At 45.2% G+C, this 115,343-nt stretch carries 110 protein-coding genes and 2 riboswitches (2 of these 112 only partly in view); of the genes, 24 read left to right on the top strand and 86 right to left on the bottom strand.

The window, feature by feature from the left end; genetic code table 11:
- From ACIFSR_RS22700 to ACIFSR_RS22675, 6 genes are all read right to left on the bottom strand, one after another.
- Positions 1-757: the 5' portion of a polysaccharide deacetylase family protein gene (locus ACIFSR_RS22700; RefSeq protein WP_430060086.1), read on the bottom strand. 80 nt of this gene lie to the left of the window's left edge; 757 of the gene's 837 nt are visible here — the first part of the coding sequence; it begins with the start codon at positions 755-757; its stop codon lies off the left edge, out of view.
- 228 nt (positions 758-985) lie between these two features.
- On the bottom strand, positions 986-1,876 hold the full coding sequence (locus ACIFSR_RS22695; protein ID WP_339204373.1) for a transglutaminase family protein: 891 nt from the start codon (positions 1,874-1,876) through the stop codon (positions 986-988).
- Entirely contained in the window at positions 1,873-2,868 is a 996-nt protein-coding gene (locus tag ACIFSR_RS22690; RefSeq protein ID WP_430060084.1) for an alpha-E domain-containing protein, read from the bottom strand. Before ACIFSR_RS22690 ends, ACIFSR_RS22695 begins: the two co-directional genes overlap by 4 nt.
- 18 nt (positions 2,869-2,886) lie before the next feature.
- On the bottom strand, positions 2,887-4,344 hold the full coding sequence (locus ACIFSR_RS22685) for a circularly permuted type 2 ATP-grasp protein (RefSeq protein ID WP_339204375.1): 1,458 nt from the start codon (positions 4,342-4,344) through the stop codon (positions 2,887-2,889).
- Positions 4,345-4,568: 224 nt separating this feature from the next.
- On the bottom strand, positions 4,569-5,576 hold the full coding sequence (locus tag ACIFSR_RS22680; protein ID WP_339204376.1) for a globin-coupled sensor protein: 1,008 nt from the start codon (positions 5,574-5,576) through the stop codon (positions 4,569-4,571).
- Positions 5,577-6,250: 674 nt separating this feature from the next.
- Positions 6,251-8,146 (bottom strand): PrkA family serine protein kinase, encoded by a 1,896-nt coding sequence (locus ACIFSR_RS22675; RefSeq protein ID WP_339204377.1) that lies wholly within the window; start codon positions 8,144-8,146, stop codon positions 6,251-6,253.
- Positions 8,147-8,388: 242 nt separating this feature from the next.
- On the opposite strand from ACIFSR_RS22675, the gene ACIFSR_RS22670 reads away from it, so the two are divergent.
- Positions 8,389-9,114, top strand: coding sequence for a DUF2161 family putative PD-(D/E)XK-type phosphodiesterase (locus tag ACIFSR_RS22670; protein ID WP_339204379.1), 726 nt, complete (start codon positions 8,389-8,391; stop codon positions 9,112-9,114).
- Here ACIFSR_RS22670 and ACIFSR_RS22665 read toward each other — a convergent pair.
- From ACIFSR_RS22665 to trmL, 3 genes are all read right to left on the bottom strand, one after another.
- A complete protein-coding gene (locus ACIFSR_RS22665) occupies positions 9,098-10,294 on the bottom strand; it encodes a PLP-dependent aminotransferase family protein (protein WP_339204380.1) in 1,197 nt (398 codons plus the stop codon). The genes ACIFSR_RS22670 and ACIFSR_RS22665 overlap by 17 nt on opposite strands.
- A 340-nt stretch (positions 10,295-10,634) precedes the next feature.
- The gene (locus tag ACIFSR_RS22660) at positions 10,635-10,883 is read right to left on the bottom strand and encodes an AbrB/MazE/SpoVT family DNA-binding domain-containing protein (protein ID WP_054023539.1); all 249 of its coding nucleotides are present in this window, start codon (positions 10,881-10,883) and stop codon (positions 10,635-10,637) included.
- A gap of 176 nt (positions 10,884-11,059) precedes the next feature.
- Entirely contained in the window at positions 11,060-11,524 is a 465-nt protein-coding gene (gene trmL, locus ACIFSR_RS22655) for a tRNA (uridine(34)/cytosine(34)/5-carboxymethylaminomethyluridine(34)-2'-O)-methyltransferase TrmL (protein WP_339204382.1), read from the bottom strand.
- A 149-nt stretch (positions 11,525-11,673) separates the two neighbouring features.
- On the opposite strand from trmL, the gene ACIFSR_RS22650 reads away from it, so the two are divergent.
- Positions 11,674-12,396, top strand: a complete 723-nt coding sequence (locus ACIFSR_RS22650) for a response regulator transcription factor (protein WP_076267607.1) — start codon at positions 11,674-11,676, stop codon at positions 12,394-12,396.
- 99 nt (positions 12,397-12,495) lie between these two features.
- Here ACIFSR_RS22650 and serC read toward each other — a convergent pair whose 3' ends face one another.
- The 11 genes from serC to liaF form a co-directional block, all read right to left on the bottom strand.
- Entirely contained in the window at positions 12,496-13,581 is a 1,086-nt protein-coding gene (serC, locus tag ACIFSR_RS22645) for a 3-phosphoserine/phosphohydroxythreonine transaminase (protein ID WP_076267606.1), read from the bottom strand.
- 217 nt (positions 13,582-13,798) lie between these two features.
- Positions 13,799-15,223, bottom strand: a complete 1,425-nt coding sequence (glnA, locus tag ACIFSR_RS22640; protein WP_076267605.1) for a type I glutamate--ammonia ligase — start codon at positions 15,221-15,223, stop codon at positions 13,799-13,801.
- 289 nt (positions 15,224-15,512) lie between these two features.
- Positions 15,513-16,574 carry a 3-deoxy-7-phosphoheptulonate synthase gene (gene aroF / locus ACIFSR_RS22635; RefSeq protein ID WP_076267604.1) on the bottom strand — a complete coding sequence of 354 codons (1,062 nt, stop codon included), beginning with the start codon at positions 16,572-16,574 and terminating at the stop codon, positions 15,513-15,515.
- A gap of 297 nt (positions 16,575-16,871) precedes the next feature.
- Complete coding sequence (locus ACIFSR_RS22630) at positions 16,872-17,852, bottom strand: 4-hydroxy-3-methylbut-2-enyl diphosphate reductase (protein ID WP_339204386.1); 981 nt, start codon at positions 17,850-17,852, stop codon at positions 16,872-16,874.
- A 37-nt stretch (positions 17,853-17,889) separates the two neighbouring features.
- A complete protein-coding gene (locus ACIFSR_RS22625) occupies positions 17,890-19,416 on the bottom strand; it encodes a sensor histidine kinase (protein ID WP_430060080.1) in 1,527 nt (508 codons plus the stop codon).
- 4 nt (positions 19,417-19,420) lie between these two features.
- Positions 19,421-20,113 (bottom strand): response regulator transcription factor, encoded by a 693-nt coding sequence (locus ACIFSR_RS22620; protein ID WP_076267601.1) that lies wholly within the window; start codon positions 20,111-20,113, stop codon positions 19,421-19,423.
- Between the two features lie 84 nt (positions 20,114-20,197).
- Positions 20,198-21,886 (bottom strand): S1C family serine protease, encoded by a 1,689-nt coding sequence (locus ACIFSR_RS22615; protein ID WP_430060078.1) that lies wholly within the window; start codon positions 21,884-21,886, stop codon positions 20,198-20,200.
- A 192-nt stretch (positions 21,887-22,078) separates the two neighbouring features.
- The gene (locus ACIFSR_RS22610) at positions 22,079-22,492 is read right to left on the bottom strand and encodes a YugN family protein (RefSeq protein ID WP_339204391.1); all 414 of its coding nucleotides are present in this window, start codon (positions 22,490-22,492) and stop codon (positions 22,079-22,081) included.
- Positions 22,493-22,567: 75 nt separating this feature from the next.
- A complete protein-coding gene (locus tag ACIFSR_RS22605) occupies positions 22,568-23,233 on the bottom strand; it encodes a response regulator (RefSeq protein WP_076267598.1) in 666 nt (221 codons plus the stop codon).
- Positions 23,234-23,250: 17 nt separating this feature from the next.
- Entirely contained in the window at positions 23,251-24,264 is a 1,014-nt protein-coding gene (locus ACIFSR_RS22600; protein WP_430060077.1) for a histidine kinase, read from the bottom strand.
- 7 nt (positions 24,265-24,271) lie between these two features.
- On the bottom strand, positions 24,272-25,291 hold the full coding sequence (gene liaF, locus ACIFSR_RS22595; protein WP_339204394.1) for a cell wall-active antibiotics response protein LiaF: 1,020 nt from the start codon (positions 25,289-25,291) through the stop codon (positions 24,272-24,274).
- A 263-nt stretch (positions 25,292-25,554) separates the two neighbouring features.
- Between liaF and ACIFSR_RS22590 the strand changes: the two genes are divergently transcribed.
- The gene (locus ACIFSR_RS22590; RefSeq protein WP_430060075.1) at positions 25,555-26,850 is read left to right on the top strand and encodes an ammonium transporter; all 1,296 of its coding nucleotides are present in this window, start codon (positions 25,555-25,557) and stop codon (positions 26,848-26,850) included.
- 68 nt (positions 26,851-26,918) lie between these two features.
- Here the strand turns inward: ACIFSR_RS22590 and ACIFSR_RS22585 are convergent, their stop codons facing one another.
- The 9 genes from ACIFSR_RS22585 to metA form a co-directional block, all read right to left on the bottom strand.
- Positions 26,919-27,302 carry a hypothetical protein gene (locus ACIFSR_RS22585; protein WP_339204396.1) on the bottom strand — a complete coding sequence of 128 codons (384 nt, stop codon included), beginning with the start codon at positions 27,300-27,302 and terminating at the stop codon, positions 26,919-26,921.
- A 173-nt stretch (positions 27,303-27,475) separates the two neighbouring features.
- Complete coding sequence (locus ACIFSR_RS22580; protein WP_430060073.1) at positions 27,476-27,604, bottom strand: hypothetical protein; 129 nt, start codon at positions 27,602-27,604, stop codon at positions 27,476-27,478.
- Positions 27,605-27,665: 61 nt separating this feature from the next.
- Positions 27,666-28,259: a 3D domain-containing protein gene (locus ACIFSR_RS22575; RefSeq protein ID WP_430060071.1), complete on the bottom strand. Its 594-nt coding sequence runs from the start codon at positions 28,257-28,259 to the stop codon at positions 27,666-27,668.
- 60 nt (positions 28,260-28,319) lie between these two features.
- Positions 28,320-30,257, bottom strand: a complete 1,938-nt coding sequence (thrS, locus tag ACIFSR_RS22570; RefSeq protein WP_339204399.1) for a threonine--tRNA ligase — start codon at positions 30,255-30,257, stop codon at positions 28,320-28,322.
- Positions 30,258-30,705: 448 nt separating this feature from the next.
- The gene (locus ACIFSR_RS22565; protein WP_339204400.1) at positions 30,706-31,638 is read right to left on the bottom strand and encodes a putative sporulation protein YtxC; all 933 of its coding nucleotides are present in this window, start codon (positions 31,636-31,638) and stop codon (positions 30,706-30,708) included.
- A 173-nt stretch (positions 31,639-31,811) separates the two neighbouring features.
- The gene (gene mqnC / locus ACIFSR_RS22560; RefSeq protein ID WP_430060069.1) at positions 31,812-32,948 is read right to left on the bottom strand and encodes a cyclic dehypoxanthinyl futalosine synthase; all 1,137 of its coding nucleotides are present in this window, start codon (positions 32,946-32,948) and stop codon (positions 31,812-31,814) included.
- 166 nt (positions 32,949-33,114) lie between these two features.
- On the bottom strand, positions 33,115-34,281 hold the full coding sequence (locus ACIFSR_RS22555; RefSeq protein WP_430060067.1) for a trans-sulfuration enzyme family protein: 1,167 nt from the start codon (positions 34,279-34,281) through the stop codon (positions 33,115-33,117).
- Entirely contained in the window at positions 34,281-35,447 is a 1,167-nt protein-coding gene (locus ACIFSR_RS22550) for an aminotransferase class I/II-fold pyridoxal phosphate-dependent enzyme (protein WP_339204403.1), read from the bottom strand. Before ACIFSR_RS22550 ends, ACIFSR_RS22555 begins: the two co-directional genes overlap by 1 nt.
- Positions 35,448-35,477: 30 nt before the next feature.
- Positions 35,478-36,395 (bottom strand): homoserine O-acetyltransferase MetA, encoded by a 918-nt coding sequence (gene metA / locus ACIFSR_RS22545; RefSeq protein ID WP_430060065.1) that lies wholly within the window; start codon positions 36,393-36,395, stop codon positions 35,478-35,480.
- Positions 36,396-36,495: 100 nt separating this feature from the next.
- Positions 36,496-36,605: riboswitch (SAM riboswitch) on the bottom strand.
- Positions 36,606-36,912: 307 nt separating this feature from the next.
- On the opposite strand from metA, the gene corA reads away from it, so the two are divergent.
- The 5 genes from corA (at position 36,913) to ACIFSR_RS22520 (ending at position 41,214) form a co-directional block, all read left to right on the top strand.
- A complete protein-coding gene (gene corA, locus ACIFSR_RS22540) occupies positions 36,913-37,848 on the top strand; it encodes a magnesium/cobalt transporter CorA (protein WP_076267586.1) in 936 nt (311 codons plus the stop codon).
- A gap of 147 nt (positions 37,849-37,995) precedes the next feature.
- A complete protein-coding gene (locus tag ACIFSR_RS22535) occupies positions 37,996-38,898 on the top strand; it encodes a LysR family transcriptional regulator (protein WP_076267585.1) in 903 nt (300 codons plus the stop codon).
- A gap of 45 nt (positions 38,899-38,943) precedes the next feature.
- Complete coding sequence (locus ACIFSR_RS22530) at positions 38,944-39,753, top strand: histidinol-phosphatase (RefSeq protein WP_430060063.1); 810 nt, start codon at positions 38,944-38,946, stop codon at positions 39,751-39,753.
- A 163-nt stretch (positions 39,754-39,916) separates the two neighbouring features.
- Positions 39,917-40,762 (top strand): EamA family transporter, encoded by an 846-nt coding sequence (locus ACIFSR_RS22525; protein ID WP_430060061.1) that lies wholly within the window; start codon positions 39,917-39,919, stop codon positions 40,760-40,762.
- A 143-nt stretch (positions 40,763-40,905) separates the two neighbouring features.
- Positions 40,906-41,214, top strand: coding sequence for a winged helix-turn-helix transcriptional regulator (locus tag ACIFSR_RS22520; RefSeq protein ID WP_076267582.1), 309 nt, complete (start codon positions 40,906-40,908; stop codon positions 41,212-41,214).
- Between the two features lie 162 nt (positions 41,215-41,376).
- Here ACIFSR_RS22520 and sdhB read toward each other — a convergent pair whose 3' ends face one another.
- Genes sdhB through ACIFSR_RS22505 form a run of 3 tightly spaced genes read right to left on the bottom strand, consistent with a single transcriptional unit; the run spans position 41,377 to position 44,597 of the window.
- On the bottom strand, positions 41,377-42,141 hold the full coding sequence (gene sdhB, locus ACIFSR_RS22515) for a succinate dehydrogenase iron-sulfur subunit (protein WP_076267581.1): 765 nt from the start codon (positions 42,139-42,141) through the stop codon (positions 41,377-41,379).
- 2 nt (positions 42,142-42,143) lie between these two features.
- Positions 42,144-43,901 (bottom strand): succinate dehydrogenase flavoprotein subunit, encoded by a 1,758-nt coding sequence (gene sdhA / locus ACIFSR_RS22510; protein ID WP_076267580.1) that lies wholly within the window; start codon positions 43,899-43,901, stop codon positions 42,144-42,146.
- Between the two features lie 24 nt (positions 43,902-43,925).
- Complete coding sequence (locus ACIFSR_RS22505; protein WP_339204410.1) at positions 43,926-44,597, bottom strand: succinate dehydrogenase cytochrome b558 subunit; 672 nt, start codon at positions 44,595-44,597, stop codon at positions 43,926-43,928.
- Positions 44,598-44,901: 304 nt separating this feature from the next.
- Here ACIFSR_RS22505 and ACIFSR_RS22500 point away from each other — a divergent pair, with 304 nt between their 5' ends.
- Positions 44,902-45,810, top strand: coding sequence for a LysR family transcriptional regulator (locus ACIFSR_RS22500; protein ID WP_076267578.1), 909 nt, complete (start codon positions 44,902-44,904; stop codon positions 45,808-45,810).
- Between the two features lie 101 nt (positions 45,811-45,911).
- Here ACIFSR_RS22500 and ACIFSR_RS22495 read toward each other — a convergent pair whose 3' ends face one another.
- On the bottom strand, positions 45,912-46,574 hold the full coding sequence (locus ACIFSR_RS22495) for a potassium channel family protein (protein WP_076267751.1): 663 nt from the start codon (positions 46,572-46,574) through the stop codon (positions 45,912-45,914).
- Positions 46,575-46,592: 18 nt separating this feature from the next.
- Positions 46,593-47,933, bottom strand: coding sequence for a TrkH family potassium uptake protein (locus tag ACIFSR_RS22490; protein WP_339204413.1), 1,341 nt, complete (start codon positions 47,931-47,933; stop codon positions 46,593-46,595).
- Between the two features lie 89 nt (positions 47,934-48,022).
- A riboswitch (cyclic di-AMP (ydaO/yuaA leader) is annotated at positions 48,023-48,227 on the bottom strand.
- A gap of 245 nt (positions 48,228-48,472) precedes the next feature.
- Here ACIFSR_RS22490 and ACIFSR_RS22485 point away from each other — a divergent pair.
- Positions 48,473-50,101 carry a CPBP family intramembrane glutamic endopeptidase gene (locus ACIFSR_RS22485; RefSeq protein ID WP_339204415.1) on the top strand — a complete coding sequence of 543 codons (1,629 nt, stop codon included), beginning with the start codon at positions 48,473-48,475 and terminating at the stop codon, positions 50,099-50,101.
- Here ACIFSR_RS22485 and uvrC read toward each other — a convergent pair.
- Positions 50,067-51,971, bottom strand: a complete 1,905-nt coding sequence (uvrC, locus tag ACIFSR_RS22480) for an excinuclease ABC subunit UvrC (protein ID WP_339204416.1) — start codon at positions 51,969-51,971, stop codon at positions 50,067-50,069. The two genes, ACIFSR_RS22485 and uvrC, sit on opposite strands and share 35 nt — an antisense overlap.
- A gap of 208 nt (positions 51,972-52,179) precedes the next feature.
- On the opposite strand from uvrC, the gene ACIFSR_RS22475 reads away from it, so the two are divergent.
- Positions 52,180-52,326: a YqzM family protein gene (locus ACIFSR_RS22475; RefSeq protein WP_144376731.1), complete on the top strand. Its 147-nt coding sequence runs from the start codon at positions 52,180-52,182 to the stop codon at positions 52,324-52,326.
- 77 nt (positions 52,327-52,403) lie between these two features.
- Here the strand turns inward: ACIFSR_RS22475 and ACIFSR_RS22470 are convergent, their stop codons facing one another.
- The 8 genes from ACIFSR_RS22470 to ACIFSR_RS22435 all read right to left on the bottom strand — a co-directional run bounded on the left by ACIFSR_RS22470 (position 52,404) and on the right by ACIFSR_RS22435 (position 60,975).
- Positions 52,404-54,338, bottom strand: coding sequence for a hypothetical protein (locus tag ACIFSR_RS22470; protein WP_430060057.1), 1,935 nt, complete (start codon positions 54,336-54,338; stop codon positions 52,404-52,406).
- 98 nt (positions 54,339-54,436) lie between these two features.
- Positions 54,437-54,679: a YezD family protein gene (locus ACIFSR_RS22465; protein WP_076267573.1), complete on the bottom strand. Its 243-nt coding sequence runs from the start codon at positions 54,677-54,679 to the stop codon at positions 54,437-54,439.
- Between the two features lie 24 nt (positions 54,680-54,703).
- Positions 54,704-55,588: a sulfate ABC transporter permease subunit CysW gene (gene cysW, locus ACIFSR_RS22460; protein WP_430060055.1), complete on the bottom strand. Its 885-nt coding sequence runs from the start codon at positions 55,586-55,588 to the stop codon at positions 54,704-54,706.
- Between the two features lie 17 nt (positions 55,589-55,605).
- Positions 55,606-56,439 carry a sulfate ABC transporter permease subunit CysT gene (gene cysT / locus ACIFSR_RS22455; protein WP_076267571.1) on the bottom strand — a complete coding sequence of 278 codons (834 nt, stop codon included), beginning with the start codon at positions 56,437-56,439 and terminating at the stop codon, positions 55,606-55,608.
- Positions 56,440-56,473: 34 nt separating this feature from the next.
- The gene (locus tag ACIFSR_RS22450; protein WP_076267570.1) at positions 56,474-57,580 is read right to left on the bottom strand and encodes a sulfate ABC transporter substrate-binding protein; all 1,107 of its coding nucleotides are present in this window, start codon (positions 57,578-57,580) and stop codon (positions 56,474-56,476) included.
- 388 nt (positions 57,581-57,968) lie between these two features.
- Positions 57,969-58,925, bottom strand: a complete 957-nt coding sequence (gene dnaI, locus ACIFSR_RS22445) for a primosomal protein DnaI (RefSeq protein ID WP_076267750.1) — start codon at positions 58,923-58,925, stop codon at positions 57,969-57,971.
- A gap of 21 nt (positions 58,926-58,946) precedes the next feature.
- Complete coding sequence (locus ACIFSR_RS22440) at positions 58,947-60,476, bottom strand: helicase DnaB (protein WP_339204420.1); 1,530 nt, start codon at positions 60,474-60,476, stop codon at positions 58,947-58,949.
- Positions 60,477-60,684: 208 nt separating this feature from the next.
- A complete protein-coding gene (locus ACIFSR_RS22435; protein ID WP_076267568.1) occupies positions 60,685-60,975 on the bottom strand; it encodes a YuiB family protein in 291 nt (96 codons plus the stop codon).
- Between the two features lie 164 nt (positions 60,976-61,139).
- On the opposite strand from ACIFSR_RS22435, the gene hemQ reads away from it, so the two are divergent.
- The gene (gene hemQ / locus ACIFSR_RS22430; RefSeq protein ID WP_076267749.1) at positions 61,140-61,886 is read left to right on the top strand and encodes a hydrogen peroxide-dependent heme synthase; all 747 of its coding nucleotides are present in this window, start codon (positions 61,140-61,142) and stop codon (positions 61,884-61,886) included.
- A 129-nt stretch (positions 61,887-62,015) separates the two neighbouring features.
- Here the strand turns inward: hemQ and ACIFSR_RS22425 are convergent, their stop codons facing one another.
- Complete coding sequence (locus tag ACIFSR_RS22425) at positions 62,016-62,288, bottom strand: hypothetical protein (protein ID WP_076267567.1); 273 nt, start codon at positions 62,286-62,288, stop codon at positions 62,016-62,018.
- Positions 62,288-63,481, bottom strand: a complete 1,194-nt coding sequence (locus tag ACIFSR_RS22420) for an NAD(P)/FAD-dependent oxidoreductase (RefSeq protein ID WP_076267566.1) — start codon at positions 63,479-63,481, stop codon at positions 62,288-62,290. Before ACIFSR_RS22420 ends, ACIFSR_RS22425 begins: the two co-directional genes overlap by 1 nt.
- A gap of 333 nt (positions 63,482-63,814) precedes the next feature.
- Here ACIFSR_RS22420 and ACIFSR_RS22415 point away from each other — a divergent pair, with 333 nt between their 5' ends.
- Both ACIFSR_RS22415 and ACIFSR_RS22410 read left to right on the top strand, forming a co-directional pair.
- Positions 63,815-64,816 (top strand): NAD(P)/FAD-dependent oxidoreductase, encoded by a 1,002-nt coding sequence (locus ACIFSR_RS22415; RefSeq protein WP_076267565.1) that lies wholly within the window; start codon positions 63,815-63,817, stop codon positions 64,814-64,816.
- A 117-nt stretch (positions 64,817-64,933) separates the two neighbouring features.
- Positions 64,934-65,173, top strand: coding sequence for a hypothetical protein (locus ACIFSR_RS22410; RefSeq protein ID WP_339204421.1), 240 nt, complete (start codon positions 64,934-64,936; stop codon positions 65,171-65,173).
- A 31-nt stretch (positions 65,174-65,204) separates the two neighbouring features.
- Here ACIFSR_RS22410 and sda read toward each other — a convergent pair whose 3' ends face one another.
- The 7 genes from sda to ACIFSR_RS22375 all read right to left on the bottom strand — a co-directional run bounded on the left by sda (position 65,205) and on the right by ACIFSR_RS22375 (position 70,821).
- Positions 65,205-65,348 (bottom strand): sporulation histidine kinase inhibitor Sda, encoded by a 144-nt coding sequence (sda, locus tag ACIFSR_RS22405; RefSeq protein ID WP_076267563.1) that lies wholly within the window; start codon positions 65,346-65,348, stop codon positions 65,205-65,207.
- Positions 65,349-65,678: 330 nt separating this feature from the next.
- On the bottom strand, positions 65,679-66,509 hold the full coding sequence (locus ACIFSR_RS22400; protein WP_430060051.1) for a metallophosphoesterase family protein: 831 nt from the start codon (positions 66,507-66,509) through the stop codon (positions 65,679-65,681).
- Positions 66,510-66,536: 27 nt separating this feature from the next.
- Complete coding sequence (locus tag ACIFSR_RS22395; protein ID WP_339204424.1) at positions 66,537-66,878, bottom strand: DMT family transporter; 342 nt, start codon at positions 66,876-66,878, stop codon at positions 66,537-66,539.
- Positions 66,868-67,662: an HAD family hydrolase gene (locus ACIFSR_RS22390; RefSeq protein WP_339204425.1), complete on the bottom strand. Its 795-nt coding sequence runs from the start codon at positions 67,660-67,662 to the stop codon at positions 66,868-66,870. Before ACIFSR_RS22390 ends, ACIFSR_RS22395 begins: the two co-directional genes overlap by 11 nt.
- Positions 67,663-67,676: 14 nt before the next feature.
- Complete coding sequence (locus tag ACIFSR_RS22385) at positions 67,677-69,023, bottom strand: extracellular solute-binding protein (protein WP_430060049.1); 1,347 nt, start codon at positions 69,021-69,023, stop codon at positions 67,677-67,679.
- Between the two features lie 53 nt (positions 69,024-69,076).
- Positions 69,077-69,919, bottom strand: a complete 843-nt coding sequence (locus tag ACIFSR_RS22380; protein ID WP_076267558.1) for a carbohydrate ABC transporter permease — start codon at positions 69,917-69,919, stop codon at positions 69,077-69,079.
- A 35-nt stretch (positions 69,920-69,954) separates the two neighbouring features.
- Complete coding sequence (locus ACIFSR_RS22375) at positions 69,955-70,821, bottom strand: carbohydrate ABC transporter permease (protein WP_430060047.1); 867 nt, start codon at positions 70,819-70,821, stop codon at positions 69,955-69,957.
- A gap of 248 nt (positions 70,822-71,069) precedes the next feature.
- Between ACIFSR_RS22375 and ACIFSR_RS22370 the strand changes: the two genes are divergently transcribed.
- Entirely contained in the window at positions 71,070-71,636 is a 567-nt protein-coding gene (locus tag ACIFSR_RS22370) for a GbsR/MarR family transcriptional regulator (protein WP_430060046.1), read from the top strand.
- 159 nt (positions 71,637-71,795) lie between these two features.
- On the opposite strand, the gene ACIFSR_RS22365 is transcribed toward ACIFSR_RS22370, so the two are convergent.
- From ACIFSR_RS22365 to ACIFSR_RS22350, 4 genes are all read right to left on the bottom strand, one after another.
- A complete protein-coding gene (locus ACIFSR_RS22365) occupies positions 71,796-72,467 on the bottom strand; it encodes a YheC/YheD family protein (protein ID WP_339204429.1) in 672 nt (223 codons plus the stop codon).
- Between the two features lie 79 nt (positions 72,468-72,546).
- Positions 72,547-73,134 (bottom strand): NAD(P)H-dependent oxidoreductase, encoded by a 588-nt coding sequence (locus ACIFSR_RS22360; protein WP_339204430.1) that lies wholly within the window; start codon positions 73,132-73,134, stop codon positions 72,547-72,549.
- Between the two features lie 86 nt (positions 73,135-73,220).
- Positions 73,221-73,832 (bottom strand): TetR/AcrR family transcriptional regulator, encoded by a 612-nt coding sequence (locus ACIFSR_RS22355; protein WP_430060044.1) that lies wholly within the window; start codon positions 73,830-73,832, stop codon positions 73,221-73,223.
- Positions 73,833-74,036: 204 nt separating this feature from the next.
- Positions 74,037-76,202, bottom strand: a complete 2,166-nt coding sequence (locus ACIFSR_RS22350) for a DNA topoisomerase III (RefSeq protein ID WP_430060438.1) — start codon at positions 76,200-76,202, stop codon at positions 74,037-74,039.
- A 281-nt stretch (positions 76,203-76,483) separates the two neighbouring features.
- Here ACIFSR_RS22350 and ACIFSR_RS22345 point away from each other — a divergent pair, with 281 nt between their 5' ends.
- Positions 76,484-77,632, top strand: a complete 1,149-nt coding sequence (locus ACIFSR_RS22345; RefSeq protein WP_430060042.1) for a metallophosphoesterase — start codon at positions 76,484-76,486, stop codon at positions 77,630-77,632.
- A 157-nt stretch (positions 77,633-77,789) separates the two neighbouring features.
- On the opposite strand, the gene ACIFSR_RS22340 is transcribed toward ACIFSR_RS22345, so the two are convergent.
- Together ACIFSR_RS22340 and ACIFSR_RS22335 are read right to left on the bottom strand one after the other, a co-directional pair.
- Positions 77,790-78,674, bottom strand: a complete 885-nt coding sequence (locus ACIFSR_RS22340) for a hypothetical protein (protein WP_430060040.1) — start codon at positions 78,672-78,674, stop codon at positions 77,790-77,792.
- Between the two features lie 27 nt (positions 78,675-78,701).
- Entirely contained in the window at positions 78,702-79,076 is a 375-nt protein-coding gene (locus ACIFSR_RS22335) for an iron chelate uptake ABC transporter family permease subunit (RefSeq protein ID WP_430060038.1), read from the bottom strand.
- A 371-nt stretch (positions 79,077-79,447) separates the two neighbouring features.
- Between ACIFSR_RS22335 and ACIFSR_RS22330 the strand changes: the two genes are divergently transcribed.
- On the top strand, positions 79,448-80,197 hold the full coding sequence (locus ACIFSR_RS22330) for an MBL fold metallo-hydrolase (RefSeq protein ID WP_430060036.1): 750 nt from the start codon (positions 79,448-79,450) through the stop codon (positions 80,195-80,197).
- Positions 80,198-80,251: 54 nt separating this feature from the next.
- Here ACIFSR_RS22330 and uvrA read toward each other — a convergent pair whose 3' ends face one another.
- On the bottom strand, positions 80,252-82,765 hold the full coding sequence (uvrA, locus tag ACIFSR_RS22325) for an excinuclease ABC subunit UvrA (RefSeq protein ID WP_430060034.1): 2,514 nt from the start codon (positions 82,763-82,765) through the stop codon (positions 80,252-80,254).
- Between the two features lie 207 nt (positions 82,766-82,972).
- Between uvrA and ACIFSR_RS22320 the strand changes: the two genes are divergently transcribed.
- Positions 82,973-83,674 carry a MerR family transcriptional regulator gene (locus ACIFSR_RS22320; RefSeq protein ID WP_339209731.1) on the top strand — a complete coding sequence of 234 codons (702 nt, stop codon included), beginning with the start codon at positions 82,973-82,975 and terminating at the stop codon, positions 83,672-83,674.
- Positions 83,675-83,677: 3 nt separating this feature from the next.
- Here ACIFSR_RS22320 and ACIFSR_RS22315 read toward each other — a convergent pair whose 3' ends face one another.
- From ACIFSR_RS22315 to ACIFSR_RS22305, 3 genes are all read right to left on the bottom strand, one after another.
- Positions 83,678-84,007: a low molecular weight protein tyrosine phosphatase family protein gene (locus ACIFSR_RS22315; RefSeq protein ID WP_430060435.1), complete on the bottom strand. Its 330-nt coding sequence runs from the start codon at positions 84,005-84,007 to the stop codon at positions 83,678-83,680.
- 30 nt (positions 84,008-84,037) lie between these two features.
- Entirely contained in the window at positions 84,038-85,147 is a 1,110-nt protein-coding gene (locus ACIFSR_RS22310) for a hypothetical protein (protein WP_430060032.1), read from the bottom strand.
- A gap of 84 nt (positions 85,148-85,231) precedes the next feature.
- Positions 85,232-86,422, bottom strand: a complete 1,191-nt coding sequence (locus tag ACIFSR_RS22305) for a saccharopine dehydrogenase family protein (protein WP_430060030.1) — start codon at positions 86,420-86,422, stop codon at positions 85,232-85,234.
- Positions 86,423-86,534: 112 nt separating this feature from the next.
- On the opposite strand from ACIFSR_RS22305, the gene ACIFSR_RS22300 reads away from it, so the two are divergent.
- On the top strand, positions 86,535-87,605 hold the full coding sequence (locus ACIFSR_RS22300; protein ID WP_339204440.1) for a response regulator transcription factor: 1,071 nt from the start codon (positions 86,535-86,537) through the stop codon (positions 87,603-87,605).
- 434 nt (positions 87,606-88,039) lie between these two features.
- On the opposite strand, the gene ACIFSR_RS22295 is transcribed toward ACIFSR_RS22300, so the two are convergent.
- The 9 genes from ACIFSR_RS22295 to ACIFSR_RS22255 all read right to left on the bottom strand — a co-directional run bounded on the left by ACIFSR_RS22295 (position 88,040) and on the right by ACIFSR_RS22255 (position 98,621).
- The gene (locus ACIFSR_RS22295; RefSeq protein WP_076267544.1) at positions 88,040-88,456 is read right to left on the bottom strand and encodes a VOC family protein; all 417 of its coding nucleotides are present in this window, start codon (positions 88,454-88,456) and stop codon (positions 88,040-88,042) included.
- Between the two features lie 144 nt (positions 88,457-88,600).
- A complete protein-coding gene (locus tag ACIFSR_RS22290) occupies positions 88,601-88,906 on the bottom strand; it encodes a DUF7667 family protein (protein ID WP_339204441.1) in 306 nt (101 codons plus the stop codon).
- Positions 88,907-89,070: 164 nt separating this feature from the next.
- Positions 89,071-91,143, bottom strand: coding sequence for a glycoside hydrolase family 43 protein (locus ACIFSR_RS22285; protein WP_430060027.1), 2,073 nt, complete (start codon positions 91,141-91,143; stop codon positions 89,071-89,073).
- 39 nt (positions 91,144-91,182) lie between these two features.
- Positions 91,183-91,989 carry a carbohydrate ABC transporter permease gene (locus tag ACIFSR_RS22280; RefSeq protein ID WP_339204443.1) on the bottom strand — a complete coding sequence of 269 codons (807 nt, stop codon included), beginning with the start codon at positions 91,987-91,989 and terminating at the stop codon, positions 91,183-91,185.
- Between the two features lie 19 nt (positions 91,990-92,008).
- A complete protein-coding gene (locus ACIFSR_RS22275; protein WP_339204444.1) occupies positions 92,009-92,899 on the bottom strand; it encodes a carbohydrate ABC transporter permease in 891 nt (296 codons plus the stop codon).
- 125 nt (positions 92,900-93,024) lie between these two features.
- The gene (locus ACIFSR_RS22270) at positions 93,025-94,374 is read right to left on the bottom strand and encodes an ABC transporter substrate-binding protein (RefSeq protein WP_430060025.1); all 1,350 of its coding nucleotides are present in this window, start codon (positions 94,372-94,374) and stop codon (positions 93,025-93,027) included.
- A 125-nt stretch (positions 94,375-94,499) separates the two neighbouring features.
- Positions 94,500-96,131: a response regulator transcription factor gene (locus ACIFSR_RS22265; protein WP_430060024.1), complete on the bottom strand. Its 1,632-nt coding sequence runs from the start codon at positions 96,129-96,131 to the stop codon at positions 94,500-94,502.
- Positions 96,124-97,905 carry a sensor histidine kinase gene (locus tag ACIFSR_RS22260; protein ID WP_339204447.1) on the bottom strand — a complete coding sequence of 594 codons (1,782 nt, stop codon included), beginning with the start codon at positions 97,903-97,905 and terminating at the stop codon, positions 96,124-96,126. The genes ACIFSR_RS22265 and ACIFSR_RS22260 overlap by 8 nt, the downstream gene beginning before the upstream one ends.
- A 128-nt stretch (positions 97,906-98,033) precedes the next feature.
- On the bottom strand, positions 98,034-98,621 hold the full coding sequence (locus ACIFSR_RS22255; RefSeq protein ID WP_430060021.1) for an NAD(P)H-dependent oxidoreductase: 588 nt from the start codon (positions 98,619-98,621) through the stop codon (positions 98,034-98,036).
- A 210-nt stretch (positions 98,622-98,831) separates the two neighbouring features.
- Here ACIFSR_RS22255 and ACIFSR_RS22250 point away from each other — a divergent pair, with 210 nt between their 5' ends.
- Both ACIFSR_RS22250 and ACIFSR_RS22245 read left to right on the top strand, forming a co-directional pair.
- Positions 98,832-99,596, top strand: a complete 765-nt coding sequence (locus ACIFSR_RS22250) for a VCBS repeat-containing protein (protein ID WP_430060019.1) — start codon at positions 98,832-98,834, stop codon at positions 99,594-99,596.
- A gap of 100 nt (positions 99,597-99,696) precedes the next feature.
- Positions 99,697-100,080 carry a collagen-like protein gene (locus ACIFSR_RS22245; RefSeq protein ID WP_430060018.1) on the top strand — a complete coding sequence of 128 codons (384 nt, stop codon included), beginning with the start codon at positions 99,697-99,699 and terminating at the stop codon, positions 100,078-100,080.
- A 70-nt stretch (positions 100,081-100,150) separates the two neighbouring features.
- Here the strand turns inward: ACIFSR_RS22245 and ACIFSR_RS22240 are convergent, their stop codons facing one another.
- The 9 genes from ACIFSR_RS22240 to erpA form a co-directional block, all read right to left on the bottom strand.
- Positions 100,151-102,094, bottom strand: a complete 1,944-nt coding sequence (locus tag ACIFSR_RS22240; RefSeq protein ID WP_430060016.1) for an FtsX-like permease family protein — start codon at positions 102,092-102,094, stop codon at positions 100,151-100,153.
- Positions 102,069-102,845, bottom strand: coding sequence for an ABC transporter ATP-binding protein (locus tag ACIFSR_RS22235; protein WP_339204452.1), 777 nt, complete (start codon positions 102,843-102,845; stop codon positions 102,069-102,071). The genes ACIFSR_RS22240 and ACIFSR_RS22235 overlap by 26 nt, the downstream gene beginning before the upstream one ends.
- Before the next feature lie 124 nt (positions 102,846-102,969).
- On the bottom strand, positions 102,970-104,067 hold the full coding sequence (locus tag ACIFSR_RS22230; RefSeq protein WP_339204453.1) for a sensor histidine kinase: 1,098 nt from the start codon (positions 104,065-104,067) through the stop codon (positions 102,970-102,972).
- The gene (locus ACIFSR_RS22225; RefSeq protein WP_339204454.1) at positions 104,064-104,804 is read right to left on the bottom strand and encodes a response regulator transcription factor; all 741 of its coding nucleotides are present in this window, start codon (positions 104,802-104,804) and stop codon (positions 104,064-104,066) included. The genes ACIFSR_RS22230 and ACIFSR_RS22225 overlap by 4 nt, the downstream gene beginning before the upstream one ends.
- A gap of 10 nt (positions 104,805-104,814) precedes the next feature.
- A complete protein-coding gene (locus ACIFSR_RS22220; RefSeq protein ID WP_430060432.1) occupies positions 104,815-105,921 on the bottom strand; it encodes a PAS domain-containing sensor histidine kinase in 1,107 nt (368 codons plus the stop codon).
- Positions 105,922-105,946: 25 nt separating this feature from the next.
- Complete coding sequence (locus ACIFSR_RS22215) at positions 105,947-106,603, bottom strand: response regulator transcription factor (RefSeq protein WP_076267531.1); 657 nt, start codon at positions 106,601-106,603, stop codon at positions 105,947-105,949.
- A gap of 119 nt (positions 106,604-106,722) precedes the next feature.
- Positions 106,723-107,154: a GAF domain-containing protein gene (locus tag ACIFSR_RS22210; RefSeq protein WP_076267530.1), complete on the bottom strand. Its 432-nt coding sequence runs from the start codon at positions 107,152-107,154 to the stop codon at positions 106,723-106,725.
- Between the two features lie 479 nt (positions 107,155-107,633).
- Positions 107,634-108,026, bottom strand: a complete 393-nt coding sequence (locus ACIFSR_RS22205) for a hypothetical protein (protein ID WP_430060013.1) — start codon at positions 108,024-108,026, stop codon at positions 107,634-107,636.
- Between the two features lie 121 nt (positions 108,027-108,147).
- Positions 108,148-108,510: an iron-sulfur cluster insertion protein ErpA gene (erpA, locus tag ACIFSR_RS22200; RefSeq protein ID WP_339204459.1), complete on the bottom strand. Its 363-nt coding sequence runs from the start codon at positions 108,508-108,510 to the stop codon at positions 108,148-108,150.
- Positions 108,511-108,760: 250 nt separating this feature from the next.
- Between erpA and mqnE the strand changes: the two genes are divergently transcribed.
- Both mqnE and ACIFSR_RS22190 read left to right on the top strand, forming a co-directional pair.
- Entirely contained in the window at positions 108,761-109,864 is a 1,104-nt protein-coding gene (gene mqnE, locus ACIFSR_RS22195) for an aminofutalosine synthase MqnE (RefSeq protein ID WP_430060011.1), read from the top strand.
- A gap of 62 nt (positions 109,865-109,926) precedes the next feature.
- On the top strand, positions 109,927-110,994 hold the full coding sequence (locus ACIFSR_RS22190; protein ID WP_430060009.1) for an NAD(P)/FAD-dependent oxidoreductase: 1,068 nt from the start codon (positions 109,927-109,929) through the stop codon (positions 110,992-110,994).
- Positions 110,995-111,003: 9 nt separating this feature from the next.
- Here the strand turns inward: ACIFSR_RS22190 and ACIFSR_RS22185 are convergent, their stop codons facing one another.
- Complete coding sequence (locus tag ACIFSR_RS22185; RefSeq protein ID WP_339204462.1) at positions 111,004-111,276, bottom strand: YuzB family protein; 273 nt, start codon at positions 111,274-111,276, stop codon at positions 111,004-111,006.
- Positions 111,277-111,362: 86 nt separating this feature from the next.
- On the opposite strand from ACIFSR_RS22185, the gene ACIFSR_RS22180 reads away from it, so the two are divergent.
- Entirely contained in the window at positions 111,363-111,608 is a 246-nt protein-coding gene (locus ACIFSR_RS22180) for a NifU family protein (protein WP_054026871.1), read from the top strand.
- 119 nt (positions 111,609-111,727) lie between these two features.
- Here ACIFSR_RS22180 and ACIFSR_RS22175 read toward each other — a convergent pair whose 3' ends face one another.
- The 5 genes from ACIFSR_RS22175 to ACIFSR_RS22155 form a co-directional block, all read right to left on the bottom strand.
- Positions 111,728-112,510 carry an SDR family oxidoreductase gene (locus ACIFSR_RS22175; RefSeq protein WP_430060007.1) on the bottom strand — a complete coding sequence of 261 codons (783 nt, stop codon included), beginning with the start codon at positions 112,508-112,510 and terminating at the stop codon, positions 111,728-111,730.
- 19 nt (positions 112,511-112,529) lie between these two features.
- On the bottom strand, positions 112,530-113,246 hold the full coding sequence (locus ACIFSR_RS22170; protein WP_339204464.1) for a Cthe_2314 family HEPN domain-containing protein: 717 nt from the start codon (positions 113,244-113,246) through the stop codon (positions 112,530-112,532).
- A gap of 61 nt (positions 113,247-113,307) precedes the next feature.
- Positions 113,308-114,237 carry a COX15/CtaA family protein gene (locus ACIFSR_RS22165; protein ID WP_339204465.1) on the bottom strand — a complete coding sequence of 310 codons (930 nt, stop codon included), beginning with the start codon at positions 114,235-114,237 and terminating at the stop codon, positions 113,308-113,310.
- A 156-nt stretch (positions 114,238-114,393) separates the two neighbouring features.
- Positions 114,394-114,741 carry a thioredoxin family protein gene (locus ACIFSR_RS22160; RefSeq protein ID WP_339204466.1) on the bottom strand — a complete coding sequence of 116 codons (348 nt, stop codon included), beginning with the start codon at positions 114,739-114,741 and terminating at the stop codon, positions 114,394-114,396.
- A 45-nt stretch (positions 114,742-114,786) separates the two neighbouring features.
- A protein-coding gene (locus ACIFSR_RS22155) for a copper amine oxidase N-terminal domain-containing protein (RefSeq protein ID WP_430060005.1) crosses the window boundary here: on the bottom strand, positions 114,787-115,343 show its final stretch. The gene runs 1,063 nt beyond the window's last position; 557 of the gene's 1,620 nt are visible here — the last part of the coding sequence; the start codon falls outside the window, past its right edge — the gene reads right to left on this strand; its stop codon occupies positions 114,787-114,789.

The raw sequence follows: 115,343 nt of genomic DNA, 5'->3' as shown, positions 1-115,343 counted from the left end.
ATTTATTAATTCCTCTTTTGACCAAAGCAGGTTTTGTTGTATAGCCATAACTAACGCCTGCCCCCAGCATCGTTGGGAACAAAGTCTTAGAATAGATGCCAAAAGGATAGCTGATCGAATCCGAATTTTTCACTCCTGCTTTTTTCAGAAGGCTTATGCATGCTGCAGTGTCCTGCTTGACGCGTGATTTATGAAGCTCCAGTGCATTTTTCCCGCCAACTTTTTTATTTACATAAGTTAATGCGCTTTTCTCGCCAACCTTCTGATGCAATTGATTGGTATGGCATTGAAAATCGATACTTGTTGATTTGGCCATCATTTGTTTTAATTGCGCGTAAGACAAATGCGGTATCGTCTTAGATGGCTTCTCTAAATAGCTTGTAATCGTAAAATTAACTGCTGGAATGGATAATTCTTTTAGGATCGGATAAGCCACTTTGTAAAAACTTTCATATCCGTCATCAAACGTGATCAATACGGCATTGCTCGGTACGGCGCCGCCAGCCAAAAAATGACGAAAGTCCTCCAGTCTAATGAACTGGTAGCCCTTGCTCCTTAAATAAATTAGCTGATCCCGAAAGAGCATCGACGAAATCGTCGAAGAGCTTGAATCTTTATCATGAACATGATGATACATTAGAACAGCGACTTTATCCTTATACACACCAGATGAGCTTTTTGCCGAAACAGAGGAGGAACTTATAAGTATTAGAAAAACCAGACTCAGCATGAAGGTCATTCGAAAAATGATGTTCATTTTTTCGATTTGCTCCTTTCTAATGAACTCTATATCCTCTGGAGGGTCGTAGTCATAAGGTCTGCAAAGCACCAGTAATCATACATGGTAAAAGTAGCTTCCATTCCTTAAAATAACAGGCTTCCATTCCTCCCAAGCAGGGATGGTTTTTTTGCACGCAAAAAAGGAACAGTATCCGCATTCTACATAAGCGGTTAACTGTTCCCTCTACATTTGAATTTCCATCGTTTAATCCTCAACATTTCTTACATCTACAGATACATGCAATATTTGCTCACCCGTGCCTCTATATACACCTTTAACCGGAACAATATCTTTATAATCCCGCCCGTGCCCAAGCTTTACATAACGCTCTCCAACAGGATCAACGTTAGTTGGATCAAAGCTGCACCAGCCGAGTCCGGGTACAAACGCTTCAACCCAAGCATGCGAAGCTTGCTCGAAATCAGCGCTTCCTCCCTGCAAATCACCAACAAAGTGATAGCCGCTTACGTATCTGGCTGGGATGCCAAAAGCTCGGCAGCTTGCGATCATTAAATGCGCAAAATCTTGACATACGCCGCGTTTGCTCAAAAACATTTCCGATGTTTTCGTCTTTACATCTGTCGCTTCAGGATCATAAATGAACTCGCTCCTAATTTTTGTAGACAGCGCGCTTAGCCAATCGAGAACGCTGGCTTGACTGCTTGAGCTTGTGCTCAAAATTTCACCAGCAAATTGTTCTACCTCAGACGTAACAGCTGTATATTCGGTCGTAAGCAAAAACTCGGTGAAACGGTTGGCAGCTTCATCTGTTCTTAACCAGTTCCATGCCTGCTCTGGTGGTCGCTTGCTTAAGTATTGTTCACGTTCCTCCGACGTTGGCGCCTGCTTCGTAACAACGGTCATAGATGTTCGAATGGTAAGCCGCTTATGGGGACCATTAACCGAGAACGCATGAACACGATTGCCAAAATAGTCCTCATAGGTGAACAAAGAGGCATTCGGTTCAATTGAAATCGCTTGCTGGTAACAGGACTGTCTTTCATTAGTGCTGGGCGTTAGTCTAATTTCATTGACACTGTCCGTCACTGACTCTGCATACTCGTACTGCGTGACATGTGAAATACTGAGCTTCATGCGCTTGCCTCCCCCATACGAAAAAAGGTTTTGGCAAAAGCCATCCCAAGCTGCTGACAAGCATCCAGCAAATGAGCAACGATCGTTCCATTCCGATCAATGACCATATCCTCTCGCTCAAGACACGCCAAATCCGCTTTCACCTTGCTTACTTGGCGGATGACTTTCTCATGTGCGGTGCGAAGCTGTTTATCCTGCAGTTCAATATGCCGCATATGTTCATCGAGGGTATGCAGTGCAAAATGAAGAGACCGCGGAAACACGCCATTAAGAACTACAAATTCAACGATCGATTCCACAGAAATGCCATCAGCATAATAACGACGAAACGCTTGATAGCCGCTAACCGAGCGCAGTACGGCCTGCAAATAAGGATATGCCCTTGCATTGTCCCAATCCTCGCCGCTAGCTGCGTTGCCCACTGCCTTAATGATGCGCAGCGTATTCTCAGAGCGCTCCAAGTATCGCCCGCATTCAATGAAATGCCATTCATTTTCCCTTGGCATGACGGATTGGCTGACCCCTTGAAAAAGCGCCGTCCATTCCTTGATTCTTCCGAAAAACAAATGTGGAGATTCACGCAGCAAATCATCCGGCTGCTTCTCCCGCAGCCACAAATAAAAAGCATTTGTTGCATCCCACATTTCACTTGGCACCTTCTCGCGCAATGTACGAAGATTGCCGCGAGCATGACTGACGCAGGAAACCAAAGAGTTTGGATTATCACGATCAAGCGTCGTGTAGAACAGAACATCACGTTCATTGTAGCTGCTATATTGCTGTTCATAAGCTTCTCGGCTGCCAAGAGCATCGACGATTCTTGCCCATTTCGAATAATACACCATCTCATCGCCCTCCAGCTTTCCTTTTAGGCTTGGCGTGTCGTCGTCAACCTGCAGGTGGTAATGAACATCAATTAATCTAGCATGATTCTCAGCACGCTCCATGTAGCGCCCTATCCAAAACAACGCTTCTGCATTCCGGTTCAGCATAGCAATCCCTCCTGTTAATTATCGTTTTAGGACCCACGTATCCTTGACTCCGCCGCCCTGAGAAGAGTTGACCACAAGTGAACCTTCCTTCATCGCAACACGTGTTAAACCGCCCGGAATGACATGAGTCTCTTCACCCATCAAAGCAAATGCGCGCAAATCAATATGCCGGGGCGTCATGCCGCCATTCACCATAACCGGCGCTCGCGAGAGCTTCATCGTCGTCTGGGCGATATATCGCTCAGGTTCCCGCTTAATAGCTTCAGCAAATGCATGAATCTCGGGCAGGGAAGCGCTTGGACCAATCAACATGCCATAGCCTCCCGAAAGCGATGTCTCCTTCACAACGAGCTGATCCAAGTGTTCCAGCACGTAATCACGTTCCTCCTTGCGCGTTAAAATGTACGTTGGAACGTTATGCAAAAGAGGCTCTTCTCCCAAATAGTAACGAATCATGTCTGGAACATACGCATAAACGGCTTTATCGTCCGCCACGCCTGTTCCTGGCGCATTGGCGATCGCTACATTTCCGGCACGATAAGCGTTCATGAGTCCAGGTACACCAAGGAAGGAATCCGGCTGAAAGGCAAGCGGATCAAGAAAATCATCATCGATGCGTCGATAAATAACATCCACTTGACGAAGTCCGCGCAAATCACGCAAATAAATTTTGTGGTCTTTGTATACGAGGTCCCTGCCTTCAACGAGGTGAATGCCCATCTGCTGCGCCAAAAAGGTATGTTCATAATAAGCTGAATTATAAGCACCAGGAGTGAGCAGCACGATCAAGGGGTCACGCTTGCCGCTTGGAGAAAGCGCGCGAAGTGAGCTTAGAAAACAATTTAAGCTGCGGTCAATACTTTGTACTGAGCTTGATAAATACAAATCATGAAATAGCTCATTCATTAACGTTCTGCCTTTAAACAAATAAGAAAAGCCTGATGGAGATCGCAAATTATCCTCCAGCACATAATATCGGCCCTTCTCATCACGAATCAAATCAATGCCTGATGCTGTAATATATACACCGCCTGGAACATGTAGACCAGCCATTTCAGGCCGAAAATAAGTATTTGAAACAATCATTTTACGAGGAATGATACCGTCTGCTACAATTTTTTGTCCGTGATATACATCATGAAGGAATGCATTCAAAGCTTTGATTCGCTGCCTTACTCCTCGGTCAACGCCATCCCATTCATGCTTCGGTATGACGCGAGGGATATAATCGAACGGAATCGTTCGCTCAAGCGGCTCATTTTGCGCACCGCTGTACAGCGTGAAGGTAATTCCCTCCTCCATCATTCTTTGATTAATCGCGTTTTGCCGGACTGCAAGCTCAGTTGGATTCATTCTTCCGAATAATCGATGAACGCTTTCGTAGTGGTCACGAACTGAAAAGTCCTTATCGAACATTTCATCGTAAAAGGTCTGAGCATCGTAATATTGCGATTGCGACTGTTTGGCCGTCGACATGACAACCGCCTCCTTCATGATGGCCGCTATACCAGTTTGGTACTAGCTAGGTGAAAAATCGATCAAATTTGTTGATTTAACGTTAAAAAACTTAACATTAAATCCATATTTGTATCGGAATGTTAGGATAATCATACTAAATTCTGAATATTGTGTCAACTTATATAACACGAAAGCAGGAACCCTCAAGTGAGAGAATTCCTGCTTTTTCTGAGCTGCATTTCCTATTCGGATTGGTTTAATTGCTGTAAATCCTTTGTAACTTTATCAACCATATTAACGAATGAAGCCAGTTCTTGGGATCGAGCTGCTTGATTACGGGCCTCAACCGAGGTTTGCTCCGATTCAAGGCGCACTGCGGATAGCTTCTTATCGATTTCCTCAAGCTTTGACTGTATCCCTTCAAGTGCGTTTCTTGATGAAGCGGCCAGCTTGCGCACTTCATTCGCAACAACCTCGAAGCCTCTCCCATTTTCGCCAGCTCTCGCAGCTTCTATCGCAGCATTAAGACCTAACAAATGCGTCTGATCCGATATGCCTCGAATCAAAGTTCCCATTTCGTTAATGCCTTCAAGCTCTTCACGAAGCTCACCTAATAGTGTATGCGTCTTATCCTGAGATTGCGAAGTCGAAATCGCAGTTGCCGCTATCGATTGTGCACCCTCGTCCAATTCAAACATAAGTGAAGCAAGCTCCTGCACAGCACTCGTAACAGTCGTCAGCATGATGGAACGATTGTCCGCCAGCTCTTGAATCTTTTTCTGTTCATGCTGATTGTAAGCTTCAAGCACGAATTGCGAGTCCAGATTGAACAATTTCGTCAAAGCATGCACAACATCCTTCCAGCGTTCAGGAAGAACTCTTTTCAGTACGTTTGTCGATATGTCCAGATAAGTCATATATGTACCCAAATACCAGTCCGTCGTCAGTCCAATTCGGGAATGGACAGCGCCTATTTTTATGCGGTTATCAATGTAAGCTTGGTCGATTACCCCCTCGGTAAGCGACATGTAATACCATATCTGCGTTTCCTTCAAACGTTCAATGGTGCTTACATTAGAAATAATAGCTACAAGCTCCGGCTGCTGGCCTATAGTTTCATAAAACCGGTCGACCACTTCATGGACAATATTTTGAAAAATGGGCTTGCATTCCGCTAAAATCTTGAGATCCTGCTCCGTAATACCCGTGTATTCAATCTGCTTCTTGCGCTCTGCTGATAAATTAATCAAAATAGCCCGACTCCTTCGGTATATAGTAGACCACTATTACCTATTATATCGGAAAATATTCAAGAAACAGTATGATCATCTCAAATTCTTTTTAAACCTTGAGGAAGAAAAGAAATGGGGCTGTCTCGTAAAGCAATTTCCGAATCATTCAGCCTCCACTTTTCACGTAGTATGCTAGCAAAAAAAAGAACCTTCAGATTCACTTTCATAGTTGTTTTGAAGATTCTTTTGCGCATACTATAGGATTCTCTCACACAGGTTTATCCTTTTTGGATATCCCCTTTTCTAATCCGGCAAGTATGCGCTTCAACATTGTTCTTAATTATTTTCTATACTGCATATTCGCAGGATAGCGGCATCTTTCTCATACTTACGTGTAGCTATACTGTATTTCCTACAGTGTAAGCACTCATTAAATGCAAAAATGGCAGATCATATTGCAAATTATTGCATAAATACAACATAAGTATCTAACACAGCTAAAATGGGTGAAATTCCTGCAATTTTGCAGGATAGCTGGATGTTGATCGCGGAGAATGGTGTTCGAGACTTATCAAAATAGCATCAAAACAAAGAAATATGGTTTTACAAATGAATAAGGGGCGTCCCTAAGTCATTTATGACTTTTGAGACACCCACTTCACTAATACTCAGACCGTTTATTTATCGATTATTTATCGATTAAGCAGGCTTCCTACATAACGGAGCAATTCATTTGAACATACCGAGCAGTAGCTATGCTCATCCATAAGACGTTTCGTTACTTCATTAATTCGCTTCAATTGACTCTCATCCGGTGTTTTTGTAGACGTCGTTATTTTCACAATATCCTTCAGATCAGCGAACAGCTTCTTCTCGACGGCTTCGCGCAACCGCTCATGACTCGTGAAATCAAACTTTTTCCCTTTCCGCGAATAAGACGAGATTCGAATCAAAATCTCTTCGCGGAACGCTTTTTTCGCATTTTCGGAGACGCCAATTTGCTCCTCGATGGAACGCATGAGGCGCTCATCCGGATCCATCTCTTCGCCTGTCAGCGGATCTTTAATTTTTGCCCAGTTGCAATACGATTCAATATTATCCAAGTAATTTTCAAATAAAGTGCGGGCAGATTCTTCATAGGAATATACGAATGCCTTCTGAATTTCTTTTTTCGCGAGCAGATCGTATTCCTTGCGGGCCACCGAGATGAAATTCAAGTAGCGCTCACGCTCATCCTTCGTAATGGATGGATGGTGATCCAATCCTTCCTTAAGCGCACGCAAAACATCAAGCGCATTAATACATTGTGTATCCTGCTTAATAAGCGCGCTGGAAATTCGGTTAATGACGTAGCGCGGATCAATACCTGTCATGCCTTCCTCTAAGTATTCGTTTTGCATTTCCTTCAAATCTGCTTCCTTGAACCCTTCTACTTCCTCGCCGTCGTACATCCGCATTTTCTTCACAAGATCCATGCCTTGCTTCTTCGTTTCCTTCAGCCTCGTTAAGATGGAGAAGATGGCAGCAGCACGCAGCGCATGCGGTGCGATATGGATATGGCGCATATCGCTTTGTGCGATTAGCTTCTTATAAATTTTTTCTTCGTCGGACACTCGCAAATTGTAAGGGACCGGCATAACGATCATCCTGGAATGCAAGGCCTCATTTTTCTTATTGCTTATGAACGATTTGTACTCCGATTCATTCGTATGAGCAATAATAAGCTCATCCGCGCTGATCAAAGCGAATCGGCCTGCTTTAAAGTTGCCTTCCTGCGTCAGTGAGAGCAAGTTCCATAAAAACTTCTCATCACACTTGAGCATTTCTTGAAATTCCATCAATCCGCGATTTGCCTTATTAAGCTCACCGTCAAAACGATAGGCACGAGGATCGGATTCAGATCCATACTCCGTTATCGTCGAGAAATCGATGCTTCCTGTAAGATCGGCGATATCTTGTGACTTCGGATCGGATGGGCTGAATGTGCCAATACCAACTCGGTTATCCTCAGAAATAAACACCCGCTCAACGAGTACGTTTTCAATATCGCCGCTGTATTCCGTCGTAAGCCTCATTTGGCATGAAGGGCATAGATTCCCTTCAATTCGAACACTGAGCTCTTTTTCAATATCAAGCCGAAGCTCATGGGGAATAAGATGAAGCGGATCCTCATGCATCGGGCAGCCTTTAATCGCATAAACGGCTCCACGCTCAGTTCTGGAAAATTTCTCAAGACCTTTTTTGAGCATCGTAACGATCGTGGACTTTCCTCCGCTGACCGGACCCATTAACAATAGAATCCGTTTACGAACCTCCAGCCTGCGAGCTGATGAATGGAAATATTCTTCAACCAGCTTCTCCACCGCACGATCCAGCCCAAAAATTTCTTGATCAAAAAATTTATACTGCTTGTTGCCGCCAACATCTTCCACCCCATGAGATTCAATCATTTCATAAACGCGAGAATGTGCTGTCATGGCCGGGGACGGGTCCTTCCTTAACAAATCAACGTAATCCTTGAATGTTCCTGTCCAAGCAAGTTTCTCGCTCTCAGCCTGATACTCCGATATTCGCTTGAAAATGTCCATACCGTGCCTCCTCCCATCGCTTCCGCATTCCACTTATCATTCTACGCCCGGGATTTGTCTCTAGACGCTCTATCGAGTGGTGCCAACTTTTATTGAGGTATTACATTCCTATGCTTATTCGAGGAGATAATTGCACACTATTTTTGTCCTTCATCCATCAAAAAACGACAAGTGCGCAAAATCCTTTGTTATAATGATTCATAAGCATCAATGGAAATGAACGTGGAGAGGAGTTAGCAAACGTGGCAGTAGCACGCGAAGAAGAGCTCTACAAACCTATAAAAAAGTATTATGAGCAGCTTGGGTATGCGGTAAAAAGCGAGGTCCTTCATTGCGATTTGGTCGCTATTCATCCTGAGCGAGCCGATACGATAATTGTCGAAATGAAAAAAACATTCAATCTCGCCTTGCTTTTGCAAGGGGTTGAACGTCTTCGATTAAATAGCCATGTCGTGCTGGCGGTTGAACGCAATCGAACGAAAAGCGGAGCGCACAACCAGCGCTTTGGCGATTTGACTGAACTGTGCCGAATGCTAGGACTCGGTTTTATGACCGTCACCTTCTATAAAACAAAGCCGCCGGTCATCGATTGGTTATGTCAGCCAGGCGATCCACCGCTGCGCGGAGTAAGGCGCAAGAAGCAAGCACAGCTGCTGACCGAGTTTAAGGAGCGCAGCGGCGACTATAACGTCGGCGGCAGTACAGGTCGCAAGCTTGTTACAGCATACCGCGAGAAGGCTCTGCGCTGTGCTTATGCGCTTCACACCTCGGGACCACTAGCGCCGCGCGAGGTCGCAGCCATTACTGGCTATAGACGCAGCGGCGAAACGCTGCGCAGCAATTATTACGGCTGGTTCGATCGCATTGAACGCGGCAAATACAGCCTGCGCCCTGAGGGCGCGGCTGCATTATCTGAATATAGCAATGTTATCGCTGAATGGTCAGCATCGGTTAGCTCCGCCCCGTAAATTCGCCGATCGCTTCAACAAACCGCAATACGCCTTGTTCTGTACGCGCTCCTGTATTATACGTGTAATTCAACCTTGCAGTGTTGCGCTGTGGATGATCGGCATAGAAAGAGCTGCCCGGCACAAACGCAACCCCTTTTTGAACCGCACACCGCAGGAGCGCCTCTGCATCCAAACCGTCAGGCAGCTCCAGCCATAGGAACATGCCGCCTTTCGGTTTTACCCAAGTGACGCCCTCTATTGCCTGGCGCTCAAGGAGACCATGCATCTCAAGCATACGCTCGCCGTATGACTTTGAGATAAGACGGATATGACCATCGAGATCAAACCCTTTAAGCAATTGACTTAATATTTGTTGATCGATCGTACTCGAGTGAAGATCGGCAGCTTGCTTAGCTTTGGCTACCATGTTGATGACTTCACTGTCTCCGATAGCCCAACCTGACCGCAGCGCAGGTGCTACCGTTTTAGAAAACGTACTCGTATAAAATACCGCGCCGCCCTCTACTTGTCCTTCTAATGAGAACAATGTAGGGAATTGCTCGCTCTCATCAAATTTTATGTCACCATAAGGATCATCTTCAATAATTGGCATTTCGTTTTGCTTGCAGAGAGCAAGTATTTTCTTCCTTCGCTCAACGCTCCATACACGTCCCGTTGGATTGCCGAATGTCGGTACAGCATAAAGCAGCTTCGGACGATACTCGCGAATAAGACGCTCTGCATCCTCAGGAATGATTCCATGCTCATCACTCTCCGCTGCCACTACCTTTAAACCATGAAGAGCAAATACTTGCAAGCTTGCCAAGTAAGTAGGCTTCTCTACCAAGATTACATCTCCAGGCTCTGTAAGTACGCCAACGAGCAAATCAATCGCCTGCTGCGATCCTGTCGTCAGAATCATTTGATCTGGATTAACATGCATTTGCTTAACGGCCATCCGCTCACAAAGCTGCTCCCGCAATGGCAAATACCCAGCTGTCAAACCATACTGCAATGCGCTTGCTCCTGCAGTAAATACTCGATCTGCTGCTTCGCGCACGGCTTGTACGGGGAACAGCTCCTCAGCTGGAAGTCCTCCAGCAAATGAGATCATTTCCTTTCCTTGCGTCAGCTTAAGTATATCCCTAACCGCTGAAGATTTAAGCTCTGATACTCTAGATGAAAAACGATAATTCATATTGATTGCTCCTCCTCGCAAGCTATATTGCTATGCTTATACTCTCTATGTTAACAATGTGTTCACAACTTTTAAAGTTTTCTTTTTTGCCATCGTTGGTTATAATAAAGACAGCATACTTGGAGGTGTCCCACAGATGAACTTTATTATCGTTATGACTGTGTTTGCATTGTTCATTACGGCGATGCTTACCAGCTCTTACAATGATGACAAAACAAAAGGACTATAAGCCTGCTTTATCCGCTTATAGCCAGCGCAACAAAAAAATGAAGCTTCCCGAAGAGCAACAATACTCTTCTCGGGAAGCTTCATTTCGTTATACAGCATGCAAAAACGCTGATTAGCGTTGCAGAACTGCCATTTCTTCCATACATACACCACAAACATAGCGATCCTTGAAATCACGAACTTCAACCATTGAACCGCAAAAAACACACTTTGGACGGTAACGCTCCAAAATGATATGGTCACCTTGGACGAAAATTTCAACGGGATCGCCCTCGTTCATCAAATAACGTTTACGTAATGATTTTGGAAGTACAATACGTCCGAGTTGGTCCACTTTTCTTACTACACCTGCTGGTTTCATCACTTTCACCTCTTCTGTGTCTGGTTTCGCAAGCTATTTTTGAGAAACCTCTGCGTTATAGTCTTTCGATGGCACTTCAGTATTTCCTTCCTAATTTAATAATTTCTTAATATCCTGCAATAATTCTTTTTATTAGAGCAAAAAAATTCCAAAAAATGAGAAATAAATTAACATTTTTAATCGAGTCCTGGAAAATGATTTTGTCTAAGCGCTTCATACACGATAATTGCTGCAGAATTGGACAGATTAAGTGATCGCACTTTATCCGTCATCGGCAATCTAATGCAAGTTTCTATATTCGCATCTATAAGCTCCTGTGGCAAGCCCTTTGTTTCTTTCCCGAATACAAAGAAATCGCCATCCTGATACTCGAACTGTGAATACGTCTTCTTCGCTTTCGTACTTGCGTAGAAGAATCGGCCTTGCGGATAACTTGCGAGCACCTCATCGAAGGAATCATGATACTCGATATGTACCGAGTGCCAATAATCGAGTCCTGCCCTCTTCAAAGTACGATCGTCCGTATCGAAGCCAAGTGGTCTTACCAAATGCAAAATAGTGCCGGTTGCAGCGCATGTACGAGAAATATTACCTGTATTTGCAGGAATTTCTGGTTCTACCAAAACAATATGAAATGGCATAGTTTTGTTTCTCACCTCTCATTTTGCCTATTATACACGAAAATGACGAATATTTTTACACCCACTTTACGTACCGTTAATCTCAAGCATAATTTCAACCTTCATAATAGAACCATAATAGGCGGAAACACATGGAGGAGAGCTGAATCATGCGAAAAAAAATTTTGATCGTGGATGACGAACCATCTATTTCAATGTTGATTGAATTTAACTTAAAGCTGGCAGGTTATGATGTACGTTGTGTAGGTGATGGTGAAGCTGTATTCGAAATGCTTAAACCTTTCCGTCCCGACTTAATTGTTCTAGATCTCATGCTGCCAAAAATGGATGGACTCCAAGTTTGCCGCGAGCTGCGCAAGCAAAGCAATGCTGTACCCATCGTTATGCTGACTGCACTTCAAGACGTAACCGATAAAATAGCTGGTCTTGATAATGGTGCCGATGACTATATGACTAAACCTTTTAGCCCGCAGGAGCTTGTTTCCCGTATTCAAGCTATTTTCCGCCGAGTTCAATCGCTTCCAGGCACTGCTGATGACACTACGTTCAACATTGGCCGCTTGAAGGTTCAGGTTGAACAGCGTGAAGTATTCATAGACGGCAAATCCGTTGAGCTTACGCCAAAGGAATTTGAACTGCTATTGTTCCTATGCCGCCACAAAGGAAAAGTGCTTAGTCGCCAGCAGCTGCTTCACGGCGTTTGGGATTACCATTTCCTCGGTGATACACGAATCGTCGACGTTCATATTAGCCATCTGCGCGACAAGATCGAGAAAAACGCACGTACGCCGGAATATATTATGACTGTCCGCAATGTCGGTTATAAATTAAACGGTCCTCATATTGCTGAGAGCAGTCTTGCCCAAGCTTAATGAACTTATAACGTCCATACCAAAAAAACAGCCTGCTTCTATATTAGAAGCAGGCTGTTTCTATTCTAGCAATAATAGGCGTGAAATCAAAACTACTTATTAACCGTTCCGTTTTTGGAAGTCAGCCATGAATTGTGCAAGCGCCTGGCAGCTCTCAAGCGGAACCGCATTGTAAGTTGAAGCTCTTAGTCCGCCAACATCGCGATGACCCTTCAAGCCTTCAAAACCTTCTTTCAACGACTCCTTAACGAACAGAGCCTCAAGCTCCTCCGTTTGAATACGGAAAGTAATATTCATAAGCGAACGGCTTTGCGGCTGAGCACAGCCCGTGTAGAAGCCGCTGCTTTGATCGATAGCGTCATAGATCAGCTTCGTTTTGTCGCGGTTGTACTGCTCAAGCTGAGAAACTCCGCCCTTTGCCTTGATCCACTCCAGAACCAGCTTCACCATATATACCGAGAAAGACGGCGGTGTATTGTACAACGAACCGCTCTTCGCATGCGTGCTGTAACGGAACATCGTTGGAATCGTTTTGTTGCTGCTCTCGATAAGATCCTTACGAATGATGACAACGGTAACGCCTGATGGACCTAGGTTTTTTTGTGCACCGGCATAAATGACGCCAAATTTGCTCACATCAATCGGTCTGCTCAAAATATCACTGGACATATCCGCAATAAGTGGCACATCACCAGTGTCAGGGAATTCTTGGAACTGCGTTCCGCCGATTGTTTCATTTGATGTTAAATGCACATAGGAAGCATTGCTCGGAACTTCAATTTCTGACATAGTCGGCATACGCATAAATTTGTCAGCTTCAGTCGAAGCGGCAATAACCGTTTCTCCGACAAGTTTCGCTTCTTTAAGCGCTTTGTCAGCCCAAGCTCCTGTCATGACGTAAGCGCCTGGCTTGCCAGGCTGCAGAAGATTCAGAGGAAGCATAGCAAACTGTGTGCTCGCGCCGCCTTGCAGCAATAGAACCTCATAGTTTTCTGGAATTCCGAACAATTCACGAAGCAGGGCTTGCGATTGATTGTTCACTTCTTCATACATTTTGCTGCGGTGAGACATTTCCATAATGGACATCCCTGCGCCCTGATAATCAACAAATTGCTCCTGGGCTTGCTTCAGCACCTCAAGTGGTATTGCGGCTGGTCCTGCATTAAAATTAAATGCTCGTGTCATCTTCGGATACCCACCTCTGTTTCTTTATTTATGATATGGATATGATAGCAATTTTGAAGGGCTGCATCAAGTGTATTCCGCATATTAAATAAATTAAAAGTCGAACGTATGACGCAATACTGTCAATAAACATTCGGATTTCGTTCATTATATCTTTACAAACGATAAAAAAACGGGTCCCAGAGGGACCCGTTTCTTATATTTCTTGAACGATTGATTAGCAATCGTAGTAAAGGCTGAACTCATGCGGATGAATACGGATTGCAACAGCTTTAGCTTCTTGACGTTTTACTGCAACGTAGTTGTCAATGAAGTCTTTAGAGAATACGCCGCCTTCAGTCAAGAAATCGGAATCTGCTTCAAGGGCATTAAGCGCCTCGTCAAGCGTTCCAGGAACGCTGCGGATTTCTTTTTTCTCTTCTTCTGGCAATTCGTAGATGTTTTTGTCGAAAGGACCGTAACCAAGAGCTACTGGATCAAGCTTGCGCTTGATGCCGTCCAAACCTGCAAGCAGCATCGCTGCAAATGCAAGGTAAGGGTTAGCCGTGTTGTCCGGTGTACGGAATTCAATACGACAGCCTTTAGGTGTTACAGCTGCAATCGGAATACGAACGGCTGCAGAACGGTTACCTTTTGAGAATACAAGGTTAACCGGCGCTTCGTAACCAGGCACAAGACGTTTGAATGAGTTCGTGCTTGGGTTAGTGATTGCGATCAAAGCTGGAGCGTGGTAAAGCACGCCGCCGATGTAGTGCATAGCCATTTCGCTTAGGTTAGCGTAAGCGCCTTTGTCATAGAACAAAGGAGTATCGCCGTTGAAGATAGAAGCATGAACGTGCATACCGCTACCGTTGTCACCGAATAGTGGCTTCGGCATGAAAGTAGCCGTTTTGCCATATTGGCGAGCTGTGTTGTGAATAATATATTTGAACTTCATAAGATTGTCGGCTGTTTTTGTCAATGTGTCAAAACGGAAGTTGATTTCTGCTTGACCAGCAGTTGCAACTTCATGGTGATGACGTTCTACGCGAAGGCCCGATTCCTGCAATAGGCGAACCATTTCGCTGCGGATGTCTTGTTGGGAGTCGATAGGAGCTACAGGAACATAGCCGCCTTTAACTGGAATTTTCGAACCAAGGTTTCCGCCCTCTTCTTTACGGTTCGTGTTCCAGCCAGCTTCCTCGGATTCAACAACATAAGAGGATGCGTTCATTGTGCTTTCATAGCGAACTTCGTCGAAAATAAAGAATTCAGGTTCTGGTGCAAAAAATGCTGTCGTACCAATACCCGTAGTTTGAAGATACTCTTCAGCCTTTTGAGCGATGCTGCGTGGGTCACGGTCATAACGATCGCCTTCAGGTGTATGAATATTACACATAACGTTCAGTGTAGGATGATCAGTGAAAGGATCAATAAATACGGATTCTGTATCCGGCATCATAACCATATCGGAATTTTCGATACCGCGGAAACCGTGGATTGATGATCCATCAAAAGCTACTCCGTTTACAAAAGTATCAGCATCAACCTCAGCAGCAGGAAGCGTGATGTGGTGAGCCTTACCTAGAAGATCCACGAAGCGGAAATCTACAAACATAATGCTGTTTTCTTTAATATTGTCCAAAACATTTTGAACTGACATTATAATTTCCTCCATTTCCGAACATTAGCGTAGTGTTGAACAAGTATTGTTCAATTATTGCTCCAAATCCATGTCGTTATTATAAAACTAGCCCTCAATCTCCGTCAATAGCTATGTAAGGTATTTTTTGAACTCATGTTAGGTATACTTACAAGTTTGTACGTTTGTTCACAAATCCTCAATAAAAAAAGCTGAGATCCTTTTATTTATAAGGCTTTTTGAGAACGGTTACACAAAAAACAAAAAAACTTTGCCATCCTAAGATGACAAAGTTTGGTTTGATGTTATGTTAGATTTTCCACTCTACAAAGGCTTCTGCTGGTGCTTTTGGCGTATCAAACTGTTTGCCTACGATCGGTGCCAACTTCTCTAGGTCCTTCAATAAGTTAGCGAATTGGTCCGGGAATAAGGATTGTACCCCATCGCCAGTCATCGAGTTATCTGGATCGGTATGCATTTCAACAATCAATCCGTTCGCGCCAGCCGCTACTGAAGCTTTAGACATAGGCTCAACCAGCTCACGACGGCCTGTTCCATGGCTCGGGTCAGAAATTACTGGCAGATGGCTGAGCGATTGAAGCACTGGAATTGCAGATAAATCAAGCGTATTGCGCGTGTAGGTTTCGAATGTTCGGATTCCGCGTTCACACAACATGACATTTGGATTGCCGCCTGCCAAAATGTACTCCGCCGCATTCAAAAACTCGTCATAGGTTGAGCTGAATCCACGTTTAAGCAGTACAGGCGTTTGAATCGTTCCAAGCTTGCGCAGCAAATCGAAGTTTTGCATATTGCGTGTACCTACTTGAAGAATGTCCGCGTATTCTGCACATACATCCACATATTCTGGCGTCATGACCTCTGTAATCGTCAGAAGGCCGTGCTTCTTGCCCGCTTCCGCCATCATAACAAGCCCTTCCACGCCTACACCTTGGAAGCTGTAAGGCCCTGTGCGCGGCTTGAAGGCGCCTCCGCGCAGCACCTGTCCGCCAGCCGCTTTTACTAAACGAGCAATCTCGTCGATTTGCTCCGGTGTTTCAACAGCACAAGGTCCGCCCATTATAACAAGATTGCTTCCGCCGATTTTCACGCCTTTTATGTCAATAACTGTATCATCTGGATGGAAGTCACGGCTTGCTAGCTTGTATGATTTCGAAATTTTAATAACGTTTTCCACACCTTTCATTTGACGCAAATGCTCAGCAAGCGTAGGTTCTGCTTTGCCAATAATTCCAATTACCGTGCGATCCGTACCTCTTGATACATGTGCTTGAACTCCTGCTCTTTCAATATGAGCAACAATTTCTGTAATGCGTTCTTCTGCAATATTTGAATTCGTGATAACGATCATAGGGATCACTCCTAAATTTATTGTGGGATTTGGGCAAAAAAAATGTACAAACTTTTGCTTAATAAATGCATGGCATTGCACGAAGTGCGCCTCATTTTCTCATCATTCATTGGATATTCACTTTACAGCTTTTATGCTTCGTAGCTTTTAAGCTTCTACGCTTTTAACCACTAAAGTAAATATACAAGAGAAACTCATTTTCGTCAACCCCGTCATAATAAAAAAGGAGATGAAACTCATTCATGATGCTTCTTCTGCATCAATCACTCGTCTCATCTCTCTCTTCATGTTAGCTATTTATTCAGGTTTCTCTGCGGTTGCCGTTGCCGCTGGCGTCGACTTCACTCGAACATTAGGCAGCAGCTTATTCATATTGACCGTACGACGGATTTCCCATGTCTCCGGATTATTATGATCGTACTGCTCTAAATAAGTAATAACCTCTTTCGTAAGCGGCGTCGGCGTAGACGCACCAGACGTAACTGCGACACGATCGATGCCTTTCAGCCACTCCTGTTCAATCTCTGACACATCGGAAACGCGGTAAGCTTTCACTCCTGCGATCTCCTCGGATACTTGTGCTAGACGGTTCGAGTTGTTGCTTCGCGGATCGCCAACTACGATCGTAAGCTGCGCTTCGCCTGCTTGCTCTGCTACCGCCTCTTGACGAACCTGAGTTGCCATGCAGATTTCATTATGAACCTCTGCAGTAGGATAACGCTCAAGGAGCTTGCTAATCACATGACGAATATCCCATTGCGACATCGTCGTTTGGTTCGTTATAAGAATGCGCCCTTCCGGCACATTAAGCGCAGCAATTTCCTCTTCCTTTTCGATGAGGTGAACCTGCTCCGGCGCAACGCCGATCGCTCCTTCGGGCTCAGGATGGCCCTTCTTGCCAATATAAATAATATGATAGCCTTCCGCCGATTTATCGCGAATGAGATCATGAGTTCTCGTAACGTCAGGGCATGTCGCATCCACAACGGAAAGCCCCTTGTCACGAGCACGCTGACGTACTTCTGGCGAGACGCCATGCGCTGTAAATATAACGGTGCCTTGTTCGATTTGATCCAAAATGTCGAGTCGGTTGGCACCATCAAGCGTAATGACACCTTCCTGCTCGAATGCTTCTGTAACATGGGCATTATGGACAATCATACCTAATATATAAATAGGTCGCGGCAGCTCCAAGTTTTTGACCGTTTGCAAAGCCAGTACCATCGCGTCGACGACGCCATAGCAATAACCACGCGGTGATATTCTAACGATTTCCATTTATTGCACCTGCTTTCTGACCGGATATGCGTAACAGCTATGAATCCTTCATTTCATCCGTTGCTACTATTATAGACGAATGAGACGTGTCAGAAAAGCTAATTGGAAGCCAAATCGTAAACTTCGTTCCATTTCCTTCGCTAGTGAGCACTTCTACAGAGCCTTTATGCTCATCAATAATCCATTTTGCAATGGATAATCCAAGACCTGTACCGACGGTAACTCCCCGTGATTCGTCCGCTCGATAGAAGCGATCGAAAATATGCGGGATTTCATCTGGATTCATCCCAATCCCTGTATCTTGGATAACGAAGCCGATTTGCAAATCCGTTCTGACCGCACTCAGCTCAACCGTACCCTCCGACGTATATTTGAATGCATTCTCAATAAAAATAAATAACAGCTGCTGCAAATAATTGTGATTGGCATTGACGCGTACCCCATCCAGTGCCGATAGATCGCCCAGCTTCCATTCAGCTGTACGCGGGAGCAGCTGTGCTCTGCGCACAACCTCCTCTGTAAGCGGCAGCAGATCAAGCGGCGTCTTCTCCATCGTATAACCCGCATCTGCTCTCGCAAGCGCAAGCAGATCATTAACGAGCGTACTCATACGAATCGCCTCAGCAGATATATCGCTCATCGCTTCTTTGGACATATCCCATCGATCCGAATCCAGTGGCAGCCACTCGCCCGTATCGATATCTCTATTGGTCTCTCGAACTCGCGTCCACATCCGCTCGAGCAGCTCAATATTGCCCCGAATCGTTGTCAAAGGCGTCCTAAGCTCATGAGACGCATCAGATACGAACCTGCGCTGTGCTTTGTAAGCTTCATCAAGCTCATTGTATGCCATCTCCAAACGCGCAAGCATCACGTTTAACGTACTTACAAGCCTTCCTATCTCGTCCTTCGGCCCCATGACAGGTATGCGCACACTGAGATCAGCACCATTTTCAATTTGCTCTGTAGCACGAATGACTCGTTCAATTGGACGAAGTGCCTGACGTGCAATCAATAGCCCTACTGTAAAGGCAATAAAAACAACGATTAATGATGAAAAAATGAGAATAGTACGTAATCCATTCAAAAATCGTTCCTCATTATATGAGAATACACCAACTTGGACTAAACCCACTAAGCTGTTATCACTCTCTAAATAAACAGGTCGCTGATAGGTGAGCATAGCATATTTGTTTTTGTTAATTTCGACGTGGATTTTAACAAAACCCTTTTTAGGCTTAGTATTGACCTCAGGATACGGTATAACGAATTCATAAGGGAAGTTGTTTGATTGCTTAATAGCACCTTCCTTATAATTCACCAATTGAATATACATGTCTTTTTTGTCAATTCGAAACTGAGGACCTACTATTAAATCCAAAGTTTCATCTAGAAAATTAGTTGCACCGATAACATTGATTTTACTATTTTGAACCAACATTTGTTCTTTAATCTCAGCATACGTATTCCAATTAACAAAAATATATATAAATATCCCGAAAACGATCAGTGTTACCGCAAGCAAACCCGAATACCAAAGCGTAAGCCTGAGCCTAATGGACATATGCTTAACCCGCCTCTCCGCGAAGCACATAACCGGTGCCGCGAACCGTCTGAATGAGTCGGTTTTTGCCTCCGTCCTCTACCTTTTGGCGCAGCATCGCGATATACACCTCCAGCACATTCGACTCCCCGCTGAAGTCATAACCCCAAATCTTTTCCATAATTGCATCTCGCGTAAGTACACGCCGAGGATTCTCCATGAATAGCAGCAGCAAATCATATTCCTTGGACGTCAACTCAATACGGCGTCCCGAGCGAATCGCTTCTCTGGCATCCATATCCAAAATCAAATCCTCATAAAGCAGTTGATTGCTTGACTGCTCGATTTTATCTGCTTTGCGGCGCAGCAAGGCGCGTGTCCGCGCAAGCAACTCCTCCAACGCAAACGGCTTGACCAAATAATCGTCAGCCCCAAGATCAAGCCCTTTGACCCGGTCATTGATGTCATCCTTTGCTGTCAGCATCATAATCGGTACCGTACTGCCTCCCTCGCGCACACGGCGGCAAACTTCCCAGCCATCCACTTGAGGCATCATCACATCAAGAATAAGCAGATCCGGCTCCGTCTTAAGCAGCACCTTCAGTCCTTCCATCCCATTCGAAGCGGTAGTTACCTCATAACCTTCAAACGCTAGACTTCTGCGAAGCAAAGAAATAATTTTATCATCATCATCTACAACTACAATATGCTGTCTCAACGGCATGTCCCCCTCTATTTGCAGCAAAAAGCACAGAGCCTGCTGTCTCTCTGCGCTTTTTGTTTCTATCCATCATGTAAGGCTTTATTGAGCGCCTGACGTATTTTTATCACCAATCTCAACCTTCAAGTTCATCGCACTGCCTTTGCGCAAAATGTTCAGCTCGATCTTATCGCCAACTTTTTTGGTTTTAATTTGATCAATAAGAGCTTGCGTGTTTGCGTATTTCTTGCCGTCAATGCCGACGATGACGTCGAACTGCTGCAATTCAGCCAAGTATGCTGGTGAATTATAGTATACATTACGTACAATGGAGCCTTCTACTTTATCCATGCCTAATTGCTTCGCAATATCCGCTGTTACATCCTGCAGCTCTGCACCAATGTATGGAGCGGCTGGCTTAGGAATCGTCTTGTTGTTTTTAAGATTTTCCAGCACATCTTGAATCGTGCTCGTCGGAATCGCGAAACCGATGCCTTGTGCTTGCGAGCTTACTGCCGTATTAATGCCAACGACCTCGCCGTTCACATTCAAAAGCGGACCGCCAGAGTTGCCTGGGTTAATCGAAGCATCCGTTTGCAGCAAATGCTCGTATTTACGCGCTCCCTGTGTATCAGGGATATCGATCGGACGTTCTTTGGCACTTAATACGCCAACAGTAACCGTATGATCGAAGCCGTATGGGTTACCGATTGCTACAACCCAGTCGCCGATATTAATCGTATCCGAGTTGCCAAGCGGAAGCGTTGGGAACGCTTTGTCGCCAGTTACTTTAAGTACCGCTAAGTCTAAGTCATAGCTAGAACCCAGCAATTCAGCCGTGAATGGCTTATCATAGCCTTGAACAATAACTTTGATTTGGTCAGATTCTCCGATTACGTGCTGATTCGTTAAAATATAGCCTGTTGAATCGAAGAAAAACCCAGTTCCGATGCCTGATTGCTGCATGTTGCCTTCTTCATTCTTTTGTCCTTCATCCGGCTGTGTCGTTCCAGGGTAATCATCACCAAAAAATTGGCGGAAAAATGAATCATCGAGCATGTTGTTGCTATTGTTGCGTTTTGCCGTATTAACGAAGGTTTCGATTTTCACTACTGCTGGACTTGCTGTCTCGAACAATTTAGCAATGTTGTCTGGTCTATCCGCGACTGTAGCCGCACCGCCGTTGCTGGTCGTACCCGCAGAAGCAGTGGAACCCATTCCGCTAGATTGTGTATTTGATGTTAATGCGGCTTCTTTCGTGAACCAGTTGTTTAAGTCCGCTGTATACATCAAGCTGCCTACTACGAGAACACCTGCTAGAAACGATGAAAAAATGGCCTTAAAGGAAGTCCGGCGCGGTTCCCTTACTTGCCATGGCCCTTTGGAGGACTGCGGCGATGGCGTGAACGTTCGAATTTGGGATTGCATAGGCGATTGTGATCTTGCCCGTTCAGATTCCATCGTTGAATCCGATTGTACATTCACTTCTTCTACACTGGATGCCTGTGCTTGCGTATCGTGTGTATGTGTATTGCCGTACGGCTGATCTTGAATCAGCTTAGGCTTTTCCGATCCGTAGCCAGAAGCTGAAGGATTCCCGCCTTCTTGAGAATTCGCCTTATACGGTCCATACGAATAATAATAAGATGGCTTTGCCGGCTGCTCCGATGACTCATTTGAAATAGGCTGCACGGAGTCATTTACGCTTTCGCTGTTATCAGCTGAGCCATGTCCCTCTTCATTTTTGCGGAAAAAGTCGTCAAATCCCTTTTTGTTGTTTTGATCGTCCATGTACGTTCTCCTCCTTGAATCTTATTGCATCATGCGTCCAATTGGCATTCTATCCGGAAACATGTTATTTGATATAGTTCTATCATGCACATTCTACCTTAAAACAAACTTAAAAGGAATTTAAACAGAAATAAAAAAAACGCTCCCAAATGATTTTGGCAGCGTTTTTTTTGAGTGCTTCTACGATGTGAATCAATGCGGAAAAAGCTGCTCTACTTCATTTAATGCATCCTTTGCGCGATCAATCCACTGCGGCTCTACCTCAGCATCCGGATTCGACGGTGATTGGAATTGATCAAACAGCGCTCCGACTACTCGTACCGATGCTTCCGGATCATTTCCTTCTCTGTACTCATGCTTAAGTACGTAAGGTGTACCGAGTATAATCCTCGCTTCATTATCTTTTTCCCCAACATCAATTTGACCAGCAATGACTTCAAAAGGAATGCGAAGCCAAATCTTATTCGCATCATCAAGCGCGCGGTCAAAGGAACCAGCAGCATACTCCCAGTTGCCGCCAAGCGTGAATTGCTGCGACTCCAGCAGCTCTTTCGTTTCTAAGAAATGTTGCTCCCGTGATTCCAGCACGGACGAAATGGGTATCATGAAGGCATCTCCTTTGCACTAGCATATTTCTAATCTCTTTTTGCTAGTAGGTAGTATACCCTTCCATTTCCACCTTTATGTGCGATTAGCCCAGCCCTTGCGATGGGCCAGCACTGCAAGCTGTGTCCGGTCGTCAAGCTCACACTTCATCAATAAATTGCTGACATGTGTTTTCACTGTCTTTACACTTATATGCAGCTCTTCTGCAATTTCTTTGTTCGATTGTCCATCTGCGATAAGCAGCAGAACTTCCTTCTCACGTTCCGTTAACCCCTCATCACCAGACTGAGCGGTCTTCTGTCTTAAGCCTCTCGTTAACGCCTGCGATACGTCAGCAGTCATGACCGGCATTCCTTTGAATGCGCCGCTGATCGCATAAATAAGCTCTTCTGCAGAAACGGTTTTGAGCACGTAGCTGACAGCGCCAGCCTCTATCGCGCCATAAACCTTGTCATCTTCGAGGAAGCTGGTCAGCATTACGATTTTCATATCAGGAAAATGCGAGATAATCGCCCTTGTCGCTTCAATGCCATCCATGCCTGGCATCATCAAATCCATCAAAATAATATGAGGTCTATTTTCATCCGAGCTAGCCTTCAGCAAGTCAATTGCGGATTGTCCATTGCTCGCCTCTGCAATGACATGAAGCTTTGGCTCCAGCATTAGATAAGTACGAAGGCCCGTCCTTACCATATCATGATCATCCACGATCATTACTTTTATTAGTTCAGATGCATTCATTATTCATGCTCTCCCCGCTACATTTTTGGTATCGTAACCTTTACCCTCGTCCCGCTCCCAGACTTGCTCCAAATTTCGGCTGCACCGCCAAGCTTCTGTGCTCTCTCCTGCATCGTAGACAGTCCATATGAGCCGCGTCTTACCTCATCTACCTTGAAGCCAACTCCATCATCCTGCAAAATCATGCTAACCTGCCGTTCCGTATCTGCCATTGTCAGCGTGCAGCCCTTTGCGCTTGCATGCTTTACGATATTCGCCATCGCTTCTTGGACGATAAGAAAAAGCTGATGCTCCTTCGCTTCGGATAAACGCTCCTTCAAGCGCCATTCCAGCTCACCTTGCAAATTGTTTTGGCGGCAATAATCAGGGAACCACTTATCAAGCGCTTCATATAAAGTTCGACCTTCAAGCTCCATAGGCCGCAACTGAGCGATGAAATTCCTCATTTGTTTCTGAGCCAAATTAGACATATTGACGAGCTGCTCGAGCACAGAATCCGCACGTTCGCGATCAACCTGCTGCAGCTTTGGAAGCGATGAAGCGCACATATGGATAGCGAATAACTGCTGGCTTACCGTATCATGCAAATCCCTCGCCAAACGCTTGCGCTCCTCGAGCACTGCCGCTTCATTAGAAGCAGACTCCGTCATCACATACTCTTCGCCGCGTACTTGCAGCCATTTCATCTTTTCTTCCATCTGCTGAGCGAGCTCATTAAACTCACGATAAACCTCATTAAATGAATTATGACCGCCCTCAGTAATCCGAACGCCATAGTTGCCGTTTGATGCTTGCTTTAGCGATAAATGAAGCGTATCAATTCGGCGTCCAATGCGCTGCGCCGCCCAGTAACCGAACGCCACGCTGACAAGGAGGAAGACGGAGGCAGCCCCTAGGCGCACTTCCGTCTTATTGACTTCATCTAAGAGTCCATTCCACACCACCGCTCCAAGTATTAGAGACACAGTTGATGCAATGACAAACATTCCGATGAGCTCCCACTTTCCGCTCCTCAAAAACCGAACCATCATACTCGAATCACCCTACCTTTGTAACACGAACATCTCCGATAAACGTGCTGACGACCAGCTTAATTTTTTTGTTAGCTTCCTGATAAGTTGGCGATTGAATATTGATATTCGTAAACAATCCTCCTTCTTTCTGGCCAAGCACCTTCACATCGCCAATAAAGGCGCTTGATACAACCTGTACGCCTACTTCATAATCATTCGGAACGTATACCTTTACATCGCCAATAAATGAAGATACATGAATTTTGGTTTCACCCATGGATACTTGCGCTTTTGTTAAATCAAGCACGGTATCGCCGATGAAATGGGAAATATTAAGCGGCTTTAAATCCCAATAATCATGACCGATATGAATATCCCCAATAAACCCGGAGCGATTCTGCACATTGGAATCATTATGGTTCCACCATTCCACATGCTCCTTATGATTTCGTTTCCATTCTTTTTCATTTTTTTTGTATTCTGATTTATGGTGATGTTTCCATTCCTTATACTCTTTCTTGGTGGCAGAAAAATCATCATATGGTTTTTTTGAATCGCTTTCCTGCTTCTCTTCCTTAGTGTGCGTATCCACAGGCTGCTTCGTTGGATCAGGGTGAAGAGGCGGCGCTGGCGGAACAGATGCTTCATCTGTGTAAGGGCGGTATGATTTCCAATCATCTGTTGGCGGAGTTTGGCGTTTTGATCTTGGTCTCCAAATAATATTGATCCCGACTAAAATAACAACGATTGGCCAAATGTAAGGAATGATGTCGCCAATAGACCATGAGAACAAGTTTAAATTGCGTCCCAAAAATACACATCCGATTAATAGGACAATCGCGCCCCACCAGCTCGAACCCGAGCCGTACGTTCTGCTGGACAACAATCCGCGAATACCTACAATCATAATGATTACAGGCCAATAGGTAGAAAATAAATCTCCAATATCGAAGGTCACATGACCCGTTTGATTCAGTAAAAACAAGACGCCAACTGCAATGATGATTAACCCGGTGAATAACCGGTTTGCGAAGTTTCCGTTCATGCGGCACCAGCTCCTTACGATTCCATCGTCGTTTGATATTCTTAGTATAACGGACAACATGCAATAGAAAAAGGGACGACCGATTGAATTGTTAGTCAGTCTCTAGACTGAGCTTTTGTTGATTCTATCCATTTTAAACATAACATGCGTCATGAAACATAACGCAGAGCGTTGACATTGTTAACGTCTTCTATTTATAATGATGAACGGATTAAGATAATAGAGACCGCTATACATGAATATTAGGATTAGGAGATGAAGAAATGGACGTTATCGAACTGTCAAAAGGACTAGATACCATCTGGGTCGTTTTGACAGCAGCCATGATCTTGCTCATGGAGGGTGGTTTCGCATTGCTTGAAGCAGGATTTGTCAGGCAGAAGAATGCCGTCAGCATCATCATGAAGGTTTTTGTCGACATCGCTTTCGGCGCACTCGTTTTTTACTTTTTTGGCTTCGCACTCATGTATGGGCAGGACGCAGGCGGAATAATCGGAACGACCGGCTTTCTCATCAACGGAGACCTGTCTCACATAAAACTAAATATTACGCACGAAACCTTTTGGTTATTCCAATGCGCATTCGTTATAGCCGTCATTTCAATCGTGTCGGGCGCAGTAGCGGAAAGAATAAATTTTAGAGCTTATATTTTACTCACTATTGCAATGACCGGCTTCATTTATCCGTTAGCCGGACACTGGGTATGGTCAAGCAGCGGCTTTCTTGGCAAGCTTGGCATGATCGATTTTGCAGGCTCCGCTGTCATTCATGCTTTAGGTGGTTTCTCCGCTCTTGCCGCAGCTATTTTCATTGGTCCGAGAATCGGTAAGTTCAGTCCAGACGGCAAAGCCAATATCGTTCCGCCATCCAACTTGCCGCTTGCTTCTGTAGGTGCATTCATTCTATGGTTTGGCTGGTTCGGGTTTAATGCAGGCAGCACACTTAGCGCTACAAACGGCTCAATCGGACATATTGCGATTACAACGATGCTCTCGGCAGCTGCAGGCGGCGCAACATGTATTCTGTTTACGATGTTCCGCTACAAGAAAGCAGATCCGCCAATGGTCATCAATGGTTCGCTCGCCGGCCTCGTAGGTATTACTGCTGGCTGCGCGTTCGTATCTGACATCGCTGCAATTGGGATCGGTGCAGTATCCGGCATCGCGATGGTGCTGGTCACTGAATGGCTGGAACGCAGGCAGATCGACGATCCAGTCGGCGCCTTTGCCGTACATGGCGTCAGCGGCAGCATCGGAACAATTGCAGTCGGCTTATTCGCACTTCCCGAGCTAACCGAGGGCGTAGGCAAGGGCTACTACGGTTTATTTTATGGCGGAGGCTTCAACTTGCTCGGTGTTCAAGCATTAGGGCTCGTAATAGTTTCCTTATGGGGCTTCGCTTTAACTTGGGGCGCACTATGGCTGATCCGCAAAATTATGCCCGTCCGTGTCTCCAAGGATGAGGAGCTCATCGGCCTCGATGTTGGCATTCACGGTGTTCCCGCATACAGCCAAGAGCATGATTTCCTCGATTATGATCGCTTAAAAAACAGCAAATAAACATAAAGAACCGCCCGAGCCGGAATGGCCTGGACGGTTCTTTGCTATTATTTAGAATGATCATTCCATTAATCGTTCATCTCGTTGGCCAGCTCATAGGATACCGTTACAATATCGCTTGGAGCCGATACGTTTTTGATGGAGCGAGCACTTTCGATTTCCAGGCGGAGCGCACGAACCTTCTCCATCGGCTTTCTTACAAAATGAATATATTCAACAGCCAGATGATGATCAGGCTTCCTGCCAGTCAGCATTCTTCGAAGTGTAGACATCGATTGATACGCGCGGTCTTCCATCAGCCTTCTTTTCTCATAACGCTCAACCATCTGTTCAATTTCAGCTATTTCCTGCTCTTTCTTAGCAACGTAAGCATCAATAAAAGGTAAAACCTCGCCCGCTTTACGATGATGGGCAGCAATTACAAAGCCTGAATGAATGATCGGATCTGTCATGAGTATTCACCTATCTTGTCATGTTATTATTTCTTACATATGTAATCATACAACAAACCGAGGCCATTTGAAAACTGTTTTTTATTAGACGGTGCGATGAGCAGAGGACAAATAAAAAGAGGAACCGATAACGGTTCCCCTTTGTTTCCTTCTCATGGCATAGCAAAAAAATATTACTTCTCAGCTTTTTGCTGAGCATTGTTTGCCGCTTGTTTGTTAGCAGTGTTATTTTGGTTAAACTCTTCTGCGAATTCTGCATTGTATTGATTGTTTTGGGCTTTGTTGTTTTTGTTTTTAGCCATTGTATTCACCTCCCCGTTTCATTGATAGTATGGCATTCTTGCCGCTTATTATACGACTCATTTACGATTCTAAATACGTCTGCGGAATAGGCTTTCCAGCCTCTATAGCCAAGTTGATTTTGTTCAGCCATGCCTGCGAAAGCTTGCCCGTTCCCATACGCAGCACCTCTACATGAACGGTACGCTTGCCCCACTGCTCGTACACCTGCTTGATCGTTTCAAAATACAAGTCGATGCGTTTTCCCTTAATCGCTGAACCCGTATCAGCCACCACGCCATAGCCATAGCCAGGTATATAGAGCAGCGTCCCAATGGGAAACAGCCTCGTATCCGCCGCAATCGTTGAGACTTGATCCCTGCGTACCTTTACGCCCGAATAGGTGATTCCGTATTGTGGATGCCCTGGCCGTTTACCGGTCGATTCTACGCCAGCTGTGTAGCCTGTAGCAACAACTTCAACCTTTTTCGGCTTCGTGCGCGCAGCTGCCTCCGACTTGCCCAGGTTGTCGCTTTTGCTTGCAACAGGGCTTTGCTCAGGTGCTGATGCTTCAGCATGAACCGTATTGCCGCCCTTTGTATCTAAACCAATTACGATAACAGTTAGGAGCAGCAATGCCGTTAATCCTTTTTGAATATAAAAAAAGCTTGTAGCCATCTGGGTACTTCCTCCTCAGAAGAATAATGCCCCGATGGCTCAAGCTTTATGCGTTACTTATTATTGTTCTTTGTTTGCGATCTGCTTTTGCAGCTGCGAAATCAGCTCTGCAACTGGAATAGCGCCAAGATCGCCTTCACCGCGTTTCCTTACGGAGACGGCTTCAGCTTGCATTTCATTCTCGCCCACTACGAGCATATAAGGCGCTTTCTCCAGCTGAGCCTCACGAATTTTGTAGCCTAGCTTCTCATTGCGCAAATCACTTTCTACACGAATGCCGTTTTCTTGCAGCTGCTCGGCAACTTTACGGGCATATTCCTCATAAGCAGTCGATACTGGAATAACCTTCGCCTGTACTGGCGACAACCACAATGGAAGCGCGCCAGCAAAGTTCTCAAGCAAGAAAGCTGTCATTCTTTCCATTGTGCTTATAATGCCGCGGTGGATAACGACCGGACGGTGCTTCTTGCCATCATCGCCGACATATTCAAGCTCGAAACGCTCAGGAAGCAAGAAATCAAGCTGTGCAGTCGACAACGTTTCTTCTTTGCCAAGCGCCGTTTTAATTTGAACGTCAAGCTTAGGACCGTAAAATGCAGCTTCGCCTTCAGCCTCGAAGAATGGAAGCTCCAGCTCCTCAACCACTTCACGCAGCATGCGCTGTGACATTTCCCACATCTCATCATTTTGGAAATACTTTTCTGTATCCTTAGGATCACGATAAGATAAGCGGAAACGATACTCTTTAATTCCGAAATCTTCATACACTTTGCGGATCAAGTTAACCACGCGTGCAAATTCTTCTTTGATTTGATCCGGACGGCAGAAGATATGCGCATCATTTAGCGTCATGGCACGTACGCGGTGCAAGCCTGTAAGCGCGCCTGACATTTCATAGCGGTGCATTGTGCCAAGTTCAGCAATCCTAACAGGCAGGTCGCGGTAGCTGCGCATGTCGCTTTTAAACACCATCATATGGTGTGGACAGTTCATTGGACGAAGAACAAGCTCTTCGTTGTCCATAATCATTTTTGGGAACATATCCTCGCTGTAGTGCTCCCAGTGACCGGAGGTTTTATAAAGCTCCACATTTGCAAGCACTGGCGTATAAACATGCTCATAGCCCAGTCTTTCCTCTAGATCCACGATATAACGCTCCATTGTTCTGCGAAGCTTCGCGCCATTCGGCAGCCATAGCGGCAAGCCTTGGCCAACCTCACGTGAGAATGTAAACATTTTTAGCTCACGGCCTAGTTTACGGTGATCGCGTTTTTTAGCTTCCTCGAGGAAGTGAAGATGCTCATCCAATTGTGCTTTCTTAGGGAAAGCTGTTCCGTAAATACGCTGCAGCATTTTGTTTTTGGAATCTCCGCGCCAGTAGGCACCAGCTACGCTAAGCAGTTTAAATGCTTTAATACGGCCGGTAGATGGTAAATGCGGTCCACGGCATAGATCGAAGAACTCCCCTTGGTCATACATCGTAATAACCGAATCAGCAGGAAGGTCACGAATAAGCTCCAGCTTCAAGTTATCATCAAGCTCAGTGAAAATCGCAAGAGCCTCGTCTCTGCTAACTACACGACGACGAATGTCGATGTTTTGCTGAACGATTTTTTCCATTTCCTTCTCGATCTTCACAAGATCCTCTGGCGTCAACGATTGCTCCATATCAATATCATAGTAGAAGCCATCTTCGATAACCGGACCAATACCAAGCTTAACATTAGCATTGCCGTATATGCGTTTGATCGCTTGTGCCAGCAAGTGAGCTGTACTATGACGGTATACCTCAAGGCCGTCTGCCGAATCTACAGTAACGATTTCAATTGCAGCATTGTTGTCGATAGGTGTGTATACATCGACTACTTTGCCATCGATTTTTCCGGCAATTGCATTTTTACGCAAACCCGAGCTGATCGAGCCTGCTACTTCTTCAATTGTTGTGCCAGCCGCATATTCTCTTACCGCGCCATCTGGCAAAGTGATTTGAATTGTCATTTTGGTTCATCCTCCATTTTGTCCGTAAGCGAATTACGCTTCCATTCATCATTTCAAGCAAAAAAGAGCACAAAAAAAGCACGCATCCCTAAAAAAGGGACGAGTGCTTGTGTGCTCGTGGTTCCACCCTACTTCGACTGCTCTTTATTCCTAACGCAGCAGTCCTCGTATTATCTGGTAACGGAGATTTCCGGTACAGCATACTGCTATAGCGCTCAGCTTCATAAAAAACCTGCTATAGGTTGGGCCATACAGCTTCAAAGGGGTACGCCTGTGGACATTGTGGAAGGAAATTACAGCCAAGTTTCCTCTCTCTGGACCAAATATCATAAACAGACACATGTCTTTTTCATTGCCGATTACATCGTATATGTGTGTCATTATAGCTCGACTTACGCGTTTGGTCAAGGCTATAAGCTTCAAATAGACATTAATTTCGTTAATTCGCCTATGGCTGAACGAGTTCATCAAGGCTGCTGCTGCAGGATGCGCATTGCGTGCAAAGCGTGACCCGCTGGTCAAAAATCGTTTGAATCGTTCGAATCACTTGCATATCCTGCTGCCTCGTATGAATCGTAATATGCTTGGGAGATACAGCAATCAGCGAGCTGATTACCATGTCTTCAATGTTCATTTCCGTTTCAAGCATTTCGGCTACGATACGATCGGTTGGAGGGTTCGGATCAAGCGGTTGAAACTTTTCGTCATAGAGCATGAATTCATGACCGCCCTTATGCAGCAAATGCACCATAGGCAGCTTTGTATCTTGAAGAAACACAAAATATTTTAACAGGGAAATAAACTCCTGATATTGTTTATCGAGCACATACTCATCTAATGCATATTCCACGACTTCGGCTAGTTCCTTACGATAGGGCTCAAGCCTGAAGGTTGTAAACCCCTTTACATTAAGCTCCGTATTATCATGCAAAAAAAGCTCGACCTCAGCAGCCACTTTGCTTTTCCTTCTTAGGCGATCCGCATCCAAAAATCTCGTTCCGAGGCTATCCCATTCTTTCCCATGCAGCAAATCATGACAATACCGCTCAATAGCAGCTGTATCGGCTGAACTGTTATGACGATACTTTCTGCGAATAATAGCAGCAAGCATCCCCGGCTCCATCTCACTTACCACAAATTCAGCTATGGCTAGTGACGCCGCTTTATATACGATGTGACCATGCGTTTTTAACTGAAAATGTGGCAACAGCGCTAGACAGCTTATATTTTGATCCGATACCTGCTGAAACTCGATGACGGCTGTTTGCTCCGTTTTTGAGCCAATATGTAAATCGACGAGCGCTTGTTCCTTCAACAATTGAGTTAGTTTATTAACCGACTTTTGGAGACTTGCAGGTAACGATACCGTGAATAGCTCCATCAGCTCACCCCTTTCTTTCCTTATCAGTATATGGTGATGCGTTCGGGTATATACGATGAAGACATTGGAATGTAAGGGAAGCAAGCATACAAAAAAACGTTTGCCGAACCTCCCACTATGCAGCGAGAAGTTCAACAAACGTATTGATACTGCTTATATCGGTCTAAAAAGCATTAATTTTGCATAACAAAATCGAGATCTGCTTTGTCGGATTCATTGTAAACCTTCAAAATATTATATTTCGTATCCCGTTGAGCCGGAATTTTGCCGCACTCGCGAATAAGCTGAAGAATAAGTTCAATGTTCACTTTATGTGTTGTTCCAGCTGCTGAAACGACATTTTCCTCAATCATGGTGCTTCCGAAGTCATTGCAGCCATAAGACAGTGATAACTTGCCCATTTCTGGCCCCATCGTTACCCAAGAGGATTGGAAATTCGGAATATTATCAAGCATGATTCGGCTAGCTGCAACAATACGCAAATATTCCTCTGGCTTTGCTTTCTCAAGCTTCAGGTTTGTATTGTCTGGCTGGAAAGGCCACGAAATAAACGCCAAGAAACCCGTCGAATCATATTTGTTCGCAATGCACTCATCTTGAGCATCACGGATGCGCAGCATATGTAATGCGCGCTCTTCAACAGTCTCGCCAAGACCATAAACCATCGTTGCAGTCGTATTCATACCATGACGGTGTGCAGACTTCATCACATCCATCCAGTCCGTCCAAGAGCCCTTCATGCGGCTGATCTTGCGGCGAGTGCGATCGTCCAAAATTTCAGCGCCGCCGCCAGGCAAAGAATCAAGTCCAGCATCATGCAGTTGTCTAATTACTTCATCGAGGGAGAGGCCGTCTGATACAACCTTCATCTTCTGAATTTCCGCTGGAGAGAACGAATGCATCGTTATGCCCGGGTAATGCTGTTTAATTTTGCGAAGCAGATCCAAATAATACGTAAACGGCAAATCAGGATTCGTACCGCCCTGCATCAAAATTTCAGTCCCGCCCACATCGATCGTTTCTTGAATTTTGCTCAAAATCGTATCGTCAGGCAGCACATATCCCTCTTTAGAGCCTGGAGCTCGATAAAATGCGCAAAAACGGCAATAAACATCACATACGTTGGTGTAGTTTACATTTCGACCAACAACAAAAGTCGTTATTGGATCTGGATGATGCTTGAGCATGATTTGATTGGCTACATGCCCCATCTTTTCAATCTGATCCGAAGCTAATAATTCCATGCCTTCTTCGAGCGAAACACGCTCGCCGCGCAACGCTTTATCCAAAATATGGTCCAACGTTCCCATTCCGCAAGACCTCCTTATTCCCGTTCTATTTATGCTAACCATCACTTCATCCTAACATAGATCTCTAGTGCAAGTCACCCGCCGTATGATGGCATCTCGCCCTGAAATAAGGAAAAACACGGCATGTTCGTTAGAACATCCGTGCTTTCCTTTCTTTTAGTCCCATTTAGGCACGAAGCGCATTATCCAAATCTTCAATAAGATCTTCAATATCCTCTAGACCAACAGAGTAACGCACCAAGCCGTCCGTAATGCCGCGTGCATGACGCACTTCTCTCGGCATTGCTGCATGCGACATCATAGCTGGGTAAGAAAGAATGCTCTCTACGGCACCTAAGCTGACAGCTACTAAAGGAATTTGAACCTTGCTCAGCAATGATTTGGCACGCTCTCCACTTCCAACATCGAAGGATACGACAGCTCCATACCCAAGCGACTGCTTCTCATGTATCGCCCGGCCAGGGTGATTCTCTAAACCAGGATAATAAACCGCTGTTACTTCCTTATGCTCCGACAACCATTCAGCTAGTCTGCGAGCGCTTTGTTCGCTATATTCCATCCGAGCTTTCAATGTTTTCATGCCGCGCATCAACAGCCATGATTCTTGGGCGCTCAGAACCGTTCCCATTCCGTTTTGAAGCTGTTTCAAACGTTTGCCTAGACCTTCATCTGCGGTAACTGCAAGACCAGCCAGCACATCGCTATGGCCGCCTAGAAACTTTGTCGCACTGTGCAGGACGATATCGACGCCATGCTCGATTGGACGCTGATGATAAGGGGTCATAAACGTATTATCAAGCAGTGTAAGCAGTCCATGCTCTTTTGCCCAAGCTGTCGTTTCTGCAATATCTGTGATTTTGAGCGTCGGGTTGGAAGGCGTCTCCATAAATACAGCTTTTGTATTTGGCTTAAGCGCCGCCTTAACCGCTTCAAAATCCGTCATATCAACAAAAGTAGACTCAATGCCCAGTCGATCCAAAATCGTCGTTAGCAAACGGTAAGTTCCGCCGTATACATCCTCTGTTACGATGACATGTTCACCTGCAGAAAGCAGCAAAAACGTGGTTGAGATTGCAGCCATGCCTGATGCAAAGGCGAAGCCGCGAGCACCGCCCTCAAGCAAAGCGATATAATCCTCTAGCGCTTGGCGTGTAGGATTGCCCGAGCGGCTGTAATCATATTGCGGCGGATTGAAAATATCATGATGATGGAACGTTGAAGCTTGATAAATAGGTACGCTTGAAGCTCCTGTATGCTCGTCAATTTCTGCTCCGAAATGCAGCAGCTTCGTTGCAAACCGGCGATCTTGAGGTTGAATTTTGTCGTTGCCCATTAGTTGTTAACCTCCTCAATTTCGCGTTTGGCAGCTTCAAGTGCTTGCGCCAAGTCACTGATCAAATCATCTGCATGCTCAATTCCTACGGAGAAACGAAGCAGACGGTCGTCAACGCCTATCGCTTGACGAATTTCAAGCGGAATATCAGCATGCGTCTGAACCGCTGGGTAGGTCATCAAGGATTCAACTCCGCCCAAGCTCTCAGCAAATGCAATGAGCTTAATGTGACGAAGAATTGGCTCCACATAACGAGCGTCCTTTAATCGGAATGAGAAAATGCCAGTATTGCCGGAAGACTGTTTGTTCTGAATTTCATGGCCAGGATGGTGAGGCAATGCCGGATAATAAACATCCTCAACGGCTGAATGCTCAAGCAAATAATTAGCAATTGCGGTAGCATTAAATTGGTGACGCTCCATACGGAGCGCGAGCGTCTTCATTCCCCTCATTAGAAGCCATGAATCCTGAGGCCCGAGCACCGCTCCAATCGAATTGTGCAGAAAGGCCATCTCATCCGAGAGCTCCTTGCCTTTGGTTACAATAAGACCAGCAAGAACGTCATTGTGACCACCTAAATATTTGGTCGCGCTATGAATGATAATGTCAGCACCCAGTTCTATAGGACGTTGGAAGAAAGGCGTAAGCAGCGTATTGTCTACAATAGTAAGCAAGCCTTTTGACTTCGCCCACGCAGTTACTTTCTCAATATCCGTAATCATCATAAGCGGGTTAGTTGGCGTTTCGATAAGTACTGCTTTTGTGTTCGGCGTCCATAATGCCGCCACCGCATCAATATCGTTGGTATCCACATAAGATGCCGTCACACCAAATCTCGACATGATTCGCTCCAACAAGCGATAAGTACCGCCATATAGATCAAGAGATACGATCAAATGATCACCCTGACTAAATAAGGCGAATATCGTTTGCAGCGCGGCCATGCCGGAGCTACAGGCAAATGCCGCGTCGCCAGCTTCTAATTGTGCAGCCGCTTCTTCTAATACCGCTCTGGTTGGGCTTTTAGTACGCGCATAATCAAATCCTGTACTCTGTCCCAGCTTAGGATGACGAAATGCTGTTGATTGGTACACTGGAAAACTTACCGCTCCAGTTACAGGCTCTTTAATAGATCCAATCTGTGCTAAATGGCTCTCTATCTTCATCTTTATATAGCGCTCCCTTATTATATGGTTTTAAATGCCTCCACCCAAATCATACGGTGTTTGCTGGTAAACATAATAATTAAGCCAGTTCGAGAATAATAGGTTGGCATGCGCACGCCATGTTGATAACGGCGGGTTAGCCGGGTTATCACCTGGGAAATAATTTTTTGGTACTTCTATTTGGTGCCCTTTGGCTTGATCGCGATCATATTCATATTTAAGTGAAGTTGGATCATATTCGGAGTGGCCTGTGACGAAAATTTGTCTGCCGTCTTTTGAAGCCACGATGTATACGCCCGAATCCGCTGATTCCGATAAAATATCGAGGGAATCAAGCTTCTCGATGTCCTCGCGGCGTACCTCTGTGTGACGAGACTGCGGCACAAAAAACATTTCATCAAAGCCTCTCAGCAAATTAACATTGCGTTTTTCTATCGTGTGCGGGAACACACCAAACATTTTGCTGTCCAAGCTGTATTTGGGAACATTAAAGTGATGATAGAGCCCAGCTTGTGCGGCCCAACAAATATGGAAAGTTGAAGTTACGCGCCTTGCGCTCCAATCCATAATTTCTTTCAGCTCTTCCCAGTAGTTTACATCCTCGAAAGGCATATGCTCTACCGGCGCGCCTGTAATGATGAGACCATCATAATATTCATCCGAAATTTCATCGAATGTTTTATAGAAGGATTCCAAATGATCGGCTGAGGTGTTTTTTGATGTATGTGTTCTTGGATGCAGCAGTACAACCTCAACTTGTAGCGGCGTATTGCCGATAAGTCTAAGCAGCTGCGTTTCGGTTGTTTCCTTGGTAGGCATTAAGTTCAAAATCGCAATTCTGAGCGGCCTAATATCCTGATGGTAGGCGATGCTCTCATCCATGACGAAAATGTTCTCGTTGTTTAATACCTCTTTGGCTGGTAAATTGTCAGGCACTTTAATTGGCATAGGTATCACTCCTCTAGAAGCAGTATGACCGCTTGAACATGAAAAAGACCCTTTCTGCTGTGAGAAAAGGTCGTATGCTCAGTAAATAAGCCATCCGCCTCTCTCATCTCTCAGAAACATTAAAGTTTCCGCAAGAATTAGCACCGTGCGTTTTACACGCCGGTTGCCGGGCTTCATCGGGCTAGTCCCTCCGCCTGCTCTTGATAAGAAAGTAGTCTATTCAATTTTCCGCGGTTTCATTTCACCTTCACTTTAATGCATTCTGACAATTGCGTCAAGATCCTCTATTCATATCCTTGACATTTAGATGAAAAAAACGATTGTTTTTAGGCTTGAATGTAAAGCTGACGCGGGAGTATACTAGACAAGAATTATTTCATCTATTTGACTTATAAAGGGGTGCATATGGACATGGAAGGCGACCGACCGAAGCCTGAAAACTATCGAATACGGTTACTGCCGGCCAAGTCCGATTCAGCCGGCAGTTTCCTCTGAAGAAAGAAAGGAGTGACTCCGGATGAAAATCCGCCTTGTTAGCAATGGCATGTTCACCACTATTGAAGATATTAACGAAACACTTATTCCCTCGAAAGAAGGATTTTACTGGATTGACGCTGATGTGGAGGATCTTGCTATTTTACAGCCCCTATTCAGCATGCACGATCTGGCAGTTGAGGATTGCCTCAGTGAAGAGGAGCAGCGCCCAAAAATTGAAATTTACGAAAGCCATTATTTTATTGTAATCAACAGCATACGATTTGATGACGAAGAAATCTTCCTAAGGGCACTCAATATTTTCCTTGGCCGCCATTTCATTATTACGGTCACCAAGCAAAAAATTAACGAGCTTCGTTCTCTAAAGCCTGTGCTGTGGGAACAAGAGGTTAGCCGGCCCGATTATTTCTTGTATCATCTCGTCGACATTGTTGTCGATAATTATTTCCTCGTTGGCGACCGTATTGATACGCGCATCGAAGCGCTTGAAGAAGATATACTAATGCATACTAAGAAATCGCATTTGAACGAAATCATCGGGCTCCGCGGTGAAATATTGTGGCTAAGGAAAGTGCTCGGTCCACAACGCGACGTCATTGCAACGCTTAACAAAAAAGATCTGAAGCTCATTGATGATCAGCTGCAAAAATATTTCAGCGATATATACGAGAATGCCTTGAAAATTGCCGAGTCCTTCGATACGTACCGCGATCTCATGGGCAACTTACGCGAAGCTTATCAGTCCAGCGTATCCAACCGTGCCAATGAAATCATGCGCGTATTTACAGCAATTACGACTATATTCATGCCGCTGACCTTTATAACGGGCATCTATGGGATGAATTTCGATTTCATTCCAGGCCTTCACCTTCGCTTAGGATCATACATTTTACTTGGTATCATGCTGCTGCTTGGCATAAGCATGTTTTATATTTTCCGCAAAAAAGAATGGCTCTAGAGACCTGTGCCATATTCATTGCAGAGCTGCACTCGTACGGGCAATTTATGCCTAACGAGCTGCAGCCTTTTTGCTGTAATGGCCGCTATCCTTTATAATAGTAGAATATGAGTTTGAGCATTAAGTACCTATGAGAGGGGGATTGACGTGAATATTAGTCAGCTTGAAACACTCCTTACGATATCCAAAACGATGAGCTTCAGGAAAGCTGGCGAGCTGCTGAATCTCACACAGCCTGCTGTTTCGGCACAAATCAAAAGCCTTGAGGATGAATTCAAAACGATTCTCATTAATCGCAATCAGCCAGTTACGCTAACGGAACACGGACAAGTTTTTTTGGAGCATGCGGAGCAAGTTCTTTCGATCGTGGAAGAACTGAAGCAGAAGCTTTCCGATATGAACCTTACGCCGCAAGGACACATATTACTCGGAACTACGGCTTCAATAGCGATTCAGATTTTACCGCGCGTGCTATCCTATTTTCAAAACCAATTTCCTTTTATTAAAACAACGATTCATTCCATGCCCTCATCCCAAGTTATGGCCAGTGTCGAGAACGGGTCAGTCGATATAGGGATTACATATCTTTCTGAAAAAAATCCGAACGTTTCCTCCTCCGTCCTTTATTATGATACATTTGAGCTCGTCGTCCCTCCTTCCCATCCCATGAGCAGGTTGACGCATACGACAGTTGATACGCTTAAGGACATTCCAATGATTATGCTTGCTCCAGACACGCTTGGCAGGAGATTTGTCGATCAAATTTTTCGTAAATACAATATTCAACCCAATATCGTAATGGAGGTTTCCAGCAGCGAAGAAGTGAAGCGCATGGTTGAAATTAATTTAGGCGCCGCAGTCGTATCCAAACTTTCGATAGCAAATGAACTCCGTATGGGTACACTAAAAATGATAAAGGTCAACGAGCTTGAAATAAGTCATCCCGTTGGAGTGGTTTATAAATCAGGCCGTTACATCAATACCGCACTGAAGCAATTTTTAAGTGATCTAAAAGGCATGCCTGAGCATCAATTCATTAGCAGCGAATAGTCGACAAGAAGCTTCCACTAGACAAATAACTAGGAGAGATAAAAAATGAAATTCGACTTACATACCCATCATTTTAGATGCGGCCACGCCGACGGCAATATCGAGGATTATATTTTAGCCGGAATTGAAGCCGGGCTTCAGGTTATCGGCATCTCGGACCACTCCCCTTTCTTTTATCATGAGAATGATCAGCCTTCGCCAGGCATTGCAATGGCAAGAAGCGAATTCACCAATTATGTTAATGAAGTATTGCGGTTGAAGGAGCAATACGCAGGCAAAATCGAGGTTATGCTTGGAGTAGAATCGGATTTTTTTCCTAAATATGTAGACAGCTACAAAAAAGCCTATGATGGCGTGCCCTTCGATTATATCATTGGTTCTGTTCATCAAGTTGGCGACGTCAGCATATTCAATCGCAATCGGTTTAAAAACTTAAATGAACAGCAGCATATTGAAGTGAAGCAAAGCTACTATGATCTTATCAAACAGTCTGCACGCAGCGGCATGTTTGATATTCTGGGACATATCGACGCGATGAAGGGGTATTACCCTGCTTTCTCCGATATACCTGCTAATAAGGAAATTGACGATGCTTTGCAGACGATTGCCGAATGCGGCGTTTCCATAGAGATTAATACATCAGGCAGTACTAAAGATGTAGGCGGATGGTATCCATCGGATGCAATCTTGGAGCGAGCACTTCATTTTGGAGTCAATGTGACGTTTGGTTCGGATGCGCATAAGCCAAGCAGAGTTGGCGAAGATTGGGAGCTCGTACAGAAAAGGCTGAAGGAAATTGGCTTCTCACAGTGGGTTTTTTATCGCAAGCGCCAGCAAGTTATTGTACCGATATAAGAGCTCATGAGGGGTTTTAGACAAAAAAAGTGGACCTGCACGTCGCAGGTCCCAAAAGGATATATTAAAAAGGGGGTCTTGTTTATTATAATAGCCCACTAATGTAATAAGACGATAACAGAACTATTTCATTTGTGTAACAAATTTGAGGGGTTGGAAAACGATGTGGCTCATTACAGCCATCAGCAGCGCTGTTTTATTTGGACTAGCAGGCTGGTGGATGAAAGTATCACAAATGCGGGGCGGCTCTACAAGAACGCTGCTGCTCGGATTGTATGCTTCTGGAACGTTAGGTTTTGGGGTGCATGCGGCGCTTGAAGGAACGTTTTTCTTTCTTGCTGATCCGAGGGTATGGATTGCAGGCATCATAATAGGAGCAGGCTCAGCATGGGGAAACGCTTTGTTTATGAAAGCATTGCATTTTGGACCCGCCAGCTTGACCTCTCCCCTAACGAATATGAACATTATCTTAGTTGTCGCTTTAGCGACCTTGTGGTACAACGAGCCGCTCAGCGCTTCGGAGGCAATAGGCATAACTCTGCTTCTGCTTGCTGTCGTCTTTATTGCTCATAAACGAAAGGAACCGCTCACGATTACAGAAAAAAGATGGTTTGTTCTCGTCTTTTTGGCAGTCGTGCTATTTGCGCTGCGCAATGGTGGATTAAAAGTCACCGATGAATTGGATCTTCCTAGCGCCCCGATCCTGTTCATTGCTTATGCCCTCTCTCTCTGCTGGTTTCTCATCCCGGTCAAAACGACCGCTGCACGTTCCTCAGAGCGAACTGGACTTTGGCTCGGTATTGTTGCGGGTCTGTTCTCATACGGTGGATTGCAGCTTTATGCAGTCGCTATTGCTACCGGACAAGCGAATCTTGCAGCGCCTATCTTTGCTACGAACAGTCTTGTCGTAGCAGCTGGCGCTATTATATTTTATAAAGAGAAGTTGACGATCCTTCAGTGGACAGCCTTTGCTTGTACCATTCTTGGGTTGATTGTTATTCGATTGTAATTCGCGAACGCTTTTCCTGTATTTTCCTAACTTTAATATAGTAAATATAATATACGATCAAACAATCGCATTCCCACTGAAATTAACTTACTTTTAGTTTGTTCGTATGGTACAATAGTATTACAAAAAGCGGGGTGATACGGTTGGATTATTCGACAATGTGCCCAAAGTATGAAGCCGCAGCCGACATTTTAGGCAAGAAGTGGACTGGCAGAATTATTCGGGTATTGCTTGGAGGACCAAAAAGGTTCAAAGAGATTAAGGAACAAATTCCCGAAATGAGCGACAAAATGCTAACGGACCGGATGAAAGAGCTTGAAACATTAACGATTATTAAACGTCAAGTTTATCCAGAAATGCCTGTACGTATTGAATATGAGCTAACCGACAAAGGCAGGGAGCTTCAGCCAGTCATTGAGTCCATTCAAACTTGGGGCGAACAATGGATGTAAGATAAAAAACCGCTTAGGCGGTTTTTTTTATTGCCTTCTCTTCTTTTATCTGGAATTGACAAAGGATTATTTATCTACTATCATTGATAATAATAATCAATATCACAATATGCAAATAAAAAACCCCCGATCAAATCGAGGGTTTCCTATAAATCAATTGGCCTACATGCCAAGCCATTTTTTGAATAGATGTTTGGTAGTATCTTTATTGATTGCTGCGATTGAAGTCGTAAGCGGAATGCCCTTCGGACATGCGCGAACACAGTTTTGCGAGTTGCCGCAGCCTTCGATGCCGCCATCTGTCATAAGTGCATCCAGACGTTCTTCCTTGTTCATCTCACCTGTTGGATGAGCATTAAACAAACGAACCTGTGAAATTGCAGCAGGACCGATGAAGCTATTCCGATCATTTACGTTCGGGCACGCTTCAAGGCAAACACCGCAAGTCATACATTTGGAAAGCTCATAAGCCCATTGACGCTTCGTTTCTGCCATCCGCGGTCCAGGACCCAGATCATACGTTCCGTCGATTGGAATCCATGCCTTAACGCGTTTCAAGGCGCCAAACATCCGCTCACGGTTAATAACAAGGTCACGAACTACTGGGAATGTTTTCATTGGTTCAAGACGAATCGGCTGCTCAAGCTTATCGATCAAAGCGCTGCACGCTTGACGAGGCTTGCCGTTGATGACCATTGAGCATGCGCCGCATACTTCTTCCAAGCAGTTGGAATCCCAGCATACAGGAGCCGTGCTTGCGCCGTCTGCCTTTTTCGGATTACGTTGAATTTCCATCAGGCCGCTAATAACGTTCATATTAGCGCGGTAAGGAATTTCAAACTCTTCCGTATATGGTTTGGAATCAGGAGTATCTTGGCGAGTGATGATAAACTTAACCGATTTTGTAGCTACAGTCGTTTCAGCCATCATTATTCTCCTTTCTTCTTGTCGCTCGAGTAATCACGTTTACGCGGCTTGATCAAGCTTACGTCGATATCCTCGTAAGAAATTTGTGGACCTTCCTTCGTCCATTTCGCAATCGTTGATTTCATGAAATGCTCGTCGTCGCGTTCTTGGAAGTCTGGTTTATAATGAGCGCCGCGGCTTTCGTTGCGCAGCAATGCGCCTAGCGTCATTGCTTCAGAAAGCTCAAGCATGTTCCAAAGCTGACGTGTAAAGGCAACGCCTGCATTGTTCCATTGCGCTGTATCGTTAATGTTGATATTCGCATAACGCTGCTTCAGCTCTTTGATCTTGTGGATCGTTTGCTCCAGCTTGTCATTAAAGCGAACTACCGTCATATTGTTCGTCATCCATTCGCCTAGCTCTTTGTGAATGACATATGCATTTTCAGTACCCTTCATATTTACGATGCTGTTGTACTTGTCCGTTTGACGCTTGTTCTCGCGGTCAAATACGGAGGAAGCTACATCTTCAGCTGATTTCTTCAAACCTTTGATATACTCAACAGCTTTTGGTCCAGCTACCATACCGCCGTAAATAGCGGATAGCAAAGAGTTCGCGCCAAGTCGATTCGCACCATGGTATTGATACTCGCACTCACCAGCCGCAAACAGACCAGGAATGTTTGTCATTTGATTGTAGTCAACCCACATGCCGCCCATTGAATAGTGAACCGCTGGGAAGATTTTCATCGGGATTTTCCGTGGATCGTCGCCCATGAATTTCTCATAGATTTCAATGATACCGCCGAGCTTAACATCAAGCTCCTTCGGATCTTTGTGAGACAAATCAAGGTAAACCATGTTTTCTTGATTGATACCAAGCTTCTGATCTACGCACACGCTGAAAATTTCACGAGTCGCAATATCACGAGGAACAAGGTTTCCGTAAGCTGGGTATTTTTCTTCTAGGAAGTACCAAGGCTTACCGTCTTTGTACGTCCAAATCCGTCCGCCTTCACCACGCGCTGATTCCGACATCAAGCGGAGCTTGTCATCGCCTGGAATAGCTGTTGGGTGAATTTGAATGAACTCGCCGTTTGCGTAGTTAACGCCCTGCTGGTAAACTGCGCTGGCAGCTGTGCCGGTGTTGATAACAGAGTTCGTTGTTTTGCCGAAAATAATACCAGGACCGCCTGATGCAAGAATAACTGCATCTGCACGAACCGTGTGAACTTCCATCGAGCGAAGATCCTGTGCTGAAACACCGCGGCAAATGCCGTCATCGTCAACAACAGCGCCAAGGAATTCCCAGTGCTCGAATTTGTTAACTAGTCCAGCTGCTTCCCAGCGACGAACTTGCTCATCCAGTGCATAAAGCAGCTGTTGACCTGTCGTTGCGCCTGCAAATGCTGTACGGGAATGCTTCGTGCCGCCGAAGCGACGGAAATCCAGCAAGCCTTCAGATGTACGGCTGAACATAACGCCCATCCGGTCCATCAAGTGAATGATGCCTGGTGCCGCATCACACATTGCTTTAACTGGCGGTTGGTTGGCGAGGAAATCTCCGCCGTATACGGTATCGTCGAAATGCTCCCATGGAGAATCGCCTTCTCCTTTTGTATTAACAGCGCCATTGATGCCGCCCTGTGCACATACTGAGTGGGAACGTTTGACCGGTACTAGTGAAAACAGATCAACGTGAACGCCAGCTTCTGCTGCTTTGATGGTAGCCATCAAGCCTGCAAGACCGCCGCCTACGATGATAATTTTATTTTTAGCCATAACGTTTCGCTCCTTGTCTACAAACTAACCGATATTCGTAAGTGCCAATGCAGCACTTGCAGCTTCTTTGAATTGATCTCCGCTGAACGCAATAAGCGAAAGAATAAACAATGCTGATACGACTACAAAAACGCCCATGCAAATATATGAAGAGATGCGTTGAGCTTTCGGGCCAATCGTAATGCCCCAGCTGATCAGAAACGCCCAAAGGCCGTTGCTGAAGTGGAAAACAGCTGCTAATACACCAATAACATAAAGTACGAAGTAAGTAGGGTTGCTCGCAATCTGATTCATCGTTGATCCCAGTTCCTCATGCGTGATGTTGCCGAGATAAACTTGAATCCGAGTTTGGAATACGTGCCAGAAAACGAATACAAAAGTAATTACCCCTGTAATCCGTTGTGCGGTAAATGCCCAGTTCCGGCCGTACTTAAAACGCCCCGTATTCGTGTTCGATTGGTAAGCGACATACAAGCCGTAAATACCATGAAACAATAGCGGGAGGTAAATGCCGAAAATCTCGAGCAGCGGCAGCACGGGCATGCTGTTAATGAGAGTTACGCCTTTGTCAAAGCCTTCAGGCCCGCGTTCAAACGCCTGGTAGTTAGTCAGACCATGCACGACGATAAATCCGCCGAGTGGAATGATCCCGAGAAGCGAGTGAAGCTTGCGCGAGAAATACGAATTTCCTTTCATGTCATTCCTTCTCCTTTCAAAACTGTGAGTGCTAGCATGCTTTTTCTTAAAATATAAGAATGTATCGGTTTCCCCTTTATACATTGCTTATATTCCAGCGCAAACGAGGTGCTGTGCAGCCAATGGTTGTCATCAGCAGTTTACGCTTGGCAAATCATTCTACATTGTAACCCCAGCATGTATGTCCGTCAACAAAACTCGACACATATTAGCCACACTTCCCATCCTACTCCTTTTAAGCTTATAATGGAATTGCTTATTTTTTATAATTTCTTATAACAAAATGACATAAGGGGTTTCATTCATGAATGAAGAGATGCATGTCTTTACCGTTATTGTGGAACAGTCCAGTATGAACAAGGCTTCCGCCTTACTAAACCTGTCTCAGCCTGCACTGTCTCGCAAAATTGCCAAGCTTGAGCAGGACCTAGGCTCTCCTTTGTTTCATCGCATCGGAAAACGGCTGGAGCTTACTCGAATTGGGCAATTGACCTATGAATATGCTTTGGAGCTTCGCCAGCTTCATCGCAAATATTTGCAAACCGTCTCTGAGTTCACCTCGGCTGGACATACGACCCTTACCATTGGCGCAAGCTTGACGACGCTTCAAACGACTTTGCCCGATCTCATTCAAAGCTTAACTTCTACCCATCCGGAGATCGACATTAAAGCGATTACCGGCAAGACGCATGAAATCGTATCGCTCGTGCGAGATCACAAAGCCGATATCGGCATTGTCGCCTCTAGTATTGAAGATTCAACGCTGCGGTGCATTCCGCTGTTTGAGGATCATCTATCGCTCGTGGTGCCTCGCAATCAGGTTATTACCGATAAAGGCACGCTGGGTATACAGGATGTGACCGGCATGCCGATGATCTTGTTCTCCAAAGGCACTTGGTACAGGTTGTTGACCGACGAGCTGTTTGACAAATATCATCTTCAGCCGGATGTGCGAATGGAAATTGATTCGTTTGAAGCTATCCTTCGGTTGCTGCATACTTGCCGTGCTGCGACGCTCCTGCCTCAATCGTATATGCGCAATCAACTGCTTGAAGACAATGATCTTACCGTCATTCCCATTCGAGAACTTGAAGATACAAAACGTACCACCTCGCTCATTCATGCGGACTCGGCCGCCCTCAGCCCGTCCGTTCGCCTTTGGATCAACGAGCTTGCAGCAGGCTTCCCCAGCAAAAAGGACAGCAGCTTTTAAAATAGCTGCTGTCCTTCAGCATTTCCAATATTACACTTCCAAATCCATTTCAGCCTAATCTGCCTTTTCTAATGATAAGCCTCTTCCACTACATAAAAAAATTAACGGATAACGGATGCTTCGAAGTCTTCTATTTGCTCATTTGTTCCTATAATAACCATGACATCACGAAGTGAAAGGACATCCGTTGCTGTCGGTGCAATAATGATGCCATTGGGCTTATTTATGGCTACGATGCTGCATCCAAATCTAGCTCGCGGATTAAGATCATGCAATGACTTGCCATCCAAGCATTGCGGTACAGCAAGCTCGGCGATCGTATACTCTTTGGAAAGCTCGATATAATCTAATAGATTTGGGGATACTAGCTGATGCGCAACTCGAATACCCATATCGCGCTCAGGATAGACCACGCGGTCGACACCGATTTTCTCAAGCACCCGGCCATGCAGTTCAGTCAAAGCTTTCGCTACAACTTGCTTCACTTCCAAATCCTTAAGCAGTATGGTTGTCAAAATGCTGGATTGAATGTCATCGCCAATCGCGACAACTCCGCAATCAAAGTTTCTTACACCCAAGGAGCGCAGCGCTTCTTCATCCGTACAATCAGCTGATACAGCATAGGTTAGAATACCGCTCATGTCCTGAACGGCTTCCTCATCCTTATCTATTCCAAGCACCTCATGGCCAAGCTGGACGAGTTCGCGCCCTAAGCTCGAACCAAATCTCCCTAAGCCGATGATGACAAATTGTTTCTTTTTAATTCCCACTTGCAAAGTCTCCTATCCAATCGTAATTTTGCCCTCTGGATGCCGATAAAGCTCTTTCTCTGTACGAGGCCCAAGCGCGTATGCGAGCGTCAGGGGTCCAAGTCTTCCGGCAAACATGGTTAATGCAATGACTATTTTCCCAACAAGGCTCAGCTCTGGCGTAACACCAACGGATAATCCTACTGTTCCAAATGCTGATGTCGCTTCAAACAATAGCTTTATAAAAGCTTGATCCTCCGTCATCGACAAGATCATCGTTACAATAATGACAAGCGATAAAGAGATCAAAGTAATCGTGAGTGCTTTAAAAATTCTGTCTTTGCCTAATCTGTAACGGAAAAGAACGATGTCCTCTCGTCCTCTAATCATTGCAAATACAGCGCCGACCAACGTTGCAAAGGTTGTTGTTTTGATGCCGCCGCCCGTCGAGCCGGGCGAGGCGCCAATAAACATTAATATAATGGTGAAAAACATCGTCGCTTGCCGAATAGCCGTATAATCAAGCGTATTGGCTCCTGCCGTCCGCGGCGTTACCGACTGGAAGAACGAAGACAAAATTTTCCCGCCCCAGTCCAGAGAGCCCAGTGTCTTCGAATTCGAGAATTCAAAAATAAATATGACGAGTGTCCCTACTGCAATAAGCGTTCCTGTCATAGATAGCACGACCTTACTGTGCAGTGACAGCTTGCGGTTTTTGCGGAACTCCATCAGGTCCGACATAACAACAAAGCCGAGTCCACCCGATATGATCAGCATCATAGCTGCAATATTGACGACTGGATCAGATACGTATAAGGTCAAGCTGCGATAGTTCCCAAAAATATCAAAACCAGCATTGTTAAACAATGAAACCGCATGAAAGGCTCCAAAATAAATCGCTTTGCCCAGCGGCATATCAAATGCAAACCTCGAAGCAAACAACGCAGCGCCAATAAGCTCTATTGTCAATGAATACACAATAACGCGTCTAATCAAACGCACGATGCCTTCCATGCTCGACTGGTTCATGGATTCCTGCAGCAAAAGCCGCTCACGCAGCGAAATCCTCTTGCGAAGTACGAGCGCTACCAGCGTCGCCATCGTCATAAATCCGAGTCCACCAAGCTGGAACAGGCACATTAATATGATTTGACCCCATATAGAGAAATAAGTTCCAGTATCAACGACAACTAACCCTGTTACACAGGTTGCCGAAGTTGCCGTAAACAGCGCATCTATAAAAGGCAATCTCTCACCGCTTACCGATGCAAAAGGCATGGATAATAATAAGGCACCCAGCAATATAATAAGAGCGAATCCACTTACCAAAATACGCGGGGGTGACCACTTCAAAACATTCCAACTAACCTTCATCCATTTCCCTTCTTTTTGATTATGTCATATTGTCATTTTTGTTTTTAAGCATAAAAAAAAGCACTGGAAACTCAAGTGCTCGTGCGATGAGTCCTGTTCCAATACGCCTTCGAGGTTAGCTGACGGATTCGGGCCTGGACAGGCAGCCCTATTCAGCGGAAGAAGACGATGCTTCACCGCTAAAATTCACCCCATGCTATCTAATGTTAAACTGCTTTGCTTTCAGCAGGTTCATCCATTTAGACAACTTTATGGTTCCCCCGATTTCCTTAGGAAATTCGGCTATGCTATGCAATTAGTATGACGATAACGATTATAATCCCTAAGCACTCCTGATATAAAGGTGACGTTTATGACAAACAGGACGATATTAGCTCAAATTAGGGCAATGGGACGAACCAGCACATAGCTAGCTTGCTGGACATCGTTATTTCGCATTTTTTTGAAAACAAACGGTCATTTTCATTGGATAATTTAGGGATTCATATGTTAAGGTAATAAAATGAGCTATTTATTATGAAGACAGTTGAGGTGAAACTATGATTGATTCTATTAAACCCAATGAATGGAAACGATTTATATGGGCAGCAGTTGCTTGCTTTATTATTTATGGGGCCGTACAAATCGTTCCCATGATTACGGCTATCTCATCTGGCGAAATGAATACCAAGGTCATAACGAAATCAGCGGCGGAGGATAAGGCGTCTGCATTTGTTGAAAAAGAAACAGGCTTGAAGGTGAAATCGGCTAAAGCCGTACATCAAACCGATAAAATTATGAATGGCTACTTATCTAAATATGAGCTAGTCAAAGCATATACGGATAAATATGACCCTAGGTTTCCTACAGATACGTTTCAGGTTGATCTTAAATTCGCAAGCGGCGGCAGCGGATATGTTTATCTACATATGCATAGCGGGAAAGTCGTAGCTTGGAACTTGAAGCTTGAGGGGGAACAGCTATCAGATGCAGATAAAGCAAAAGAAGCTATTGCCTTCCTAACTGCAGGAAATTTCAGCGGTACTGAATTCATAGGCGGTCAAATATTGCCTAATGGCGACTGGCAGCCTAAGCCTCCTGCAGGTTATTCCATTAAAAATGCTCATCTTAACGTATTGGTTAACGCTCTTGTCGTGAATGACCGTACGATCATTACTAAATATAAACCGATATTCGAGGCTCCATCCGATTACATAAACTATGTAAAGAAACAAGATAAAATAGCTGGATACCTTACCTCTATCGGTTATCTGTTCATGAGCTTCGTTTTATTTGTCTTAGCTATTATTTACTCCGTTTTGTATCGAAAACATACATCCTTTAAATACGGAATCGTATTAACGATCATTTATTTAATTACTTATACGATCATGAATTTAAACGTTCTGGATGGTATCCGGGCTACGCTCGGCGAGACGGATATGGCAGGCGCTACCGTTTCGATCACTGCCATCGTAAGTGTTCTGCTAGCGATTCCAATGGCAGGTTCCATTTATGTATCCATCGTTGCCGGAGACGGCCTCTGGAAGGCGCAGGGCCGCGCTTTATGGCCGCGCTTCGGTCAGAGAGGGTATGGCGATTATGTTTGGCGCAGCGTGGGCTTGTCCTATTTATTCGCGATCATCCTATTCGCAATTCAATCGGTTATCTTTATCGCCTTGAAGCTGTCCATTGGCACTTGGGAAACATCAGATGCCTCACAATCCCCATACAATATGGGCATTCTTTGGCTGATGCCCGTGCTTGCTTGGGCTGCCGCAATTGGCGAAGAAGCCGTATTCCGCTTCTTCGGTATTGGACTATTTCGCAGGTGGTTTAAAAACACGTTTGCCGCAGCACTGCTGCCTACCTTCTTCTGGGCGCTGGGCCATGTGATGTATCCTTTTTATCCGTCCACGACGAGACTGTTTGAGCTGATGATTATCGGACTGTTGTTCAGCTTTATCTTCGTCAGATACGGCTTCATTACAGCCATGTTCACCCATGCCATCTTCAACAGCGTTGCAGTTGGCCTATCCTTGCTCACTATTGGAACAGCACCGAACATAATCTCAGCTATTTTCTTCTCCGTGCTGCCGGTACTGATTGCATTTGTTCTAAAATATTTAAGTCACAAAAAAGAGAAGAAGCCGTCTATGACGACGACTCCTCCCCTAGAGCAGCTATAATTTGCGAAGCTAATTTATCACCAATAGATAGAGGCCGAAAGTCTTCGACTGAGGCCTCTTTTATTTTTTTGATCGAGCCAAAATGCTTGAGCAGCAGCTTGCGTCGTTTCTCGCCAATGCCCGGAATCGAATCAAGCTTCGACTCCACCATGGACTTGGCGCGCTGCTCGCGGTGGAATGTAATCGCAAAGCGATGCACCTCATCTTGAATGCGCTGCAGCAAATAAAACTCCTGGCTGTCCCTTGGCAAAGGAACAATCTCAGCTGGATCTCCAGTCATAAGCTGCGCTGTCTTATGCTTCGCATCCTTCACAAGACCGCAAACGGGAATGTATAACCCAAGCTCATTCTCAAGCACATCGAGCGCGGCAGATATTTGCCCTTTGCCCCCATCGACTACAATCAGGTCCGGCGGAGCTAATTCCTCTTTCACCACACGCTCGTAGCGGCGCCGTATGACCTCGCGCATCGTTTCGTAATCATCTGGACCTTGTACTGTCTTCACCTTGTATTTGCGGTATTCCTTGCGGTCTGGCTTGCCGTCCGTAAAGACAACCATAGCCGAAACGGGATTCGTCCCCTGAATATTGGAGTTATCAAATGCCTCGATTCGGCGTACTTCATCCAGCCCTAGCCAGCCTGCAAGCGACTCTGACGCTTTAACGCTTCGTTCCTCATCTCGTTCGATGAGCCTGAATTTCTCGTCCAGCATCACCCTTGCATTATCGATAGCCATCGTTACGACCTCGCTCTTGCGTCCGCGCTGCGGCATAAGCACCTTAACCTTCAGCCAGCTGTGCAAGGATGCAATGACATCGTCAGCGTGCGTAGCTGCTGCCTCATCAACTGCTGCCACTCCGCCCGCTGATTCCACCGCTTCCAGCTCAGGCGGTATTGGCAGCAGGATTTGCTTAGGCAATGCCGGATTATCGCTATAATACTGCGTAACGAATGTCATGAAATCATCATACTCTTCCCCGTAATAAGGAAAAGTTGTGCCGTGCCGCTCAATGAGCTTACCCTGGCGCATGTACAATATTTGAACGCACATCCAGCCCTTATCTACTGCAAAACCAAAAATATCACGGTCAAGCGCATCGGACATCGTAATCTTCTGCTTCTCCATGACCGCATCGATTGCAATCAGCTGATCCCTAAGCTCCTTCGCCCGTTCAAATTCGAGCTTCTCGGCTGCTTCCTCCATCTTGCGCTGCAGCTCATTTTTCACGACATCTTGACCGCCGTTCAAAAACTTTGAAATTTCTTGAATCATCCGATCGTATTCGCTCTGCTGCACATCAAATTCACACGGTGCAATACATTGTCCTAGATGATAATACAAGCACACCTTATCTGGGAGTGTCTTACACTTGCGAAGCGGATATAGCCGGTCCAGAAGCTTCTTTGTCTGCTGAGCGGCATAAGCATTCGGATAAGGGCCAAAGTACTTGCCCTTGTCTTTAATGATACGTCTTGTGACCTCGAGCTTCGGATGTTTCTCGTTCGTAATTTTGATATAGGGGAACGTTTTATCATCCTTTAACAGGACGTTATATCTTGGATGGTATTGTTTAATTAAGTTGCATTCTAAAATGAGTGCTTCCATATTGCTAGAGGTTACAATGAATTCAAAATCACGAATTTCAGATACGAGCCGCTGCGTCTTGCCATTGTGGCTGCCGTTAAAATAAGAACGCACGCGATTTTTGAGCACTTTTGCCTTGCCTACATAAATGATGACGCCTTCGCTGTTTTTCATGAGGTAACAGCCTGATTGATCCGGGAGCAAAGCTAGTTTGTTCCGTATCGTCTCTTTTGCCTCTGCAAGCTGCTGCTCTGCCTGCTCCCGATCCGTTTGCTGATGATCCATGCTCTCGCCTCCGACTGCCATATGATTCTGTTCATATTTTATCATAACTCGGCTATACTTTGTTTTACAATTGTCACCGGTTCTGGCTTTACAACTGTTTATCTGTTTGAGTATACTAATATAAGTTGAATAAACCGATACTACATAAAGACGACCGTAAATTGGTTGTTACTTACGCAATCGGTCTTTTTCAAGGAGGACGTCAACGATGGAAAACGTAAGAGACCCGCGCGAGCATTTTAACGAAGAGCCTCGCCATGACTTGATGGACGTCGTGTTCGGCTTTGGCGGCATGCTCGGTTTAATGACCGTCATTTTCGCTGTTGCTGTAATCGTGAAATTCATCATTTCATAAGAAAAAGGAGCAGCGAGCTGCTCCTTTTTTTTGTTGCCTATCAACGATACGCAGCTGATAAATCAGATATAATTCCGCTATGCTTGTTGCTTTCTCATTAAATAAGGATACAAGAAAATAAGTCCTAGTATATAAAGCAATAACGCAAACAACGCAGGTGAAAGATGCAAAAAATCGATATAACCGATGGATAGATGAACACTTAAGCCCGCATAGAAGCCCGGTACTCCGCCAAGCAGCAGTGTCCACCATATCCAGCGCGATCCCTGCTGGATTCCCCATAGCGCAATAATAAGAATGGCCAGCGCAGCACAGAACAACGCTCCGCCAAATCCTGCTCTATCATGGGCTATCAACGGGATAAGTTTCAAGTTCGCCCCATTCAGCTCGTTATGCGTCGTATTCAAGTAAACCAAATCCGACTGTACGAACACCTCTGTAATCCCAACGCCTGCGATCGTTAAACCGCCTACAGCCAACGCGAAGCCCAAAACAACAAAACAAAATTGTCCATACATCGCCAAATGCCATAATCGATCATTACGAACATTAACTGGCAAGCGATAGGGCTGATCCGGATTTCTGCGCATGGATAACAGAAACATCGGGAACAAAACAGCAGCAGCTAGCGCATGCAGCGGGTCGAAATAACCGTAGCCAAGAAATAAGAAAAAGCTTAAAAACCCAACAATACCAGACGTCATCAAAGCCGTTCGAGCCCAGTGCAGACTATGCTTTAATCCATGTCTAGCCAGCTGAACATACAATATGCCAATTGTAATCATCGTTCCGGAAAGCGTAATTCGGTCATGAGACATAAAATGCAGCAGATGATGGTTGACGTGCTTCAGCTCGTCCAACGTCATGTCTATAAAATTCAAATCATAGGACAGCAGCACCGTAGTCGCAGCAATAATCCAAGACAATATCCCGCCAATAATCATGCTGATTCCAAGCAGGAGCATCCAGCCCCAATGCTTCCAGAATGATGGAGTCACTTGCGCAGGAAGATTTCGGACCTGCTCATAAATGACAGCTTCATTAATCCGTTTTGGCAGACCAGGCCCTGCATAAATCAGTCCGCTGTGAAGTAGAACGGCGTTAGCGCCTGCTTTCAGCAAATCTAACGCATCCTGCGGCTCATGCACGCCCCCGCCCGCTTTGATTAGCAAGTGGGAACAGCATTCCTTTCGCAGCAGCTTTATTTTGGCCAAAGTAAGCGCCTTGGCCTCTTTACCCACGCTTGCGGCATAGCCCTCGTTGTTATCTTCGCAGATTGCTTCTCCAATGACCACGCCTCTCCAAACTCCCTCTGCTGCGTGGATCAGCGAGATTAAGCTGTCATTAGAAAAGTCAGGCGGAACATAAATAAACAAAGGTTTATTAGCATGCGGTTGTGCGGAAGCGTATCCGGCTATACCTTTCAAAATAGTGAGGGCTTCTTCGAGGCTCCTTGATGAATGCAGGACATCAACATAAAAACCAACCGCACCCGCTGCACTTAGCCGCACCAGCATGCTTTTAAGCTCGATTAGAGCCTGCTCGCAAGAAGCATGCGGCATTGGAGCAATTCTCGCAAGCTGCGGCAACGAATGTCCTGGCTTTCCCATACGCTCAGCATACTGCTCTACACCGTCGTTTTCATAATAATCTGGATATCGAATGGTTTCATTTAGGATGTCATTCGTTATAGGCTTATCACTCTTAATTTGCTTGACGGTTATAGGACCATGCTCGATAAAACCAAATCCAAACTGAGCCAGCGCTTTATGTGCCACTCCTTGCGGATCTAGACCGCCTGACAATCCCACACTTGCAGTTAAGGGAATGCCTGCTAGCTTCTGCTCCAAGTGAGGTGATGGCTCCATATGCCCAAGTGTACGAATGACAAAAGTACCGCCTGGGATGCTGCTCAGCGTACCCATTGCTTTTAGAGTCAGTATTCTGCTGAGCCTAGAAGGAAGCCTGAATAAAAGAGGTCGAAACAAGGACTGATAGGACCAATCCGGCATTAATATTCTCCTTATGGATACTTTTCTTCCAGTATACAACAAACCCAATGCCTGCGCGGCATTGGGTTTGTTGTATATTTATCGAATCTATTAGGGAGCTACTGCACAATTCTAAGCGCTTCGCCCGTTGATGAATTGTCCCGCTGCTTCGATTGCTGTGAAGATTCGGACGGAACCTGCTGCTTCTGAGAGGGACCATCATAACGTGTTCTTTCCGTCCGGTCGATCTGTACAATTCTTCCATCATGAACAGTGATCGTTACATGCCCATAATTAAGACCCGTTACTTGTTCAGAAATACGCTCCAGCCATTGCGCATCTAACTCTAGCGGTTTTGCCATTTCAAACCCCTCCATTATTGTCATTTATTCAGCTTTCTCCGCTGGCTTCTGCGTGCCAGACTTCCACTCTACAATGCTCTTCACGATCATCGTTACAACCGCTAGCATGACGAGCAAAGAAGCAACGGCGAATGAGGCCGAAAATTGATATTCGTTGTACAAAATCTCAATATGCAGCGGCAGCGTATTCGTTTCTCCGCGGATATGGCCGGATACGACAGATACAGCGCCGAACTCGCCCATTGCTCGTGCGTTACACAAAATAACGCCATACAATAGTCCCCACTTGATGTTTGGCAAAGTAACCTTCCAAAAGATTTGCCAGCCTTTAGCGCCTAAGCTTGCAGCTGCTTCCTCTTCTTGGACGCCCTGCGCTTGCATCAACGGAATAAGCTCGCGAGCAACAAAGGGGACCGTAACAAACACGGTTGCAAGTACGATTCCAGGAACTGCAAATATAATTTGGATGCCACGCTCATCGAGCCAAGGACCAAAAAAGCCCTGTGCGCCAAATAACAGCACATAAATCAATCCAGAAATGACTGGCGACACAGCAAACGGCAAATCGATTAACGTAATTAAAATATTTTTACCGCGAAAGCGAAATTTACTGATCGCCCAGGCCGCAGCAATACCAAAGACCGTATTCACAGGAACTGCGATTAATGCAACGATAAGCGTGAGCTTAAGCGCTGACAAAGCATCCGGCTCTGTAATCGAATTAATGTATACGCCTACACCTTTTTTTAATGCTTCAACAAATACCGATGCCAGCGGCAGCAGGACAACTAATCCAAGAAACAGCATCGCAATGATAATAAGCAGCCATTTGACGGGACCTGATTCTGTAATATGCCTCGGACGTTTGGAAGCTTCTGCATTCGTGTGTACTGTAATTGCTCCAGCCATTTGTATGAGCTCCCTTCTTAGTCTGATACTGTGCGGCGATTCATTCGCCACTGCAGTAAATTAATGACTAGCAGCATCAGGAAGGATACAACGAGCATTACGAGTGCAATAGCAGTAGCGCCAGCGTAATCGTATTGCTCCAGCTTCGTCATGATGAGCAGTGGAGTTATTTCTGTTTTCAGCGGCATATTGCCCGATATGAACACGACCGAGCCATATTCTCCGATACCTCTTGCAAATGCTAGAGCAAAACCAGTTAGTAGTGCTGGCAACAGCTCAGGCAAGATGACCTTCCAAAAGGTTCTTAAACGATAGGCTCCGAGCATAACTGCCGCTTCTTCCGTTTCTTTCTCCATATCCTGCAGCACCGGCTGTACCGTACGAACAACAAACGGAAGTCCAATAAATATTAGTGCGATGGTGATACCGAGCGGGGAGTAAGCAACCTTGACGCCGAGCGGTTCAAGCAATGAGCCAATCCAACCATTCGGTGCATAGATCGCAGTTAAAGCAATGCCAGCCACTGCAGTTGGCAGTGCAAATGGCAGATCCACTAAACTGTCGACGATTTTTTTGCCTGGAAACTGATAACGAACGAGCACCCAAGCGATTAATAGGCCAAATACTGCATTTACAAGTCCGGCAAAAAATGCGGTTAGAAAGCTGACTCGATAAGAGGCAACGACACGAGCATTCGTAACCGTGCTCCAGAATTCCGACCAGCTGAGCTCTGCCGTTTTGAAAAAAACGGCAGTCAGCGGAATCAATACAATAATGCTAAGGTAAAACAATGTGAATCCAAGCGACAAACCAAAACCCGGCAGTACGTTACGGGGCTTGGAACCTTTCATGTGAAGTCAGCTCCAATCTTGTTTATGCTTTGCATTATGAGCCTGGTGTGTAAATTTTGTCGAAAATGCCGCCGTCTGCAAAGTGTTTGGTTTGCGCTTCTTTCCAGCCGCCAAAATCTTTATCAATCGTGAGCAATTCTAGAGTTTTGAATTGATCTGCATACTTTGCAGCAACTGTCTCCGAAATTGGACGGTAGTAGTTTTTAGCTGCAATTTCTTGGCCTTCTTCTGTGTAAAGGTATTTCAAGTAAGCTTCCGCTACTTCACGAGTTCCGCGCTCGTCTACCACTTTATCAACTACAGCAACTGGAGGTTCAGCAAGAATACTTAAAGAAGGATATACGATTTCGAATTTGTCTGGACCAAGCTCATTGATCGATAGGAAAGCCTCATTCTCCCAAGCAAGCAGTACATCGCCAATGCCGCGTTCTACAAACGTTGTTGTTGAACCGCGTGCACCGGAATCCAGAACAGGTACATGCTTAAATAATTGTGTAACGAACTCTTGTGCTTTTGCTTCGTCATTTCCATTTTGCTTAAGCGCATAACCCCATGCAGCAAGATAGTTCCAGCGAGCTCCGCCAGATGTTTTAGGATTTGGAGTAATAACTTCAACTTTGTCCTTGATTAGATCGTTCCAATCCTTAATGCCTTTTGGGTTTCCTTTACGAACTAAAAATACGATTGTTGATGTATAAGGAGCGCTGTTGTGCTCAAACTTTGATTGCCAATCCGCATTAATTAGCCCTGGCTCAACGATTGCATCGATGTCATAACCAAGTGCAAGTGTTACAACATCCGCCTTCAAGCCATCAATAACTGCGCGGCCTTGTTTACCAGACCCGCCATGCGATTGTTTAATCGTCACGTCTTGACCTGTTTCCGCTTTCCAATGTTTCGAGAATGCCGCGTTAAATGCTACATAAAGCTCGCGAGTAGGATCGTAGGATACATTCAAAAGCTCAACTGGCGGTTTTGGTTTATCCGTAGGTGCGTCTGTTGCAGCTGTATTAGTTGCCTCGTTAGTAGGCTTATTCGTTTCTTTGTTTGTTTTGTTGTTGCCGCCTTGACCGCAAGCAGCCAATACAAGCACTAATGCCAATAGAATAACAACGGAACGAACATGAGTAATTTTCTTCATCTTTCCATACACCCCTTTTTTAAATTAACAGGCTTTCAGAAACATTTATGAAGTTTACTTCCTGTGAGGATGTTTCTCCTGGATAGGTGTTTACTCCGGTTCGTCCGGTCGGAAAACATTATTCCTACCTGCTTAGTTGGTTATGGAAGAATCTTACCAGCGAGCCCCACTTTCTGTCAATACTTAATTTCAAATAATTGATAAGTCCTATAAGAAAGCTTTATATGCTAACAGAACGCACGACACAGTATAAAAACAGCGCTCATTCTGAATACGCTTTCAACCATACTGAGATAAAGCTTGATGCTGCTGCCAGCCTTAAACAAAAATAAAAGCTTTGGTCAACAAATTCCTCGAATAGGAATCCGTTAACCAAAGCTTTAATCAATTATTTTTGTCCGCGCTTGTTTTCACCGGTAACCATGACAACTTCAACGTAAGGCCGTATACGGTCCATTATACGCTGTCCCTTATGCAGCTCATCGCCATCCTTGCTCGTGAAGCTAAAATGCCTCTCCAGCGCCTCCAGCTCGTAGTTGGAGGTGTAGAACGTTGGCTTGCGCTGCATCCGATAATTCAAGATCGCGCCTAGTACATGATCGCGAACCCATGGATTTAAATTTTCTGCGCCCATATCATCAAAGATAAGCAGGTCGGTTTCCTTCATCATCTCGACCGTTTCCTTCAGCTTGCCGGGCTCATGCATGAGCGTCTTCAGATCTTCTACAAAATCAGGCATGTAGACGATCACACCGGAATATCCAGCCTTCGCAAGCTCATGAAGCAAATAACACATTAAAAATGTTTTGCCTGTACCAAAGCGGCCTGCCAAATACAAGCCTTCCTCCTGCAAGCCATGCTCTTTCGTGCGATCGATATATTTCTGAACCTGCCCAACCGCCTTTGCACGCTCAAGATCTCTCGTAATAATCTCAGCTGACGAGTAGCCGCGCTGCAGCGCCTTCTCGTCTATGTAGAAGCTTCTGATCCGGCTTCTAATCTGATCCTCATTCTGACGAGCGTTAAATTTCTTGCATGCTACCTTACGGTCATATAACTGCGTTAGACCATTCACCGTATCAGAACTAAGCAGCGTATAGTGGCCTTCAAAATCATTCGGGCAATTGTCTAAGCCCGGACAATTGGTACAGTTCCTGTATTCCGTCACATATTGATAAACCCGATTCAAATTAAGACGGATTGTCTGCTCATCCAAATCCGGATATTTAACGCGAAGCTTCTCAACAAGCGGTTCTGCAAGCAGCTCAGTCAGCTTATGCTCCGCCTTTTCCGTAAAGGCTTTGCCGGAAGGCCAAGCCTTCAGCAATTCGCCCATCGACTCCATCATCTGCTTACACCGCCTTTATCATTTACCGTCTAATTTCCGAGCCAGCTTCAACAGCTCTTCAAGCTCATCGGCCGAAACTGCCGAAGCCGATTGATCTTCCTGTACGATTGGAATAGAAGGCTTACGGGATGTGCCCCTGCTGCCTCCGCTTCTGGAGCCGCCTTTCGAGCCGTTATAGCCTCCGCCAGCGTAACTGGTCGCAGCTTCCTTGCGGCGCTCCTTATCCTGCTCCACCTGCGCTTGCTCTCGCACATAAAGCACTGCTTTCTCGAATGTATCGATTTGTTTCACAAGCATGTTCGATGCTACGGCGTCCAAAAATGTTTTTGTCACCCGCTGCGCATCGTTAGCTCCGATAACATAATGTATAAGTACGTTTATAACGGGGGCAGCTAATTTATAATTGAGGTCGATGCGTTCAAACACTCGTTCAATCCAATCCGGTACTGCTCCGGGGAAAAAGCGCTGAAGAAACCGTGTATGTGGTTCATTTCGCATCAGCATATTATATTGCTGAACATCACAGCGGCCGCTAAGCTGATTTGGAACTTGCAAATAATGCTGCTCTTGCACTTCGTATTCCTCGGTCAATTCATCAGGATCAACCGTCTCCTCGTCCGCAACAACTTGCGTGCGTGACAGCGCTCGCTGCCGTTCGCCTTCCCGCTTCTTGTCCTGCCTATAAAATTGATTAGCCCGCAGTTGAAGCTCATCAACATTAAGTGTGCCGCTCTCTCCAAAAATGCCATCCTCATCAAGTAAACGACATATATCCACTACAGCCAAATTATATTTGTAAGCTACATAGTTCACCTGCGAGAGTTGTTCTTCATCACTTCGCAGCCGCTCCACGAACCGCCGATTTGCGGAATTACGAGGAAAACGCAAAATAATTTCTCCATAAGGTATGCCTGCTGTTGCTTGTGCCGGCCTAGCGGCTGATTGCCGCGATGGCGCAACCTCTGTCAACGCTTGCTCAAGCTCATTATCTACGGACTGCATATTAAGCTTAAACAGCTCATAGAAAGGCACTGATATATTTTCTTTCGTTAATTTCGCTCCTGCCAGCTCATCCGGTTCATTAGCGCCAAATGATTCTCGAAGCGAGATTACCGCATACTTGCCAACCTTATCGCGCAAGAGCATCGTTAAATGCATGTTGCGAAAAAATTCGACTGGCGACAACGGCTGCGACATCTCATATTCATAAATAACATCTGCATTATCAGGAACGCCTAATCGTGACGTTTGCAGCAATCCAACAGCCTCCAGCTTCGAAGCCTGCTCGATAAGATGCTTGCGTCCGCGCTCGTTCATCTCCAGCCCTAAGCCAAGAAATAGCTTGCGCTGCGGCTCAATCGAAGAATAGCCCGAGGTGCCTTCGGCAATGCCATGATACAGCTGCTGGTAAAATGCGACGGCAAATGCGCCAATCATCGGCTGATAGATTAGCGACAGCATTTTGTAGTCGAGGCTGCTTAGCGAAAAATCGCGAAAAATGTAATATCGGTGGTGTTCCGTGTACTGCAATATATTATTGATGCGCATAGCATCAGCTCCATCCTTCACTAACATTCTATCATTTTAACATAAAAACCGATGTTCAGGACGAGTCGGAAAATAGAAAAATCCCCCGAAGGAGGGATTTTTTTTTCAAATATAAGAAGGCATATCATTCGTTCCTTCTGCTTATCTTATATTTCTCCGTCAAAGCTGCTTCAGCATCCAGTGGACGCTGAAGGCGTTTTTGCTTGGCTTAAAACATTTTGTAGCCGCCCTTGCGCAGCGCCTGAATCGCCCATCCGCTTACGTATGCGCCGATTAGCGCTCCAATTACCGGTATGTAATCAAAAACCGTGTAGTGAGCAAAGTTTTCAATCGTCGTTGACGCCGACTGATCCCAAGGAGCCCAAATGCCTAATACAATTAATGCGATAACAAATAAATATATCGGGAACCACGTTGTTTTTAACAACATATTCAAAATAAAGCCAATGCCGAACATCATAACTAAAAACAGCACGGTTGCAATAATTAATTGAAGCATCAAAACTTCCCCTTTCACACTCTCGTTTATTAGTTTAATTAATGGTTAGATGGAAGTCAATTATATGAGGACAAATGTCACAAGACCGCCATTTGCTCACTCCGCCCTCCTTACGATACAATGATTAGAGCATCATTATGGAGCTTGAAGGGAGCATTTATACGATGAGTGAAGCAGCACAAACATTAGAAGGCTGGTACGCGCTGCATGATTTTCGCAGTGTGGATTGGACCGCTTGGCGCTTAGCCGATGAAAGTGAACGCAGCCGCGCGCTGGACGAGCTGCAAACGTTTTTGCAGCAATGGACCACAGTGGAGGAAAATAAAGAAGGCAGTACAGCCGTTTATTCCATCGTTGGTCAAAAAGCAGACTTCGTATTCATGCATTTGCGTGAAACACTAGAGGAGCTTAACGAACTTGAAACGGCGTTTAACAAAACAACGTTCGCAAGCTTTACATATCCGGTATTTTCATATGTCAGCATTGTAGAGCTGAGCAACTACATGGCACAACCGGGCTCTGATCCGATGCAAAACCCGGATATTATCGCTCGATTGAAGCCGACGCTGCCAAAAGCAAACCACATCTGCTTCTATCCGATGAACAAGCGCCGAGATGGACAAGACAACTGGTACATGCTCGCAATGGACGAGCGTAAAACGTTGATGCGCAGCCACGGGATGATCGGTCGTCAATACGCTGGCAAAGTTAAACAAATCATTACCGGCTCTGTCGGCTTCGACAACTGGGAATGGGGCGTTACACTGTTCGCCGACGATGCGTTGCAATTCAAGAAGCTGATTTATGAAATGCGCTTTGATGAAGTGAGCGCTCGTTACGCTGACTTCGGCGATTTTTATGTTGGCAATTTCTTGAACGCAGAAAAATTCCAAGCTTTGCTGAAAATATAATAGAAAGAAGCCCAAGCCTTTTCTTCAAATGGCTTGGGCTTCTTTTTTTTCCGAGAGAATCAACTGAATGAAAAAGGCTTCCGCCTTGGAGCAGTTTCGTTGCTACTCCAATGAGCGAAAGCCTTTATTTTAATTATCGTCGTCGTCATCTTCGTCATTATTTTCAAGACCAAGCCGCTTCGCTTCCAAATACTCTTGCGTAGCTCGGTCACGAGCGCGGCCTTTGTCCTTCAACCGCTCGATCGCCGGCTGAATAAGGAGGTCAACTTCCTTTTGCACCGTATAGGCCAAGTCGTATCGTGTTTGCGATTCTAAGAAGGAGCCGACTTCCATCAATGCATTGTAACGATCCAGCTCATCTCTGGTCAGCAATCCGCGGACTTGTACGCTGCAATGTCTCATTATAGAAACTTCCCTTTGCGAAGTACAAGCGAAATGCCGCCGATGATGAACAGGTAACGAAGGTCGATCGCTTTTTTCAGCCAAGCGGCTACGCGGCCTTTATATTTTTTGCCAAAAGCTACTCCGATTGCTTCGCCTTTGCCAAGTGAGGCTACCGTTCCTTTGTTGCTGAACGTGAAGCTCTTCGGCGGTTGATTGCGAATGGAAGCGACAAGGTTATGTGCGCATACGACACCTTGCTGCATTGCAATTTGAGCAGTCGGCGGATAAGGACGGCCTTCTGGATTAAACATCAGCGAGTTGTCGCCAACGATATAAATGTTCTCATTGCTCGGCGAGCGAAGGAATTCATCCACCTTCACGCGTCCGCGCATCGTTTCGAAGCCAGCTTCCTCAATGAGGCGATTGCCGCGAATACCGCCAGTCCAGATCACGGTAGCCGACTTGATTTCTTCGCCTTCGCCAACGATAACACCCTCTGGCGAGCACTCCTTAATGGCTGTGCCAATCCGGAACGTAACACCCTTCTTGGTCAACACATCCATCCCATACTCTACGAGCTCAGGATCAAAGCCTGGCAGCGCCGTTGGTGCTGCTTCGATGTTGTAGATTTTTACAAGCGCAGGATCTACGTCAAATTGCTTGCACAGCTCAGGAATACGGTCGGAGAGTTCTCCAACAAACTCGATTCCCGTAAAGCCTGCACCGCCAACAACAAACGTCAAATAATCCGTACGATGCGGCTCACGTTTGAAGCGCGCGAATTGGTACTCGATATGCTCGCGAATCAAACGAACTGAGTTGATGCTGCGAATATTCATTGCATGTTCGCCTAAGCCTGGAATTCCGAAAGTCTCAGGCTCGCCTCCAAGACCAATGACCAAATAATCATAAGACAAAGTACCGTCTTCAAGAATCACTTTTTTATCTTGCGGACGAATTTGAACGACCGTTGATTTCACGAAGTCGATTTTAAATTCATCGATCAATTTCGAAATGCTCACCCGTGCATTTTCTGGATTATCCGTGCCTGCCGCTGGCATATGAAGATGTGTTGTAATATAGTGGTAATCATGTTTATTAACTAACGTAACGTCAGCTTCATTGTAATTTAATTCTTTTTGCAGACGAAGTGCGGTCAAAATGCCGCCGTACCCTGCGCCAAGAATAACAATTTTAGGTATGTTACTCATCGTTTAATCCCATCCATTCCTTATTTATCTTTGTATTTATACTTTGTGAAAAATTACACATGCTAAACCGAATATTTATAATGATGAGTTCAGTGTGTTCTAATTAAAGTGCTTTTATCAATGAGCCTATGGCATTAAACCGACAACTTTCGACGTTTTATGCAACCACTCCCATGCATAACATACATCAGAAATTCTACAGAGTTTTCGGGCAAAGTTCAAGGGCAAAATATACGAAATTGTTTAGAACTCTATACAAATTAAATATTTCCTTCTTATATCTGGAAAGTTTATAATTGAAGTCGTAAAGCTTAAAACGTGGAGGTGGCTACAATGTCAAACCCTGAATCAGCAGTAGATCCCGTCGATATTTTAATCATCGGAGGCGGGCCTGCAGGAATGTTTGCTGCTTTCTATGGCGGTATGCGCCAAGCTTCAGTTAAGCTCATCGAAAGCATGCCCCAGCTAGGCGGTCAGCTTGCAGCGCTTTATCCTGAAAAATACATTTATGATGTTGCTGGATTTCCTAAGGTAACGGCACAAGAACTAGTTGACCGTCTACGAGAGCAGCTTACTCATTTTCAGCAGGAAATCTGCCTTGAGGAAAAGGTATTAAACGTAAACAAGCTTGATGAACGTCTCTTTGAAATTATAACAGACAAAACAAAACATTATGCTAAAGCGGTCATTATTACTGCCGGTGTTGGTGCATTTGAGCCGCGGAGGCTTGAATTGCCTGAGGCCGCTGGATTTGAGAAGAAAAACCTTCATTATTTTGTGGGTGATTTGCAGCGTTTTCAGGGGAAAAAGGTGTTGATAAGCGGCGGCGGCGACTCAGCCGTTGACTGGTCGCTCATGCTGGAGCCCATTGCTGAGAGCGTTACGCTAATTCATCGTCGTGACAAATTCAGAGCGCATGAGCATAGCGTTGAGAATTTAATGAATTCGAAAGTTAACATCCTTACACCAAAAGAAATTACAGCGCTTCATGGTGAGGAGAGCATTACGAAAGTCACGTTATCCGACGTCAAAACATTAGAGACAATTGAGCTTGAAGTCGATGCCGTCATCGTCAACTTTGGTTTTATTTCCTCACTCGGTCCGATTGCTGACTGGGGTATTCAAATTCAAGGCGGGTCGATTATCGTTGATACCCGTATGGAAACGAATATTGCTGGAATCTTTGCAGCCGGCGATGTGACTACTTATCCCGGTAAGCTTAAGCTGATCGCTGTTGGTTTCGGAGAAGCCCCTACTGCTATTAACAACGCTAAGGTTTATGTTGATCCCGGAGCAAAGCTGTCCCCAGGACATAGCAGCAACATGAAGCTTTAGCGCATTTATATTGATCATAACGGTAAAAAAATAAACATAAGGGTATCCTAACCTTGGCTTAGCTCATTCATACACCTATTGCATTCATATGCACGGTGAGCCTAGGAGGATACCCTTATGTTTTGTCCTGTTTGTAATGGCTTTCAATATTTGCATGTTCGCTGCTCCTCTTGCGATAGCGCAGTTATCGATTGCGGTCGTGCATCTGATCTGACGAGCCCTTACGCTCCCTATGAACAGATCGCAGACGAGCCGCTCATAAATAGTGTGCATGTGCAAAACTCTTTATCTTGCAAGCATCTTGTATATTGTCAGGCCTGCAAGCTTACTGCCGAGGTTTGGGTGAAGGAAATGTAGTCGCTCTGCTATCTTGAAGAATCGCGACTTTTTATGCTGTAATTTTGATGTTTTCTGGTTTGAGTCGTCTGCGTGTCATTTCGATGGCTAACATTCGAATAAACTCGGGTTCCAATTCAAACTGCACAGCTGCATAATAAGTGTCTACTAACATTTCGTCAGACAGTAGCTCCATACTACACACCCTTTCTTCCATACTTTGGTTACTACTTTTTCATAGTAGCATGGCACTATTAGAAGGACAACAGTCCCGGTTATACACAAGATGTTGTGGATACGATGTGAATAGCATGTGTATATACGTCGAATTTTAAGCATTATCAAGGTGGATAATGTGGATAGAGTTATCCACAGGTCTTTTTTACATCCTCTCAATAAAAAACTTTAATCGCTTTATATGAATCTATTAATGGAATATATTGAAACCTCTCCCTATTTCCTACACTAGCCCACATACAATCACATAAAAAAAGCCCCAATGGGGGCTCATATGAGAAATGATTCCTTACCAATTTAATTCATATTGCTCATTTTCGATCCATGAGGAAGTCGTATAGTCTCTGCCGCGCACAATAATCTTATTTGCGTACACATCAACCTGATAACCTTGGCTGCCCTCTTTGTACTCATCCTCATTCGTCCATAAATAAGCGACAGATGCCGTATTAAATATGGTCGCCGTTTCACCTTTTCCTTCAAAGCAGGTATGTCCAGCTTCCAGCTCCCAATGGGTATGTCCGTTAAACATGATTGTCTGAGGATGCTTTTTCAGTATTGCTTTCAATTCTTTGTCCTGAGTTACACCATACCAGCCCTGCTCCTCGAGCGAGCCGGCAACCGTATCCTTCAGCGGCTGATGCAGGAACAAAAATACCGGCTTTGATGCTGATGCCTGCTCACCAAGACGCTCATCAAGCCAGTCAAGCTGCTCTGTACTCAAATAGGCGAAATCCTTTAATCCTTGCTCCGAGCCAAGAAAAATAAAATGATAGCCCTCCAGCCATCTATCATAATATGGGCCTTTCATGCCGGTGCTAGATTCATAGAGTTTAAGCTGACTGCTCCATTCACCTAAAAAAATATCATGATTGCCATACGTAAGCAGCATCTCTGGCAGTCCTGCTTTGTTTGCTTCCCAAATGCGGGTAAACTCCTCATATTCAGGTCGGAGTCCATGATCCGTCACATCTCCAACATGCATTATGCCTATACTGTTAGAAGCATGTGCCGCAATATCAAGAAGCGCTTGCTCGAAATGCTTATTGTGAATATGATCCCGGTCATTCGTAACATGGGTGTCCGTAATGACTTGAAAACTAATAATTGGAGATAGCATTTTATTCCTCTCCCTTTCTGCTTGCATTTAATGGTTTTTTACACTCATATTCAAGCCCACTACTCCAACAACGATAACAGCGATCCAGAGCAATGAGGTAATAGGCAGCTTTTCATGAAAAATCGTAACGCTGACAATCGTAATGAGAATAATGCCAATACCTGACCAGATCGCATAAGCAACACTCACATTCATATAAGATAGAGCGAAGTTTAGCATCGTGAAGCTGACACCATAAAATAAAAACATGAGTATAGAGGGCCAAAATCGTGAAAAGCCCGCTGAATATTTCATTGAAACGGTTCCCGACAGCTCTAATACGATAGCGAGAAGAAGAAATGTCCATCCCCAGCCCATTTCACTCTTCATTCACTCGTCTCCTACTCGTTAGCTCGCTATAAGAAGCAATAACTTCATCTGCATTAGGAAGCGTCTTGTGGACGCGAGATCCTTCGGCAACATCTGCGATACCAACTTTTACGCAAGCTCCAGCCGCAAGTCCCATCCGCATATCTCCATTAGTGTCGCCTATAATCGCAGCCTCCGAACAATCAATTCCAAGCTTCTGGCAGGCCAACTGCATCATATCCGGAAACGGCTTGCCTCGCTCAACCAAATCAGTGCCGATTACGACATCAAAATAATTGCGAATTCCAAGCCACTCCAAATGTTTATTTGCAGCCTCCGTTTCATCAGCAGTGACAACGCCAAGTCTAATGCCATGCTCTCTGCAGCTATCCAGAAAATCAATGCTTCCAGGCAGCGGGAGAGCTGGGCGCGAGAGCTCCAGCTCAATATCCGCTTGCTTCTTGCAATGCTGAACAAGCTCCATCGCTTCGGCCCACGATACGCCTTGGCTGTACAACTGCCAAGCAAGCACTGCATACAAGTCATTCATCGTGCCCATAGCAAGCGGGCCATTTCGATCATAATCGATGATCATGTTGTCAGCATCATGTTTCGTGCCCCAAAGGCTAGGAATTCGATCAAGCTGAAAAGGAATTCCACGGTGCTCTAGCTGATTCTTTAGCTCAATGAATATGAACTCGCTCCAGCTGCCCCACATCCCGATGAAATCCAGCAGCGTTCCATCCTTGTCAAACAAGATACCTGACACCTTGTATGCTCGATTATTTATCATTAAGTCAGGCATATTCGCCATTCCTCCTATTTTAATCTGTCGAGCTCCTTCTGTGCTGCTTCCTTCGCTTCCTTGAGCGCTTTCTCAGCAGAAACATTTCCAATTTGCACTTTATCAGCTGCAATCTTAAGCGCATCGTTTATTTTGCCGCCTGTCGGGTCCTGGAATGGCGCAGATGCATGAGCTGCCTGCATAAGCGGCACTTTAATTTGAGGGTTTTTCTGGCTGAATGCTTTGTATTCCTCGTCCTCAAGTGCGGATGAGCGAACTGCGATATAGCCCGTACCAATCGACCATGATGCGGTATTTTTCGTTTCAGAGAAGAACGTAAGCCATTTGTATGCCGCCTCTTTTTGTTCTTCACTAACGCCAGCTGGAATGCCTGCCATAATTGCACTTGCAACAGGTTTGCCTGCACCTATGCCGTCCCAGCCCGGTTGCTCCATTGCCCCAACGATACTGAAATCAAGATCACCTTGATCGCCGCTTGAGCCCGTATAGCCTGCAGCTTGTCCCTTCATAACATCGTCGATCGTTTTGTACCAATATTCCCATCCTTGGCCGCCGGAGTGGATCGTCATCACTTTATCTTCATGAATCGATTTGCGGAACATCTCCCATGTCTCTACCCATTCCGGAGAGTCAATCATCACGGTTTTGCCATCATCACTTAGAACGGTTCCGCCTTTGCCTAATACTGCATCCATCATATTTTCCATGCCCCACATCGGCTCCCAGCCGTAGAAGCTTGTTTTTCCATTCGCTTTAATCGCCATCTTCGACGCCGAAGCAGCTAAGCTTTCCCATGTCTTAAAATCTTCTGTTGTAAGTCCGCTCTTCTCAAGTGCGTCCTTGCGATAATACATGACCTGCGTCGTGCCATACATCGGAAGGAAATATTGTTTGCCGTCCAGCTGTCCTTGCTCAAGAAAGGTTTGTACAAAGTCTTCTTTATTGAAAGAAGAGTCAGCACCAATTAATTCGCTCATGTCAGCGAATAATCCTTTTTTTGCCCAGTTCATATTAGAGGAAAGAACTGCAGCAGGCGCTTGCTTCGCTGCAATCGCAGCTTGAAGCTTCTGCTCGGTTTCGGAGTAATCCGCTTGGGCGATCCCTTTCACGATTACCTCCTGCTGCGAGTTGTTGAATAAGTCGATTTTTTCCTTCATCGTTTCGCCAAGCTTGCCGCCAAGCCCATACCAGAACTCAATCGCAACTGGCTCTTTAGGAGTAGGAGCTTCGCTTGCCTCATTGGTTGGATCTGCATTAGCTCCATTATTCGTTTTCGTATTTCCTGCTGTTTGTCCACATGCTGCCAGTACCGCAAAACTGGTTACCATCATCAGAGCTAACCCTTGCTTCATTTTCAACATTGTAATTGATTCCTCCACTCGATTTGTATAAAACAACAAGCAATGCCTATTTTCTACCCTTTGTTCACGCCAACTGACATATTGAAGCTTTTCATAATCGTCTTCTGCGCAAAAAGAAACAGCACAAGCAGCGGGATAATCGTAAAAGAACTTGCCGCCATAATAAGCGGCCACTTCAAGCCATAGGCTCCTCCTTCCACAAAGAAGCTTCTAAGGCCGGCCGAGACAAGCTGCAGATTCGGATTTTTCGTGATCAGCATCGGCCAAAAATAGTTATTATAATGTTCAATGAACGTGATAAGAGCGAGCACAATGAAGGATGAACGCGTCACCGGAATAAGAATCGACCATAAAATCCGCATTGATGACGCACCATCGATTTGCCCTGCTTCTACCAGTTCATGCGACACCTGTAAAAAAGCTTGTCTGATCAAAAAAATGGAAAAGACGCTGACGCAGTTGGATAAAATAAGGCCAGCATAGGAATCGAGCAGGTGGAGCTTGGCCAAAATCATATAGCTCGGCAAGTAAACCGCTGTGCTAGGAATCATATAGCCAAGCATTATGATTGCTGTGATGGCTTTCTTCAATCGAAATCGCATATGCGTCAAAGCATAAGCCATCATCGCAGAATTCAGTGCCTGCAGCAGAACAATGACTGAAGCTACGAGAATGCTATTCGTTAAATACCGCCAGAAAGGCGCTTCTAGCCAAGCCGCCAAAAAATTGCTCCACTGAGGAGAACTTGGCCAGAAGGTGGGCGGGAATTGCCATATTTCATCATTTGTTTTGAGCGCGCTTGTAATCATCCAATAGAATGGAAAGGCCATAACGGCACTGAAGAGCAGCAATAACAAATGCCTGATCGTACGTCGAAAAACATTTTGAGCTTGCATAACAATCTTTCTCCTCTCCATGCGGTTGACGATTATTAGCTGTAATGAACGGTTTTACGGCTGATGGCAAAGGATACGATCGACAGCACCATACAGATAGCTACGAGCACAACCGCCACAGAGGAAGCTTCTCCGATATCAAACGACTCAAAAGCCGATTGATAATACATATATAGAAGCGTTCTAGTTGAACCGGCCGGGCCACCCTGCGTTAACACGTTAATTTGGTCATAAGCTTGCAGCGCCGATATCGTTTGTACAATAAAAAGAAAAAAGGTCGTTGGCGATATTAGCGGAATCGTAATATATCGAAGCTTGCTCCAGCTTCCCGCCCCGTCCAGCTCTCCAGCCTGCAACAGCTCTCGCGGCAAATTTTGCAAGGCGACTAAGAAAAACACCATCGACCAGCCCATCAGCTTCCAGATGGTAACGATCAGCACGCCTGCAAGCGCCCATCTCGTATCTTGAAGCCAGCCAACTCCGTCAAAGCCGAACCATCTCAGCACTGTGTTTGCCATTCCTACCTTAGGCTCGAATATCCAAGACCATACAATAGATACAGCAACCGTTGGTGTAACCCAAGGAGAGAACAATAACGTCCGGTATATAACCGAGCCCTTCATCTTCCGGTTTAGCAACAACGCAAGCGCGAGTCCAAAAGCCATCACCGGAAGCACGCTTCCAAGACAAAAGAGGAGGGTTACGGCAAGCGATTGATAGAATGCTGAATTACTGAATAAATAAATATAGTTTTCAAAGCCTACAAATGTTTTAACGGGACTCATAAAATCCCAATCCGTAAAGCTCAAATAAAAAATAGTTCCCAGCGGGATCAACCAAAATACAATCAATGGAATCATAGCCGGCAGCGTGAACAATAGAGCCTTCCATTCCTTAGCCATATCGCGTTTTATCATCTCCTGGTTATCGTACAATTTTTCCTTAATGTTTGCTATAATTATCATTAATAACTCATTTTCACCTCTATTGTTCAAAAATTATTGTACACTCAGTGTAGAACAGCCACATTATCTGAACGTTAACGTCTGATAAAGATCTTGTAAAAGAGTTGTTTTCCTGAAAGATTCACTTTCATCTAATATTGTTGCTGTATAATGAATCATAAAATCTTAATCTTGTAGGTGATGTTGTGAAAAGAGCTTCCACCAGCGATCAGAATAGTTTGCCCACGACTCAGGAGCAAATAAGAGGAAAAATAATAGACGCTATTGCCCAGACGATGGACTTATATGGTGCTAATTATTCATTCGGACAGCTTTACGGCATCATGTTTTTTGAAGATAAACCAATGACACTTGAAGAAATGAAGCAGCAAATGAATATGAGCAAAAGCAATATGAGCTATGCCGTTCGATCCTTGATGGATTCAAAGATGATAATGAAATTGGATGAAAAACTGGAACGCAAAGATTTATATGTAGCAGAGACTGACTTTTTCCAAGCCTTCCAAAACTTCTTTGCAGCTAAGCTGCAGCGCGAAATCGATGTCATGCTCGGTGCAATAAATGAGGTTATTCCTCCGTTGTCTGAAATTATCTTAGATATTGATACGGAGGCTGAGGAGCGGCTCCTATGCCTAAAGGACTTGAACAAACTGCGCCATGGTATTGAGTATTACAGCTGGCTTCAGCAATTCGTCGACGGGCTTCGTAACGGAGAGTTTTTCCGCCAAAATGAGACCAAGCACGATCTTTAGCTATGATTAAAGCAAAAACGGCTTCGGCACCCTCTGGATGCTGAAGCCGCTTTGACGGAGAAATATAAGAGAAGTATGAGAATATAATCTACTTTCTTATATTGAACAAAAGGATGCTAAGAAGTGATTTCCACTTCTACGCATCCTTTTGTTTGCCTATTATTGCGGCCTTGTATTCACTTCAAATATCCATATTTTACCTTGTTTATCAATGCCGTAATCAAACCCTAGCTGGCCAATTCCAGGGTACTTGGCTTCAAGCACATTTGTCGATAATACGGTAAGCTCACGCATCTTCCGCTTCTTTTCCCCAACCTGTGCTGAAGATAGGGATCTGCTAATCCCGTCTGCTGCTGAAACCAATGTGCCGCCTCGGCATAAATTAGTTACGAACAGCCCTTTTCTAGCAATTCGCCCTACAATTGCACGATAGACCCAGCCGTTATCCGTCTTCACATATTTTACTCGGTAATCAATAGGCCTGCCGTCCACCGTTGCCAAATATATCCCTTTTTGAATAATATAAGCACGGCCTCTACGCTCATTGTTAAGCGATCCTACTAAACCCGCAAAACTAGCGAATCGTTTCGTCTGCGAATAATAAGTATAGGTATACCCATCACCGTCTCGCGTAACCTTAATAACGCCGTGTCCGCCAGCACCGACTACTGGCTTAACAACAACCATTTGATGTGTATCCAACATGCTTCTGAGGTTATTGGCCGTAAATCTCCGTGTTGGAGGAATATGCGGTGCGATGCTGGAATGAGAGAGCAGTATTGCCGTCTTAGCCCATTTGCTAGCTAATTGCCTACCCTGATTATCACCCAATGAAAACTATCCCCTTTCCTACCTCTTCATCCATAGCATATGACAGTACACTATCTGTCTCTTGGATGAATGACATAGGTTAGGAGCCTTTATTACCAAGCTTACCAACAATCGCTAGCCATTTGCCTCGTTTCGTATCCGTAGAACCTTTCACTGGACCAATATTCGTAATCCGTACTGGATTAATTCCACAAAATTGAAGTGTTGCTTTCTTCATTGCGCGATGCCCTGGCTGACCATATACAAAGCGGTTGTACCATACTGGCGTATCCAGTGTAACGATCAAGCGAGCTGTTTTGCCAGACAACAGCTTATCCCAAAATATAGAGCCTTCACGATATTTAAAAGCGAAACCTGGCAGCAGCACCCGATCCAAAAAACCTTTGAGCAAAGCCGGCAGCGTCCCCCACCAAGTCGGATAAATAAAGACGAGATGATCCGCCCACTTAATCGATGCTTGAGCTTCTAGCAAATCCGGTTCAAGCTCTGTACGCTTCGCATAGCCGAAGGCAAGATTAGGATTAAAGCTTAGCTCATGCAGATGTATGATTCGAACCTCTGCGCCGCCCTGCACCGCGCCGTCAGCATAAGCCTTTGCCAAAGAGCTGCAATAGCTGGTAGGGTTGGGATTTCCTTGAATGATAAGTATCTTTTTGTTTGAGCTCACTTTGGCTCCACCACCGTTTCAGTTACTAAAATAATTGTAAGAAATCTAATCATCGGTACTTATCCTTGTCGTGATTCTCTTTGACACTATTCAGAAGTTCCGTCTTGTAAAATGAGCAGCATAAATGTATAAAAATCTTCTTTCTCGAATGCACGAGCTGGTGATGAAAGCGTGTCGGCTAACATAATGTTTCGAACGCACATGCCGTATGACAGCATTACGCCTTGCTCCGCAGCTTTACGCGCATCCACGGTTTGAGCAATGAGACCCTCTTTTTGTCCGCTTTCTATCCACTCCAGCAAGGTCACTGTTGAACGCTCGTGAAATTGCTGCAGCACATTTGCAATACCTGGCTTATCCTTCTGACTAAGCAAATAAGTTAAGATTTGATTAGCTACACTATCCTTCTGCTGAAGCTGATCAAGCCCCTCAGTAATAGCAAGCAATGGAGCTGTAAGACTGCAGCTTTTCTCTATCGTTAGCAGGAAGGAATCATTAATGAGCTCTACTTGCGAAGCCAATATAAGTCCAAAAAGCTCCTCCTTGCTTTTTACATAATGATAGATGGCACCTTTGGACAATCCGGTACTAAGCATAATTTGCTGCAATGTGGTATGTCGGCAGCCTTTTTCCTGAATGAGCTGCTCTGCTGTTTCCAACAATAATTTATAACTCGCGTTTGCAGTGTAATCTACCATAAGCAGCCTCCTTTATTATTACTTGTTTATTATTAGTTGCAATCGACGATAACTTATATAGAAGGTCAGCAGACCGTCGGTCGGTTTGTTGATATCTTTATAATACATACCGCTGGTCGGTTTGTAAAGTGGTACTCTATTTTTTCTTTTCACAAAAAAACCGGCAAGCAATCTATTTAGGATTGTTTGCCGGTATTCATTAGTTTATTTACCTGATTGTTTCTCGAGTGCTGCCTTTAGCTTATCTGCCAAGCTATTGGACATTGACGTATTATCACTATACTGTTCAATCAGTTTCTGGTTTTGCTTGCGATTCACTTTGCCGCTTTGCTTATCGCCAAGCATTTCGATGACATTGCATGGTTTGCATTGTGCAAATTTCCCTGCTTTGCCGTCTTTAATTTCCATTTTCTTATGGCATTGCGGGCAGCGCTTATTGGAGAGCGTTGGCTCTGCTGAACGGCGATAGCCGCATTCACGATCTGAGCAGACGAGCGATTTGCCTCGTTTTCCGTTAATTTCGAGCAACGGCTTCTCGCATTCAGGACAGCGTGAATGGGTCAAATTATGCGGTTTATATTCCTTCGTCTCAGCAATAACCTCAGAAACCCATTTCGCAGCCTGCTGTCTAACATTTTTCATAAAGGCAGCCGGGTCGCCTTTACCTTTCGCAATACGCTCCAACTCCTGCTCCCATTTTGCTGTTAAATCAGGACTTCTGAGCTCGTTTACTACGAGTTCAATCAGCTGCTTTCCTTTTCCCGTTGGCATCAGCTTGTTTTGCGTCCGAGTTATCGTATCTGTTCCGAGCAGTTTTTCAATAATATCAGCTCTTGTTGCCGGTGTTCCAAGACTGTGCTTCTCCATGCGAGTAAGCAGTGTCGCTTCTGTATAGCGTGCTGGCGGCATTGTGCGAAGCTCGCGCACCTTTTCCTGCTTCACAGGGAGCGATTGTCCGATGGATAGCGGCGGAAGCAGCTGAGCAGGCTGTCCGTCGGATTTCCCTTGACCTGATCCCGCTCCGTCGTCGTCATCATCATCTTGAACGGAAGAATAAGCATCTGATTGATAAATTTCCTTCCAGCCCTTTTCTTTCTCGATCTTCCCTTTTGCGTATAACATATCTTTGCCTACAGCAAGCACGACACTCGTCTCATCGTAACGATAAGGTCCATAAAATAATGAAATAAACCGTTTTACGATTAAATCATATAATCTGCGCTCATCATTGCTAAGAGCAGACAAGTTTACGAATTGTTCTGTAGGAATAATAGCATGATGGTCTGTTACTTTACTGTCGTCCACAATCCGCTTCGTTATCGGAAGCTGCATTCTGACAAGCTTGCGAGCCAGCTGTGTGTAGGGGCCAACAGCGATGCTCTCTAAACGCCCCTTTAAGGTTGGAACCATATCGCTCGACAAATATCTGGAATCTGTACGCGGATACGTAACCAGCTTATGCTGCTCGTAAAGCTTCTGAAGTACGTTGGACGTTTGTTTGGCCGAGAAGCCCAGACGTTTATTCGCATCCCGCTGCAGCTCAGTAAGGTCATAAGCCTGAGGATGCGGCTCTGATTTCTCCAAGGTGCGAAGCTTGCTTACCTTTGCAGTTCCCTGCTTGATACGAGCGGCGATCGCATCAGCATCAGCACGGCTCCATACTCTTCCATCATGTGCATCCTGCTCCCGCCAATGCGCAGAGAATGAGCCAAAATCAGCGGACACATTCCAATATGGCTGCGATTGAAACGATTGTATTTCTTGTTCCCGATCCATCAGCATAGCGAGCGTTGGCGTTTGCACGCGTCCAGCTGCTAGCTGTGCGTTGTATTTGGTCGTTAATGCTCTCGTTACGTTTAATCCAATCAACCAATCCGCTTCTGCTCGGCAAACGGCCGAAGCATACAAATTGTTATAGTCCTTGCCTGGCTTTAAAGTGTTGAAGCCGTCCTTTATCGCTTTGTCCGTCTGAGATGAAATCCAAAGACGCTTAAACGGCTTGCGCCAATGAACAAGCTCCATAATCCAGCGAGCGACTAACTCGCCTTCTCGGCCAGCATCCGTAGCGATGATAAGCTCACTAATATCTTGCCGTTTACATAGCTGAGCTACTGTACGATATTGCTGTGATGTTTCTTTCATAATTTTTAAATTCATTTTTGGCGGAAGCAGCGGCAAATCTTCCAAATTCCAAGTTTTATATTTCGGATCGTAATCCTCAGGTTCAGCCAGTGTCACCAAATGTCCCAGCGCCCAAGTTACAACATATTTAGGGCCTTCCATGTAGCCTTTATGTTTCTGTCCGCAGCCGAGTACACGGGCTATTTCCTTCGCCACACTCGGTTTTTCTGCCAGTACAAGCGATTTCATTCGGATTATTCGCTCCATTCCATTTAGATGCCTCATTCGCATCAATCATTATGACGAAACGATACCATAGGCTTGCAGCCTGCGCAACGCCTGCAGCCTTAACTCCCAGCATGCTGTAAAACGTTTTTGCATCGATTTCGCATCCTTCCTATCGTATTGAAACACTTGGCGATTAGCAATCTATTCCTGCTATTCTTGTGAATTTTACTGCTATAATCTCGGTGTGATATAGTAGGTTCAGCTTATAAGAAAGCAGATTAAGAGCTAGGGAGCGTTGATGGATGAAGCTGCGTGTTGTTGCTATTGTTTTTGGTGTTTTGCTCTTATACAGCGGCATTTCCTTCTATATTGGCTGGAATGGGTGGCTGTTCTTATCTCATTTATTTCATTTCGAAAATGCGACAGTGTATACGATCATTGCTAGTGTCATTGCATTTTCGTACATTATCGGCCGGCTCGTTTACCGTGCGCCTTTTAAACCGGTTGCCGAGATATTGAAGCTGATTGGTTCCTACTGGTTTGCCGTATTGGAATACGCCGTAATCATTTTGCCGCCTGCCAATGTTGTTGCCCTTATCTTAAAAGCAGCTGGCGCTGAAAAATCAATCTATATTGTAGGTGTAGGCGGACTGACCTTGCTTATTATGGCTGCACTCCTTATCCGCGGTTCATGGAATGCATGGAGCCCAATTGTTCGAACCTATCACGTTCAAGTGCCAAAACCTGCTGGAAAATTGAAGAAATTGCGAATCGCCATGGCTTCTGATCTTCATTTGGGTACAATCGTAGGCAATCGGCATTTAGTTAGGCTGGTGAACAAGGTTGAAGAAATTAAGCCGGATCTTATCCTGCTTCCTGGTGATATTCTTGATGATGATATTGAGCCTTTTCTTCGCAAAAACATGTCATCTGAACTTGGCAAGCTCAAAGCGCCACTAGGCGTTTACGCCGTAACTGGAAATCACGAATACATTGGACGGAAAGTGCCGGAATTTATTGCGGCAATGGATGCAATCGGCATTCGTGTCCTTATGGACGAGACGGCGCTCATTGCTGACAGCTTCTATGTCATCGGTCGTAAAGATAAGGCGGCTGCGGGATTCAGCGGCAAAGGAAGGCTGCCTATTCAGGATCTTGTCGCTCCTCTAGATCAATCCAGGCCGCTGATCATGCTCGATCATCAGCCTTCCGACATCGCAAGCGCAGCAGATAACGGCATCGACATCTCTGTATCCGGCCACACCCATCGCGGCCAGATGATGCCTAATCATCTGATTACGAGAAAGCTGTTTGAGCTCGATTGGGGTTATTTAAAAAAAGGCGGACTGCATGCCATCGTATCATCAGGCTTCGGAACTTGGGGACCACCGGTACGAATTGGCAGCCGGTCTGAGGTCATTCATATAGAGGTAGAATTCACAACCGTTTAAAAGGTTAACGAAAATAGCGGCAGCAATGATGTAAACCACTCATTTCCGGCTATCCAGCCTATGACGAGGGTATACACACAATTGCTGCCGCTATTTTTATATCTTTATTGTAGACTCCGTGTTGCGTCTATAACGGTGTGAATCCGCTAATTAACGATTAATCTACATCAGCTATTCGCCATTCAGCACCTTTTTCCTTGCTCTTATGGAACACATACACTGAACTTCCGCTGCTATCTTCATTATTTCTGATCTCCGAAACTTGAACGACAGCCTCAAACAACGACTTTTGCTCTTTTATAGCTATGGGTTGTTCGACCTTTATGCTTGTAATGGTGAATCCTGTAATCCCACTTGATCCTTCGCGTGACTTGCGCGAACTATCCGTGTACAAGTTTAAAAAATCATCCCATTTTTTCTCATGTATATACTTTATCCGCAAATTAATTAGCTCGATAAGCGGCTTCTCTTCTTCCGTGAAAGCTGAGCTTTCCAAATACGCTGGCTCGAGTACTTCGTTATTCGGCGACTCAGACGACTGTATAGGAATGGGAGTGGGAGACTCGATTATAGGTAATGGCGACATGCTCTGTGTATTCTGCTGTTCTCCGTCTACTTGCTCGTCTGCTCCTTCTTTGCCAGAACCACTCACCGAATACGCATCTTCCAGCAAAGTCCAAATCTTCTTCGTGGATGATTTCCCTAATCGATAAAGCGTTCCAGTATCACCTGGCTTCATGAAATTCCCATGCTCGCTGCTCTTCGATATCCAAAGCAGGTAACGCGAGTCCCCTAAGATTACAGAATAGGGTGGTGCCGCGATATCGACCTTTCCCTTCATCTGCTTACCAAATCGGAATGCATATTCGAATGCTCGAATCGACTCTCGATCCTCCCACACCACTTGCGAGGTCGGCTCTGCCTGCTCAAAATCAAGCATGCGCTGAACGGTAACCTGATTCTCATTTACCCGAAACAAAAACATCAAAATTGCAGCAGCCACAACTACGACGCCAATCAGAATGATGTAACCACGCTTCAAATGCACACTTCCTTTCTCCAAAAAAATTCAACCATTGCTACCTGTTATTTCGTGTCCGATATAGTAAATAGATAAATAAATAGATAAATCGAGTGCGATAACCATTAAGACGAAGGTCCATGGTAAAAGGTTCCATACATAGGTCCAGGTTGTGCCATAAACTGTTCTGGTCAACCAAATATAGGAGGAGCTGGCAGAATAGGCAGGGCTAAACACAAGCATAAATGTCGTCATCGCCGACAATAAGAAAGCCACACCTATGCCGACTAATACGAGGGAAAAGGAATTTACACCTTTTTTCCAAGCAATCAAATAAATCATCATTCGGCAAATGATCATGGCCGAGCAGGACGCAAGAAAAAAGCTTGCTTCGGTTACAAAACAAGGAAAATGGGTAATCATAAGACTGCTGCCAATTAATTGTCGCCTTTATGGAAATAGTGAACATACCTTTACGTAGTTATTCTACGATCGCTTGCAGTTCCAATGTGATGAGCGTATCAACATCCCATTAGTAAAAACAATGCACTTGAGCACATTATCCCGATTCTAGAGAATGGGACCCTTGGGGCTCCATTGGGCGTGAATATATGATTTGTGAGATGAAACGTTATTTCATCAAAAACGCTACTATTGCATATTGACAAATAATTATTTTTGTGTTATAATATAATATTTTACTATTTACATACATTTTAACTACTGGTACGATGTTACTTGAAATGAGCAACTCACCTGCAGCAAAAACTTCTAAACAGTAGCGGAGGGTTAAAATGAACATTGCAAGCGGCGTTAATATGATGCCAATATCAGCGGTCATGATGGGTCGAATGGAAACGATTTATCCCACTTTAATTTGGGATAACGACACCGTGATCTTAGTGGATACTGGCTATCCAGGGCAGCTGCCATTAATAAAGGAGCAAATGGAGCGTGCTGGACTTGCGTTTGAGCGTCTTAACAAAATCATTATTACCCATCAAGACCTTGACCACATTGGAAGCTTGCCTGCGATTTTGCAGGAATTGCCTCATAAGGCGGAGGTGCTTGCGGACAAAGTAGAAGCTCCTTACATTCAAGGTGAAGCACATTTGCTCAAAGTTACACCAGAATCGATTGAGCAAGCTGTCAAAGCCTTGCCGGCAGAGGTGCCTGAGGAATGGCGAGCCGCATTCAGGAAGACGTTGGAGAATCCGCCTAAAGTGAATGTCGATGTTATCATTACGGATGGGCAACAATTGCCGTATTGCGGAGGAATTATCGTCATTGGCACACCTGGGCATACGCCCGGACATCTTAGCCTTTATCATACTGCTAGCAAAACGTTAATTGCAGCTGATGCCTTGATCGTTGAAAACGACCAGCTGCTAGGACCGACACCACATTATTGCCTCGACCCGGATACCGCAAAAAAATCCATCAAAAAATTAACGCAATACGACATAAACACAGTCATCTGCTACCATGGCGGATTATATTCTGATCATGTGAATGAGCGGATTTTAGAGCTCGCTGCCGAATAGCGAATAAGGGAGCTGCCAACGCAATCGACGTTGACAGCTCCCTTTTATATATGTCTACAATCCGCCAGCCAGCGCTTTTTTCAAAAACTGTCCTGTATAGGAAGCAGCAATAGCCGCTACTTGCTCTGGCGTTCCTGCTGCGACAAGATTGCCGCCTGCTGCACCGCCTTCGGGCCCTATATCGATGACCCAATCGGATTCCCGGATAAGTTCCAAGCAATGCTCAACCAGAATGACCGTATTGCCGGCATCCACTAATTTATTGAGTAGAGCAAGCAGCCGTTCAAGGTCCGCTAGATGCAAACCCGTTGTTGGCTCATCCAGCAAATAAAGGGTATGTTTGTTCGATCTCTTGTTCAGCTCCCTAGCCAGCTTAATGCGCTGACCCTCTCCACCCGACAATGTTTTTACCGACTGCCCCCATTGCAGATAACCTAACCCCACTTCACACAGCAGCTCGGTCATGCTCGCAATCTTTGCTTTATTTTTAAACACAGCTCGGCTCTCTTGGGCCGTCATATTAAGCAAATCCGATATCGAATAACCCTCGTAGGTGACTCTCAGCACTTCATCTTTGAATCGTTTTCCTTTGCAAGCCGTGCAGCGAATTTCAAGATTAGGGAGAAAACTCATGTCTACCGATAATACGCCAAGTCCTTGGCAAGTCTCGCAGCGTCCCCCTGGTGTATTAAATGAAAAATGCTTCGAGGTAAGCTGATTGCGCTTCGCCTCTGGCAGCCCTGCATATAAATTTCGCAGCTGTGTAAATACTTCTGTATAAGTCGCAATATTTGAGCGCTGCATACGGCCTAATGGTGACTGATCGACCGTAATTTGATTTCCGATATGCTCAAAGCCCGCAATGCTGTCGCAGCCTGCAATACGTGGTTTCCCCTGCCCTCCCTCCGCAAGCAAATCAAATAACAAGGTCGATTTGCCTGAGCCAGACACTCCCGTCACCGAGATGAGACAGCCAAGCGGAAAAGCAACGTCAAACCCTTTCAAATTACGAGCATGTGCATGGACAATCGACAGCTGTTTACCGTCGCCTGACCTTCTTGTCCGTACCGCCGCTGGCAAGCTTTCCTGACGCAAATAGGTACCTGTAACGGAACTCTCACTTGCGATCAGCTCCTCCAAGCTGCCTTCGCCAACGACGGTACCACCTAAATATCCTGCTCCTGGACCGATATCGATAATATGATCTGCAGCTCTCATGACCTCGATATCATGCTCAATAACGAGTACCGTGTTGCCCAAATCACGCAGCTGCATGAGAACGCGAAGCAAACCTGCTGTATCGCGCGGATGTAGACCTGTTGTTGGCTCATCCAATATATAGAGCACCCCAGTAAGTCCAGACCCAAGAAGTGACGCTAATCGCAGACGCTGAGCTTCCCCGCCTGAGAGGGAGACGGTCTGTCGATCCAGAGATAAATAACTAAGGCCAACATCGATGATTCTCTCCAAACGTATCGGCATATCAGTCATGACAGGCGCAAGCAGCGGCCGTCCCTGTGGAGGCACAGCATCCTGAAGCTGCTTGGTCCAAGAAAGCAAATCCTCCAATGACCAAGTGGATACTTCTGATATCGAAGCCCCTGCCACTAAAGCTGACCGGCTTTCTTTTTTTAGACGCATGCCCTTGCAATCCGTACACCCATCTTGCTTAAAATAATCGTTTTCCTTTTCTGCTGCCCCTTGCTCGCTTTCCTTCTCTTTATATCTTCTCCACATTCCAGTTACAATGCCTTCAAACTTGCCTTTTCCGACTGTTTTTGGCGGCGCAGCAAGAGGAAAATGTCTCATGAATGCATCGCTCTCCACGCCGTAATAAAGCAGATCACGCTGGATTTCCGTATAATCCTTTAATGGCAGGTCGAGATCAAATGTAAATCCATAATGGTCTCCTGCAGCCTTTAAAATGACAGCATAATATTCGAGTTGTACTTCGTACAAGTAAGTCACACAGCCGCTGCGGAAACTCAGCTCTTGATTGAATACCGCTTCTAAGTCAAGCGTGGCAACATGTCCTAACCCACTGCAGGTTTCGCAGGCTCCCTCCGGCTTATTGAAAGAAAAGTGAGCCATTCCGAGCTTCTCATGTTCCTTATCGCAGCCCGGGCATACGATCGTCTGGCGTCCCTCCTCTTCCTCTGCAGCTGCGATATCATTCTCTTCATCGAATACAGGCGGTATAGTTGTATCGCAGCTGCTGCATATACGGCTGCTAAGCCTGGAGTAGACAAAACGCAAATACGTATAAATATCTGTAACCGTACCCACCGTAGAACGCGGATTGCGATTGGTGACGTGCTGACCGATGCTGATGGAAGGAGAAAGTCCAGCTATCGATTCCACCTTCGGCTTGCTTATGGAATCCGACACCATCCCCATTGACTCCATATACTGCCTCTGACATTCCCTTTGCAGCGTGTCCATGGCAAGCGTTGATTTGCCGGAGCCTGAGGGCCCTGTCAACACAACCAATTTGTATTTGGGGATTGAGAGTGAAATGTTTTTCAAGTTATTTTCGCGTGCACCTGTAATGACTATCGTATCGTTCATGCATGTCCTCCTCATTGACAATAAATTTTTGGGGTAAGCAACGCTTCGCCTATTTAGAGCGCTTTTCCAGCATTTATTCCAGCATACTACATTGATGCAAGTGAGAAGGTTAGGCAAATAAACACCCTATTTAAACCCGTTTCGTTGACAAAAAGGTTCCCATGGTTGTTTAATGTTTTTAGAAAAGGTTCGGAGGTGTTTTTTGTGATGATTCGGCCGATCGACATTGCCAGGAGATTAAATATTAGTACGAACGCGTTGAGACACTACGAGGATTGGGGCATCATTCCGCCGGTTGAACGAGGGACAAACGGTTATCGCATATATACAGCAGAACACGTCGCTTACTTTGAGTGCATAAGAGCGATGAATGAAGGTTTTGGAATGACGCTTACCAAAGAAGTGATGATTAAACTGATCCATGGCGAGATTGATGAGGCGTTATGGCTTGTAAACAGCGCACAGGCAGAGCTTCACCGTGACAAAACGATCGCCGATAAAACGATTCTTGCGCTGGAGACCGATGAAATTCATTTGCTGCATAAAGCAAGGAAAAGAAAAGGGATGACCATTGGGGAAGTATCCGAGGCAACAACCATACCAAGTTCCGCTATTCGCCACTGGGAGAAGATGGGTCTCCTTGTTGTTAATCGCAACAAGGAAAATGGCTACCGCATCTTCAGTCCAGCAAACCTGCGTCAAATCTTAATTATTCGCACCTTCAAGGCGGCGGTATGGTCGCTTGAGATCATTCAGCAGGTGCTGAAAGAGGTAGACGATAACCAGGTAGAAAATGCGATAAAAATAGCGCGTGAATCGATGCAATTTCTAAATCGAGTCAATAGAAACCAACTGCTCGGAGCCCATTCTTTGTATAAGCTTCTGCTCGCCATTGAACAAAAACATTAATCATTAGCCCAGATCGCTGACATAGGAAGCTGCACTTGAGCGAAGCAGATCGATTAAATCCTCGTTCATGTATTCGAATTCATCTGGTATATGAAGACAAATTAACTGCTTGCCCGAAAGCTCATAGCCAAACTTGCTTTGCAGCCTTCGAATATGTTTTTTCTCCATTGCAAAAATATAATCAGCCCAGCCAATATGACCTGCTGTCACCTTAATCCGGGCATTCTCTTCCGTACCAGCGGACCTCACCTCATTACCGCCAACACCTTGAAAAATCGTTTCCGCAGTCAAGCTTCGCCACTTGTTTCTGCTGCATACAAACAGTAGGTTTATCGAGAACACACTCCTAATTCATTTTTAATTTTATTGGTCAACCAGTTCAAGCAAATTACTCAGCTCATGATATAACTCCAGCTCCGACAATACGCGCTTGCAGCGTCTGAGCATCCGTCTGTCTTCCAAAATTAATTTCTTGTGCTGCGCATCACGAAGGAAAGCAAGCTTTCTCTCCGGGCTTGCCTCTTCAACCATTGCATCGAGCGCCCGCCTATCATCCCAATCAATAGAGAGCGGCCCTTCAGCGGTATAATCAACCTGACCCAAAAGCGGTACAACACCAATCGAATCCAGCGTTTGCATGCAAATCGCTTGCGCCCTTTCCTCACGTACACTTTGTATATACTGTTCCAAGTCAGTAATTTCACGCAGTCCAAAAAGCTCTTTCAGCCTTTGCAGCGCCGCTGAATGCTCATCCGCCAAGCTTTCTTTTTTCTGCTCTCGCAGCTTTTTAAAGAAATCATCAAATGTCGCAGGATTATTATATAGTAGACTTCTATCCGTAATGATAAGACGAAGGAAATCCTTAATATTTTTGGCAACAAGCCATATTTCCGAATCAAAATCCATTGGCGATACGACAGCTATATAAGCTTGCTCCAAATCTTTGACAGCTCCGAAATCCGTTACAAAACAATAATGAATGCCATCACAACCAGAGCTGGCGAAAGGAACAAAATCGGGCGGCGTACATGGATAGCGGAAGTCATATTTTTGCATGATAAGCCCCAGCTCTAGATCCATTGTTATTCCGAGTTCAGTCTCAAGCTCGTACAGCTGATTAATCGCCTGCGGCACCTCATAGTTGCCATATTGCCAATGAACACGCGGCTTATCCCATTTTTGTTCCGTTTTGACGATCGGCCCAAACGATATTTCCGATGGCAAATTTGCCCTATCGATGCTGGCGTAGGCTTGAATGATATCCGGTACGTATTCACGAGTCAGTTTATGCCCAGACAGAATTTGGTACAGCTGCGTAAGGTCATCTTCTTCCCACGCCGACAAGCTCTCCAACGATATCCCGCCCTTATGACCGGATAAACGCACAATAATCGCATCAAACTGTGCGCGGTTATCCTCCTTTACGAACGCATATTCTTCCAAAATGAAAGCAATCATCGAATGTTTATCCATGCTCAGCTCCATCTCCCTATCGTAAAACCGATTCAGTATTTTAGGAATTTAATGCTAATTATACCAAATGAACCAGCTGAAAAACTACATATTCATCCTAGTCCAGCTCTCGATATTGGAAATAGCAGCGATTGAAAGCTTGTTCTCGTCCTCTTTTAAACGCAACTCAAGCTTTGTTTCATAGAGATCGAGCTCAAATAATTGCTCAATATGATAAACTCCTTTTGGCAGATTCGAGCTGTATACAGCCATGGCAACCGCAATTGCCGTTTGTGCTGTAATTTCGGCCTCCTCTGTACCCTGCAGTCCATATTCAATTAACGTCTCTGCTCCTGATTTAACACCGTAACCTGTAATCTTTACCGCGTAACGAGCAGAACCGACTCGAAGCTTACCGAGCAATTGAATCGCCAATCTTCTCATCGGTTTTAATCGCAGCAGTCGATCGAATCCTAATCCCTTGAAGAGTGCTATCGTGCTGGTGACAATTCGCGAATCAAAGCATAACCTCGTAGATACTGATGGTAAGCCTAGTGTATGAGGTAGTGTTTCTTGGTCGGAAAATGGGAAGCGATAGGCTGTTCGGACTTTTAAATCAGCGCCAAAATCTGTTTTAAGCCCTTCCGTAAAGCTGCTGACTCTTCGTGCGCTGCCTGATTCCGTAATATGAAATGACCGTGAGAGACTATCGACTGTCCATTCGATTGCTGCTTTGCCATGCGCGTCTCCAAGACCCAGCATAATGCCGATATCAATCCGTTGCACTTCATCCATCGACTGCACGGCCTTAAGCGCCAGCAGATTCGTCAGGCCTGGCGCCAGCCCGACGCTTAATACAGCGGTACCTTGCTGATCGTTCACGCTTTTATTCAATTGCTCCATCGCTGCAAAAAAAGCACCATTCGCCGATACGTCTACATAATCCGCGCCAGCGAGTAAACAAGCTTCCGCAAAGGCAGTATCCATCTGATCCAAACACATCACAACAAGCTTTACTCGATCAAGCTGTTGCTTCTTAAGCGGTTCTTTCACTGAAATGCGAAGCGGCTTTACCTTCCCGCCCCCGCTCTGGCAAAATTGCTCAGCTCGCGCTAGACTTCTGCCTGCCGCATACACGTTGCCTGGATAATGAATCGCAAGCTGATTGCATATTTTCCCGCCAACATGGCCGTAACCGCCTACTACAATGATGTCTGTTTTCATAGCTGTCCCCTTACCCTCTCTTAAATCAACATAGCCGTCTAATATATAAGCAGCAGCAAAGCTGTTCATCATCCCATCCATTATGTAAAATGAATTAAGAATTATTCTCAATTATAGTGGAGATAAAATAAACAACCATCCCATAAATGTGGGATTCCGAATACAGAAATGAAGGAGATTGCGTATGTCTTTAACTATAGATACGGTCAAGCAGCGATTAAATAAGTTGTCCGTTGCATCAATAACATCAAAGGCTTATCGCGAAGCGGCCTTATCCATCATCAGAGAAGCCGTGCCTTATGCTGGAGCCTGCTGCACTTCTGTTGATCCGATGACTCTGCTCTCGATCGGGGCGACAACAGATGAGGCTGTGGAGGCAATTCATCATCAATTATTTGAATATGAATATTTGCATGAGGATTACAACAGCTATGAGCAGTTAGCCCAGGCAGAAATGACAGCAGCCTCCTTAAGCGAAGCCACTGAGGGCCACTTGGGACGAAGCGGTCGTTACCAAGAGGTTCTGCTGCCTGCTGGATTCGGAGACGAGCTGCGTGCTGCTTTGCTTTGTGAGGGTTCATGCTGGGGATATTTGACGTTGTTCCGTAAGTCAGGAGAGCCTTTTTTCCTTGAGTCTGAAATTTTGTTTATCGTCGCTGTCGCTCCGATTTTAGCCAAAACATTAAAAAAATACGCTTTGGAGCTTCCGTCGACCGAGGGTGTTGCAGGCTTAGAGGAGCCTGGCTTCTTGGTGCTGTCCGAGCAGCTTCAATTCAATTCCTCCAATGATGCTGCCCGCCGCTGGCTTTCCGCCTTAAGAGGCTTAGAGCAAATAGAAGGCGATACACTGCCAAGACCAATCAGAGCTGTTTGCTCTCGGGCGCTGGCGAAGCCAGCCTCTTCTGCGGATGAAACAAAGTCAGCAAAAGTATGTATTCGGATGCCGAGCGGTCATTATTTATCCTTGCATGCGAGTAGGCTGGATGGAACAAATGGTTTGACCCAGCTTGCGGTATTTATCGAGCCGGCTAAACCATCCGATATTGTTCCGCTTATATCAGAAGCATACGCCCTTTCTTCTCGCGAGAAGGAGGTTATAGAGCGGATCATCAAAGCATTTTCAACTAAAGAAATTGCTGAATCTCTTCATATTTCTGCCTATACCGTTCAAGACCATTTAAAGTCGATTTTCACAAAAACGGGGGTAAACAGCCGGCGTGAGCTTTTATGGGAACTGTTTTCCCGTCATAACTAATAACCAGAGGTTGATGTCATCTTCAAGGGGGCTTACAAACTGAGAACGAGATGCTGGCTAACCCTCCTCAGATCACAGCTCTAACGAACTGTATCATGCTTATTGTGAACAAAATTCCATGTTTTGAATTTTAACGAACCCTATTAACGTTATAGCATGCTGTATTGGATGTCCTGAGCTGTTTTTCTCGAAATAAGGACGCTAGAGTTCGCTACACTTTTATTTCAAGACAAATGGTTTAAATACGAGTTGCTGAGTTCGTTAACTGAAAATAGTGGTGCAATCCAAATGGTAGGTGAACGCAGCGCCAGCAGAGCAGCGCTTAGGGATTCACGCAGTCTAAGCTCGATTAACAAAACAAAGCAGGGGCTGTCCAAAACGCAGATAAAACTACGTTTAAGACAACCCCTGCATTACTTGCCTATTGCTCCAGATTACCCTTGTTCGATCACACTTGGGTCCATATACACTAGTTCCCATAGATGATTATTTATATCTTGAAAGCTCCAGTTATACATAAATCCATGGTCTATTGGATCTTTAGCAGGTTTACCGCCAGCTTCCAAAGCCTTATTCACAATCTCATCCACTTGCTCTTTGCTTTCGGCGGATAATGTCAATATGACCTCAGCTGTTTTTGATGGATCTGCAATTTCTTTATCAATAAACGTTTGGAAGTACTGCTCAACCAGCAGCATAGCAAAAATATTAGGTCCGATGATCATACAGGTAGCTTTCTCATCCGTAAATTGGGGGTTGAACTCAAACCCTAATTTAGTAAAAAAATCGACTGTCTTATTTAGATCTTTAATCGGTAAATTCACAAAGATGTTTGCGGACTGAAAAGCCATAACCTATCACCTCTTAATTAGAATGCCCTGCATGTGAATCATCACTATCATAATAACCTATATTCTAGCTTTATTTCTAGTGAATGATAGTTTGACGATTGTTTTTTCATACCAATACACGCTCATTAATAAGCCGTTTCTTGCTTACTTCTCTGTTTTGCCTTCAAAAAACAAAGGACGCTTGCATTCATTAGTTCTCTCCAGCTTGTCAATTTCGACTCCGATTTCCTGAAGCCAAACCTCATCACCTGTCATGCTCGCCATATAGCCAAAATTATATTGTTCGGCAAGTCTTTGTGCGTACTTGGCATTCAATTTCATGCAGGCGTTTAGCTCTGAGCTTTCTTGCTCCGTTAAGCTCCGTTTCTCCTGCAGCAGCCACAGCTCAGCAAGGCGCCAATGAACATTCATCATATCGATCATTCCCATCGTTCTATTAATGACCTTCACCTCTATTCTTTCCCAGTCGTAGCCAAAATAATCTCCTTGCTATTAAAACTCACAAAAAATTAGTAGATTTGCTATAAAAAAAAAGAGTCCGTCCCTAAAGGTCGCTCGCGACCTAAAGAAACAGACTCACTATTTCAGTAATCCTTCATTACAACACTCACTTATTAAAGCATCGTATACCGCGTTTCACGGAACGAAGCTTCACCTGCGCCCACCAGACCAGGCAAGCCTGCAAGGCTGGATACAGCACCTGCAAATACGACTTGATCGTCCAGTCGAATGGTCAAGCAGCCGTTAACGACCGTACTCGAAAGCGTATGCCAGACTGTCCAATCGAAGTCTGCCGCATCTAAAGTAACGCTGGACAAAACAGATGCCTCTCCATCAATGCATGACGATACGGTTACCGAACTGGCGGTACGATTCAACACTGCTTGTACCGAGTTGCGCTCATCCGTATAAGCGGCATAGATGCCATATTCGGAACCACGCTTCACGAGAATATCGGTATCAAAACGGTAAGCTTCGCTTGAGGCAGCATCACCTAGTTTGTCCAATAACCAAGCTGTACGCAGCCCTTGCTTGCTGCGGCAGTGAAGCTCGCCGCCGCTGACACGGCAGATGCCATCACCGCTCGTCCGCTCAAGCTGCTCAGCAAATGCAGTGCTGCTCGCATCCGTTAACGCCAAATGGCGCGTTACCTCAAAACCTGCAAAGGAAGCTGCTGTATAGCGCGTTTGCAAACCTACGCTGCCGCTGGCAATCGGGAATCGCTTATCTATAACGGTAACCTCATCAAGCTGAATACAATAGTTGTCTCCCGTTTTCTCCACACGCAGCAAATGGTATACGGCGAAGTTAAAGCTCTCTGGCAAAGCATGCTCGATTGCTTCATGCTGAATGCCTTTATAGACGGCATGAGCGCGCAATACTCTTCGTCCGACATCCAATAAGACCGACACATAATTGCTTTCGTCCTGATATGCGGCATAAATGCCATATAAACCGCCGGTATGATCCTTCGACCATTTCACGCTTGCTTCAAGAACATAGTGGCTGTATGCAGACTTCGTGACCGCCCCGGCGATAACAGCACGGTTCATCTGAAGCGCTTCGCCATTTGCTCTTGTCCAGCTTCCCGCAGCTGCTTGCCACAACTCGCCTAGTCCTTCTTCACTACCGTCAAATAAATCACGGAATGTTGGCTGCGCCGGCGCTGTCTGCGGCGTATAAGTCGGGCCGGCAATATAGAGCCGATCACCGCTCCAAAGCAGAGGATCTGCTCGCATCGTCCGCTGCTCACGGTCCATGTCAAGAACATCGTCAGCATTCCGGCCGTGGTAAAACACCCATGAATCTACGTTGTTTGGAGCTCTCACCACGGAATTGTGGCCTACGCCCTCGACACCATCATTTTTGCGAAGAAGCGGCTCATATTGATCATCGGAAGGATATTTGTTCCATTCCAGGCCATGAAGCGGCTGGCCTTTGCTGCCGTCTGCCACCGAATAACCTAAAAAATAATTCGGGCGTACATATGCATTTCCGCTGTACATCATATAGTGCCTAGTGCCGCGCTTCAAATAAAAAGCACCCTCAATCGTATGCCAGTCACGGCCGTCGCCAAACCGATTTTCCTCATAGATTTCCTCATCAATGGTAGGCAATACGACAATTTGCGGCTCACCGGCTGGCGTAACCATATCCAGCATTTTATCGACCAGGATGACTGTACCCGCACGATCACGATCTACGCCCGAATATTCATTATTGGAGTAAAACATATAATAATCGCCTTGCTCGTCCTTCACAACATGCGCATCCAATGAAAACGTATCATAAAACGTTCGCACGTATTCGAATGGGCCCTCCGGCGTATCTGAAACAGCAACCATCAATCGCTCTTCATGCACATCATCCTCCGAAATCGGCATAGATGATACGTATAAGTAAAAGCGGCCATTCTCATATACAGTTGCTGGCGCCCAATATTCCTTATGCCCTTCCAGCTGAAATCCATAGCCTAAGTGCTCCCAGCTTACAAGATCACTGGAGCGCAGCACAACTACGCCAGCTTTCGCGGTTGCATAGGTATAATAACGACCGTTAAATTTCAAAAGGTAAGGATCGGGATGCACGAGCGTCAGCGGCTCCTGCTGCCCTGCGCCCGCTTCGATCTTCAGCGGATTCAAATATGATGCGCCGCCATGATGCGGCAGTCCGATGTTTTTAGCCATAATAATAGTCCTCCTCCAGCTTATCTAATAGCTCATTAATTAGCTTTTTACAGCGCCTGCCGTTAAGCCTGATTTCATTGCATTCTGACCGAACATATAAACAATAATTGAAGGAATAGTCATCAAAATAAGCGCTGCATAAAGCTGTGCGACCATTTCTGGCGTCTGATTTGTTGTACCCGTAAAAAATTGCGTAGCCAGCGTAACGGTATACATCTCTTCATCACGAATGAGGAGCAGCGGAATGATATAGTCATTCCATGAGTAGATAAATGTAAGCACTGCAATATTAATAATAGCTGGAATGCCAAGCGGGATCATGATCGTTCTGTACATTCGGAAGGATGTGCAGCCATCAATCATGCCCGCTTCCAGAATCGCATTCGGAATGGAATCGAAATAGTTTTTGAGAATAAGAAGCATGAACGGTGCGTTGAATGCGACCAATGGCAAAATGACGCCAGAATAGCTATTCATAATGCCAAGTGTTTTTGCTGTAAAAAAGAGCGGTGACATGACCGCTGTCGCAGGAATAGCCAAGCAGGCAACCAGCGAATAAAACAGGACGTTTTTCATTTTGAATTGCATTTTCGAGAATGCATAAGCAGCCAGTGTAGCTAGCAAACCTACTGCGAGAGTTGTGCATACCGCGATAAAAAAGCTATTGAAAACGACTAGGAAATAATTGACCTTTGGGTGATTGATAACGGCAAGATAATTGCCAAACCCATTGATGCCGAGCGATTTAATGACGGATTGTACAAGCGGATACAACCAAACGACCGCAACTATGGCTAACACGGCTTGAATGATCCATTTATCTAATTTGCGTAAATTAATAAACATTTGAGCTCACCCCTTACGGTTATAAATCACGTTGTTGACGGTTAGTATACTGAATTTGCAGCACGGCAAGTATGAGAGCGATGATGAGAATGGTAACTCCTGCAGCAGCGGACATCCCGCCATTAAACTCCTCAATCGCCTTCTTATACACATAGGTAGTCAGAAACTCTGTCGAGCGCCCCGGTCCGCCGCCAGTAAGCAGCGATACGATGTCGAACGTTTTGAGCGAGCCGACAATACCAAGAATGACGAGTGTAGACGTTGTGCCGCCAACGAGCGGAACCGTAATTTTGAACAGCGTCCTCCAAAAGCCGGAGCCGTCAATTTTAGCTGATTCATAGATTTCATCTGGAATGGCTAGAAGCGCTGAATAATAAAGCGTCATACTAAAGCCCATCCATTCAAAAATATTGACGATAATGATCGACATGAGCGCATATTTGGGATCGCCAAGCCAGGATACAGCTAGAAAATCAAGCCCCAAAGCGCGCAATCCTTCATTTAGACTGCCGAAGTTTGTATCCATAATGATACGGAATATAGCTGCAATAATGATCGGTGCCATAATGGTCGGTATGAAATAGACCGATCTGAAGATGGAATGGCCCCGCAGCTTCGCGCGAAGCAGTATCGCCAGCATTAACCCAAGCGCCGCTTGAATGCCCACTGTAAAAATAAAGAACACGAGATTATTCCGCAGTGCGATATGGTAGGACTTATCGTCAAACAGCTTGATATAGTTATCAAAGCCGATATATTTCATCTCCGAGTCAATGCCGTTCCATGAATGAAAGCTCGTATAAACCGTAAATCCTATGCAATAGTACAAAAATAAACCCGATACGATAAGAATTGGTAAAATATATAAATAAGCTCTCCATCCGGAAAGAACAGAACGATTGCCGTTCATGGTGTATCACCCCTTCATTTACCTATCAAATATCCGATTTTGAGTATAAGAAAGAGCATGAATACCAACACGCATATCCATGCTCTTTATCTGCTCTAAATCTTATTGCTTGCTAAAGTTCGAATCTACTTGCGGTCGATGCCGTCTGAAACCTTCTGGATATCTTTAAGCGAGGTTTCAATGCTTTTACCTGCTGCAACATCCTGCATTGCTACACCAATCGCATTCGTAAGCTCAGGGTAATCAAGCAGACGTTTGCCTACTGCATTTTCGATTGCATCGTTTACCGTTTTGATCGCTTCACGCTCGGATTCGAATTTAAATTGATCAAGCGATTGAATTTCAACGCCAATCTTAGCTGGTGATCCTTGAATGAAATCAGCCATAATTTGTTGGCCTTCGCCTTGTGTCATAAACTCAAGCAGCTTCCAAGCCGCTTCCTTGTTTTTGGAGTTTTTGTTGATTGAAAGTGCTGTATCTACGCTGGCAACCGCTTTGGATTCGTTTGGTCCGATTTGCGGAAGCAAGAAAATGCCCGTTTCATCGTTTTCAATCGCTGTTCCGTCTTTCTCTCCGCCTGGAAGGCTGAAGCCTGCATGCCAAGAACCAGTCAAGAACATAGCTGCTTTACCGGAGTAGAAATATTGGTCGCGAGCATCTGGGTAAGTAGACAAGCCCAAAGCTCCGTCTTGCATTACTTTATCTGTGAATAGCTTGCTCCATGCTGTCATCGTGTCGACGAAAGCTTGATCAGTCCAAGCTACTTTGCCTTGCTCTGCTTCATAGATTTTGCCTGGCGCGAATTGATTGCTAAGCGCTACGAACATATCAACGTCATGCCAAATGTCCTTCGCTCCGAAAGCTACAGGCACGATGCCGTTGCCTTTCTCACGAATAGTCGCATTTACAGACAACCACTCTTCATACGTTGCCGGCACTTTTGTAATGCCCAATTTATCAAAAATCGTTTTGTTATAAAGAACAAATTCTTGGCCAGTCAAGTTAAGCGGCAGTGCAACCATTGTGCCGTCTTTTGCTCTTACTTGATCGATAGAAGCTTTAACGAACTTGTCCTGCCAGCCAGTACCCCAGTTCGTATCCGCAAGCGCTTCGATAGGCTCTAGCGTGTTGGCATATTGGTTCAGCATGCCTCCAACTTGCATACCAAGAAGATCCGGACCTTCGTTGGCAGCCATCGCTACTTGAAGCTTCTTCTGAAAGTCTGTTTGCTCGCCGCGCCAGTAATCTACTTTAATGTTCGGGTTAGCTGCTTCAAATGCCGCAATCGCTTTCTCCGCTTGTACATCCGTAGGAACCCAAGACCAGAAAGTAACCGTTTGCTGTTCCGTAGAAGTTGATCCACTATTCTTGCCGTTGTTTGTGTCTGTGTTTTTGCTGCCGCAAGCAGCAGCCGTCAATGTTAAACAAATGGATAATGCCAATACAAGCGCAAATCTAAAAGATAATTTTTTCATTGTTCCATCTCCCCTTAGATGTATGTTTGTCATCTTGCCTCTTCATCATAGAAAAGAAGAGCCCACACGTGGACTCCATTATTTTTACATTTACTCTATCTTTTTTACTTTTCACTCAAATAATCTTATTTTTGTTGTTTTTCATATTCGATTGGCGTGTTTCCAGTAATTTTTTTGAATACCGTAAAGAAATAATTGTAATTGTTAAATCCAACCTGCTTCACAACATCCTTTAAATCAACATCGCCTGACCTTATCAGCAGCTTAGCTTGTTCCACTCGCACATGGTTGACATAATCAGCGAAGCCTTGACCGCATTCCTCCTTGAACATCCGGCTCAAATAAGAGGAATTGACTCCAATGACATCTGCGGCCTCCTGCAAAGTGATTGGCTCTGAGAATTTTTTCCGAACCCACTCCATAGTGCGGCGGGTATTTTCAGAATAAAGATTGTCATGCACATACGGACGAAGCGCCTCGACAAGCTTCTTATACACCCCAACAATCCATTCCTTCAGATCGGAGAGCGTATCAAATTTACCAATCGCCAGGTAAGGATTCTGGTCGCCTTCGAACAAATCCTGATCTGCAATGCCAGCTTCCTTCGCCTTGCGATTAACAAGATGAATGAGTTCTACCGCAACCATTTGAGCCGTTTTATGCGGTGCACGCGCTTCATTCATTCTAGTAAACAGCTCTTCGATTTTGATGACCAGATCCTTTTCATTGGATGCTGCGAGAAGCGACAGCAATGTTCGCTCCAGCTTCACATCTACGGAGAAGCTTGCTCCAGAGTCAGCCCCTGCCTTTCGCTGTATCCCCGGCCAAATGACGACATCGCCGCCCTCATAAAACCTCTCCTGCAGCGCTTTGTCCGTCTCATTGAAGTATTCATGCAGCACATTCACCTTGCTGCACATTTCACTTACGCTGAAGCTTAACATCAGGTTAAGCTGCCGTTTGGCGCTCAATCTGATTCGGGAGAGCGCTTCCGAAATAATCGTGTGCCAAATAAATTTGCTGTTCGTATCAAATGAAAATAAAATAGCAAACTTCCCATTTTCGATCGGCGTCATATAAGCGTTTCCTGTATCTGCAAGGATATTGTCGGTAATATCCATAAAAGTGCCCATAATATAGTCAAGCTCTTTGGCGTTAAATTTATCATGAAGCATGCCGCGGCTATCCCACTCTGCAACGACGACGGTGAGCATCCGCAGGTTCAGAGCTAAATCAAGCTTGTCCATCTGCAAGAGAAGCTCTTCTTCGCTATTGTATGTGTACTGAACAAGACTTCGAATGAACCCCCTGATCAGCGTCGTTTGATTCTGCTGAATTTGCCGCTGCAAATCCAGCGTCTTCGCCTGCTCCTCCTGCTCTATCGCAAACCGCTCCCGTGCGCTTGCAAGGGCAGCAGCCAATGTTTCTGTATCCAGCTCATGCTTCAAAATATAGTCGACAGCGCCCTTTTTCATACTGTTCTTCACATAATGAACATCGCTGTAGCTGCTGATCGCTATCACTTGAATATGCGGATAATGCTCCTCCATATAACTGATCAGCTCTAAACCATCCATTCCCGGCATACTCATGTCCGTAATGACGATTTCAGGCTTGCGTTCATCCAGAAGCTTGATCGCTGCATAGCCGCCGCTGGCTTCTCCGCATAAATTAAAGCTGCCCGCTTCCCAGTTCATGATGTTTTTCAGCTTGCTCAACATAGGCAGATCGTCATCGACCAGCAAAACATTAATCATGCTTGTTGTCTCCCTTCACTTCAATCGGAATACGCACAGTTACCGTCGTGAATAAACCGGGCACGCTCTCGATTTGCAGGCCATAGCCTATTCCATAATGGAGCTTCATTCTCTGCTGTACATTTACAAGCCCAATACCGCTAAATCTAGACCGATTTTTTTCAGTGACTTTATTAAAAATAGTTTCCAATCGCTCTTGCTCGATGCCTACACCATTGTCTGACACCTGTATTACGATATGTCCATCATCCTCATATCCTTTAACCGTGAGCTGTCCTCTTCCCTTAAGCGGCTCTAAGCCATGAATGAGGGCATTCTCAACAATAGGCTGCAGCAAAAACTTCAACATACGCACCTGCAAAATCTCTTCCTCGATGTCGAATACAGCGACAAACTTATCGTAATAACGAAACTGCTGAATATTCAAATAATGCTCCAAATATTGCTGTTCCTCTTGAACGGTAACATACTCTCCGCCTTTGCCCATGCTGCTATGTAGGAGTGTAACGAGAGAGGTAACTAGCTGCTTAATATTGTCGGCTTTCTGTACATCTGCCAGCCATTTGATTTGATTTAGTGTATTGAATAAAAAATGAGGATTGATCTGCGCCTGAAGCGCTTTAAACTCAAGAATCCGTTTCTGCTCCTCCGTTTGCTTCACATCATCAAGCAGCAGCCGCAAGTTGGTAACCATCGCGTTAAAGCCATGGCTCAGCTCCTCCACTTCATCGCCTGATGATATTGCAATAGGATCAGATAAATTGCCCTCGCTGACCTTCTTCATGGCCTGCCTTAAACGGCCGATATTAATCGTAATTTGATTGGACAAAATCGTAGCAACAAAAAGGGCAACAATGAGGGTCACCATAGGAATAATCATAATCGTATTGGCTGCTTTTCTGCTCTCTGCGAGCAGCTCACCCTGCGGAATTAGCCCCACTGTCGTCCAATTTGTAAAATCGGAAGTATGATAAATAACAAGATGCTTCTCTCCGTTTATGTTCATGCTTAGCTTGCCCGAGCTGCCCTTCAGCTCAGGGAGCACATCTGCATAAGCTGTATCTGAAATCGGCTGATTAATATCCTTGTTGCGCGGCGAGTAGACAAAATTCCCTTTTTCATCAATCAGAAACAGCTGACTTTTATTAGGCAGAGGGGTATTGAAAATACGCTCAACAACCTCATAACTAAAATCAACCATGACGTAACCTGCCGCCTCCGAGCCGTCCATGATTGCCCTCGCAATAGAAACGACGTTTTGGTTCACATAGGAAGACACATAATTAAGTTTTTTATTGGAATGAGTCGTAATAAATATTTTATTCCCTCTTTGCTCGAGCAGCTGCTCGAACCAGCTCGACTCCATAAATTCATTGGTTGGAACCGTGGCCCCCTGCGAGTAGCTGCGGCCTCCCAAACTCGCTACTTGTATGCTCGATATGTAATATTTGTAGCCATATAAACTAGAAATGAAGTTATCAAGCTTACGATCCTTCTCGAGTCGATTAATTAAACTTTCAGAGGGATCAGGCAAAAGCACATCAATCACGTTGGGCCGGTTAAGAGAAATAATCGTACTAATATAATCGATGTCCTTGAGAGTAAGCTCGAAGCTTTTATTCGCATCCAAAATGGTACGGGACATAAAGCTCTCAGCCGAATCGCGCTGGCTATCATAATATTTGTTGTACCACAACACGCTAACTATCGTCAGCGAAACAATGATTACTACAGAGAAGCTTGTGAATATCTTGGTGCGAATGCCGATTCTCATTCCAAATCTCCAATTCTATACATTTAGGCTTTTGGACTATATGATACTCCTCAACCTCGGACAGGACAAGCATGCTTTAAAAAAAGGAAAAGCTGATCGCATCGTTGCGACCAGCTTTTCTTGGCTTTCTATTCGAACAAGCTGACTGCCTTGCCCCGCACTTCTTCGAGCATCTTCTTTCGGGCTGCATCATCAATTTGCGGCACGCTGCCAAAAAATATATGGCCAACTGACTTGATGCCGCAAAATTCATAAATACCCGTATCCGAAGTTTTTTTCAGCCCATCGTACATGCCAGTCCGGCTGTAAATCTCCGAAGGCGTTCCATGTGTATTAATAATAAGCCCCTTCTTGCCCGCAAGCAGCTTGCTGATCGTTCCATCCTCACCATACGCATAAGCGAAACCATACGAGAATACTCGATCAATGTATCCTTTAATAAGTGCGGGCAGCCCCGTCCACCAAATAGGATATACCATCGTAAAAGCATCCGCCCATTTCACAAGCTCTTGCTCCGTTTTAATATCCAAAGGTGTGTTGCCTTCGCGCAGCGCCTCAAAATCGCTGGCTTTGAGCACAGGGTCAAATCGCATCGCGTACAAATCTCGGACGACGACCTCATGGCCTTGCTCCTTTAATGATTCAATAAAAGCATCCACAATGGCGTTATTAAAGCTGTCTGGGTTAGGATGACAATAGACGATTAAGTGCTTCATAAAAAGGCTGCACCTCCGTAAGTATATAGACATCAGTCCGCTTTAGTGTTGCCTAATCAACTTGCAATATGTAATGCCTGAATGCTCTCTTTTCAAATGAAAGCTTGCTTTGGTTTGTTTGCCCGCTTCTAGGCATTCGCACAGTCCAATCGCAAGGGATTGGCATAGGTATAGACAGAAACCATGTATTTTAGGCTTGGAGGAATAGTTATGCACTCGTCTTTCCATACACATAGGTACCAGCCAGATCGGTTAGCAACAGACGAATATTTGCTCGACATGAAACAAGGAGATGTAACTGGTGACGGTATACCTGATCAGATTTATTTAATTGGTCATAAACCGGATGGACCATCCGGTATATTCGCAGATCATATTACGCTAGTCATTCAAGATGGTTATTCACAGCAGCGAACAGTCGTTCCTTTACAAAATAATGCCGGTTATAACGCTGTCCTGCTGCTGGGCGACTTTGATAAAAATCAAATACCTGACATTTTGATCAGTATCGATTCCGGAGGAAGCGGCGGTTATGGCATTTTCTACATTTACTCCTTCGCTCACCATGCGCTTCACAAGCTGTTTGATTCAGACAGCTACAATCAACAATACAAGTTTCGCGTCCAGTATGAAGATATGTACAAAGTGTCGGTATCAAGTGCTCAGCTTGATTTGCTGTTTATAATTGATATAAGCAGCAAAGGGGCCGCTTATTTAGCCACTTATTACAACGAAAACGGAACGCTGAAGCAGCCTCTGCAAGGTGAAGTGCTGGCTATCGCAGCATTAAACCCAATTATTACAGCCGAAAACCGTGCATCCTTTGATCTGCAGGCTCTTCAGCGCATCATTGGACCAACAAACGCTGATACGCTCGGTTATGTAGAGAATCTGCTGACATGGAATGGAAACAGGTTTGATTCTTCTAGATTAAACGTCGCTATAATCGGTACTCCGCTCCAATCACATTTTTAACTTTTTTCAGATTGAATCGCTGACAATGATCGTTCGCCCAATCGTTGCTAGGTATTTCTGCATAACATGCATTAGCCCAATTGATAAGGAGTGATTTTGCATGGCATTTATGCCTCCAATAGGCCCGCAAGGGCCAATGGGACCGATGGGGCCTTTCGGACCATTTGGACCGCAAGGTCCACAAGGTCCACAAGGACCGATGGGACCAGGACAACAAGGTCAACCAGGTATGTCGGGTCCGACCGCTCCGCCTCCACAATTCACGCCGCCGCAGCCAGCTGTTTCGTCATTTGCAATTGATCCAGGAGCTATTTCCGGCTGTTTGTTCCACAACACTTACGTATGGATGGAGAATGGTCATGGTTTCTGGTTTTTCCCTGTATTTGTTGGACGTACATCTGTCTCCGGTTTCCGTTGGTTCGGAAGATCATGGGGTTACACCGGTATAGATTTACGGAGAATCAGCTCTTTCACTTGCTTCTAAATGTTCATATGAACATAAAAAAAACGACTTCTCCTCATTTTCTGAGGAAAAAGCCGTTTTTTTAATTTTATTATGCGTTTGCCCCGCGAAGCATGCTCTTCATGTAGCTGCTGCATGCGGTTATGAAGTACAACGTCTGCATCACGATATAAATGCCGATAACGACGAAAGAGTAAATCCAGTTAGATGATTCCATAATGTTGTCGAGTGCTTTCATCGCGAACAAGGCGTGACAAATGCCAACAATGACGGGAACAAAGAAGACGATGCCGACCTGCGTTACAACAATTTTGCGAATCTCGCCCTTCGTCATGCCGATGCGGACTAAAGCTTTAAACTGGGCTTGGTCTTCTTGCAGCTCGGTGAATAGCTTGAAATAAATCATGCTTCCCGATGCAATGAAGAATAGCAAACTAATGAACATACCGATGAATAAAGTCAAAGAAACCGTTTGATTCATTTCTTGCAGCGTTTTTACACGGCTAAAATCGGTTTGGGATTGAAATTGTTCTGGCACAAGCTTACTAAGCCTCTCAACCGTAGCTGCTGTTTTCTCCCAATTGCTTAATTCATAGCCATACATCACATAAAGCTCATCTTCTGGCACACTCGATAGCAGCTTCATGTAAGAAAAATCGTCCATAACGAAAGTAAAATAGTTGCTTTCGAGATAATTCATAACATGAGCTTCTACCGAGCCGCTAATGTCGAATGCCGCTTCCTTGCCATTAATGCTGCCTTTTACAATACCTGCTTGTTCTCTTTCTTTTGATAAAAAGGACTTTATAAGCGTTAGCTTGCCATTCTCAGGCTGAATGCTCGGCTGACCCGTCAATGCTGCAAGCTTGTTATAGTCTGTAGCTGAAATTACCAAAGCATCATAATCATAATCACGGGCCTTTTCATCTCCCCATTTAACCGAAAAGCGATTCAACAGTACGCCAGCTGCCTTTGCTTCACGCACAATTTTGTAGCCGTCCTCTTTGACTACTTGTCTAAGCTTACCTGGGTCAATAACCTCATGTGTATTCAAGCCTTTTTCACTATAAGCTAATGAGAAAGGAGAGTATTCTATCATATTTTTTTTGGCACCGATGTTCATCACATATACCGTCCCAAGGGCAGTCATAACGATCGCGCTAAGAATAGATACAATAAATAAAATACGCGCATTATCCTTAATCTTATAGCCAAGCTGTGCGAACACGATCATATTGGTCCGTTTATAATAGATCGATGATCTTTTTTGAATATAGCGGAGCAGCAAAATGCTCAGCTGAGTAAAGAGAAAGTACGTCCCGATAACGACAGTAATTAGTATTGGCAAGGCTAAAAGCATGAAATTCCCGTCGTTCATAACCAAAGCCATGCTATATGCAGCCGATAAGCAAACGACAGAAATAGCAACCAGCCAAGGCGAGAATACGAGCTGTCCTTTTGGCTTGCGAGCCGCTTTCAGCAAATCAATAATTTCGGTTCGTCCAATGCGAAGTGCTGTCCAAATGGAGATCAGCATGAACAGAACAAAAAATCCGCCTGCCGTTAAGCCAATGGCTTTGATTGGAGCCGCAAAAGATATCGCTTCCTGCAAATTAAGAAGCACCGTTAGAGCCATAAAAAATAGCTTGCTGAACAGCATGCCAAGACCGATGCCTACAGCAATGGCCAGCGCAGCGATGGCTGCATTCTCGTAAATAACAAGCTTTCGAAGCTGAACTTTTGTCATCCCGAATAAAGAGAACAAACCAAATTCCTGCTGCCTCGTTTTGAGAAATGCTGAATTAGAATAGAGCACAAACAAAAACGAGAATATGACGATAATATATTCACAAAACACCATGCCTGTACGAATTTTTGATGCCGCCATAATGTGGCCGCTCGTTACTTCTGGATGGTATAGAAACGCTGCATAAATATAAAAGATCATAACGGAAAAGACACTGCTCAGGAAAAATGCGCTGTACGATCGCCAGTTGCCCCGAATGTTACTAAGCGCGAGCGAACGGAACGTCATCGAAATTACCTCCCAGCACGCTGAGCGCATCTAGTATTTGTTGGAAAAACGCTTGCCTGTTCGAGCCGCGGCGAATTTCCGAGAAAAACTTGCCGTCCTTGATGAATACGATGCGCTGGCAGTAGCTCGCAGAGAATGGATCATGCGTTACCATCAATACGGTCGCCTTAAAACGCTCATTCATGTCCTTCAGGGAATCCATAACATCCTTAGCTGATTTGGAATCGAGATTGCCCGTCAACTCATCTGCAAGCACGAGCGAAGGCTGATGAATAATAGCACGGGCGATTGCTGCGCGCTGCTTCTGGCCGCCAGACACCTCATACGTCCGCTTATTCAAGATTTGTTTGATTTGCAGCAATTCAGCGAGCGAATCCAGTTTTTGTTCAATTAGCTTCGGTGCCATGCCCTCCATTACGAGCGGCAAAATGATGTTTTCTTTGATCGATAATGTGTCTAGCAAGTTAAAATCCTGAAAGACGAAACCGAGCTCGCGGCGGCGAAATAAGGCCAGCTTCTTATCCGTTAGCTTACTTGGGTTTACGCCGTTGATTTCAATTAAACCAGAGGTTGGTCGATCGATCGTGGACAATAAATTCAGCAGAGTTGTTTTTCCGCTGCCCGACGGCCCCATTACCCCTACGAATTCTCCCGCTTCCACTTGCAGCTCTATATCCTCAAGCGCTTTGTAAGCGACGTTGCCTTTACTGCTGTATATTTTGCCAAGCCCTTCTGCTTTTAGTACGCTCATTGCTTTGTTCCTCCCCAGATCTATCTGTAATGTGCTTCATTACCGTTAGTATAGACGAGGGGAAGAGGTTAAACCCATCGATTTCCCTTTCATTCACACCCTGCCAACCTTACAAATTTGTCACCTAACCTGAGCTTCCGTTACCTCCGCTGCCCATAATATGAATGCCGCGCGGTTTGAATGAGACACTGACCGTCGTACTTTCTCCGAGAACCGAGGAAACAGTCATCTCATGACCTAACCGATTGCATACCTGCTTAGCCAAATAAAGCCCCATTCCAGTTGACTCGCCCGCCGTTCGTCCATTCTCACCTGTGAAGAAAGGATCAAAGATGCGTGGAAGATCATGCGGCGCAATACCAATGCCTTCATCGATCACCTGCAGCCTGCCTCCTCCGCCACTGAACGCTTCCAATTGAAAGAGCAGTTTTTTGCCGCCTTCTTTGCTTTTACTATATTTGATTGCGTTGCTAATGAACTGATTGAGCACGAAGTTCATCCATTTCTCATCCGTTTCCACGAATGCTTCCCCCTCGACACGAGGAAAAATGGAGTAACGGATGCAAAGCTTCTTATGGGCGTTGATGACCGAGCGCACAAGTTCATGAAGCGCTACCTGCTTGACATGCAGGTCGATTTCAAACTTATCCAGTCGAGCTGTATACAGCATCATCTCAAGCCCCCGCGTCATCCGATCGGATTCCTCCTGCATACTTAGCGCCAGCTGCTGCTGTTCCTGCTGCGAGGACGAGTTCTGCTGCAAAACCTCCTGAGCGAGCAAATCGATGACAGATACGGGCGTCTTCATATGATGCACCCATTGCAGCACAAAATGATTATGTATTTCCTGCTGCCTTCGATATTTGCCAAGCTCGTTCAAATAAGCCCTGCTCTGCTCCTCCAGCATTTTAGCGACAAGCTTCTGCTCTTGTGTCACAGTAGCTTGTACGATTGTTGAAGCTTGCAGTTCTTCTGACCGTGCAATCGCCTCTAACATTTGCTTAAAGTACGTGCGCTGCCGCAAATAATCGACGACCAGCCACGTCCCTAGCAAAAATAAAGCAATAACAATAAAATAATAAATCGTACCCAGCTCGACTAACCCTGGGTATCGCTCACGCTCAAGGAGAAGCAAGCTGACGGCGAGTAAAATAATTAAACAAACCATAAATATAAATAACAGACGATCACGTAAAAATAACGCCAGCGATAAGCCTCTCATCGTGACGTTTCTCCTACTGCATTTTCTATTACGAGCTTATAGCCCTGTCCCCGCACCGTTTCAATCGCTTTAGGAAGCCCAAGCTCCTCCAGCTTTTTCCGAAGTCTGGTCACATTGACCGTAAGCGTATTATCATCGACGAATTGCACATCGTCCCAAAGCGCTTCAAGCAGCTGCTCGCGCGAAACAACCATGCCATGCCGCTTCATCAAGCATTCAGCCAGCAGCTGCTCGTTTTTTGTCAGCTCAATGCGGCAGTCTCTCCACTCAAGCTCATTACGGTTCAAGTAAAGACGGAGGTCGCCAGCTGACAGCTCCCCTGCTTGCGAGGCAACGCCCGTTTCTGTTGCTGCAGACCCGGATGCCGCATATTCCCCGTAAGCTCGCCTTAGCACACTCTTCACCTTCGCCATTAATAAATCCAAATGGATAGGCTTTGTAATATAATCATCGCCGCCGTTCTCTATAGCCATAACTTGATCCATCTCGCCAGCACGCGCAGAAATAAAAATAATAGGGAGGCTTGAACGTGTTCGAATTTGTCTGCACCAATAATAACCATCATAGTAAGGCAAATTAATATCGAGCAAAATGACATGCGGATCAAAAGCCTCCAGCTCCGGCATAATTTCTCGAAACTGCGTAACAACGGCTGCCTCAAATCCGTATTTATCCATATTTTTTTTGAGGATTGAAGCAATTTTATCGTCGTCCTCTATGATGAAAATTCGATACATGAAATTCCTCCTATAGGTTTACGCCTTTTCCTTCCGAATTCTTATCTTTAGGAACAATAAGCTTCACCTTTGCTCCTTTGCCAGGCTCCGAAACAATATCTAAATAGCCGCCGATGCTGCGAGCTCTCTCCTCCATGCTGAACAAGCCTACACCGTGGCCGATGCGATCAGGACTGAAACCGAGCCCTTGATCTGTTACGCTGACGACGACCTCTTCCTCCAGCTCCTCAACTACAACTTCAGCCTCGCCTACATCGGCATACTTCGCGATATTCGTTAATGCTTCTTGAATGACACGATAAATAGCTGTTTCCTTCATAATGCCCAGCCTGCTCTTTAAATTGCATGTGAGCGCCAATCGAATGCCAAAATGCTGTGAATAATTGTCCACATAAGTTCTTATTGCCGGAACGACACCTAAATCATCGAGCACCGATGGCCTCAGCTCCCAAGCCAGACCACGAATATCCTCCATTACGCCTGATACATCGCTGCGTAGCGCGCCCAGCTCAGGAATGTCATCGTGATCGCCGATGATGCGGTCAAGCTGAATAAGCAGCGAAAAGAGACTTTGGCCAATCCCGTCATGCAGCTCTCTCGATATTCGTTTTCGCTCTTCCTCTTGAATTTCAATTACCTTAACCATCATTTCCTTCAGCTCTTGCTCAGCCCGCTTCCGCTGCGTCACTTCACTGCGAATGGCTAAATATTGATAAGGGTTGCCCGCTTCATCAACGAAGGGAACAATCGTCGTGTTAACCCAGTAGTAGCTGCCATCCTTGGCACGATTTTTAATTTCTCCTCGCCATACTTCGCCTCTTGAAATAACCTCCCACAGCGTGCGGAAGAAATCGCGCCCATGAAATCCGGAGTTGATAATCCGATGATCCTTGCCAATCAACTCTTCACGGCTGTACTTAGAAATTTCACAAAACTTATCGTTTACATATTCAATGCGCCCTTTATGATCCGTTACCGCAACGATAGACGATTCATCCAGCGCAAACTTCACATCTGCAAGCTGCTTAAGTGATTGATTAACTTGCGTAAGCATCGACTTATCGTCAATCTCATCCTCCAGAACGGATAGAAGATAATCGACGTCTGACCCAATCATTCGCCGAAAGTTGTTACCGCCATGCTTAATCAAAATGCAGCAGCCCCTTCTCTAGCGCAAACTTAATGAGCTCCGGCCTTGTTCTAAGCCCGAGCTTATCCATGACATGGCTTTTGTGAGTCTCGACTGTCTTTACGCTGATAATTAAACTTTCCGCTATTTCCTTATTTGAATACCCTTTGGCGATCCAGCCCAAAATCTCCTTTTCACGCTCAGATAACGTGTTGTAAGGGCTGTTGTCCTCCCCGCCTTGCTTCAGCTTGACGAGATATTCACTCATCAACCGCTTGGTAGCCGTAGGATAAAGATATGCATTTCCTTGCGCTACCGACTGAATAGCTGATATGAGCTCATCATGAGGCGCATTTTTCAAAATATAGCCTGAAGCTCCGATATGAATCGCACGGAACAAATATTCGTCATCGTCATGCATCGTCAAAATAAGAACCGCCGTCTCAGGCAGCAGCTTCTTCAGCTCCGTCGTTGCTGTCATCCCGTCTTTGCCATGCGGCATACTTAGATCCATCAATACGACATCCGGCACTAATTGCTGTGCCATCTGAATGGCTTCGTCCCCTTCCGAAGCTTCCCCTACTACTTCGATATCATGCTTGCCGTGAAGCAGCATCGCTAGACCCGATCTGACCATGGCATGATCATCACAAATAAGCAGCTTAATCATCTTATTCTCCCCTCACTGGAATGATACCTCAGTCGATATGAGTCTATCATTTCTTTTATCTATACTAGTATAGCTTACATTAGGCAGTGAATTGTATTTACAGTCAAAAAAAGCCATCATCAAACGAGCATTGATGAGAGCTCTACTGTAATATGTGAAGCCTTCTCGAGCTCTTCGGCGACATAGGTCTTCTCCGAGCGTCTACCGATAAGCAGAACGCCGCAGATGCCTTTAGGCGTTTGAATGGGTACGCTTGCAGCAATGCGCAGCTGCTCCGTCAGCAGAATCGGCTCTCCTAACTTGAACCGCACCGTATCGGTCATAGCCGAGCTTGTGCTTGCGGTTCTGCCGGAGCGTATCGCAGTACCGGACAAACCCGCAGATGACTTCTGCTCAACAAGCGGTGTGCGCTCACTTATACTGCCTGATGCCTTGGACCAGCGCAGTTTACGTTTGCCCGTATCGATCAAGCCGAGTATAGCGAAATCGCTGCCTGTCTCCCTCTTCAATCGCTCGATGTATGCAGCGATTTCCGCTTCTATCGTCTTCATCCTCATTCCTCCTTCAGGAAATACAAGCAATCTCTAACCTTATTATAAAGCTAAGCAAATGCTTTGTATGTCAGGGAATTCCCTGAATTAATGCCATCCAAACCATCATTACCTTAAGTGCACAGTGATTTCGGCATAGAAAAAAGGAGCCCTTTTACAGGCTCCTTCTTCGACGGTGTTTGATCGTACGAGTCTTCACATCTAACACTTCACATTGTTAAGATTACTTGGGCACCGCTTGTACACATTCCGTTTTAATGGATTGCGCTTAGCGTGTGTGTTCAGAGATGCTCTGCGACACAACCCCTCGCTTTCATAAAAGCTTAGTGATTAAATAAGTTCCTCCTGCAGCCCTAGCACCAAAAGGTCCAACGGAACCACACCTCTCTTCACACCGTCAAATATAATATGCACATCATTTTACTGCCTTATACCTGTTTTGAAAATTTTTTTGATGCCTGCATTCAATCCCATTATTATTAGAAGTTCTCCTGCATTTGAACAACAATAAGGCTGGATGACTCTTTCTCTGCATCATGTTGAGCGCTCTTCTGCTCCGCTTCATTTTTATTCAGCAAATAGAACATTTCACCTGCAAAAAATACGATCGTAAAACCAATCACTAACATTAGCTTAATCGTCGTCGCTTTATTTCTTTTCATCATTTCATTTTTTTCGGTTTTCATGGTTGTCCATGTTCTCTTGTCCTTTATTGCCGTGCTCGCCAGGTGACCGCAAGCACATTGGATCGGTGAATGGAACGCATAGCCTTCTGAGGAAATCGTATAGTTGTCTGTTTGAACTGTATGCTTTCTATTGCATGATGTGCAGCCTACCTCAATAAACTGTCTATAATCACGAATAAATTTCATGCGCTGTTATCCCCCAAGATGATCGATTTATAGACTTAAAGCCAAACCGACAACAAAAAAAACTTCCGGAATGCATATGAATTTCATACGCATTTCGGAAGATAACATTCACCGCTCGTTATTAGCACTCGCCTGCTGCAGCTGGTTTTCCTGCATCCTTCGCTGTGCGGAACGATGAACCGCAGCCGCAAGTTGCACTTGCATTCGGGTTCTCGATCGTAAAGCCGCCGCCCATTGCCGATTCCTTAAAATCGATAACAAGACCGGTTAAGTATTTGACGCTTTCTCCATCTACAACCACTTTAAGGCCTTCCATATCTAAAGCCTTATCGCCTTCATGCTCTTCATCGTCAAAGCCCATGCCGTAAGAGAAACCACTGCAGCCGCCTTCTTTTACGCCAATGCGCAAAAACATTTCAGGGCCGCCCTCTTCAGCAAGCATTTCTTTTATTTTGTCAGATGCTGTATCACTGATTGTGATCATGCTACATCCCTCCGTTTATCCATCATTCGTTTTAATTGCTGATTACTTTTCACTTACTTATTTGTAGTATACTCCAGTTTGTTCAGTTGCTCAATAGAAGCATGCCCATAAATGAAATTTACAATTTGTGTAAATGCCAATACTTTTCTTATTGCCCCTGCTACGTATGAGGTTTATAATAGTTACAGCTTCTTTAATCGGAAAAGAAAGTTATTTTTTTCACAAACTACTTAAATCAGGAGGCTTAGCCATGAACGTTATAATACCGACAGAGGATACAAAGATGCAGCACATTATTGAAAAAGTGCGTCATGGGCAGCGTTTAACGCTTGAAGATGGTGTTTTCTTATATCAATCAGACGATCTGCTTACAATTGGGCAGCTCGCAAATGAAGTTGCCTTGCGCAAAAATGGCAAGAAGGTTTATTTTATTGAAAACATGAGTCTTTACTTTACGAACGTATGTGAAGCCCATTGTGCATTTTGCAACTTCCGAAAGGATGAAGGCGAGGAAGGCTCCTACACGCTTAGCGGCGAGCAAATGATTGAATATGTAGAACAGCATTTCCACCCTGGCGTTCGGGAATTTCATATCGTAGGCGGTCATAATCCGAATGTTCCTTTCCAATATTATGTAGATTCTTTGAAAGCATTAAATGAGCGTTATCCCGACGTAACTCTTAAGGCTTATACTGCTGCGGAGATCGACTTTTTCTCCCGAATCAGCGGCTTGACTTACCGCGAGGTGCTTGAGGAGCTCATGAAAGCCGGCCTGAAGTCACTAACAGGCGGAGGCGCAGAAATATTATCAGATCATTACCGCAAAAAAATGCGTGTAGACAAAGCCGATGTTACCCAATATTTGCAGGTTCACCGGACTGCCCATGAACTAGGCCTGCGCACGCACACAACCATGCTATATGGTTCAATTGAAACGAAAGAAGACCGCATCCGCCACATGATGCATATTCGTGATCTTCAAGACGAAACAAACGGCTTCCAAGTATTTATTCCGCTTTCCATGCAGCCGATTAATCCAAGAGCTGGCATTCGCAGACGTAATTCAGCATTCGAGGATCTTAAGACGATTGCAATTAGCCGTTTGATACTTGACAACTTCCAGCATATTAAAGCTTACTTTATTAACATTGGTGTACAGCTTACTCAAGTCGCATTAACGATGGGAGCATCGGATGCGCATGGCACGATTGTGAAGGAAAAAATCAGCCATGCTGCAGGTGCCCTAACTCCTGAAGGCATAACGCGCGAAGATCTCATTTGGCTCATTAAAGGCGCAGGACGAATTCCGGTAGAACGTGATACTTTTTACAATGAAATTAAAGTTTACGAGTGAGTAATCTACAACACGAACGCACAAAATAGACCATCATCTAGAAACGTGGAGTTGGAAATCATATGAGAAAACTTATTATTTTGGGCGGAGGTTATGGCGGTCTTGCCATAGCTAACGAGCTCTTAGAAAAACAGTTGCCGATCGATGTTTCCATCGTACTGATTGACCGAATGCCTTTTCAAGGCTTAAAAACGGAATATTACGCGCTTGCTGCAGGAACCGTTTCAGACCTGGAGCTTCGCGTAAAGTTTCCGGTTGATCCAAGAATTTCACTCGCTTACGGCGAGGTCACCGATGTGGATATGGAGCTGAAGCTTGTTCATATCGAAGGTCAAGAATCAATGGAATATGAATGGCTTGTGATCGGCCTTGGATGTACGGATAAATATCATGGGATTGAAGGCGCTGAGCTGTATTCTACGAGCATTCAGACCTTCTCAGCCGCTAGACAAACCTACGCTCAGCTCAATGACGTTAAACCCTATGGCCAAGTGTCCATTGTAGGCGGCGGACTAAGCGGTGTCGAGGTTGCAGCGGAACTGCGCGAGAGTCGTCCTGATCTTAACATTCGCATTTTGGATCGCGGGCCTAAGGTGCTCTCGGCTTTCCCGAGCAAGCTGCAATCCTTTGTAGCGGAATGGTTCGGAGAGCATCATGTTGAAATGCGCGGCCATGTCGGACTTACAAAAGTCGAAGGCGGCATTTTGCATGATGGCAATTCTTCAACGCCTATTTATACAGACGTAACGGTATGGACAGCAGGCATCCAGCCTGTACCGCTTGTGCAGCGAATGGAATTGCCGAAGGATAATCAAGGCAGACTTATCATTAATGAATACCATCAATTGCCGGATCATACCGATGTATTTATCGTTGGTGACTGCGCGGCACTGCCGCTGTCGCCAAGCGGTCAAGCCGCAGGTGCCCAAGGCAAGCAAATTGCCGAGGTCCTGCAGGCTATCTGGCATGATAAGACACCTCGTCTTGGCAAAATCAAGCTAAAAGGCGTTCTCGGTTCACTTGGCAAAAAAAGCGGCTTCGGCTTGATGGGCGGAACCGCGATTATGGGCCGTGTGCCGCGCCTTGTTAAGAGTGGAGTGCTTTGGAGATCTAAACGTCACCTTGGCTAGTACATGGTATTACAAATCATCGAGCAGCTTATCCAGCGCATCTTGATCTGCCTTTTGCTGCTCAATGGCTTTCAAAATATTGTCGTACAGCTCGTCTACCGAGTCTGCGGATACGATTGCACCCTCAACTAACGCAAATGGGTTCAAATAACATTCGCCGCAGTTGCCTAAGCAGCCATATTCGGTTACTTCGTATTCATCATTTTGCTCAAATAATTGCATTATACGATCAGTGCCGTGGTGCATATTACTGGCACAAAACTCAATCATTGTTTTAAACATGAGGCCTCACCTAACTTTACTAAGTTACTATCCATTTTCAATTGCTTCACTTTGTACTATAATAGGGGAGAAAGGAGATGATTGCAATGAGTGAACAAGTACAAGACACAATGTACGATGAAGTATTGGACGTACTCGATAAGCTTCGTCCGTTTTTGCAGCGCGACGGCGGCGATGTTGAACTAGTCGATGTTGAAGGCGGCATCATCAAGCTTCGCCTAATGGGTGCATGCGGAAGCTGCCCAAGCTCGACGATCACGCTTAAAGCGGGTATCGAACGCGCACTTCTCGAAGAAGTTGAAGGTGTAATCGAAGTCGTTCAAGTATTCTAAAAATATAAGAACGAATCATGATTGCTCTAGGCATGACAAATGATGAAGAGTCTTATCGACAGCATAGGAGCTAGCTCCGAAGCTTAACGATAAGACTCTTTTTTTTAATTCCTATAAGATCAGAACATCCCTTTAATATTGGCGACGATTGGATCGAAGCCGCCTGTGACATCAATTACATTGCCCGTCAAGAAATTCGATTGCCGGTCACATAGAAACAGCACCACGCGCGCTACATCCTCCCCAGTACCCGGACGTCCAATCGGCGATTCTTTATCGTAGTCTTCCTCAACCTCGGCTATAGATCGTTCCTTGTTGACGCCCCGAATATCTCCAGGCCCGATTAAATTAACCGTAATGCCATGCGGTGCCTCTTCGACTGCTAATGACTTCGTAAACGAGACAAGTCCTGTCTTCGCTGCGGCATATACCGCTCGATGCGGCCAAGCCCGCGCTTCTCCTGCATGTCCGAAGCCAAAGTGAACGATACGTCCCCATTTGCGCTCACGCATGCCTGGCAGCAGGCGATGATCCAGCAGCATAACGCCTAACAAATTGCCGTGGAGCAGTCTAATAATAGTCTCTTCATCATATTCGCTGAATAGACGCCGCTTGCGGACAAATGGGCCTGCGTTGTTGACCAGTATATCTACGCCGCCAAACGAGCGCTCAGCCTCGTCAGCAAGCCGCTCAACGCCCTCAGTCGTAGCAATATCAGCCTGCACGGTAATTGCCTTTACACCAAGCTGCTCGATCTTTGCCTTTACCTGCTGTGCTTCAAGCTCGCTCTCGTAGTAGTTAATGACAACATTGCAGCCTTGCTCAGCAAGCTGGAGCGCCGTTCGTTTGCCGAGTCCCTTAGCGCTGCCTGTTACTAATGCTGTTTTCCCTTTGAGTCCCACGAGTTTTCCCCCCTCGGGATTATGGTTGCTTGTTTCGCATCAATCCGCATGCGTATTGATACGTGAGCAGTAGCGACTCCATCGCTAAATATAGACCCTGCGTCAAATCAGCGGATTGCTCTGCTACATTTTCCAGCTTGATCTCTTCACCGTACATACGGCTGCTTTGAATAAGATCATCTTGCATCTCCGAGTTCATAAAATGAATCTCGGTATTTCTGCGCTTGCGCATCCTTGTTGTTGATTCCTTGTATTTCTCCTTCACATCATTCAGCTTCCAAGTAAGCCCTGGATGAGCTTTCTTCTCCCTCATGTTGCGCAAAACGGTGAAATAGGAAAAATGCGGCTTGATCCGCTCCGTTCTCATATCGAGCAGCTCATTAAGGAACGTACCAAGCTTATCCAGCAAAGAAAATACACGGATAAAAGCGTTTTTATCAAAGTAGATATAACGATTATAATGGATACGTTCCTCATCTGTCATTTGTTTGAGAGATGAGGAAGTAATTTTATGTTGGAAATGAAGGGCGACATAATGGCTTTGCTCTAGCTCGTCCAATGAAGAACGAAGTCCAAGAGTCCAAATCTCATATTTTCGCAGCTTTTGAACGTCAGCTCCGTTCTCGGCCATTTTTTTGGACAAAATGGAGATGAACTGATCCATGAAACGATACGTTTCTGCAAGGGTTCCTTCCGCTTTTCTTAAGGGTTCATCAAACAGGAAACGCAGCATCATCGAACAGTCCCTTCTACATTTACATGCTTACAGCTGACTTTGATCATTTCAAATGCTTTTACTATCCTTTGCGCCCTTCTCTGAGGCGCCATGAACGAATTAATATGTCCATTAATAATCCAAACAATCCGGTTACAATCAGATTGTGCAATAAATTGGTGAACAGAAACCACTCTGAGTTTGTAATCGTAGCTGTCAAAAGTGCGCCGCTGAAAATTTGAGTAATGACAAGTCCGAGCGTCCACGCAGCAGGCTTCGTTAATCCAGCTCCGCCATGGCTGACCTTACGAATATGGAGATACAATCCTGCAAGGCTGATACCTAGCAGCAAAGCAGCCACACGGTGGATAAATACCGCTCCTGTTGCTCCGCTAATCTCTGGAATTACTTCACCGTTACAAAGCGGCCAGCCTAGACATCCGCCGCCAGACTCCGTATGCCGAATGAATGCTCCCAAATATACAACAACGTAACAAAAGATAGCGGTAAGCAGGACGCGAGGGAAAATTGAGCGCGGTACTTTAAACTCCACTGGCGGTCCGTCTTTCGCTCTAAACGTCCAAATTACTAACAACAGTGTTGCTGCAAAAGCGATTAATGAAATACCAAAATGTATGGCCATAATAGGTGGCGATTGAGGCCACATGACGGCGGCCGCCCCCATTAACGCTTGGATAATTGTGAATAACAATGCACCGCCCGCATAAAAAAGTGGCTCCTTGTAGCTTTTTCGGTTTTGCCTAAATTTACGGAACATTGCAACGGCAGTAGCGAGAACAAGAAGACCTTCAAAACCTGTCACAAGCCGATGTGAATATTCAATCATGGATTCAATTGTATAAGCAGGAATAAATTTGCCATGACACAAAGGCCAGTCATCACCGCAGCCTCGTCCAGAATCCGTATTCGTCACTAATGCTCCGCCGAGCAGTACAAGAAGCATTCCGATGCACGCAGCGAGAGCTAACGCGCGAAAACGCCCGGTTACCATAATAAAATCACCTTATTTCATGTTTTAATAACAGTTCAATTATAGCCATAAAAAAAGGCAAAAGCCATGTTGAAAATGTGACACTTCAAGTAGAAGCACTGAAAAAAAGGAAAGCCCGCGCTGAGAGAATGAATTCTCTAAGGCGCGGACTAACGATTACTTTTGAGCCAGCGCATCGCTGACTTGGATGGCACGATCGACGAATTCCTCGATTTCCTCGCGTGATTTGCGCAGCTTGCTAACGAATCTAACTAGCTCCTTGCTTTCACGGAAAGCGATAAAGCTCGGTATGCCCAGTATGTTCAGTTCGGAGCAAAGATCAGGTAGATCGTCGCGATCCAGCTCGATGAAAGTAACCTTGCCCTCATAATGACGTTCTAAATCCGGCATAAACGGATCGATAAAATGGCAATCCTTGCACCAAGTCGTCTTAAATACTGCAATCGTGAGCCCTTCGCTTGCCACTGCTTCGCGGAAAGCCTCATCTGTCGTTAACTTTTTCATCTCGCACCTCTGCACATCGTTGTATTTAACATGATCTTATGCTGCTTAGACTTCCCGATCCAGCGTAAATATTCTCATGTCTTCGCCCATGTCGACCCAGCCAATCTTTGCTTTTAATGCTGCAGCCAAATTACGCGCTGGAACATAAGTCGTACCATTAATAACGGTTACCGGGAACGCCCATTTTACATTTTTACCGTTAACGACGGCTGTATCGCTGCCATTTTTTAGAACAATGGTCGTATTTGTAGCTCCATCATTAACTTTTAAGCTTTTTGTTTTTGCGTCATACGTGAGAGTAGCACCCAACTGCTCAACCGTATCGCGGAGAGGAATAATTGTAATATTGTCGGCAGTCAAAATGACAGGATTATAATAATCAGAAGGATACCATGTGATGTTCTGCTTGCCGATATGCAATTTATTTTTCAATAAATCATAAGCAAATGATTTTTCATCAAATTGCTTCAATACTTGATAACCTTGCATGCCAAAAAGCTTATCTACAGAAATATCCGTCTTGGATGCTACAGGCGCATCTGCCTTTACATCGCCGTTTACATTCCAAGTTTCGCTTTCAACCTTGATTGTCAGCCCTTTAA

The organism is Paenibacillus sp. NRS-1760 (assembly GCF_050467785.1).
In the GTDB taxonomy this organism is placed as follows: Bacteria; Bacillota; Bacilli; order Paenibacillales; family Paenibacillaceae; genus Pristimantibacillus.
Note: the sequence above shows the minus strand (reverse complement) of the source record. Positions and strands in the feature narration are given on the sequence as shown.

Coding starts and splice junctions, on each gene's coding strand:
- ACIFSR_RS22695 (WP_339204373.1), bottom strand. CDS start 1,876: ATGAAGCTCAGTATTTCACATGTCACGCAGTACGAGTATGCAGAGTCA.
- ACIFSR_RS22690 (WP_430060084.1), bottom strand. CDS start 2,868: ATGCTGAACCGGAATGCAGAAGCGTTGTTTTGGATAGGGCGCTACATG.
- ACIFSR_RS22685 (WP_339204375.1), bottom strand. CDS start 4,344: ATGTCGACGGCCAAACAGTCGCAATCGCAATATTACGATGCTCAGACC.
- ACIFSR_RS22675 (WP_339204377.1), bottom strand. CDS start 8,146: ATGGACATTTTCAAGCGAATATCGGAGTATCAGGCTGAGAGCGAGAAA.
- ACIFSR_RS22665 (WP_339204380.1), bottom strand. CDS start 10,294: ATGAATTATCGTTTTTCATCTAGAGTATCAGAGCTTAAATCTTCAGCG.
- ACIFSR_RS22660 (WP_054023539.1), bottom strand. CDS start 10,883: ATGAAACCAGCAGGTGTAGTAAGAAAAGTGGACCAACTCGGACGTATT.
- trmL (WP_339204382.1), bottom strand. CDS start 11,524: ATGCCATTTCATATTGTTTTGGTAGAACCAGAAATTCCTGCAAATACA.
- ACIFSR_RS22650 (WP_076267607.1), top strand. CDS start 11,674: ATGCGAAAAAAAATTTTGATCGTGGATGACGAACCATCTATTTCAATG.
- serC (WP_076267606.1), bottom strand. CDS start 13,581: ATGACACGAGCATTTAATTTTAATGCAGGACCAGCCGCAATACCACTT.
- glnA (WP_076267605.1), bottom strand. CDS start 15,223: ATGTCAGTTCAAAATGTTTTGGACAATATTAAAGAAAACAGCATTATG.
- aroF (WP_076267604.1), bottom strand. CDS start 16,574: ATGATCGTTATCACGAATTCAAATATTGCAGAAGAACGCATTACAGAA.
- ACIFSR_RS22630 (WP_339204386.1), bottom strand. CDS start 17,852: ATGGAAATCGTTAGAATATCACCGCGTGGTTATTGCTATGGCGTCGTC.
- ACIFSR_RS22625 (WP_430060080.1), bottom strand. CDS start 19,416: ATGTCCATTAGGCTCAGGCTTACGCTTTGGTATTCGGGTTTGCTTGCG.
- ACIFSR_RS22615 (WP_430060078.1), bottom strand. CDS start 21,886: ATGGACGATCAAAACAACAAAAAGGGATTTGACGACTTTTTCCGCAAA.
- ACIFSR_RS22610 (WP_339204391.1), bottom strand. CDS start 22,492: ATGATACCCATTTCGTCCGTGCTGGAATCACGGGAGCAACATTTCTTA.
- ACIFSR_RS22605 (WP_076267598.1), bottom strand. CDS start 23,233: ATGAATGCATCTGAACTAATAAAAGTAATGATCGTGGATGATCATGAT.
- ACIFSR_RS22600 (WP_430060077.1), bottom strand. CDS start 24,264: ATGATGGTTCGGTTTTTGAGGAGCGGAAAGTGGGAGCTCATCGGAATG.
- liaF (WP_339204394.1), bottom strand. CDS start 25,291: ATGAACGGAAACTTCGCAAACCGGTTATTCACCGGGTTAATCATCATT.
- ACIFSR_RS22590 (WP_430060075.1), top strand. CDS start 25,555: ATGGACGTTATCGAACTGTCAAAAGGACTAGATACCATCTGGGTCGTT.
- ACIFSR_RS22585 (WP_339204396.1), bottom strand. CDS start 27,302: ATGACAGATCCGATCATTCATTCAGGCTTTGTAATTGCTGCCCATCAT.
- ACIFSR_RS22580 (WP_430060073.1), bottom strand. CDS start 27,604: ATGGCTAAAAACAAAAACAACAAAGCCCAAAACAATCAATACAATGCA.
- ACIFSR_RS22575 (WP_430060071.1), bottom strand. CDS start 28,259: ATGGCTACAAGCTTTTTTTATATTCAAAAAGGATTAACGGCATTGCTG.
- thrS (WP_339204399.1), bottom strand. CDS start 30,257: ATGACAATTCAAATCACTTTGCCAGATGGCGCGGTAAGAGAATATGCG.
- ACIFSR_RS22565 (WP_339204400.1), bottom strand. CDS start 31,638: ATGGAGCTATTCACGGTATCGTTACCTGCAAGTCTCCAAAAGTCGGTT.
- mqnC (WP_430060069.1), bottom strand. CDS start 32,948: ATGGGAACGTTGGACCATATTTTGGATAAAGCGTTGCGCGGCGAGCGT.
- ACIFSR_RS22555 (WP_430060067.1), bottom strand. CDS start 34,281: ATGGGCAACGACAAAATTCAACCTCAAGATCGCCGGTTTGCAACGAAG.
- ACIFSR_RS22550 (WP_339204403.1), bottom strand. CDS start 35,447: ATGAAGATAGAGAGCCATTTAGCACAGATTGGATCTATTAAAGAGCCT.
- metA (WP_430060065.1), bottom strand. CDS start 36,395: ATGCCAATTAAAGTGCCTGACAATTTACCAGCCAAAGAGGTATTAAAC.
- corA (WP_076267586.1), top strand. CDS start 36,913: ATGAAAATCCGCCTTGTTAGCAATGGCATGTTCACCACTATTGAAGAT.
- ACIFSR_RS22530 (WP_430060063.1), top strand. CDS start 38,944: ATGAAATTCGACTTACATACCCATCATTTTAGATGCGGCCACGCCGAC.
- ACIFSR_RS22525 (WP_430060061.1), top strand. CDS start 39,917: ATGTGGCTCATTACAGCCATCAGCAGCGCTGTTTTATTTGGACTAGCA.
- sdhB (WP_076267581.1), bottom strand. CDS start 42,141: ATGGCTGAAACGACTGTAGCTACAAAATCGGTTAAGTTTATCATCACT.
- sdhA (WP_076267580.1), bottom strand. CDS start 43,901: ATGGCTAAAAATAAAATTATCATCGTAGGCGGCGGTCTTGCAGGCTTG.
- ACIFSR_RS22505 (WP_339204410.1), bottom strand. CDS start 44,597: ATGAAAGGAAATTCGTATTTCTCGCGCAAGCTTCACTCGCTTCTCGGG.
- ACIFSR_RS22500 (WP_076267578.1), top strand. CDS start 44,902: ATGAATGAAGAGATGCATGTCTTTACCGTTATTGTGGAACAGTCCAGT.
- ACIFSR_RS22490 (WP_339204413.1), bottom strand. CDS start 47,933: ATGAAGGTTAGTTGGAATGTTTTGAAGTGGTCACCCCCGCGTATTTTG.
- ACIFSR_RS22485 (WP_339204415.1), top strand. CDS start 48,473: ATGATTGATTCTATTAAACCCAATGAATGGAAACGATTTATATGGGCA.
- uvrC (WP_339204416.1), bottom strand. CDS start 51,971: ATGGATCATCAGCAAACGGATCGGGAGCAGGCAGAGCAGCAGCTTGCA.
- ACIFSR_RS22475 (WP_144376731.1), top strand. CDS start 52,180: ATGGAAAACGTAAGAGACCCGCGCGAGCATTTTAACGAAGAGCCTCGC.
- ACIFSR_RS22470 (WP_430060057.1), bottom strand. CDS start 54,338: ATGCCGGATTGGTCCTATCAGTCCTTGTTTCGACCTCTTTTATTCAGG.
- ACIFSR_RS22465 (WP_076267573.1), bottom strand. CDS start 54,679: ATGGCAAAACCGCTAGAGTTAGATGCGCAATGGCTGGAGCGTATTTCT.
- cysW (WP_430060055.1), bottom strand. CDS start 55,588: ATGGCTGGAGCAATTACAGTACACACGAATGCAGAAGCTTCCAAACGT.
- cysT (WP_076267571.1), bottom strand. CDS start 56,439: ATGAAAGGTTCCAAGCCCCGTAACGTACTGCCGGGTTTTGGTTTGTCG.
- ACIFSR_RS22450 (WP_076267570.1), bottom strand. CDS start 57,580: ATGAAGAAAATTACTCATGTTCGTTCCGTTGTTATTCTATTGGCATTA.
- dnaI (WP_076267750.1), bottom strand. CDS start 58,925: ATGGAGTCGATGGGCGAATTGCTGAAGGCTTGGCCTTCCGGCAAAGCC.
- ACIFSR_RS22440 (WP_339204420.1), bottom strand. CDS start 60,476: ATGCGCATCAATAATATATTGCAGTACACGGAACACCACCGATATTAC.
- ACIFSR_RS22435 (WP_076267568.1), bottom strand. CDS start 60,975: ATGCTTCAATTAATTATTGCAACCGTGCTGTTTTTAGTTATGATGTTC.
- hemQ (WP_076267749.1), top strand. CDS start 61,140: ATGAGTGAAGCAGCACAAACATTAGAAGGCTGGTACGCGCTGCATGAT.
- ACIFSR_RS22425 (WP_076267567.1), bottom strand. CDS start 62,288: ATGAGACATTGCAGCGTACAAGTCCGCGGATTGCTGACCAGAGATGAG.
- ACIFSR_RS22420 (WP_076267566.1), bottom strand. CDS start 63,481: ATGAGTAACATACCTAAAATTGTTATTCTTGGCGCAGGGTACGGCGGC.
- ACIFSR_RS22415 (WP_076267565.1), top strand. CDS start 63,815: ATGTCAAACCCTGAATCAGCAGTAGATCCCGTCGATATTTTAATCATC.
- ACIFSR_RS22410 (WP_339204421.1), top strand. CDS start 64,934: ATGTTTTGTCCTGTTTGTAATGGCTTTCAATATTTGCATGTTCGCTGC.
- sda (WP_076267563.1), bottom strand. CDS start 65,348: ATGGAGCTACTGTCTGACGAAATGTTAGTAGACACTTATTATGCAGCT.
- ACIFSR_RS22400 (WP_430060051.1), bottom strand. CDS start 66,509: ATGCTATCTCCAATTATTAGTTTTCAAGTCATTACGGACACCCATGTT.
- ACIFSR_RS22395 (WP_339204424.1), bottom strand. CDS start 66,878: ATGAAGAGTGAAATGGGCTGGGGATGGACATTTCTTCTTCTCGCTATC.
- ACIFSR_RS22390 (WP_339204425.1), bottom strand. CDS start 67,662: ATGCCTGACTTAATGATAAATAATCGAGCATACAAGGTGTCAGGTATC.
- ACIFSR_RS22385 (WP_430060049.1), bottom strand. CDS start 69,023: ATGTTGAAAATGAAGCAAGGGTTAGCTCTGATGATGGTAACCAGTTTT.
- ACIFSR_RS22380 (WP_076267558.1), bottom strand. CDS start 69,919: ATGCAAGCTCAAAATGTTTTTCGACGTACGATCAGGCATTTGTTATTG.
- ACIFSR_RS22375 (WP_430060047.1), bottom strand. CDS start 70,821: ATGGCTAAGGAATGGAAGGCTCTATTGTTCACGCTGCCGGCTATGATT.
- ACIFSR_RS22355 (WP_430060044.1), bottom strand. CDS start 73,832: ATGGTAGATTACACTGCAAACGCGAGTTATAAATTATTGTTGGAAACA.
- ACIFSR_RS22350 (WP_430060438.1), bottom strand. CDS start 76,202: ATGAAATCGCTTGTACTGGCAGAAAAACCGAGTGTGGCGAAGGAAATA.
- ACIFSR_RS22345 (WP_430060042.1), top strand. CDS start 76,484: ATGAAGCTGCGTGTTGTTGCTATTGTTTTTGGTGTTTTGCTCTTATAC.
- ACIFSR_RS22335 (WP_430060038.1), bottom strand. CDS start 79,076: ATGATTACCCATTTTCCTTGTTTTGTAACCGAAGCAAGCTTTTTTCTT.
- ACIFSR_RS22330 (WP_430060036.1), top strand. CDS start 79,448: ATGAACATTGCAAGCGGCGTTAATATGATGCCAATATCAGCGGTCATG.
- uvrA (WP_430060034.1), bottom strand. CDS start 82,765: ATGAACGATACGATAGTCATTACAGGTGCACGCGAAAATAACTTGAAA.
- ACIFSR_RS22320 (WP_339209731.1), top strand. CDS start 82,973: ATGATTCGGCCGATCGACATTGCCAGGAGATTAAATATTAGTACGAAC.
- ACIFSR_RS22310 (WP_430060032.1), bottom strand. CDS start 85,147: ATGGATAAACATTCGATGATTGCTTTCATTTTGGAAGAATATGCGTTC.
- ACIFSR_RS22305 (WP_430060030.1), bottom strand. CDS start 86,422: ATGATGAACAGCTTTGCTGCTGCTTATATATTAGACGGCTATGTTGAT.
- ACIFSR_RS22300 (WP_339204440.1), top strand. CDS start 86,535: ATGTCTTTAACTATAGATACGGTCAAGCAGCGATTAAATAAGTTGTCC.
- ACIFSR_RS22295 (WP_076267544.1), bottom strand. CDS start 88,456: ATGGCTTTTCAGTCCGCAAACATCTTTGTGAATTTACCGATTAAAGAT.
- ACIFSR_RS22285 (WP_430060027.1), bottom strand. CDS start 91,143: ATGGCTAAAAACATCGGACTGCCGCATCATGGCGGCGCATCATATTTG.
- ACIFSR_RS22280 (WP_339204443.1), bottom strand. CDS start 91,989: ATGTTTATTAATTTACGCAAATTAGATAAATGGATCATTCAAGCCGTG.
- ACIFSR_RS22275 (WP_339204444.1), bottom strand. CDS start 92,899: ATGAACGGCAATCGTTCTGTTCTTTCCGGATGGAGAGCTTATTTATAT.
- ACIFSR_RS22270 (WP_430060025.1), bottom strand. CDS start 94,374: ATGAAAAAATTATCTTTTAGATTTGCGCTTGTATTGGCATTATCCATT.
- ACIFSR_RS22265 (WP_430060024.1), bottom strand. CDS start 96,131: ATGATTAATGTTTTGCTGGTCGATGACGATCTGCCTATGTTGAGCAAG.
- ACIFSR_RS22260 (WP_339204447.1), bottom strand. CDS start 97,905: ATGAGAATCGGCATTCGCACCAAGATATTCACAAGCTTCTCTGTAGTA.
- ACIFSR_RS22255 (WP_430060021.1), bottom strand. CDS start 98,621: ATGAAGCACTTAATCGTCTATTGTCATCCTAACCCAGACAGCTTTAAT.
- ACIFSR_RS22250 (WP_430060019.1), top strand. CDS start 98,832: ATGCACTCGTCTTTCCATACACATAGGTACCAGCCAGATCGGTTAGCA.
- ACIFSR_RS22245 (WP_430060018.1), top strand. CDS start 99,697: ATGGCATTTATGCCTCCAATAGGCCCGCAAGGGCCAATGGGACCGATG.
- ACIFSR_RS22240 (WP_430060016.1), bottom strand. CDS start 102,094: ATGACGTTCCGTTCGCTCGCGCTTAGTAACATTCGGGGCAACTGGCGA.
- ACIFSR_RS22235 (WP_339204452.1), bottom strand. CDS start 102,845: ATGAGCGTACTAAAAGCAGAAGGGCTTGGCAAAATATACAGCAGTAAA.
- ACIFSR_RS22230 (WP_339204453.1), bottom strand. CDS start 104,067: ATGAGAGGCTTATCGCTGGCGTTATTTTTACGTGATCGTCTGTTATTT.
- ACIFSR_RS22225 (WP_339204454.1), bottom strand. CDS start 104,804: ATGTATCGAATTTTCATCATAGAGGACGACGATAAAATTGCTTCAATC.
- ACIFSR_RS22220 (WP_430060432.1), bottom strand. CDS start 105,921: ATGATTGGGTCAGACGTCGATTATCTTCTATCCGTTCTGGAGGATGAG.
- ACIFSR_RS22215 (WP_076267531.1), bottom strand. CDS start 106,603: ATGATTAAGCTGCTTATTTGTGATGATCATGCCATGGTCAGATCGGGT.
- ACIFSR_RS22210 (WP_076267530.1), bottom strand. CDS start 107,154: ATGAAGACGATAGAAGCGGAAATCGCTGCATACATCGAGCGATTGAAG.
- ACIFSR_RS22205 (WP_430060013.1), bottom strand. CDS start 108,026: ATGAAATTTATTCGTGATTATAGACAGTTTATTGAGGTAGGCTGCACA.
- erpA (WP_339204459.1), bottom strand. CDS start 108,510: ATGATCACAATCAGTGATACAGCATCTGACAAAATAAAAGAAATGCTT.
- mqnE (WP_430060011.1), top strand. CDS start 108,761: ATGAACGTTATAATACCGACAGAGGATACAAAGATGCAGCACATTATT.
- ACIFSR_RS22190 (WP_430060009.1), top strand. CDS start 109,927: ATGAGAAAACTTATTATTTTGGGCGGAGGTTATGGCGGTCTTGCCATA.
- ACIFSR_RS22185 (WP_339204462.1), bottom strand. CDS start 111,276: ATGTTTAAAACAATGATTGAGTTTTGTGCCAGTAATATGCACCACGGC.
- ACIFSR_RS22180 (WP_054026871.1), top strand. CDS start 111,363: ATGAGTGAACAAGTACAAGACACAATGTACGATGAAGTATTGGACGTA.
- ACIFSR_RS22170 (WP_339204464.1), bottom strand. CDS start 113,246: ATGATGCTGCGTTTCCTGTTTGATGAACCCTTAAGAAAAGCGGAAGGA.
- ACIFSR_RS22165 (WP_339204465.1), bottom strand. CDS start 114,237: ATGGTAACCGGGCGTTTTCGCGCGTTAGCTCTCGCTGCGTGCATCGGA.
- ACIFSR_RS22160 (WP_339204466.1), bottom strand. CDS start 114,741: ATGAAAAAGTTAACGACAGATGAGGCTTTCCGCGAAGCAGTGGCAAGC.